Raw genomic sequence first — 115,343 nt, forward strand, 5'->3', positions numbered from 1 at the left:
TAAGTGGGAATTATTAGAGAGAAATAAATATTTGTCTTGTCTGTTGTTACATTCTGAGGCGGAAATTCTGGAATCTGTAAATTGCCAGATGGCACTGTTAATAATGTATTATTTTGGTTATTTCTCATGGAGCTAAATCAATTGGGGAAAAACATAACTAACAAGAGATGAGATTTAGTCAGCATATATTGCTTTAGTGGTAATCCTTAATACTGTTGTAGCTTTTCTTGCATGTCTAGATTTTGGGTTACTTGGTACTCTTTAATTAGTGGTTGCCAAATTATGTAAATTAAACTAAAAATCGCCAGGTAAATAAAGAAAGGTGTCATTAGAGAAACATGAACATTAAAATATATGGGCAATATAGTTTTATATCCATAATCTAGCCAATGGAGAAATAGTCCTCTGGAAATAAACATCACTAAATTTGTCAATAAATTATCAGATGGGTTGGTTGATACTCCGGATAGATTGATGAAAATTGATAAAGTTCCTAATATTTTAATATATTTAGTTTTACAATACACAATTGGAATAACAATAAACGGTGTGGCAACTACTAAATGCCGGGGGCCAAAGCAGACATCACCTGACCAGGCATAGTAAGTAGAATTATAAATTAATACACATAAAACAAATATCCCCGAAAATAAACATACGCTGTTTTTTATAGTTTTATTTTTTAGTAAAGAGATAACAAAAAGAAATGTCATAGGAAAATAGAAAAAAATTCCTCTATAAGGGCTAAATGTTAATCCCCATAAAATTTCAAGCGTAGGCAATTTAAAAAAGGCGTGAGCTAAATTTTTACCTTCTTTAGCTTGACTTAATTGCTTAAAGAAAAGTGAATTAGGTGTTGTAAATATTGAACCTGTAATTGAATAATTATAGTACAGAATAATAGCTAAAAATATTGAATATCCACAACCAATTAAAATTATTTTTTGAAAAATATTTTTTGATTTATTTTTCAGATTTACATACAACCAAAAACCTAATAAAAGAAAGATTGGCAATATGGCAATATAATCAAGCATTTGAGCCATGCCGAGACATAAACCAATTAAAAAACTATTTTTTTGCTTAACAATAAGGTAAAAAGCTATAAAAATAAATGACATTGTATAGGCATGACTCCAAATCCCGTTAGTTGAATAAAAGAAATTTAAAGAACCAAAGATAAAAATAAACACTAACCACAGTTTTTTAATCAGGTCTCCTGTAAAACTTTTGAGTATTTTAAACATCATTACAGCTACAATTCCCAACAAAGGAGCCATGATAGTAATATTAGAAAGCATGGTAAACCCAGCCCAATAAGATTCACTTACAGGAACACCTAGGGAATTCATTAAATTTCGATAAATAAAATATAAAGGCGACAATAAAATCGGTACTCCAGGCGGAATTACGGCATAAAAATGGTCTTTAACTTGTAGGATATCAATATGAGAACGATATCCTGGCTGAAGTGCAAAGGTGCCAAAATCAACAAGTGATTGAATGGCATCAGTGTAACGAGCATTTTGAGCGCCATCTGGTGTTACATGGAGAGCAATCAAGATAAAAACAGTAACAAATATTTTTTGAGGAATAGCTTTTGTCAACATACTTAAAAAAGTTATTGGGCTGAAGTTGATTTATATAATTTGCTCAATAAATCAATAAAAAACGTGCTTATTTCACTTCCATATCACGCTAGATAAGTTTAAGGTTGAACCCAGCGTTCTATGTAGTCGCCAAATCTCCTGCTTCAATAGAAGTTAATCAAAATATTACTAAATTAAAAACTGTAATAGTAAAAATTGTCATGCCAATTTGCCAACAACTTCTGTTATTGCGTTATACTTAAACTGCTTCTGTAACTTTCCGGATACGATGAGCTAAAGAATGAAAATATAAAATTCTACTATATGTGTAGGGGAATAGATGTAGCATGACAAATGCTGAGGCATTTGGCAAAAAATGCTCATTTAACGGTGGTTGTCATAGATGAGTATTGTGAACTTTTTTAAAATAAAATTTACTGAAAATATTAAAAAAGCAATTCTCCAATTTTCAGTTTTTAATTGTGATTGCAATCCCAAGAAAACTTGCATGGCTGCACCATGTTTAAGTTAAATTATTGCTATTTTGACTTGATTTGTAAATTTAAGTTTGCTTATTTTATATCAGTGAAGCGCTAACTCAGTTTAAAATACACCCAAAAATTCCAGATATTAGCAACTGCGATCGCAGCTTTATCAAAACCTGTACCCTTCCCTAACCCTGTAATTTTTCTCCTTCATCCCTCAGACCTATGTAGCTGATATCAGTAAATCACTGAGAAAACAAATGCACCTAACGAGTAGGTGCAAAGATTAGGTAATTACAGAATTAATACTACTATGTAAAACTAAGTAGGTAATAACTCAGGAGTTAATAGAGTCTACCTGAAGAACCCATAAATCGTTTCCGTAAATCTACTGAATTTTTGCCTAAAAGTCATAAAATTAGTAATGATAAGTAATTTTACGATTAGCAAATTTTCTTAAGTAATTAAGCTGAGATTTTTAATGATAAAAAATTTAATCCCCAGAGGCAACGAAATAGGGCTTAATAAAAGCTATAGACTTAAACCAACAGCCAGCACAACAGTCAAAAGTATTTTTATAAGTTTTAGCTATTAATTGTGATAAACACTTCTATTGAAAACATTCTTGACCGTGCCTTACTGGGGTACGATTTATCTCCTCAAGAGGGGGTAGTGTTGTTAAAACAAACTGACCCCAAGGCGATCGCCGCGATTCGTAGCACCGCCGATCAACTCCGCTACAATCAGGTAGGTGACACTGTAACTTATATCATCAACCGCAATATTAACTTTACTAACATTTGCGAACAGCATTGTAGTTTTTGTGCATTCCGCAGAGATGATGGTGATGCGGGTGCTTATTGGTTAGATTGGGGGCAAATTTTAGAAAAGTCACAAGATGCAGTTCGTCGGGGGGCGACAGAAATATGTATGCAGGGTGGATTAAACCCCCAAGCCCAGATTAACGGTAAATCTTTGCCTTATTACCTCAAATTAGTTGCAACTATTAAACAAGCATTTCCTCACATTCATTTACACGCCTTTTCGCCCCAAGAGGTGCAGTTTATCGCCAGACTTGATGAGTTAGATTATGCAACTGTGATTGCGGCTTTGCGTGATGCTGGTGTTGGTTCTATGCCAGGTACAGCCGCCGAAGTGTTAGATGATGAAGTCAGAAAAGTATTGTGTCCAGAGAAAATTGACACAGCTACTTGGTTAGAAATTGTCTCCACAGCCCATAAATTAGGTTTACCCACCACTAGCACCATGCTATCGGGACATATCGAAACCCCAGAACAGCAAATTGGTCATTTAGAAAAATTGCGATCGCTGCAACAAACTGCCATTAATCAAGGCTATCCAGCAAAAATTACCGAGTTTATTGTCTTACCCTTTGTTGGTCAAGAAGCGCCGAAATCCTTACGCCGTCGAGTGGGGCGCGATCAACCAATCTTAGCTGATGCTTTGTTATTAGGGGCTGTAGCCCGGATTTACTTAGGGAATTGGATTCCTAATCATCAACCAAGTTGGGTAAAGTTGGGACTAGCCGGAGCGAAAGAAGCTTTAGTTTGGGGTTGCAATGATATTGGTGGCACTTTAATGGAAGAACACATTACCACAATGGCGGGTGCTGTGGGTGGAACTTGTATGGAAGTGGAAAGTTTGCAAAATGCGATCGCATCTTTAAAACGACCTTATCAACAACGTGATACTCTCTATCAAAAAGTGCTGAGTAGAGGATTATATTACTTTTGAACGCCAGTTGCTACCCTTCGGGAACGCCTTCGGCGAACAAGTCGGCAGAGCCGCCCAACGCACTGGCTCCTTTTAACTTTTGACTTTTGACTTTTGACTTTCCTCATGATCCCCAAGATACCAATCCAAGATAGGATGGACGGTGATTTACGTGTAGTTTCAGATAATGCTTATGAAACGCTATTGGTCGCGTCTGCTTGCCTTAGTTTTGGTTTTAGCCATTGGTTTAATTGGCTGTTCTAGTCCTGATAGTTTGTCGGGGGACTATCGCCAAGACACATTGACTGTAGTCAGTACCTTGAGAAAAGCCCTAGATGTATCTGAAAGTTCACCAGATAGAGCAGCACTCCAAGCAGATGCGCGTCAAAAAATAAACGATTTTTCTGCCCGCTATCAACGGGCTGGTTCGATTTCGGGTTTAAGTTCTTTTACAACCATGCGTACCGCCCTCAACTCTCTGGCGGGACACTACAGTTCTTACCCAAACCGTCCAGTTCCTCAAAAGCTGAAAACCCGTTTAGAACAGGAGTTTCAGCAAGTAGAGTCTGCATTAAAGCGTGGTGCTTAACTATTCCGTTATATTTTTTCAAAGTCAAGAGTCCAGAGTTATTACTTTGGACTCTTGATTTATTTATTTTTACCAAGTTATATCTGAGTTTAAAATTTTACCTCTGAGAAATACCTGTGGATATTACGGCATTGCTGAATAGAAGAACCTAAAAAAAATCTAGCAACAGTAATGGGGTTTTGGCAGTCTTCCAAATTAGGCTTCCAAGCCCTTATTTTTAGACTATAACAATTGATACACACTAATACTCAATTCCTGTGAATTTGTACATCTACCTTGCAGGTATGTCTCACCGTCCCGCAAAACATTTCAAAGCAAAATTATTCTGGCAACGCTTGTTCGCTGTGATTTTTAGCAGTAGCCTGTTAATGCCTAACTTGATCAGCCAACCAGTACAAGCGCAAGTCAAACAAGATTGCCTGTTATCGACCACAGCAGCGCAAACAAAAGAAAAATTACGTTTGTTGGCACTAAAAGGCGATCGCGATGCCCAAAGCCGCTACCAGCAATTAATACGCCAACACGCCCAAGATTTAAAAGAATGTCGCAGTCGTAATTGGCCAAAAATTCAAGCTGTTTGGTTGCGTCTTTATCCCTGTGACATTCAACCAGGGTTAATTGACCAAATTATGGATCGTATGGTCAACCGTGGCTATAACCAAATTTATATAGAAACCTTTTATGATGGGCAGGTACTACTACCAGCAGCAGATAACCCCACAATTTGGCCTTCTGTAGTGCGTACACCTGGAACAGAAAAGATAGATTTACTCTCCATCGCCATTCAAAAAGGGCGGGAACGGGGATTAAAGGTTTATTCTTGGATGTTTACTACCAATTTTGGCTATACCTACGCCCAACGTGCAGATCGAGAACCAGCGATCGCTCGCAATGGTAAGGGACAAACCAGCTTATATGTTGTAGAGAACAGTTCCCAAGTATTTATTGACCCCTACAACATGCAGGCCAAACGCGATTACTTCCAGATGGTGCAGCAAGTGCTACGTCGTCGCCCAGATGGTTTGCTATTTGATTATGTGCGTTATCCCAGACAAACCGGTACTGATTCAATTGCGACAAAAGTCACTGATTTATGGCTATTTACCCCAGCCACGCAAGAAGCTTTATTTCGTCGGGCGTTGAATAATAAAGGGTTAGATTTGATGCGGCGGTTCCTTATGAAGGGATACGTCACCGTAGCAGATATCGATCAAGTCGATAAACTTTATCCCCAAGAAGGGGAACCGATGTGGCAAGGTAGGACTCCGCCACCACAGCAAAAGTCACTTTTACCAGCAGCTGACAGACAACCAACTTTGCAAGTTGAACTCTGGCAATTGATGGTTGCCCACGCTATGCAAGGCATCTTAGATTTTGTCGCTTTAGCCAGTTATCCAGCACAGCAAGTAGGCATTCCATCGGGTGTGGTATTTTTCCCAGATGGTAATCAAATGGTGGGACAAGGTTATGATTCCCGCTTGCAACCTTGGGATAGATTTCCCAGTAACTTGCAATGGCACGCTATGGCCTATGCAGTTTGCAGTGATGTTAGTTGTATTACAAACCAAGTGCAACGGGTGATCAGTGCGGCAAAACCTGGGACACAAATTATTCCCGCCTTGGCAGGGGCATGGGGACAATCAACCACCACTCGCCCATCACTAGAAGCCCAAATGCAAGCATTACGCAAATTTGCGCCTCAACTAGCGGGAGTCAGCCATTTTGCTTATTCTTGGCAGTATCCTGAAAATGATAGCGATCGCAAATTCTGTCGCCTGCGTTAATCACAGAACTGACGCACAAAGATCGTCAACTATCCCAGATGCTAGAATCACCCTAGCATCAACACTTCTACATCAGCCTGCATGGAAAAAGTCGAACTGCAACTTGATACTAAAACCCTAGAAAAAGCACTTGCCTTAGCACAGTCCCATCATTGTGACTTGTCAGAATTGTTTGCATACGCAATTGAACACCTCACAGCAGCAGAACCAATATTGGTGTCATCAGAAAATTATCAAGAATTAATTAATCGAGTGAATGAATTGGAGGATATGCTATTAGGTCAAGCGGCTGAAGTAGCTCTGAATCAATCAACAATGGTTGGTACTGAGAATTTTACATCTGCACTGGAGCGTTTAGCGAATGGCGAGGCTTGATGGTTTAGCAACTGTTCTAGATTTTTTGAATGGTTTGCAGCCAAAAATAGCAGCGCAGATTGCGAAAAAAGTATTGGCTTTGAATGTTGATCCTTTACCTGCTGATAGTCAGCAGTTATCTGGCTATCAAGGTTATTATCGAGTTGATAGTGGCGAATATCGCATTGTTTATCGTTTTTTTGCTGAAGAAGATTTAGTAGAAGTAATTTTACTGGGTAAACGTAATGATTATGATGTCTACAAAAAGTTAAAGCGTTTATTGGGATAATTGCAGCGATCGCAAATTCTGCCGCCTGCGTTAAAAAAGCAGAGGGGAAGCCGAATTTATTCCCCTCAACTTCTAATTACGAATTACTTTGTCTCCATCCAATTATCACCCGCACGCACATCTACCAGTAACGGCACACTCAAAGACACTGCACCTTCCATAACTGATTTAATTTGTGGTTGCAATTCTGACCATTCTTGAGGCGGAACTTCAAACACTAATTCATCATGAACTTGCAATAACAAACGTGCCTGATATTGTTTTAAAATTTCATGCAATCTCACCATTGCGATTTTAATAATATCGGCGCTGGAACCTTGAATGGGTGCATTAGCCGCAGAACGAAGTAATCCAGCATCGAAAGGGCCTAAATTTTTTAATTTACTCAAGTCAATCTCTTCAGGATTACTATTTTTTAACCTGCGTAAACTGTTATTAGTAAAATCAAAATAACGCCGACGACCGAGGATAGTTTCGACATAACCTTGTGCGATCGCTTGTTTTTTTACTCCCTCTAAATAGGCAAAAACTTGAGCATAACGTTCGTTAAACCGCTTAATAAATTCATTAGCAATGTTTTTATCTATTCCCGTTGAGCGCGAGAACCGCAGTGAACCCATCCCATAAATTACACCAAAGTTAATCGTTTTGGCTACTCTTCTTTCGTCTGCGGAAACATCATCTTTTTCAAACACTAATCGAGCCGTGACTGTGTGAATATCTTCATTTTGCTGATATGCTTGCACTAACAATGGTTCTTGACTTAAATGTGCCAAAATTCTCAACTCAATTTGTGAGTAATCAGCAGCTACCATTAAGTAATTTTTGTCTGGTAAAAATGCCTTGCGAATTTGCCGACTAAAGGCTGTTCTAATGGGGATATTTTGTAAATTTGGGTTAGAAGAAGATAACCGACCAGTTGATGTTGCCGTTTGGTTAAAATCAGTATGCACTCGTTGAGTATCTGGACGCACCAATGCGGGTAGCGCATCTACATAAGTAGATTTTAATTTAGCTAAAGTACGATACTCAATTATTGCCTCTACAAACCCTGTGTTATCAACTTCTAATAGCTTTTCTAAAGTCGCTGCATCGGTAGAGTAACCAGTTTGAATTTTTCGAGAATATTTAGTACTTAATCCTAACTTTTCAAATAATATTTGACTCAACTGTTTTGGAGAACCTAAATTAAATTTTTCCCCAGCTATTTCCGTTGCTTGTGCTTCTAACTTGGCTAAATCTATTTCTAGTTGTTGTGATAGTTCTTGCAAATAAGCAGAATTAATGCTAACACCAGTGTATTCCATCTCTGCAAGAACTGCTTCTAATGGCTGTTCTACTTCGAGTAATAGTTGCGATAAAGCTGGAAATTTATCGAGTTCTTCGCGCAATTTTGCTACTAATTGCCATGTAGCATAAACTTGGAAACAACAATAATTTGCTACAGCCAAAATATCTAAGTCAGCAATGGTTTTACCTTTAGGAACCAACTCGGCATAATTTCGGATAGACAAACCTAAATATCGTAAAGCCAAATCAGTTAAATTATGGCTAGTATCAGGATTTAAAACATAACTAGCCAGCATGGTGTCAAACACAATTCCCGCCAAATTAATTCCTTGACAGCGAAATACTAATCTGTCAAATTTGCCATTCTGAAATGTTTTAGGATAATCAGCACTTTCTAAAATTGGACGTAGAGATGCAAGTGCGATATCTTTATCTAAATTTTCCCCGTTTTTATGTGCTAGAGGAATATAAGCTGATTCATCTGGTTGGGTTCCCCAACAACAACCAATTCCAACTAAAGCCGCATCTCGTGGTTCTAAATCGCTAGTTTCTGTATCCCACGCCACTGGTGTTGCTGGGTCAATAAATTGTTTTAATAAATTTACCAATTCGGTAAGTTTGGCTTCGGTATTGATAATTTGTGGTTGAATTTCGGAAACTGGTTGCTGTTGATATGCGGCTGTTTCAGCGGCAGTAAAAAACGATAAATCACTATCATCATCATCAGTAATTGCTGCTGCTGATGTTGCGGGATTTTCTGCGACTACACCACCAAATTTCTGTTGAAGTTCGTTAATTTTCTGTAAAAAAGTAGTGAATTCTAGTTTTTCTAAAATCGGCGTGAGAGTACTTGTGTCAAATCCGGTTAATTGGCAGTTTTCTAAATCAACTTCCAGAGGCACTTCGGTGACTATTTGGGCTAAATATTGAGACTTTTTAGCATCCTCTTGACCTTCTGTAAGTTTTTTCTGGGTTGCGCCTTTAATTTCCGCTAGTGCAGCATAAATGTTCTCTAAAGAACCATAGCTATTTAATAGCTGGACTGCTGTTTTTTCGCCTATGCCCCTCACCCCTGGAATGTTATCTGATTTATCACCACACAGAGCTTTAAAATCGACAATTTGTGTAGGTAATACGCCTAATTTTTCTTTAACTTGTTCTGTACTAAATTCTGTGATGCTATTTGTAGAGCGTTTTAGAGCATCGGGACTAAAGTTTAAAACTGTAATTTCTTTGTCTGGGTCAATTAGTTGAAATAAATCGCGATCGCCTGTTAGAATTTTCACTTTATATCCAGCAGCCGTCGCCTTTTGTGATAGTGTTCCCAACACATCATCCGCTTCGTAACCAGGCGCAGTAAAAATCTTTAGGTTCAACCCAGTGAGTAACTCTTGCAGATTTTTTAAATCAGGCACAAAATCTTCTGGTGTCCCCGGACGGTCGGCTTTGTAGGTATCGTCAGCTTCGTGGCGGAAAGTGGGTAAACCCAAATCAAAGGCTACCGCCATAGCTTGTGGCTGTTGTGTCGCCATGACTTCCAGCAAAGATTTAAGAAAACCAAAGCAGACACTCGTCGGTATCCCTGTTTTAGTTCGCAGTCCGCCATCTCGTCCTTTGGCAAAAGCGAAGTAGGAACGAAATGCTAAAGAATGCCCATCGACTAAGATGAACGTGGGGCGTGTTTTAGTTAGAGAAGTAAAAGTTTCAGACATAGATATATATTAAAGAAAATTTTTAAGGACTATCACTAGCACAAGATTAATCGGTAGTTATAATCCAAATGATGAAAGCTCACAAATTACTTAGTGTGCTTTCAGCAAAAGAGCGTGACAAGATCAAATAAAACCAAACTCTCCTTTCAGTTGGGAGTCGGCTTGCGTAATAAAAGCATAAATTTCAGCTTGAATGTTTTGGGCGATCGCACACTAACTCTGAAGTGGCACCTGGTGTTACTGGTGGCAGGGACATTACTTCCTGTTGTGCTTTTTGCTGTTGCTGTTGTCTACAAACTCTCGCTCAATGAGCGTGCAGCATCAGAACGCCGTTTGGTTTTAGCAGCACGTAACCTCACTCAAGATGTAGAGCGCGAAGTTTCCAGTACCACCAGGACACTCCAAGCACTGGCAGCCTCTGACCGACTCGACAACAATGAATTAAAAGCATTTTATAACGAAGCAAAGCGCACAGTCCAGACGCAGCCAACTTGGTTCAATGTGATTCTCCTCACCCCAGACGGACGACAACTGGTGAACACCTCTTATCCTTTTGGTGCGTCACTACCTTTGGTAAATGAGCCGGAAAGTCTGCGCTATGTAGTTAAAACACACCAACCCACTGTGGGTTATCTTGTCCTTGGAGGTGTGAAGCGGAAATTGGCGTTCCCCATTCGTGTTCCCGTCATCCGCGATGGCAAGCTCAGGTATGTACTTAATGCCGTGATTACCCCGCAAGCACTCGCCAGTGTCATTAAAACCCAGACACCTGTTGATGGAGAATGGACACGTACTGTTGTTGACGGTCGCGGTATAGTTGTAGCCAGGACTCGCAGCCCTGGGCGCTTTGTGGGAAAGCCTAGTACACCATCTTTTGTAAAGCGAATCACCGCCACAACCGAGGGAGTTTACCGCGATACAACCTTAGAAGGAGCGCCAGTTTACCTTGCCTTCAAACGAGCCAGCTTCTTTGATTGGACAACCGCCGTTGTTGTACCGATTGAGATGATTGAAAATCCGCCTCGCCGTGCTATGTGGCTTGTTATTGGCTCTGGTTTGGTGTTGCTGGTGGTAAGTGGTGTAGGTGCCTTTATGCTCTCGCAGTGGATTTCCCAAGGCATCACAGAGGCTGCTGATGCCGCAGAAGCCTTGGCTCAAGGTGAATATCCCTGCATCAGTGCCTCAAGCATTCAGGAAGTAGCTTTGTTAGGCAAAGCTTTAGAAATGTCTGCTGACCTGCTGGCGCAGCGTCAGCGTGAGCGAGACGAACACTTAACCCAAGTCGAAGCAGCGCGGACTTTAGCAGAGACCGCTAATCGTCTCAAAGATGAGTTTTTAATTACTGTCTCCCATGAACTGAGAACCCCTCTTAACGCCATTTGCGGCTGGGCGCAGTTGCTCATTACCGGGAGACTGGACAAAGAAAAAACCCAACAGGCGATCGCCATTATCGAACGCAATGCCAAAATCCAGGCACAATTGGTAAATGACCTCCTCGATACATCGCGGATTATTATTGGCAAACTCCGCCTCGAACCACAGCCGCTAAATTTAGCTACTGTGATTGTCTGTGCGATCGATTCGGTGCGTCACGCCGCTGAAGTTAAAAACATCGATTTACAGTTACAACTTGCCCAGGTTGATCTGGTATTAGGCGACCCAAATCGGCTGCAACAGGTTGTTTGGAACCTCCTCTCAAACGCTGTCAAATTCACACCCCAAGGTGGGCGTATTGAAGTGCAACTTCAGCAGGCTAACTCCCAGGTGGAAATTATCGTGCGCGATACTGGTGTGGGCATCAAGACAGAATTTTTGCCACACGTTTTTGAACGCTTCCGTCAAGCTGATGGCTCAACTACTAGAGAGTTTGGCGGTTTGGGGCTAGGTTTAGCGATCGCCCGTCATTTAGTGGAAATGCACGGCGGGACAGTACAAGCTGATAGTGAAGGTCAAGGTAAGGGTGCAACTTTCACAATTAAACTGCCAGTGATGGTTAGTCAAGAGAACATCAGCACCACACCAATAAAACCCGTAGAGCCAAAAAACTTACACAGGCTGGAGGGTGTGCGCGTGCTGGTAGTTGATGACGAAACCGACGCTAGAGATATTATTTCCGCAGTACTTATACAGCAGGGAGCAGAAGTACGCACCTGTGGTTCAGCTGCCGAGGGGTTAAAAGAAGTGTTGGCGTGGAAGCCCACGGTAATTCTTTCTGATATTGGTATGCCCCAAGAAGACGGCTATGATTTTATGCAAAAAGTTAGGCAGTGCGAAAGGCAAGTAGGTGTTCATATTCCGGCTGTAGCGGTTACAGCCTTTACACGAGAAGAAGATCGGCTCAAAGCGATCGCCGCAGGTTATCAAACACATATACCCAAACCCATCGAACCAACCCACTTAGCTACTGTGGTGGCCAGCCTAATAGCAGATATAAAGGTATAAGTAATATCGTGTCTGGTGAAATACTGATCATGAAGGCCGCAGGGGTGCAGGAGGAAAGAATTAAAAACCAATGAATTTGCATCAAGATTTTCATGAAATGGTCAGTAAGTCGGCGTGAACAAACAAAAATAAGTTCAGAAAGGTAAACAAGGCTACCATCCTCTTCCCTCCTGCCTTCTGCCTCTCCGCAGTCGCTACAACGGGGGGAACCCCCGCAACGCGCTGCTCTCTGCCTCCTGCCTCATCCCAACTACAAATATTTACGCCGTTCTACTTAGTATCAGCACTTCAAACACGCCCCGTCAAAGCGGCAACTAAAACTATTAATTGCTGAGGTTCAATCGGTTTAGCTAGGTGCATTTGATATCCTGCGGCCAAAGCTTCGGTATATTCTGTATGACCAGCATAAGCTGTAAGGGCGGCGGCGGGAATTTGTCCACCGACTGCGGGACTCAGCGCTCTGATTTGCCGAATCAGTGTATAACCGTCTTCTCCTGGGAGACCGATATCAGACAAAAGTGCATCATACCCCCCAGGATTGGCCATCAGTGTTGATAGTGCGGCGCTGGCTGAGGCGACTGCTGTGATATCAACTCCATATTCTCCTAAAACTAATTGAAATAACTGACGTATATCTGGTTCATCGTCCACCACCAGTACCCGCACACCTACTAGGGAGGGAAGTTTATCAGTTGAGATTTCTGGCAGACTGTTTCTGGTGAAAAATGGCAATGTAGTAGATATATCCGAAATTTCGTTTTGGTTATTTTGTAGTGGTAGCTTGACGGTAAATGTTGCGCCTTGACCTTCTCCTGGGCTGTGGGCTTCTACTGTACCGCCGTGGAGTTCTACCAAGTGACGCACAATCGAAAGCCCTAATCCTAACCCAGGATTTGAGCGAGTTCTGCTACCATCAGCTTGACGGAAACGGTCAAAAAGATAAGGGAGAAATTCAGGATTGATACCTTGACCTGTATCGCTGATTTGAATTTGCGCTTGAAAAGCAGCGTATTTTAATTGGACATCAATTCTCCCTCCATTTGGGGTAAATTTAATGGCATTAGAAAGTAAATTCCAGACAACTTGCTGTAAGCGAACTGGATCACCGACTATCGGTCTGCTTGAGGGTGCTAAACTCGTGTTGATTTGAATGTTTTTGGTTTCTGCGGCTAGACGAACAACCGCGATCGCATCTTCAATAATCGGCACAAGCTCAATAAATTGAGCATCCATTCGCAGTCTACCTGAGCTAATGCGGGAAATATCCAACAAATCACTAATCAGATGGGCTTGAGCCTGGGCGCTGCGTTCAATGGCTTCTAAACCCTGATTCACTGTCTGTTCATCCAATTGATGAGTTCGCAGTAAGTTAGCCCAACCCAGCATCGCATTCAGAGGGTTTCGCAGTTCATGAGAAAGAATTGATAAAAATTCATCTTTGGCACGATTGGCTTTTTCAGCTGTTTCACGAGCAGATTGTTCTTGAGCCAACAGTTGAGTCCGTTCTATTTCTAACTGCTTTTGTTGAGTAATATCTTCAATGACTAAAAGGATCATTGGTGCATCATGGATGTGCGTCAGTTTCCGCGCATTCAGCCGCATAATTTTCTGCCCAATTTGCTCAAATTCATTTTCAATTTCCATGTCTTGAAATTGGCTTTGGTGGGGCAGAATTTCTTCCAGGAGCGATCGCAATTGCGGGATATTCCACTGCCCATTGCCGATTTCATAAATCAAGCATTGTTCGGTTTCTGCTGGCAATACCTGAAATTTTTCGTAGAAAAACTGATTAGCGGTAATTACGCGTAAATCTGTATCTAACACGACCAAAGATTCTCGCACAGTGGCGACAATTGCTTCGGCGTAATCTCTAGCTGCTGTGATTTGTCTGGCGCTGCGTTTGAGTTCGTCAATATCCACCAAAACCACTACAGCACCGTCAATTTTGTTGTCTATTGTGCGATAGGGACGAATGCGTAAATCATACCAGTGTCCCTCTTGGTCTTGTACCTCTTGAGTTTTAAAGTTGAGTGTGCGGATGACTTCGATAATCTGCTGTTCTAAGTCAGGAATATTTAAGTTGTGATTAATATCACTAAATGGTCGCCCGACATCGGAAGGAATCAGGTTAAAAATTCTTTCGGCTACAGGAGTAAAGCGACGAATGCGTAAATCGCCTCCTAGCATAATAATTGGCAGATTGATACTGCTCAGGAGATTTTGTAAATCGTTACTGACTTGAGTTGATTCAAGATTGCGGCGTTGCAGTTCGTCGTTAATTGTGTTTAATTCTTCATTAGTTGCCTGAATTTCTTCTTTAGCCGTTTCTAGTTCTTCATTGGTGCTTTGTAATTCTTCGTTACTAGAGAGAATTTCTTCGTTAGCGGCTCTCAAGTCTTGGTTAGTGGCTTGTTGTTCTTCAATAATCGATTGTAAATATTCTTTAGTTGTGGCTAAATCTTGTTTGAGTTGGTTAATTTCCTTTTGGTCATCGGTTGGTTTGCGTGCGCGATTGCGGGTGCGATTACTGGTGGCTGGGCTTGACTCATCGCCAGCAACACCTAACATAGAAGTGGCGATCGCGCTCATCTCTGCAAACATCACCAAAAAGTAGCGTCCTGTATCTACTACAGGCGCATCAAATGGGATCACATCAATTCTGATCCGTTTGACTTGATCTGCGTCTCGAATTTGCATACCTTCTTTAGTCACCGCTATTCCGTGCTTTTTCGCTTGGTGGATAGCAGTGCGTAGTTCTAGCCGTAATTCTTCTTTAGCTATCTTCAGCAGATTAAAACTGGGTCTGCCTGATGGTAGTTGCAAATAAGGGCTAGTTTGTCCCCGAAATTGCACAATTTCTAGATCATTGTCAATCACTACACCAACTGGTGTGTATTGGTTCAAAATAATCCGGTCAGCCACTTTTTGAATTTCTAAGTCATTCCCCATCTCTTCTCTGACTAGTGGCGGCGGATTGGTAGCTCCGATGGCATAATTGTTGGGAACTAAATCAATCGTCGGCCGAGTAGCAGCCATTTTGCCAGAATAAATTTTGTACTTGCGGTCAATCAAAGCAAACAAGTTGCTAAACTCGCCGACTGTCTCTGATGTGCCTAGCATTAAAAAGCCTTGTGGCTTCAGAGCATAGTGGAAAATGGGAAGCAGTTTCTTTTGAACACCAGAACCCAAATAAATCAGTACATTGCGACAGGTAATCAAATCTAGGCGCGAAAAAGGCGGATCACCAATTAGGTTTTGTCTGGCAAAAACGCACACTTCCCGCACTGGCTTGCTAATTTGATAGCCACCTTCTACAGGGACAAAAAAGCGCTGGAGGCGATCGGCTGAGACATCGATTAATTGGTTATGCTTGTAAATACCGATTCTCGCTTTCTCAATGGCTATCTCATTAACATCAGTAGCAAACACTTGGATAGGGCGATTAATTCCCTGATTGTGCAAATATTCCTGTAAGCAAATCGCCATCGAGTAGGCTTCTTCACCCGTGGAACATCCCGCCACCCAGATGCGAATGGCAGAATCACTCGATTGTTCTTTGGTAATAATCGGAAATACTTTGGTTTTTAAAGCTTCAAACGCTTCAGGATCGCGGAAAAAACTCGTCAGCGTAATTAGTGCATCGTAATACAAGGCTGTCACTTCTGCCGGATGATCCTGAAGATAACGTACATAATCTTCTAATCTCTCTAACTTATATAAAATCATCCGTCGCAGAATCCGCCGCTTGAGGGTGGTTTGTTTGTAGTGGTTAAAATCAACACCCGTAGTAGCTTTTAACAAACTAAAGATGATAGAAAGAGCATTGCTATCTGTGGGGATAACGTCAGCCGATTTTTCGGGGGTGGGATAACTAACATAAGGATGATGACTGATTTTGGCTAATTCTTGAGCGATCGCTTGTGGTGTTAACACAAAGTCTACCTGACCAGAAGCCACCGCCGTATTCGGCATACTACTCACTTGTGCCGATTCTTCACATTGGGCAAAGGTAATCCCTCCTGCTTCCTTAATTGCTTCTAAACCCCTAGCACCATCCGCATCGCCCCCAGACAGCACCACCGCAATAGCTTTGCTTCCCCGTTCTTGCGCCAAGGAAAAAAAGAACGTATCAACTGACATAACGTGACCGCGAATCTTTTGACGCGGACTCAGTTGTAGTTTTCCCTCCGAGATGGTCATCATGGCATTGGGGGGAATCACATAAACATGATTCGGTTTTACCACCATCTCATTTTCTGCTTGCACTACCGGCATCTGAGTAGCTTGTGACAGAATCTCAACCAACAAACTTTTTTGGTCGGGGCTTAAGTGCTGAATCAACACAAATCCCATACCAGTATCACTAGGCAAATGGCTAAGTAATTGGGTAAATGCTTCTAAACCTCCGGCAGATGCACCAATCCCCACAATGGGAAATAATTCATTTTGATTTTCCTCATGCTCTTGGTCAGGAGTAGAAGACTGAGGTTTTTTTGGCCGCCTAGGGTTCATGTTTTATAAACGATGATGGGGTTGTTGCATAACCTGTAAATAAAATACGCTGTTGCATCGCTTGACTTTAGCCCACTAGAGACAGATATTATGCAGTTAAGATTTAGGAGCAAGTATGTCACAGTATGCACGCTCCTCATACTACTAATTTCATTGCACTGTTTCTCATAGAGAAAATTGGGTGAACTAATTTTTGGATCTGAGATATTCAAGATTGCTGCTGCCACTTAGATGAATATCTGAACGAATCATCAAACATTGATACCAAAAGACTTTGCCATTCTCTTTTTACGTGATTTTCCCAAATTCATTTCTGAGAATCTTCGATCCCCCCTTATCAGAGGCTACATACAGTCATAAACTGGGAGTGAGAGTTGAAAGGCAGTCGGGAGAAATTTTGTGAAAAAAGTTTTAGCAATCATTCTCGGTGGTGGCGCAGGCACCCGCCTTTACCCTTTAACCAAACTCCGAGCAAAACCAGCAGTACCCGTCGCAGGGAAGTATCGTTTAATCGATATCCCTGTTAGTAACTGTATTAACTCGGAAATTTTTAAAATCTACGTCCTGACACAATTCAACTCAGCCTCTCTGAACCGTCACATTGCGCGTACCTACAATTTTAGTGGATTCAGTGAAGGGTTTGTGGAAGTGTTAGCTGCACAGCAAACACCAGAAAACCCAAACTGGTTCCAAGGTACAGCCGATGCGGTGCGTCAGTATCTATGGATGTTGGAGGAATGGGATGTAGATGAGTATTTGATTCTTTCTGGTGATCATCTTTACCGGATGGATTACCGCCAATTTATTCAGCGCCATCGAGACACCAATGCTGATATTACGCTCTCAGTAATACCCATTGACGATCGCCGGGCTTCTGATTTTGGTTTGATGAAAATTGATCAAGCTGGTAGAGTGATTGATTTTAGTGAAAAGCCCAAAGGTGAGGCTTTAACTAAAATGCAGGTTGATACCACTGTCTTGGGTTTAAATAAAGAACAAGCCCAACAACAGCCATACATCGCCTCAATGGGGATTTATGTTTTCAAAAGAGAAGTTTTGATCAAGTTGTTGCGGGAAAAATTAGAAAGGACTGATTTTGGCAAAGAAATTATTCCTGATGCCGCCCAAGACTACAACATTCAAGCTTATTTATTTGATGATTACTGGGAAGATATTGGGACTATTGAAGCATTTTATAATGCCAATTTAGCCTTGACCCAGCAACCACAACCACCTTTTAGCTTCTACGATGAAGAAGCACCGATTTACACGCGCCCACGTTATCTACCACCTACCAAATTATTAGAATGTCATGTCACCGAATCAATTATTGGTGAAGGCTGTATTTTGAAAAACTGCCGCATTCAACATTCAGTTTTAGGTGTGCGATCGCGGATTGAATCGGGCTGTGTCATCGAGGAATCTTTGCTCATGGGTGCAGACTTTTATCAAGCTTCTGTCGAACGTCAATGCAGCATCGAAAAAAATGACATTCCCGTAGGTATTGGTACAGATACCATTATTCGTCGGGCAATTATTGATAAAAATGCTCGCATTGGTCACGATGTGAAAATCATCAACAAAGATAATGTGCAAGAAGCTGACCGTGAAGGTCAAGGCTTTTACATCCGTAGCGGTATTGTCGTTGTTTTGAAAAACGCTGTGATTCCTGATGGCACAATTATTTAAAAGTGCTGAATCACCGAAGTTTGCCCGGAGGGAAACCCCCCTTGCAACTTCTTGCTGAGTTAAAAGTGCTGAGTTTTAAACTTGGAGTTATGAGTATAACTGATTACCACTGTTCTCTGTTAGCTTCTGACTCAGCAACGCCACTTGCTGTCCTTCGGGAACGCCTTCGGCGAACAAGTCGGGGAACCCGCCCAACGCAGTGGCTCCTCAGCACTCAGCACGGGCTGAACGCCCCGCTACCGCTAACACAACTTATACTACTCATTGGCCTTCCGGGTAGCGGTAAGTCAACTGTGGCAAAACAATTAATTGCTGAATGCCCCCAGATGCAGCTGATTTCTACAGATGCTATCCGGGGGCAATTGTTTGGGGATGAAATAATTCAAGGGCCTTGGTTTCTGGTTTGGCAAGAAGTTGAACGGCAACTCCAACAAACTGTTGCTGCTAATCAATCAGCGATTTTTGATGCTACCAATGCTCAAAGAAGCCACCGCCGCGAACTTATCGCCTTCACCCGTAACTTGGGCTTTTCTCCAATCGTAGGAATTTGGATGACTACACCAGTATGGCTGTGTTTAGCACGAAATAAACGCCGCGATCGCCAAGTTCCCGAAGAAGTAATCTTGCGGATGCACCGTCAACTCCGGGACGCTCCACCTAGTTTAGAAGAAGGATTAGACGACTTGATTAAAATAGGGTGAATAGTCAAAAGGCAAAAGGCAAAAGGCAAAAGGCAGAAGGATAAAGCATGAAATTTCAGACTTCAGACTTCACTCCCTTTTTCCAGAGTACGGAAATTGCGCTGGTGTAGTGAGCAAGAACCCCACTTGATTTGGTGTATTGTTTGTTAATTTAAAATCAGAATCTCATTGCTGGGCATTATACCTAGCAAAATATAAATCTCCCATCTTACAAAAAAACTTAAAGGAAATTTCTACAGGAGGCTGGTAGATGGCTGCAACCGACTTCAAAGATTATTATTCACTTTTGGGAGTTAGTAAGACTGCCACTCCAGAAGAAATTAAGCAAGCCTTTCGTAAACTAGCCCGCAAGTTTCACCCTGATGTTAATCCAGGGAACAAACAAGCAGAAGCCCGGTTTAAAGAAGTCAACGAAGCCTATGAAGTCTTATCTGACCCAGATAAGCGCAAAAAATATGACCAATTTGGTCAATATTGGAAACAAGCGGGCGAAGGTTTCCCTGGCGGTGGTGCTGGGGTTGATATGAATGGTTTCGATTTCAGCCAATACGGCAGTTTTGATGAATTTATTAATGAGTTGTTAGGCCGCTTTGGTGGTGGTGCGCCTGGTACTCGCTCGACTGGCAGACAAAACTACTCTTATCGCACGGCTACAGGTAGACCTGGTGGCGGTTTTGGCAGCGGTTTTAACGATTTTGGTTTTCAAGATGTTGGTGCTGGTGCTGCTCCAGATACGGAAGCGACAATTAGCTTGACTTTTGCGGAAGCCTTTGCTGGTGTACAGAAGCGCTTTAGTTTGGGCAATGAAACCATTGACGTTCGCATTCCCGCTGGTGCTAAACCCGGTACTCGTTTGCGGGTGCGGGGTAAAGGTCAAATCAACCCCATGACGCAACAACGGGGAGATTTATATTTAAAAGTTGAACTGCAACCCCACTCGTTCTTCCAAATTGAAGGCGATAATTTGGTTTGTGAAGTGCCAATTACACCCGATGAAGCCACCTTGGGAGCTTCGATTGATGTGCCTACACCCGATGGCAATGTAAATGTTAAGCTGCCTGCGGGAGTGCGTTCTGGTCAATCGTTACGTTTACGGGGTAAAGGCTGGCCGCTACCTAAAGGTGGACGCGGTGATCAAATGGTGAAAGTAGCGATCGCCCCACCAAAAGACCTCAGCCCACAAGAACGCGAGTATTATGAAAAAATTAGGGCGATACGTACATATAACCCTCGCAGTCATTTACAACAAGTTAAGTTGTAATTCTTCATCCGTAATTCGTAATTTTTCATTGCTGATCTAATTACGAATTACGCGATTATACTTAAGCTAATAAAATCTAAAATTTATCCCCCAACACCGTCAATTAATTAGGCTCCTGGTTTGAAATAATCGAGGAGGCGATCGCCTGAGTCGGCGCGTATTAAGCCGACAACGACATTAGGTAAAGCTGTTAAACTAGGATAAACCAAATAACGGGGTTCCCAACTAGGACGAAACTTGTCTTTGTAGGCGTGTAAGCCTTGGAAGTTGTAAAAGTGGTTTAAATGTTCGTAAAGATAGTGTAGAACTTTCTCTAAGCGGCGTGACTCTGGATTGTCACCAACTCCAGCCAAAGCGGAAAGTCCAAAATTAAAGCTATCGTAGCCTTCTTCTTTAAAATGTTGCAGTAGGGAAGTAAATAGAAAGTCCATCATCCCATTTTCCATTGTGGAACGATGGCGCATCATATCAATGGTGATTTCGTTTAGCTGATACTCTGGTAAAACGTTGGTGAAAGCCGCGATCCCACCTTCTGGAGTATGCACAACCGCAATTATGCAATTACGCAGATAAGTTTCGTCAAACCACCCTAAAGAAAAGCGTTTTTCTGAGCCTTGCGCCATCTTTAACCATTCGTCGCTCACAGGTTTGAGTTGATGTAACAAGTCATTTGCTATGGGCGGTTGATAAAAGTTGACTTGATATCCAAGTTTCGTTAACCGATTAATTGATGGGCGAAAGTTTTTACCCGCTTTACCTTGTAGAGTAAAGTTCTGCAAGTCAACGATCGCCTCTTCGCCAATCTTCAGTACCCTAAATCCTAGCGAAGTATAGAGGTCGATATCGTCGGGTAAAGTTTGATAAAAGGCTGGATACCAATCGTTGCGTTGACAAAACTGCTGAAAACTGACAATTACTTCTTTGCGGTCTTCAATTGGGCCGATGGGATCTCCAAGAGCGATCGCACCCCGTCCTTTTGGTACATAAGCAATCACACTTTTACCAGAAGGACTAAAAAAGTAACTTTTATCACTTAACAGTGTAAATGCTGCTAACGAAGAGCAACCATAATGTTCAACAATTTCTTTGGCTTTTTGTCGTTCAATGGAAGTTGCTGGATTTGCCAAAAATACAGGCTGCAACAGCATCACGACTGCAAAGGTAACTGTGCTTGCAGCAATTACATATATAGAATTAGCGAAAAATTCTCCAAATTTAGTAGTAGGTTGTAACCCCCAATTATCTTCAGCAAAAAACATTGCCAAAGTCTGAATTATGGCTTCTCGCCAATTAAAGTTTTCTGTAAATTTACCATCTAATAAATAAAATCCCACTGTTCCATAAGCCAAGGTAAACAGCAAAGCCCCAATCAATACCCGCACACCTCTAGCAATTGAAGGTCTATCTGATTGGGCTGTAAACACATGGCGCATCAAAATTAATTGTCCTAGCACGATACCAGACAATATACTTTCTTCATAATCTAATCCTTTGAGTAGATGGCTAAAAATCGAAATAATTAATAAACTAATTGATAATAGCCAAGCAACACGCTTGCGGCGTAATAAATTAGTCGCTAATGTTAGCAAAACAAAGCCTGTTAGGGCAGCAAATATATGACCGCTGGCACGAATTTCAAATGGTAAAAATTCCTTTAACCAATGATTCCGCCCATACAAGTTTGGTGTAACTGCGGATAAAACATTGACTATTCCCACTAACCCAGTTAGGACAGCTACGCTCCAAAGTCCAATTTGAGTTTTGAAGTTCTTAATCATTAGTTAGTTTAAATTATTATTATTATATTTATCTACTAAAATCCACGTAACTATTTTTTAGCTGCTTTAAATTGTTCTCCCACATAAGAGAGGGAATCTTTTAAATGCTTGTGAAAGTAATTCCAGCCAATATCGGCTCCAGATAAACCGTGGCCTCCAGGAAAAGCATAGAAGACATTAGCTATATTTAATTTGTTTAGGACTTGGTGAAAAGCTTTAGTAGAAGCCAACAAATTAGAATCATTCAAACCTGCATCAAGATATATTCTTAGTCGTTTTTTATCAACAATTGATAGCTGTTGAACTATTTGTAAAGGACTATTTTGCGCTCCACTGTTATCGGTAAAGTAACCGCTATGACTAAATAATATATTGAAGTTGTTGAGATAGCGTAACCCAATATTAAATGCTCCCCATCCACCAGAAGATAGACCTCCTAAAGCCCAAAATTGTGGTTGCTCTAAAGTCCGGTAGCGTGACTTAACAACTTGTACTAATTCTAAACCAATTAAAGCCGCAATTTTGCCATTAGTCCCATCATAATAATCGGGGTCATATAAAGGGCTAGAACCGCGATTATCATTACCATCTGGTGTAATGATAATTGATGGTGGTAATTTGCCAGTTTTATATAATTCATGTAATACGCTGATGATGGCGTATTTATCAGCATAAGCACGCGCATCATCATGGCCACCATGTAATAAAAATATAACTGGATAGCGGGTTTGGGGATTTTTCTGATAGTTAGGAGGTAAAATCACACCATATTGGCGAACTGTACCCATAGCTTGGGAATTGAAAGTTTCTATCTGAAATTTTAAGCCTGTATCTGCTTGTTTTTGGGGTGGATCTAATTGTGGCGCACCTAAGATAAAAACATAGTAATATGTTGTAGTACTAAGAATAGCGATCGCACCTGCTAAACTTAGAAAAATTTTAGAAATTTTCATGTATTTATAGCTCGTAAAAGAGGCTAATATCCCCGACTTCTTTAAGAAGTGGGTAATCTTATTATTTATGTGTTTGCTGATTAACACCTAAATTATCAGCAGCATGGGCAATTTCCGCAATCCGGAATTGTTCGCCAACAAATGTTAGAGAATCTGCTAAATGTTCTCGCCAATATTGCCAAGTATGACTGCCAGGAAATTGTCGAAATTGATTGTAAACTTTTTGTTGGTTAAGAACTTGCATAAATGCTTTAGCATCATCAAGCTCTTCGGTATCAGATAGACCTGAGTCTAGATAAATTCGCAATCTTTTTTTTGCTTGGTTAGGCAGAGTTTTGATATAAATTATTGGGCTATTTTGCGCTCCACTATTATCTTTAAAATAACCGCTATGGCTAAATAAAATTGAAAAGTTCTGCAAATTATGCAACCCGACATTCATTGCCCCCCAACCGCCAGAAGATAATCCACCCATCGCCCAAAAATCGGGATTTGGTAAAGTGCGATAACGACTCTGCACTACTTTTACCAGTTCAGATCCCACGGCTGTAGAAACTTTACCATTGGGGCCGTCGATATATTGGGGATCAAAATAAGGGCTAGAGCCGCGTTTGTCGTTACCATCGGGCGTAATGACAATACTGGGTGGTAATTTCCCTGTGGTGTAGAGTTTGGTTAGAGTTTTGAGTGCTTGTCCTTTTTTATCGCTGAACCAATCAATGGGTTCACCATGTCCACCATGAAGCAGAAAAATTACGGGGTAACGTTGTTGGGAATTTTGTTCATAGCCAGGGGGTAAAGAAACGCCGTATGTACGTTTTCCTAGCATTACTTGGCTGTCGTAAGACTCAATTTTATAGGTGAGGGGAGTAGCTAAGATATTAGCATTTGGTTGCGCTGGTAAGGAAGCTGTGATTGTTTCTGGTAGTTTCGCCGCTACACCTGGAGAATATTTACAACCAACTAAAGATATTACTGAAATTAGTAGTAGGATTTTTTTGTAGTTCATAGTCAGAAGTTAAAAATAAACTTGTTGGTTTAACCAATTTGCGATCGCTTGATTAACTAACTCTGCACACTCTGCCATTACGAGATGTCCAGCTTGGGCAAAATGTAAGTGAGTACTGTTCACAAAGTGACTCGCTAAATCATCCCCCATTTGTTGGGTAAACATGGGGTCTTTTCCCGCAGTAATTACTAAAGTTGGAATATGCAAATTCTGCGGTAGTGGATGACGAACAAAAAAGTTATAGTCCCAAAAAATTTCTAAGGCTTTGTAAGCATCAAAATCAGTTGGTATAGGATTTTCCGCAAAAAATCTTTCCATGACGCTGTGACGGTAGGAAGTTGAGAGAAAGTTATTGAAGACTTGCACTCTTGGTAAATGATAAAGATATCTTCCACCCCAAGCCATTAACTTCATCAACGGAATTTCCCACCAAGGTGCTAAATCATGAGTTCCACCAGCAATAGCAATCATGGCACTTACTTGATGGTGTTGGGCAAATTCTAAACCGATAGGAACGCCATAGCTATGACAAAATAACACAGGCGATATAATGCCAAACTTATGTAATAATCGCCCTAAATCTCGGCAATGTCGTCCGATAGAATAACGCGAGTAACAGCTAGACTTTCCATGTCCAGCTAAATCATAAGCTAGAACTTCCCAACCTTGATTTTGGGCAAATTCATATTGCATTCTAAAGTTAAAATGATTGCCCATTCCTCCGTGGATAAAAACTATCGACGGAGTCACACCAGGACTATGGCAAACTTGTAGATTTATTCCTCGCCGCAGGTGAATTGAGGAACCTATTAAGGCATCTTCAAAACAGTCATCATCTGTCATGGAAAGTTGCTACATTACTTATTTAAGCTGTGATTGTTTTCCATCCAAAGCTTAAGCCTGTGATATGACAATGCTGTGTCAAGGTAATGGAATATTTGCGAATAGGATTTAAAGAATGCCCAAAAAGCTGCGAATTAACTTTAGTTCTTTATTTGGCTTGTTGCTGCTGGTGTTGTCTGTATGGGCGATCGCTAACGAACTACGCGAGTATAATTATCATGATATTCTGGCGGCGATCGCTGCAATTACCAAACAACGCCTGATTTGGGCAATTTTGTTGACGGCTTTAGGTTATTTAGTGATGGTTGGGTATGATGTTTTGGGCTTTGCTTATATTCATCATGCCCTACACTGGCAAAAGATTGCTTTGACTAATTTTATTAGTTCTAGCTTCAGCAATACTATCGGTTTTGCCTTGTTGACAGGTAGTGCTATCCGCTATCGTTTTTATTCTAGATGGCAAGTCTCACCAATTGCGATCGCCCAAATAATTGCCTTTGTTAATTTCAATTTTTGGTTAGGAATGTTTGCGGTTGCTGGGTTACTCTTTCTGATTCACCCTTTAAATATTCCTACGCAACTACATTTACAATTTACTACCTTACGTCCTATTGGTGTGGTATTTCTCACCTTAATTATTATTTATTTAATTAGTAGTTTATTTATTAAACACACATTAATTATTCATAACCATGAATTTCGCTTTCCATCGTGGCAAATATCCTTGATGCAAATCATTATTTCTAGTTTAGATTGGATGTTGGCCGCAGCGGTACTTTATGCTTTATTACCTACCAACATAGCTTTATCTTATCTAGACTTTTTAGGAATTTATTTATTAGCAATGTTCGCGGGGATTGTGAGTAATGTTCCCGGTGGTTTAGGTGTATTTGAAACAGTAATTTTATTAATTATTTCAGCTAAAATTTCCGCAGCGGCTGTTTTAGGCTCAATGCTGGCTTATCGCGGCATATACTATTTTTTACCGTTACTATTCGCAACAGGGGTATTGGTATTTGATGAAATTAGAAGAAACCGAAGGTAAAATTTTAAAAGGGAATAAGGAAATCCCCATAATTAAACTCAGTGTATCGAAATTAGTACTTTAAGCAATATATTTAATAGTGATTGCTCTCATTGAATGCACTAGATTAGCACTGTTGAATCCTGACAGCAGACATTAAATATTGTGTTAATGTCAACGCATCTACACCTAGTTCTGTACGCTCTTGTGCTGCTAAAATTCCAGCTTGAGAATGCCACCAAGCCGCAGTAGCTACAATATTTTCTATAGGAAGTTGTTTTGTAGCTGCTTGTGCTAATAATCCTCCCAGTAAACCCGTCAGCACATCACCACTACCACCACGAGCTAAAGCTGGGGTACTTTCGGGATTAATCCAGACTACACCTTGAGAATTGGCTATTGCAGTTCTCGCGCCTTTTAACAATACTACTGCGCCAGTTTGGGCTGCGGCTTCCCTGACAGCTTGGATTCTGTCATGTTTGGCATCAGAAACATCAGGAAATAATCTTTGAAATTCGCCAGTGTGAGGTGTAAGTACAGTTGCCGCTTGGCGCTGTTGTAAGGTGGGGATAGTTCCCAGTTGTGCCAGAATATTTAAACCATCGGCATCGAGAACTAAAGTGCGATCGCTCTCAATAACTTCTCTGACAATGGGAGTCGCTTCGCGGGTTAAACCAGGGCCACAGGCGATCGCATTAAAAGAACTTAAGTCTGTATTTTCTGGTAATTGTAGTTGTAAAATTGCCCCACTCTCGGTTTCTGGGCAACCAATAATTAATGCTTCTGGTAAGTGCGACACCAAAATAGATTTTAACGATTCAGGAACAGCCACTGAGAGCATCCCCACACCACTAGCCCGCGCCCCTAAAGCTGTTAAAATTGCCCCGCCAGCGTAACGTCTCGAACCACAAATTAATAATAAATGTCCTGCTTTATACTTATGTGTCACTGCTGGACGCGGCAAAGGTAAACTAGCAAGTGCAGTTTTTCTAGTAATCCGTTTAATTTTCGGTGTATTTCCCAATATTGCTTCTACATCTGCAAACGGAATATCAAAATCAATTAATTCCCCTTTGCCAACATACTCTAAAGCATGATCCTGCAATAAACCCAGCTTCCACAAGCCCAAGCATAAGGTGTAAGTAGCGCAAATCGCTGTCCCTAAAACCTCGCCCGTATCGGTATGCAAACCCGAAGGGATATCAATACTAATAATCGGTTTTTGCCATTCATTAAAATGATTAATTGCGGAAGCGATCGCATCAGTAAGCGGTCTTTCTAACCCAAACCCAAATAAACCATCAATTAAAAAATCACAATTCGGCAATTGTTCAAGAGTTTCGTAACAAGAAATACCCAAACTTTGAGCATATTGCCAATGTTGAGCAGTTAATTCCTTTAACTTAGAAAAAGGCGAATATATCCAAACTTCATACCCACGAAAGTGTAATTCACGGGCGACAACCAACGCATCGCCACCATTATGACCAGGGCCAACTAAAATCCCTACACGATAAATATTCCTAGACAAGGGAAACAACTCTTGAATACGAAGGGTAATCAGTCCCGCTACCTTTTCCATCAAAGCAGCTACAGGCATTCCAGCGGCAAATATCCGCCCTTCAATATCCCGCATTTGCCCAGCGGTGACTACAACTTGAGAAATATATTCTTGCCTATTTTGAGAGTGATTGATATTAATAGGAGATGCGTTTTCCATTATTAAAAATTTCCCAGTTCATCTGCTAATAGTAGTTGAGTTAAAGGTTATAAAATTGGCATAAACTCTTTACTTTTTAACTTTTAACTCAGCACTCATTAATCAGCACTCACCTACTGTAATAAACTCTGGAATCACCAAATCCTAAATCCCGTACATATTTATTCCATCTGTCCGCATCACCGCGTTCTGCAAACGGCCCTACCGCTACATGGGGGCCGTATGGCTTTTGTCTTTCTTGAACTAAACTCGAATATCCACTTTTACGGATAATTGTGTCAGCAATTATCGGCAAGTCTTGGGTTTTCCCTGGAATAACAACATAGTATCTATTCTTTTTATTTTCAGAAGATCCTCTGGTGTTATTGCTAAAAGTCTGTATTTCCTGTCCGTTAGCAAAGCTGACAACCTGTGCGCCACGAATCCCGAATGATTCTAATTGTCTGACACGCTGTTGAGCGTTAGATGCTCTGTTAAATACTCCTGACTGAATAATAGAACGTCCTTGATATTGCCGGATATAAGCCCCTGGTTCAATTTGGCGGACTCTTTGCAGGGTTTGGTAATTATCGCTATCAACATATACAAAGTAGCGTTCAAAGTTCTGGCTGTATTGATTTGGCTGACTTGGTTGAACAATTACAGGCTGTGGCTGAGATTGACTGTCTGTGGATGGGTAAATCAGCGGATTTGGCTCATATTGCTGAATTTGCCCTGGTTGTAATTGGGGTAAAGTTTGTTGATTTTCAGGAGTGACTAAAGTATCTGGCGGTGGTGGTAATGTCTCAATTACTGTTTGTTGTGACAGCAAAATATGATGACTGTTGATTTGTGCTTGGGCTGGCTGAGTATGGGAAATAATTGCTAAGGAACTTCCCAAAATTAACGGTATTATTGGCAATGCCATAAACTGACCTGATAACTGTATGGACATAGTAGTAACAACATTTTTCAAGCTATATAGTCTAAGCATAAATTCAGCAGGGACAGGTGGCAATGGATACATATTAGGGAACAGGTTTGAAAGCCTTTAAGTATCCATATTTGATGATTAGTCTCTGCCCTAACTTATTTAGCGATCGCTATACTGACAAAATTTTAGTTGTTGTCATGACGAATTATTCATTTAGTAACCCAAGTGCTTAACTAGTAAGGGTTTGAGATATATATGCTACAATTGAGCAGTCGCGCGGCTGCCGTGTTGTGCTTGTGTGAAAAGCCTCTACTCGCGCTCTGAGTACTGTTTTAGTGCTGAATCACGTGAAAGTTTTGGATAATTTTATCGTCAGCAGCTGCTAGTCTAAAAAAATTAGAGATATGAAAAAAGTTGTCGTTGGTCTTTCCGGTGGCGTTGACAGTTCTGTCGCTGCTGCTATCCTGCATAATCAGGGCTATGAAGTGATTGGTTTAACCCTTTGGCTAATGAAAGGCAAAGGGCAATGTTGCTCTGAAGGAATGATCGACGCGGCTGATATTTGCGAACAACTGGGGATACCCCATGAAGTTGTCGATATTCGGGATGTCTTTCAGACAAATATTGTTGATTATTTAGTATCTGGTTACAGTATCGGCATTACACCGTTGCCTTGTTCGCAGTGTAATAAAACGGTGAAGTTTGGCCCAATGGTGGAATATGCCCGTGAACAATTGGGATGCGATCGCATTGCTACAGGTCATTATGCCCGAATTGGCTATGATGAAGCAACTAATCGTTATCAATTATTAAGGGCAGCTGACCGCAACAAAGACCAGTCTTATTTTTTGTATGATTTGTCTCAAGATTTACTCGCAGCTTCTGTATTTCCCTTGGGAGAAATGGAAAAAGCAGATACCCGCCGGATTGCGGCTGAATATAATTTGAAAACCGCCGATAAGCCCGAAAGTCAAGACCTCTGCTTAGTGGAAAGCAACGGTTCCATGCGGGCATTTTTAGATAAGTATCTCGCTCCCAAACAAGGCGATATTGTGGATACAACAGGCAAAGTTTTGGGACAGCATGATGGTGTACATCATTACACAATTGGTCAGCGCAAAGGTTTGGGAATTGCGGCAGCGGAACCATTGTATGTGGTGGAATTAGATGCTGTAAATAATCGTGTCGTGGTGGGCGATCGCACCCAGGTAACTCAGCCAGAATGTACAGTAGGCCGAGTAAATTGGGTTTCCATCGCTGAACCAGCCACCCCCATTCACGCCGAAGTGCAAGTCCGCTATCGTTCTCAGCCTGTACCAGTAACAGTAATTCCTCTGGAAAATTCCCGCGTCCGCTTGGTATTTGATGAACCACAGTTCAGCATTACTCCTGGACAAGCAGCGGTTTGGTATGACGGGGAAAAAGTTTTAGGCGGCGGTATTATTGAGCAGTTTGGTTAGAATTACGCCGTGTGCAACCTTCCTCCAACCTAACCCTCAACCCCTTACCTACAAGGGAAGGGGAGCAAGAATTAAAGGCTCTAACGCCACTTGCTTCTCCTCATCTCGGCTTTTCAGTATTTAACGTAGGTTGGGTGTAGCAAAGCGCAACCCAACAGATATACGGATGAAGATCGCTTAACTTTAAAGACAGTCACTACAATTTTTAGCAAATGCGATGTCTGGCGACAAGCCGCTTCTCGTCTACATCGAATTTTGACATTTCAGGTTCTAAGTAGAACGGCTTAAATACACGCTATGTCATTGCGAATGAAACGAAGTGGAATGTTCGCGTAGCGTTCCCGCAGGGTAGCAATCACAAGGGTTATGCCGATTCTACATTCTGTTATATGGTTAGGTTTATTCTCACCGACTTACTTAAACGGCAACATTCTTGTTTGAAGTAAGAACGTTCCTGTTTCAAGTGAGAACGTTCTTGTTTGAAGTGAAGACGTTCCTGTTTGAAGTAAGAACATTCTTGTTTGAAGTGAAAACGTTCTTATTTTGAGCTTGAAGTTTCGTGTTCTGAGGTGGAACGATGGAGTTATGAAGCTGAAAGTTGAACCTTTTTACTCGAACGTTGAGGTTCAAAGAGTGAAAGGTGAGGCTTTGAAGTGGAAGCGTCAGGAAATTTTCTGCGTTGGGTGTTGTGGGATGTGGTTTTGTCTCACGCAAAAGCCCAAAGATGCAAAGAAGAATAAAAAGTTTTTTGACTTTTATCACAACTGCTTTGCGGAAAGCGCTGAAGACGGCATGATTTACTTCATAGCCAAACCTACAAGCTTGTGAGTTGAGAGTGAAAAAATTACTCAGTGCGATTAACGCTGCGGGTATCTGCCTAACACCTTGGATGGTAGCAGGTGCGATGACAACAGGGTTATTGTTAAGTTTGCCAGTTAAAGCGATCGCGCAACAGCAACCAAGCGCATATTCACCAGAGCAACAAGCAGCCTTAAAAGAAGCGGAACAACTAGCTCAACAGATAGTAAAGTTATCGCAACAAGGAAAATACAGTATCGCTATCCCCTTAGCAGAACGTTCCTTGGCGATTAGAGAGAGTGTGCTGGGTAAAGAACATCCCAATGTCGCCATTAGCTTGGATAATTTGGCTGCAATGTATTTAGCACAGGGGAATTATCAACAGGTAGAACCTTTATTAAAACGCTCCCTGGCGATTAGAGAGAAAGTGCTGGGTAAAGAACATCCCAATGTCGCCAATAGCTTGAGTAGTTTGGCTGTACTGTATTTAGTACAGGGGAAATATCAACAGGCGGAATCTCTGTATCTCCGTTCTCTGGCTATCTCAGAGAAGGTACTTGGCAAAGAACATCCATTAGTGGCCTCTACCTTAAATGATTTGGCTGCATTGTACGCTGGACAAGGGAATTATCAACAGGCAGAATCACTACATCTGCGCTCCCTTGCTATCTCAGAGAAGGTGCTAGGTAAAGAACATCCCTCCGTCGCCAATAGCTTGAATAATTTAGCACTACTATATCTAGTACAGAGGAAATATCAACAGGCGGAACCACTGTATCTCCGCTCCCTTGCTATCGATGAGAAGGTGCTGGGTAAAGAACATCCAGAGGTCGCTTCTAGCTTGACTAGTTTAGCTGCACTGTACTACGCACAGGGGAACTATCAACAGGCGGAACCATTGTATCTCCGCTCTTTGGCTATCTATGAGAAAGTATCAGGGAAAGAAAATCCAGAGGTCGCCAGGAGTTTAAATAATTTGGCTGCACTGTATCGAGAACAGGAGAAATATCAACAGGCGGAGACTTTGTTTCAACGCTCCCTAGCTATTAGAGAGAAGGTGCTGGGTAAAGAACATGCTTCTGTCGCCGAAAGCTTGAATAATTTGGCTGGACTGTACCAAGCACAGGGTGATATTACTCGTACTACTAATTTCTTACACCGTGGTTTAGAAATTGAAGCGCAAAATCTTAATCTGATTTTTGCCGTCGGCTCAGAACAAAGAAAACAGAATTACGTGAAAACTTTTACAGGGACAACTAATATTACTGTGTCTTTGTCTCTAAAAGAAGCACGTAACAATTCAGATGCCGCATCTTTAGCACTAACTACAGTAATACGTCGCAAAGGATTAGTATTAGATGTCGTTGCTGACAGCATCCAAATACTACGCGCTCAACTTGACAAAAACCCAGAAACTCAAAAATTATTTGCTCAGTGGTTGCAAATACAACAGCAACTCTCAGTCTTAGTATTCTCCCAATCACTAAGACAAGCTACTAACCCTAAAACTCAGCTTGAGCAACTAGATGCCGAGAAAGAAAAGTTAGAAGCAACTATTAGTGCTAAAAGTGCCGAATTTCGTACACAAACACAACCAATAGAGTTAGCAGCCATTCAAGCCAAAATCCCCAAAGATGCAGCCTTGGTAGAAATTATCCAGTATCGACCATTCAACGTTAAAGCCAAAACAGATGCTCAAAAATTTGGTAAACCCCACTATGCAGCAGCAGTGTTGCGCTCTAGGGGTGAACCAAAGTGGGTTGATTTAGGTGAAGCAGCAGAAATTGATCAATTAGCCATTGATTTCCGTGCAAATTTAGCCACTGGAAGAACATTTAAAAAACTCGCCCGCAGTTTAGATGAAAAATTAGTCGCACCCATCCGTCATTTATTGGGTGATGCGAGTCATCTTTTAATTTCTCCTGATGGGCAATTAACATTAATTCCCTTTGAAGCATTAAAGGATGAGCAAGATAAATTTTTAATTGAGCGTTATGCTTTTTCTTACCTCACCAGTGGGCGAGATTTATTACGGTTTCAATCAAATGTTAAAAATGCTTCTGCACCTGTAGTGCTGGCAGATATTGACTACAACAACCAAGGACAAACGGTAGCCTCTGCTAAGACAGATGGTGTCAGAGGTTCTCAAAATCAACGTTCTGGTGATTTAGCAAACCTAGAATTTGAAGCGTTAGCTGCTACTAAAGAAGAAACTGATGCTATTAAAAAGATTTTGCCGAATGCCAAATTACTATTAGGTAAAGATGCCACAGAAACCGCAGTTAAACAACTACAAAGTCCCAATATTTTACACTTGGCTACTCACGGTTTCTTTATCACTGATGCTGAACAAAATCTCAACGCATCAACAGATTTTGAAGGAACTCCACGCGCCCCAAAAATTTTACAAGTTGAAAATCCCTTGTTGCGTTCTGGGTTAGCGTTGGCTGGGTTCAATAAACGCAAACAAGCAATCAACAACAATGATGATGGCGTGTTGACAGCGTTGGAAGTAGCTGGCTTAGATTTGCGTTCTAATCAATTGGTGGTGCTGTCAGCTTGTGATACTGGGAAGGGTGATATCAAAGTTGGCGATGGTGTTTATGGTTTGCGTCGGGCTTTGGTAATTGCTGGTTCTCAAACTCAGGTTTTAAGTTTGTGGCTGGTGGATGATGCGGCGACGAAAGATTTAATGGTGAAGTATTACCAGAACTTGCAGGCTCTTAAGGGGAGACATGAAGCGTTACGTGCTGCACAGTTGGAAATGCTCAATAGTCAGGAGTATGAGCATCCGCAATTTTGGGCGGCGTTTGTTCCTTCTGGTAATTGGACACCGTTGAATCGCTAGAACATCAATTCAGTAATCCTGAAAGAACCTCTCCCCCAACCCCTCCTGACAGGTGTAGGTTTTTGATTAGTGAATCGATACTCTAGGGTGTCAGATGTCGGGATGCGGAATTTAGCTGCTATGCTAGACCAATTCACGAAAATCTTGATACAAAATTAATGGTTTTGAATTCTTTCCCTCTACTCCCTGCCTCCTGCCCCCTGCGACCTACTTGTATCAAACTTAAAGTGAACCTCTAATGGAGAATTATCCATAGTATTCATTGCCTACTTTACAATTTCAAGAGTTTAGTGTCTATTTTAAGGCAACAAATGAGAGGAGAAGATATCCGCTTGCCCGCCTGTTTGACGAACTTGCTAGAAGCCTAAACATTTTTGCTAAAAGTGCGTAGGGGGAGCATCGTCGTAGACATCGCCCGAAATCCCCGAACTATTTTTTCTCTCAGTACCAGCATTTGATAAGTTAGTTAATACATAGTTTGCAACAATTACAGTTATCGCTAAGAGGGGATTACGTTGAGTCACCATCAAGATGCTATTGCGCCGCACGGTGGAGAGTTGGTAAATCGCATCGCCACACCGGAACAAAGAGAAGAGTTTCTCTCTAAAGCGGATTTTTTGCCTCGCGTGCAACTAGATGAGCGTGCGGTTTCTGATTTAGAAATGATTGCGATCGGTGCTTTTAGTCCACTGACTGGTTTTATGAACCAGTCAGACTACGATCGCGTTGTCACCCAAATGCGTCTGGCTAACGGTCTGGTATGGTCAATTCCAATTACACTTTCAGTAGCAGAAGAGATCGCTGCTCCTCTGAAAGAAGGTGATTTAATTCGCTTAGATAACCCCACAGGTCGGTTTATTGGGGTTTTACAACTTACACAAAAATATACTTACGACAAACTGCGCGAAGCTGTCAATGTCTACCGCACCGACGACGCAAATCATCCTGGTGTGCAGGTAGTTTATAACCAAGGTTCTGTACATCTTGCTGGTGATATCTGGCTGTTGCAACGAGATCCCCATCCCCAGTTTCCTACTTATCAAATTGATCCTGCTGCTTCACGGCAAATGTTTCGGGAAAATGGCTGGAAAACCATTGTGGGCTTTCAAACTCGTAACCCCATCCACCGCGCTCATGAATATATCCAAAAGTGCGCCTTAGAAACTGTAGACGCTCTATTTTTGCACCCGTTGGTGGGCGCAACTAAAGATGATGACATCGCTGCTGATGTGCGGATGCGCTGCTATGAAATTTTGCTGGAGCATTATTATCCTGGCGATCGCGTAGTTTTAGCCATCAACCCCGCAGCAATGCGCTATGCTGGCCCCCGTGAGGCAATTTTCCATGCTTTAGTTCGCAAAAACTACGGCTGTACTCACTTTATTGTCGGACGAGATCATGCAGGTGTGGGCAATTACTACGGCACTTATGACGCTCAATATATTTTTGATGAATTTGAGCCAAGTGAAATCGGAATTGTGCCAATGAAGTTTGAACACGCATTCTACTGCACACGTACCAAGCAAATGGCGACGACTAAAACTAGTCCCAGCAAACCAGAAGAACGCATTCACCTCTCAGGAACAAAAGTGAGAGAAATGCTGCGTCGGGGTGAATTACCGCCACCAGAATTCTCCCGCCCAGAAGTCGCAGCCGAGTTGGCGCGGGCAATGCGAGTTCCAGTACCAGTTCCTGCGTTGACTTAGTAATGAAATAAACAGACAGCAAGGGGAATTATTTCCCCAAGTCTCTCATTCTCTGTAGCTGTCTGTAACTATAGATTTTGGCTGATTTAACTACTGTTGTAGTTTGTCAAAAGGTAAGTAGTAAAAACTTTAACTTTACAGTCAAGACATCAGCCCCTTAAGCTGTTAGCTGACAGGCTGAGGACTGATAGCTAACTTATGAAGCGTCGGACTTTTTTACAACGGATTGGCTCAATACTGGCGGTGTTGGGTGTAACTGAAGCTGAATGGTTAACTTTGAGCGATCGCTATGCCCAAGCTTTAGCACAACCTACTCCCCGAAAATTAGCTTTATTAATCGGCATTAATCAATACCGCAAAAGTCCCTCACTTAGTGGCTGTCTCACTGATGTGGAACTACAAAAAGAATTGTTGATTCATCGGTTTGGCTTCTTAGCTGCCAATATTTTGACGTTAACTGATGAACAAGCCAGCCGCGAATTTATTGAAGCAGCTTTTTTAGATCATTTTGGTAAACAAGTTAAATCTGATGATGTCGTCGTTTTTCACTTTAGCGGCTATGGGACTCGCATCAAATTAAATGAGTCGGAGGATACGCTACAAAACGCTTTAGTGCCAACAAACGAAAATTTAGAAATTCAAAATGAAAATATAGCAACTTATCTGTTAGAAGAAACTCTTTTATTATTACTGCGATCGCTCCCTACAGAACGCGTTACCGCAGTCTTAGATACTAGTTATGATACACCTAGTACAATTCAACCAACAGGGTGGCGCATTCGTACCCGTCAAGAGTTACCAACGGCACAGTTAGCAACCGCAGAAATCGAATTTCTCGAACAACTCAAAACCAAAACTTTATTTAGCCCTGCTGTCATCTTATCTGCTACTTCTGATCCCAAACAAGTCGCTAAGGAAGGACTATTTTCTGGTTTTAGTGCTGGCTTATTTACTTATGCTTTAACCCAATATCTCTGGGAAACTACTCCAGCCACGACGCTGCAATTCAGCCTCTCTCATGTGGATAGTACAATGTTCAAATGGGGTAGCAAACAGCAGCCCAGTTTAGTCAATGGTAAAAAAGCTTTAACCAGTGAAAGTTTGCTGTTAGACCAAAATACTGGTGCAGAAGGAGCAATTATTGCTACAGAAGAAGACGGTAAAAATGTCCAACTCTGGTTAGGTGGACTCCCCGCACAAGTATTAGAAAACTATGGTGTGAATTCTCGGTTCACATCTGTGAATGGCGAACAGTTAATCTTGCGATCGCGCACAGGGTTAACAGCAAAAGCGCAAATTTCTGCCGGAGATGTTGCAAATCCTCTCCAAGTTGGACAACTTGTCCAAGAAGCAGTAAGGGTTTTACCCCGCAATATCAGTTTAAACATTGCCTTAGATTCAGCACTGGAAAGAATTGAACGAGTTGATGCTACCAGCGCTTTTGCCGCAATGGCATCTATGGTTAGTGTTGTCACCGGAGAACAAACACTAGATTATGTGTTTGGTAAACTTTCGCAAACTCCTAGCCGTTATGCCTTATTCACTCCGGCTGGACAGTTAATTGCTAACAGTGCAGGTGAAGTTGGGGAAGCCGTAAAAGTAGCAGTAACCCGATTAGGAGCAAAATTACCGCATCTATTAGCAGCAAAGTTATGGCGACTCATAGAAAATGAGGGTTCTTCCCGCCTACCAATCAAGAGCAGTTTAGAAATAGTTAATGGTATATCACCCAAAGTAATCCTACAACGGGAAACCTTACGCACTCTTGACCCAAAAATTCCCAAAAAATCACTCAACGGGCTGAATGCACCGCTAACAGCACTCAGCACTCCTATTGTGCAGATTGGGAGTCGAATTCAATATAGAATCCAAAATAAAGGCGATCGCTCAGTATATTTAATGCTACTAGGATTAAAAAACCATAGAACGGCGATCGCTTTCTATCCTTGGCAAACTGTTGAAGAACCAAACACTTCCGAAACTAAACCTTTACTCCAACAAGTGATGATCCCGGCTGGCGAAACTATCACCTTGCCACAAAATGTTGCTACATCTGGATGGACAATTTCGGGGCCAGCTTACGAATGCGAACACCAATTAATTCTAAGTATTTCCCCTTTCACCACTACCCTCAAAGCTTTAGAAACTCCTAAGTATCCGGCGGGAGATCAACAACCTATTGGGGCATTAGTCAATCCTTGGGAAATCGCCCAAGCGGTATTACAAGATTTACATAACGCCAGCATCACCACAGCCGAAATGAATGGTACAGCTAACGATTTATATCAATTAAATGTGAATCATTGGGCTAGTTTTAACTTTAGTTTTCAAGTCAACTAATTAAGTATGAAGTGTGAAATTTTTAGTATGCAATTAATCTACGGCTAAATAAATTATGTGAATAGTGTTGACTACACTATTGAGTCAATCCCAAATCTCAAATCTAAAATTGTATGATTCAAATTGTGGATGCTATCAGCCTTAACACTTACGTTCAAGGTCAAGGATTTCCTATTCTAGCGATACATGGTCATCCAGGTTCTGGTCGTAGTCTTTCTGTGTTTACCAATCACTTATCAAAACGCTTTCAAACTTTCGCCCCAGATTTGCGCGGTTACGGCAAAAGCCGCTATCGAGGTAATTTTGCCATGACAGATCATTTAACTGACTTAGAGGCGCTTTTAGACCGTTGGAAAATTGAAAAATGCGTGATATTGGGTTGGTCTTTGGGTGGTATTTTGGCAATGGAATTAGCCTTGAGGATGCCGCAGCGTGTTACTGGGCTAATTTTGGTAGCCACAGCCGCTAGACCTTATGGCAGTCATCCCCCCATAACTTGGCAAGATAACCTTTATACAGGGATAGCTGGCATACTGAATTTAATCAAGCCTAGTTGGCAATGGAATATTGAGACATTTGGCAAGCGATCGCTATTTCGTTACCTGATTCAACAACATACAGCTACTGCCTATAAATACATTGCTCAAGAAGCTGTACCAGCTTATTGGCAAACCTCGCCTGCTGCAACTCGTGCTTTGTCCACTGCGCTACGATCTAGATACAATCGCTTAACAGAACTAGAGCAGATTAATTGCCCTAGTCTGGTACTAGCAGGCGCACAAGACCGCCACATCACAGCTGAATCCAGCCTAGAAACCGCCAGAAACCTCAAGAATAGCCAGTGGCAATGTTATCCCAATACTGCACATCTTTTCCCCTGGGAAATTCCGCATCAGGTACTGAGTGACATTGACCAATGGTTAGAAGCACACCAAGAAAATTTTAGATTTTAGATTTGCAATTTTGGATGGAAAGTTCATCTAAAATCCAAATGCTAAAATCCCAAATTGATTGATTGTTTGCCTAAATTACATCTGACCGCTAAAGGCAGGCTTTACTTTGCGGTCAATCCGTTCCCCCAAGTCTTCGGCAATTGTCAAATTATCTGGTTTACAGCGTTTTACATTCACCTGTATTCCTTGCGCCCCTTCAAGTTCTAAATCTTCCACATAGCCTTTTAAGGCTATTTTGGCATCAGCAGAAGTCAGAAATGGCCCAAAGTAGTAAGTGCAACGGGGGTTTTGTGTTAATATTTCTACCCACCACGCTAATCCGAGACTATTAAATGTGTTGATTAAAGCTTCTTTCATGTCGTACCCGATGGTTTTCATGGTAGTTGCTGATTGATCAATCTGGTAGTAGTTGTTAGATACTACGCTGCTATTTTGTATGCTTTACATTTCTTTATACTCTTTTGCTCTTATTTTTCAAAGAGGTTTTTGTAACTTATTCAGATACAAAGTGTTTAAAGAACGTTGGCGATATACCTCATAAAGTGCCATTCCAGCGGCAACTGAGGCATTCAAACTAGGCGTTTTTCCTTGTAAGGGAATTGACACCAAAACATCACATGCACGTTGAGTTAACATGTTTAAGCCTTCGCCTTCAGAACCGATCACCAAAACCACAGGCCCAGTAAAGCGGACGGTATGTATGGGTTCGCTACCTGTGGCGGCGGTGCCGTAAATCCAAAAGCCAGCTTCTTTGAGTTCTTCCAAAGCGCGGCTAAGGTTCACAACTCTAGCTACAGCAAAGTTTTCTAAAGCGCCTGCGGCTACTTTTACCACTGTTGAGGTGATCCCCACAGCCCTTCTTTGGGGAATAACTAAGCCTTGAGCGCCGATTGCTTCAGCAGTACGGATAATGGCTCCTAAGTTATGGGGGTCAGTGATGCCCTCAGCTACTACAATGACGGGATCGTTGGCGACAGATTTGGCTTTGGCAATTAAGTCTGGTAATTCTAGGTATGAGTAGGGAGCAATTTGGGCTGCTATACCTTGGTGATTAGCACCTCCAGTAATTTGATCTAGGCGCTTAGGTTCTACTTCATCAATAACTGAGCCATTATCTTTTGCTTGAAGTAGCAAATTGTGAAATCGGGGATCATAACGTAACCGAGTTGTTACCCAAATCCGATTGAGTTCACGTTGATTTTCTAAAGCACTCAAAACTGGATGGCGACCATAGATCAAATCACTTTCGTTATCTTTATCTTCTGTATTTTTGAGAACAGGAGATGGGTGGGATAAGTGGCGATTTGGGTGGGAATTGCTGGGAGTGGGAAGACTATCTCGCTCTCCTGGTTTGGCTTTCCGAATAGGATTACCAATAAAACGTTTACTTTTAATTTTCACAGTTCGCCCACGATTGGGTTCGCCAGATGTCTGGAGTTTTTTGGGTTTGCTAGTCATAATGAGTTTCAATTTATTAGCTTATGAGTAGGCATCCTGAATTCTTAAGGTGTTAAACCGAACACACCAATTTGTGATTCATCAGGTGAAATTTCTCACTCTTGTTCGAGATGAAGTTTCTGCAACAATTCGGTTAAGCGTGGGATATCGGTAAGATACAAGTAACCAATCAAAGTTTCTAAACTAGTTGCTTGTTGATAAATTTCGGGAGAAAGGCGCTTGGGTCGTCCTGTAGAGGCGTTACGTCCCCGACGGACAATTTCTAGTTCGGCTTCCCTCAGATGAGGAATCAGCGATCGCAAATGTAGGGCTTGTGTTTCCGCTCTCACCTGGGCCACTACCAAACGGTGGTAATTTTCTAGTCGCTGTAATGGCAATAGATAGAGTATTCTAGCATAAAGCTCATAAATTGCGTCTCCTATATATGCTAGAGCAGCAGGAGAAATTTGCTGCACTTGTGTTGGGGGAATTGCTTGGCGTAATTGCACTGTGTTTGCTAAACAGGCTTGCACCCAAGATAAATCAGGTATAGGAGGTTCATCTTGTCTATCTATTGGCTCTTCCTCCTGGGACTCCACAAATTCATCATTCCTTAACAGAATATTTTTGAGGTAATTAATTTTTCTTGAGTATGTTTAAAGTATCTTACGTAGCACAATCTATACTATCAGGATTACCCAATTAATTCTATCTTTTTATAGGAGATTTTGGATTCAATAAATTAGACACAAGACAGCAGGGAACAAGAATTAGTCTATTTCCTGTTGCCTAACCGGAAGGGCTTTTAAATCTTTAAGTTGTTTGATATATCAATATGGCTGGCTTTTCTACCTCTCTCGCTAGGAGAGAGAGGTTAGCGTCCAGCTTTGATAAAAATTAAGCTATCCAGATAAACTATCGGATAGCTGAATTTCACCCTTTGGTTAAACTATCAAGACTCTTTGATGTTTTCTAGAGCCACGTCCACTGTAGTTTGCAGAGAGAGAAACTTCTCTAAGCGAACAAGTTTGACAGTTTGGGTAACGCGGGGATTAGAGACAATTTGCAAGGTGCCTTCAGCGTTTTGAGCCTGCTTGGCCAGCTTTACCAAGGCTCCCAAGCCAGAGCTATCAACAAAGTCAATTTTTGAGAGATCCAGAATAATGTGCTTTGGCCCCTCTTCAATTTTACTACCCAGTACCTTGCTAAATGTCGGTTCAGAAAAGGCATCTAACAAACCTGTGAGGCGGAATAGCTGATAGTTATCCCGGGCTTCACGAGTGCCTCTCAGGCTTACGGTTAGATTAAGTGGTTCAGCAATAATTCCCTCCTCAATCATTAAAAGTGAACGCTCAAGTATAGATGGTTTTTATGCACATTGTCTACAACCTGCTGGGATAGTAGAGTTTAGGCAAAGTAAAAAGTAAAAAATATTTTGACTTTTACCTTTTAACTTTTGATTTTGGCAGTCTCCATCTAGCACTTTTTATATTTTTACTTAACCTCAGCGTTAGTAACTGTGCTTAGTGATCGCATTGCTTGGACAAATTGCTCAAATAAGTAATCAGCATCGTGGGGGCCGGGGCTGGCTTCGGGGTGATACTGTACCGAGAAAATGGGCAAAGACTTATGACGGACACCAGCAACAGTGCGATCGTTCAAGTTCAGGTGGCTGATCTCGACAACGGCTTGAGGTAAGGTATCTGGGTTAATGGCAAAACTGTGGTTTTGGCTGGTAATTTCGATGCGCCGTTGTAAACCCGCAGGCTGATTTAAACCCCGATGGCCAAATTTAAGTTTAAAAGTTTCTGCACCCAGGGCATGACCTAAAATTTGGTGTCCCATACAAATACCAAACATAGGTTTTTGGCTTTCTAGGAGAGTTTTGACTGTTGCAATACCTTCTGTCACGGCGGCTGGATCGCCAGGGCCGTTGGAGAGAAAGATGCCATCTGGGTTGTAGCTGAGAATTTCCTCGGCTGGTGTGTTTACCGGAACAACAATCACGCGACAACCGTAACTAGCCAAACGGCGCAAAATATTGCGTTTTACACCAAAATCAATGGCGACAACAGTAAAAGTTTCTCCGCCATTGGTAACGTTTTCTTGATTGAATTCCCAATCAGGGATGGTTGGTTCTGACCATTCATAAACTTGGGGCGTGCTGACTTCCTTGACTAGATTTAAGCCAGCCATATTGGGAAATCCCTGCACTTGTTCTAGTAATTCTGCCTCATCAAGAATTTCTGTAGAAATCCCGCCGTTCATTGCGCCGAACATGCGAATTTTGCGGGTGAGGGCGCGGGTATCAATGCCGTAGATACCGGGAACTTGGTGTTGTTTGAGGTATTCGGGTAAGGATTGTGCCGATCGCCAGTTACTTGGTTTATGGCAAATATTGCGAGCGATCGCCCCTCGCGCTTGCGGCCTTAACGATTCTTCATCTTCAGGATTAACGCCTGTATTCCCTAATTCAGGGTAGGTAAAAATCACAATTTGACCACAGTAACTAGGGTCGGTCAACACTTCTTGATATCCGGTCATACCAGTGTTAAACACCACTTCCCCGATGGTGGTTCCCGTCGCACCAAAAGACCAACCACGGTAAGCAGTGCCATCTGCTAAGACAAGTAGAGCAGGTATTGCGTCAGACAGGGACATAGGCGATAGATTAGGGATGGGGAAGTTAATAGTGAGCAGTCTGTCATCCCCAATATAGTCAATACTGCGAGAGTTAATTATCCCATGAGTTCAACAACTGTGCATTCTCTAGGTAATTAATTAAGAATTAAAAATTAAGCAGACAAAATTTTTCCAGGGTAATCGGTGGCAGAAGTGGTTTTGCAGTTGTTTGGGTAGGTAAAATAGATATCAATTATGCTTCAGTCTTTTTTATCTCGTGCAGCCCTGATTTTGATCTCAAGCGCTTTAGCCGTTTTGGGTGTTGCCTGTAGTGAAGACAAACAGACTACTGAGAGTGTTGTTAATCAACAATCTGTGGTGAAAGATAATTCATCAGTACAGCCCTCTGTTGAATCAGCAGCCCCAGTAAACCGCCCGGAACCTGAAGCACTGCCGCCGTCGGAACTTGAGCCAAATTCGTTTGAATTGGGATTAGACAAAGCCGCAGGAGCCGTGAGTATTAGCCAATCGGCACAGTCGGTTGAGGATTGGAACTTAGTGGCTAATCAATTTCAAGAGGCGATCGCCCTCATGGAAAAAGTCAGCCGCCAAAGTCCAGATTTTGTCTCGGCTCAAGGAAAAATCGTCGAATACCAACGGAAGGTGAAGTATGCTCTGCAAAAGGCAAATCCTAATTTGCAGCAGGCCTCAACTGACAATCAAAAAATAGTGGTGGCAGTTCCCCAGCCCAAAACTGTGGCTAAATTTATGCCACAACCGACTGTTACAACCAGACAGCAGCCAGAACAGCGGGTTTTTTCAGCAGTAGAAGTTCCGCCTCCCGAAAAAAATGTGTTTGTTGCCCCAATCAAACGCCGCGTTGGTGGTACGCCGATTGTGGAAGTCACCTTTAACGGTCAGCAAAAATTCGACATGATTGTGGATACAGGAGCGAGTGGGACTGTTATTACTCAGCAAATGGCTAATGAGTTAGGGATTGTTGCTGTGGGTAAAGCCAAAGCAAATACCGCCAGTTCCAGAGCCGTAGAATTTCCTGTGGGTTATGTCGATTCAATGGCAGTTAGTGGGGTAAGGGTGAATCGAGTGCCAGTGGCGATCGCTGGGACAGATTTAGAAACTGGCCTATTAGGACATGACTTTTTTGGTAACTACGATGTCACCATTAAACGTAATGTTGTTGAGTTCCGTCCTCAATCCCATTCAGAAGTTAATTCGATAGAAATTGAACTAACTCCTCCAACTTCGTCCACGAACTCCCGTTCTGTAGAATTTCCTTAGCCAAACTCACGCCTTGAGCATGATCTAACAATGGGATCGCCCCCGCAACTTGTAGGGCTAACGAAGCATTTAACGCTACAGCATCTTGTTGTGCTGTGGTTCCTTTGCCTTGCAGCACAGCTTTGAGAATTTCAGCATTTTCCTGCACATCGCCACCCTTAAGAGCATTGATAGATACAGGTGTTACACCCACTTCTTGAGGATTGATAGTAGTTAACTGCACTTTGCCGTCAGATAACACAGCTAAATCAGTTAAATCCCCAAGGCTGGCTTCATCAATTCTTTCGCGTCCGTGTAAAACGATCGCTTTTTGTTTGCCCAGATTATGTAACGCTTGAGCAACAGTTTCTAAAAGTTTGGGCGTAAACAACCCCACCACCTGCCCAGTCGGACGCAAGGGATTAACTAACGGCCCTAGTAAGTTGAAAACAGTCCGAATTCTCAGATTGCGGCGCAGTTGAGCCACTGATTTCAGTGCTGGGTGCCAACCAGGGGCAAATAAAAAGGTGATCCCGACTTCTTGTAAGGCGGCTTGGACTTTTTCGCTAGGCGCGCTTAAGTTGACACCCAATGCTTCTAAAACATCTGCGCTACCTGTAAGACTAGAGGCGGAACGATTACCATGTTTAGCTACAGGTACACCATAAGCCGCGACTACAAAAGCCACCGCCGTAGAAATATTGAAAGTTGATGAACCATCACCGCCAGTTCCACAAGTGTCTATGACAGTGCTGAGTGCTATGGGTTGAGGGCTGAGTGGTCTACTCTGAGATTGTAATACCTCGGCCATACCGGTTAATTCTTCGGCGGAAACGCCTTTAAAATTGAGGGCAGTTAAAATTGCTCCTGATATCTCTGGGGGAACTGCTTCACTCAGCCACCCTTGCATCAATTCCGCAGCTTGGGGGCGTGTCAAGGATTGACCGTCTATTAATTGCTGTAGCAGAATATACCAGCTTGTAGAAATTTCTGGGGAAGTTGTCATAGCTAGGGTTGTAAGTGATGAAAATGCGATCGCCAAGGCTTCCTAAGAAGCGGATATGGCAGCTATCGTACCGGAAAATGAGCAGCTATCAAAGTTAGTTGAGTTCAAATATCAAGGCTTAATTGAATAAACTGGTTCATATCATTTTGACTTTGCATTTCGTTTGATAAATGCTTGACAACTTGGTAATTAGTAATAAATAGCTCGTTACCTTTAGCCGCACTATTCTGTTTATAATTATTCATTCCATACTGTAATTCCCACTCAAAAATATAAATATTATCACATTTAAAATTATCACGAATTTGGGGAGAATTATCGTAAGTAATCAGCCAAGGATGATGGCATTGTTTTAAGCTTTCAGCAAATCTTTGATGTTCAAAAGAGGTGTGTAAGTCTCCATCCTTACCATAGAGTCTAGATTTAGTAGCACTAAAATATGGCGGGTCTAAAAATAAAAATACATTTTCACCTTTTTCATTTAACAGGCAACTATAATCTAAGTTAGTTATTTTTATGTCTGCTGTTAAAATAGACTCTAGCTTTTCTAAACGATCAATTGAAGAATGCGTAAATCTTTTATGAAAAGATTCCTGAGAAAAACCACCAGATTCTATAGTTCCTGAAAAAGTAATTCTGTTAAGGATAAAGAAACGTACTGCTCTTTCTAAATCAGACAAACTTTTTACGTCTACAGTAGTTAGCTCTGTGAATAATAACTTACCATCTGTATATTGATTTTTTATCCTGCGTATTTCTTGAACTAATAGAAATATATCAGATTGCGCGATTTTCCAAAATAAGAATAGTTCTGGATTTAAATCATTAATCCAAATTTTTAAATCAGGATATATTTGCTTTAAATAAATAAATACAGAACCACCGCCAACAAAAGGTTCTCGAAATTCGGAAAAATTATCTGGTAAGTATTCAATAATCTGTTTTATCGCTTTGGATTTGCCTCCAGGATAGCGGAGGGGACTTTTGAGCATAATTATAAATCTTTTATGAATTTCCAGACACTTCTATTTTCAATTTATCATTATTTACTGCTTCTAAACCCAGTTTCCTAATAATTTGTTTTTGAGGATTATTAAATACTTTGCTATTGATGTTGAGAAAATTTTCAATTTCTTCTAATGAAGCGTCTGGTAATATTAAGCAATCTTTAACTTTATTGCCAGTCAGCTTTAACTTAGTATTAAATAAAACTTGTTGATTATTGAGCATCAAAGAATCTAAATTAGAAAATAAAATTAGCTTAAATAAACCATCTTGAATATCTGGGAGTTTCGGAAAAGATGCTTGTGATGTATTTTTTGATTCTTGTATGACACATATATCTTTATCAAAGATAATCTCATCAGGAGTTAAATAATAAATCCCTCCTAAATAGTTTTCAATACTAAAAGTAGATTTTAATCCATCTACTAAATATTCTAGTTTATGAGAAGTAAGGGCTTCTCTTTTACTAGCACTTTGAGAACCTTTAAGAGAGATGTTTTTAAATTCATCAAACTCATCTGTGATTTTTCTGAGATATTTATCTATACCTGCTCGTGAGTGAATTTGAACTCCACTTTGACGAGAGATACTTTCATACGAATCCAATGCAGTTTCAAAAATATTAACAAACCTAGATTCAAATAAACTTTTATTCCAATGCAGTGCGCTTTGACGATATGCCAGTATTTCATCTATTTGCTCTTTAATAAATAAATTATCAAATTTTTGGTTAGTAAGTTTATTTCTGTCTATTTGTCCTTTTTTATTGCTTTTCTCTGCTGTTTTATAGTAAGCCAGAACAATATAAATATTTAGCAAGTTCATCCAAGATACTGTAGAATATTGAATTGCATCTCTATCACCATCTTTACCTTCATCTTTAAGTACAGGGATAATTGTTATTATTTTGGATGAATTATATGTATTGTAAATCCTTGCAAAAGGATAGCTTCTAGTTCTTTTAGGTGATACCCATTTTGAATATGCTATTTCTGTTTTAGGTGTTCTGATTAAACCATATCCACCTACTTTATTAATATCAAAATCATCAAAATTAGTTTCAATTAGTTTATCATTTAAGAATGTTCTATAAGTTACACCCTTAATAAAACCAGTAAAATGCAAAATGTTAGGCATAATTTAAAACTTTAAGATGATTTTTTCAAAGCCATATAAAATTATATGTGAATTAATTCTTATCTTAAGAATATAAATGAGATATTAAAACTATACAAGGCACAATTCAATTTTCCCTAATTTCCTTCTAAGCATAGTTATGAAGTGACTCTTTATCTTAAAATATCTTTATATTTGTTGTAGAGAATAAATGTTTTTATGTCTCGTTCTGTTCCCTATCAACCGTTGTGGTTGCGACTACTGCATGGCGTGAGTGGAATTTTTGCGATCGCAGCCATCATCACTGGATTTCTAGTTTACAATACTTACGATGGACGATTTGGTAAAATTTCATTACCGCAAATTGGCGATATTCAAGGGATTCATGGCACTTTTGCCTTATTTTTCTTGATTGTGCTACCAGCATTTGCAATTTACAGCTTTCATGCTGGGAATAGGCGACTTATCCAAGCTAATTCATGGGAACAACTCAGTCAAGTTGGTAAACCAATTTGGTGGATGAGTTTGCAAAGACTAGCTAACACTCTTATACTAGTTGCTTCAGTTTTTTCTGTAATTTCTGGCAGGATGATGAAAGAAGAATGGCTTCCTGCTGGAGAAATTAATGATATTTGGTATACCCTACATCTTATCGCTTGGTGTGTGATAGTTGGCTGTTTAGCTATTCATCTTTTAATGTCTATTAAAGTGGGTGGTCTGGCATTGTTATTGTCTATGTTTTCTTTGCAAGTTCGCACAGAAGATAGTCCAAATCAATGGATGACTCGTTACCGTACTTGGTGGAGTAGCTTACAAACTAACTTTGGGGAAAGAGCTAATCAATTGCTAGATAATAATTTAAGTTTGAGAATTATTGAGGGGTTTGTATTGATTGGAGTTGTTGTTGCATTTCTCCTACCTCTATTTTTCTCGGAATAGTAATATTTAATTAATAGGTTGTGAATAAGAAAGTTATTAATTCTCACGCAGAGGCGCATAGACGCGTTAGTTGCTTCCCGAAGGGTAGGCGCAAAGAGTATTTATTTATCTACTCTCTGCTTTCTCTGTGCCTCTGTGGTTCTTTAAAATAATTCTGTTAACGTAGTGAACGAAATATTACACGACCTGGCAATTCTTCTTGATTAATGCGTGCATAAACTCGCAAACAAGTTAAAACTTCTCCAGGAATACCGCCACAATTTAGCTGTAAATCATCTTTGGAAAAAGCACATATATCAGCATAGAGTCCTGACAGTTGGCGAATTCTGACATTGTGACCTGATTTATTGGCTTTATCCGCAACTTTTTTTAAGGTTCGGCGTGATTCTTGTTGTAATTTTCCCCACCAAGAATAGCGTTCAACGGGGGGAATGAATACTAAAGAATGTATGGCTTCATCTATATCAATCCAAGTACGTACAATGGCTAAAATATCGTTATTTTCTTCGGCTTTTTGGGTGCGGTAAAAGCGGTCTGTTAAAGCTTCTATGTATTGTTGTTGCTGTTCTGGTTTGGAATTGAAAGGAATAATATCAAAGCTAAAAATACTTTTTAAGGCATGATGTAAATCTGGTTCTATCTCTATAAATTTGAGATATAAATTTAATAAGCCAGCGAGTAATTGTAAATCTTCTGATTCGTGAATTGGATGTAACTTTGATTTTAAAAGTGCTTTTTGAGATAAACATAACCCCTGAACATTCACACTACCTTTGAGTCCAGGGTAAATAATTTCATCTCTGATAAATGGAAGTTGATAGAAGTTAGATTTATCTTCTACTGCACCAATTTCTTGAGCTAAATCTAAGGCGCGTTGTTGCCAAAATGCAGCTAAATCATCAGGTATTCGTAGTAATTTACGGTGAATTTCATGCCATAAATCAGTGTCAGTTTGGCTTTGTAATGGTGCATCACCTAAATATAAACTTAGTTCTGAGTCAGCATCCCAAACGTCTTTAAGATGGTTTAGTTTTAATTCATTTGAAGATTGGATAATAATCGTTTCTTTTTGATGTACAGGCTGCAACAAATATTGGATTTCTTGCAGCAATTCTGCACAAATTTCAGCACCAGGATCATCAGGTATTTCTGTATAGGCTTGGTTTAATGCAGCTTCTAGTCCATACAGGCTACACCGCAATAACCTGGCTAATTCGGAGTTTTCTGTTTCTAATAGTTGACGTAGATGCTGCATGGTGAGTAAGGGTTTGCATTAATTTAAACGCAAAAGGGCGCAAAGGTAAACGCGGTGAGACCAGCCCCCGTCTTGGCGGTTTCCGTCACGATGGGGGACTGGCGAACCCGAAGGGAGTAACGCGGAGTAAGTTAGTGTATGCCACAGAAGGGATCGCGTTCTTTATCGACTTCGTTAGGTTGCAATTCTAATTCTGCACGATAAACACAACCTTCTTGTTTTAAACATTCTTGACTTGTAGATATCCAGTAGGGAACTTCGCCGGGGTGCATTCGCAAAATACCTTTGTTGTCTAAGGTGACACGATATTGACAAGGATAGTCTGTAGTGACGGATGGTTTACTGAGTGAACCGATACGTATCCATTTTTTTCTGTTAGTTTCAGTGTCGGTTTGATAGACGTAAAATGTGTGTTGTCCAGTGTATGGAAAGGGAGGTAAGGGATTACTAATTAAACCTTTTCCTGGTTGGGGTGAACCATCGCGGAGGTAATGAAATTCGTGTAGAGATTGATTATCATTTGAGTCGATTTCAAAGACTAAATGATAAGCATTTGGTTGATCTACGGTTGCTGACTCGATGACATTGACTGCGATATCGCCATCAGTTAAGTCTTTATTTGGTCGTTCTACGGCGATGTTCCATTTTAGTTCACCGTCGGCAAATAATGAGGTGTCGGAAGCTGCTAAGATGGCAGAACCAACATCAATACCAGGAACATCAATTAAATAATGGGGATTTCCTTGACATAATAAAACGCTAAATTGTAATGTCTGGTCAATTTCAAATTGCACTTTGATTTTTTTGAGAAACTCCGCTTCTTCCATCCCTAATTTTTCCATGAGATGCTTACCGTCGAAGCTTCCCCACAGTCTTAAATCACCGTCTTCGTAGTCTTGGCGATAAATAATATTAGTTAACTGTATACCTTGCCAAGCTGTACGCACTTTGGCGACTGTTTCCCAAGGTGCAATTTGATGGAGTTCTTGTCCTGCTTTAAATACTGGTAGTAGTTCGTTACTTTGGGTTTTGCGTTTGAAGTTGCAAGGTAAGTAATAAAATAGATTTTTAACGTCAATTTCTAATTGATTCGCGCCTTTTTGTAGAAGTGCTTTTGATTCTTCGGGGTCAAATCTAAGTCGGCGTAATTTTTCGGCGTAACACGCACCTGCGGAGGTGGCAAGTTTAGTAAATTCTAAAACAAAGGTGATGCGTTCTGGGTTCCAAACGAAGTAGGGAGACTTGCTAAATTCCTGGTAAATATGGCGTTGTACTAAGTCGAGATTGCAAGTTTTTCCTGAGAGAATTAACCAGTCAACCTTGTGGGTATTCCAAGCATCGATGGTGTTATCTTCTGAACGTAAGCGGCTTTCCATTAAGCCTTTGGCAATACCAATGGCTTCTTTTATGGCAGAGGTGGCAACACGTTCAAATTGTTGATTATCTAGGGTGACTGCAATATTATCGGGGTTGTGAATTTGATATTTGATTGCGCTTTGGGTGAGAAGTTCGGCAATTTGTTGTTCAGATATTGTAAAGGTTACAAGTGAATTATCGGTTGGCAATTTTTGTCCGAGTTTGAGTTTACCTGCTTCTGCGTGATCCCACAGTGTGTAAAAGGTTTGTAGGCGTTGTGGTGCTTGTTGCCAACGGGTTGGTAATACTTTCTCGGCTGTATCTAAGGCATCTTTATAAGCTGCGTCGCCTTCGGGATTTTCTCTATCTAAGCATTTTAGTAAACTGCCTGTTTTGAATTTACCTTGGTCAAGAAAACGCTCGTTTAATTCGGCACTAATTAAGTCTTCGAGTTTTTCGCTGTCGATATCGCCACGGGTAACTGCTGTTAAGAGAAAATCTGCGATCGCAACTTTTAATAACCTAAATACTCTTAGTGTAATTAATTCGCCACCAAGTTGTAAATGTCCCGATGAACCTAATAGTTTTGGCGTTAATTTATAATATCTGCCGCCTAAGCCTCGGTCTTCGTTATTGGCAAAGAAGGGGGTTTTATCTTCTAAGGTTAATTCAATTAATGCTAAGTCTGTTGTGCCACCACCGATATCTAAAACTAATACATTTTGTGACCATTTATTCCCATCGCGGCGACAACGAGTTTTAAAAGATTCAATCCCAATATTTAAATTACCGCCGAATTCTCGCCAGAGGAAAAATATGGCTACAGAAACAGCTTCATCGTAAGCTGTTTGCACATCATCAATACCTAATTGTTCAACTAACTGCTTAACTTCTTTGCGAACTACTGGCGGTGCAACGGTGGGATAGGTAACAACTGCGGTTAACAGTTCACCTTCAGAAAATCTGCGTCTGGCGCGTTGGCGATAATCTTCGGTTAAATCAATTAAATGCGCCCAAGCTGCTTGAATTAATTGGTTAACATTAATATTAACTTCGGTATCATTTAACATTACGGGGAATGTTTTATTCTGACCAAAATACCGCTTTGGTGAATGATGAAACCGACTGATAATTTCTTTTAAAGAACTGCTAGTACCTTGAGCGATCGCTTTTTTTCGATTATCTCTTGCTTCTCGCCCCATTTTCAGTTTTAATACTTCTAAGTTGGAGATTTCTAACTCGCTGGGGATTTCGCTATCGCGGCGGTCAATATCTAGAACTACGGGAATTAAATTTTGCGATTCTAAGGTGGGAACGCGAAAAACTTCGTGATATATTTGATATAGTTTTTTACTAGCGGCGCGTTGAAATTTTTCGCTATTACCTAAAGATAATTCGATTTGGCGAATTGCTTCTAAAAATCTTTCTCTGTTATCACTTTCAAAAATTTCGCATAAACGACTAGGTTCGATTTCTAAGTTTTTACTAATATCAATAATAAATTTCTGCCACTCAACTTCGCTGATTTCTGGTAGTGCTTCAGAAGCAGGAGAATTGAGCCATTGCAACAGGCGATCGCGCAATCTCAATTCCTGTTCCCGTGGTAAAATTTCCGCAATGGGAATTTCTATCGGGTCAAACAAAGTCACGGTAGAATTTGACGTACCAAAATCTAAAGCAAACCATCCCGGAAATCTTTTGACTTGTTGATAGTTAACTGGTTCTTCCGGTGGGTTTGGTAGTGACTCAGAATTCATAATTTGCGCTTCAGCAGTAGATGGTGTCCATAAATAACAAACAGCCTGAACTTGCTTAGGTTCAGATAATACTGGTTCCCCTGAAAAGTCGGAATCAAAATATTCAACAATTACTTGTAAGGTACAGTTGATTGGTTCTGTTAAAGGTTTCTCTAATTTACAAGGATATTGTTCTAGTTGTCCGATTTGGGAAATTTTTGGGGTGACAGCATCGAAGGGTTTATATGCTTTTTGAATTTGGGTTGTTAGTTCGCTGGGTGTACCTTTAACGGAGAAGTTTATCCGGGCAATATGGGGTACATTATTACCAATAGCAACTAGTTGAATAATGGGAAGTTCTAAATATTCGTTTTCGTTAATTTGGACTTGAAAGCGTGGAGGGAGGCGAATTTCTACTGGCATTTTTTAGTTCCTTTCTTTTATTTCGCGTATAGACGCTGTAGCGGCTTCCCGCAGGGTAGGCGCAAAGGCGCAAAGGTATTAGTGTTTGGTAAATGAATTAAGATGTTGTAACTACTTCAAACTACCTAAATGTTCTAAACGAACCGCAAAGAACGCATAGACGCGATAGCGGCTTCCCTCAGGGTAGGACACGAAGGAAAGAAGGAGAAGAAGATATTAGTTAGACAATAAATTACCTAGTAACCAGGGATATCTAAATCAGAAGTGGTGGCTATTTCTGCGAGAATATTTAACCAAGTGGGAATAGCCAGTTTTGGTGGTAAGTCTCCAGCAGCAAGGTATCTCAACAATGCTTCTTTTTTGGAAATATTTTGCAGGGTGGGAATAATTTGGTCTAAAATTCCTTCGATTTCTGAGTTGACTTGTTGATTTACTTCACTCACATACTGCACTAAATGTAAACTGGCACTGGTAGTTATTTCATCACGCAAACGTAATACTAACATTTGATGATGGCTGGCTCTGGGTGAATTTTGATTTCTTTCGGGAGACCAATCAAATATTTGACCAATGTTGTGTTTTTCGTCTTGGCGTGCGAGGGGAAATATCAATTCGGGGGCAATTTCTTTATCTTTGCTATTAATTTCTGCAAGAATAGCTTCTTTCCATTGATTGGGGTCGGAACCTAACAGTAATTTATAAAATAAATCGGCTTCTTCTCCACCAAAACCTATTTCAATTTCTTGTTCCATTTCTGGTGAGAGAAGAGATTTGAGATAGTCCCGTGCTTCAGCTACTTGATTGGAGAGTTTATTTAATAAATCTACCACTGCTTGACGAATGCGATCGCGGGCAAATATCTCGACTTCTTGCACAGTTTTTTCAAAGGTAGGATAGAAATCATCACTCTTACTTGGTAAAGCATTATTAGTGCGATTTCCTCTTTCAAATAACTTACCGGCCGCACCTTTTGTTTCAGCTATGGTGATAGCACCATTATTTGCTTTGTTAAACAATAAAGTCCACTGGTTCCAGTTGAGAATTTTAAAGGTGAGTTCGTCTTTCACAACTTCACTCACGACAGTTCCGCGACGGTCTTTGAGTGGTTCTTTGCCTAATTCTTTTTGAAAGTTGCGGTAGGTTTTATCTAAACTATCGATAGCATTTCGCAAATCAATTAATGTGGGACTATCAACAGTTGGTATACCTTGTTCGTGAATTTCAGCGATGATATTTTTCAGGTTTTCTTGTTGTTGACGGAGACTTTCAGCCGCACGACGGGTGTCTTCATACAGTTGCTTAAGTCCGTGCATTGCAACGTGATTTTGAATTAATTCTCGCAGTTTAGCAATACCGCCATCTTGAGCAAAATAACCTAATTGTCTTCCCAGTTGACTACGTGCATCCGACTCTAGTAGTCTTTCGCTGAGGCGAGTCCATTTTTGCTGTAAACGTTTTGATCGCTCCAGGTAATTAGGATAATCTAAGTTAGATAAAAATTCTGGCGAACCAGCTTTAACACTACTCGAACGTTTGGCTAATTCCGCTAGTCCCAATAGGGGTGATAACAATACAATGCGGTCTTTTTGAGTTGTGAATGCACTCGCGCCATCAATAGTTGTTTGCAGAACTTTGAGTTTTTGAACAACAGCATTCTCATATAAAGGAGTGTTGGTTTCTTCGATGAGTTGGTCGAGTTCTCTTTCGCCCCCTTCACTTTCTAGGGGTAACTGGTCAAAACGACCGACACCAACCAAAATTAAATCTTTCAGGTCTTGTCCCGGACGCTGTTGCTGCATCATGGTAAAGATTTTATTGGCGCGATCGCTCCCCGGCGATTTACCATTGAGCAAGATTAAAATTGTCTGGACTTCCGCCAATTCTCGCAGCGATAAAAATGTATCCCTCGCACCAGAGTTCGCCGCACCCAAACCCGGAAAATCTAACAAAATAAATTCGGAAGCATCGGTTACATCCCAAATTTCCCGCGAGATTTTCACTTCAATATCAACACGGCGAATTAAGGGGAAACTATTTTGTAATAACTTGGTGGCTAACTTTTGGGGTGGACTGGGTAAACGGATATGTGCTGGCGGTAAGTCTGCAAACCTGAGAGTTTGAATAGCCATTGGTTGTTCTGCCAGCTGTAAACCCTCCCGTGCTGTGGCATGATCAATCTGATAATGGCCGCTACACATCGCCTCGCCGTAGGAACTATAAGCACGCACAAATAACACCAACTCCCGCAGCAAATAGCGTAACTCTAAATTATTACTCTGATTCCATGCTTGTTCACACCAAGCCAGAATATCTTTGCCAGAGTTTAACTGTGCAACCTGTATAGGCACAAGTCCGGCTGCTGCTGACCTGCGGCTGGCTTCTGCTAACATATAGCGCAGGCACTCTTTCACCCCTTCATGGGAAAGATACTCAACAGTAAAATTTCCCACTTGAGTAGTCGTAAATTCATCTTGGGGGATGAGGTGAATGGCTGTAACGTTACCCGTAGTGGGGTTTTCATTGACTGGTAACGCATCTGCATATCCGATTAAGCTACCTAATAATAAAGTTTTGCCACTACTAAATTCTCCCATCACACCAATTTTCACAGGGGAAGTTGCAAGTTCTACGGTTTTCTGGGCAGTTTCTCGCAAACGTTCCAGACATTCATCCAGGCTGGCTGGAACCCAGTCTTCTTGTTTAGAAGGATACTGCGGTACCGAGTTAATTTTTTGGAGTATAAATTCGCCATACTCTTTAAAATTTGCTAATTTTTCAGATTCCATACAATAGTTACCGTTAAAAATAAAATTTATGTGAGTTTTATAACATAAAAGTTGCCAGCAGATGTAATGGTGTTCCTCATTTAAGTGAGGTACATCTTGCTGATATCAGAAACTACAATGTCCCTGATGCAATGGTGAACTGTGATATCTATTGATTGGGAATTGGTTAGCATCTAGGTATATCTGTTCTCAAGCAAACAGCTATTTATTCTGTACAAAAACTTAATAACAGTCATTTTTAATCAAAATTTAACTTTATTACCCAGAATCTCATCTTAGTGAGTATTAATGCACAAATATGCACTTCTGAAGAATTCTTTTTTGATAATTTTTATGTTTGAAAAACAATGTCTACAACAAAAAAATCAGGATTTAAGCTAATTTTTAATCGTTGATAATCCGATTCCGCAGCTTTTTCTGTATAAAATGTATCATTCACGATTACTGTCAAATTTTAAGTCGAAAGATTAAAATAACTTAATTAAGTCAAAGTCTACGCTATATCAATACCAATTTTGTAATATTTGAAAATATTTTAATTTACAAAAAATTCAACATTATTACTTAAAAATTTAAGCATAATTGATTTTGCAGCAGCAAAGTTATGTTACATTTCTATTTACGCAAAATATTATTTACCCAGTGATCTGACCCACTCTTAAGATAGATGTCTTACTAAAGTGATAATACTAAGATCATAATAGTAACTATTTATTTTCTGGGGTAATATCGCAGGATAGAAAATAAACAGTTTTTAAAATTTAAGTTAATTTTTCAGATTTTATATCATATTCTTCTCCGTAGAAGTAGGCAGGTAAAAGTGTTCTCTGAAAGGGTGCAAAACTTAAATAATAAACTTGATGAAAGCACGAAAATAGTGCAGAAGCGCAATACAAAAAATATAAGCGATCGCAAGTTAATAACCATAGCATTAGCGGATGCTAATCATGAACTAGCAACAAAATTTGATAACCAGATAGTAACAGAACCAAACTCATTTCCGAAAACTTCTCAAATCCAAGCAATCTGGCAGATGCTTGCAGATATGTACTTTCGGATTGATCCCCACGGTATTATTTTAGAATATCAATCAAGCAAAACATATAATTTAATTAAACCATCCACCATAATTCCTGGTAAGCAATTACTAGAGTGTTTACCAACATCTCTTGTCATCCGCTTTCATCAAGCAATCAATCAAGCTTTGCAAACTCAGGCTGTAGTTAGTTTTGCATATAGTTTAGATTTAGGAGAAAGTAAGGCACAATTTGAAGCCAGATTATTACCCTTAGAATCACAAGAAATTATCGTACTTGTGCGTGATATCACTCACATAGTCCAAGAAGCTTTTATTGAGTGTGGTGATAACTTTCGGACTATTGTCGAAAACGCCAACAATATTATTTTTTCGCTCACTCCTGATGGTTTATTTTCTTATGTATCTTCCAACTGGAAAGATATTTTAGGGCATGAAGTAGCAGAAGTTGAAGGTCTGCATTTTGCGGGCTTTATACATCAAGAACATTTATCAACTTGTGTAAATTATTTCACCACAGTTTTCACCACAGGTCAACAGCAAGAGGCAATTGAATATCGTGTGAAACACAAAAATGGTAATTGGCAATGGCATAGTTGCTACTTATCAGCCATCAAAGATGCTACTGGCAATATTATTTACTTTATTGGTATTTGCCACGATATTACAGTTCGCAAACAAGAAGAACTACGGCGACAGCGTACAGAAAAAGCTTTAAGAAAATCAGAAGCCAAGTTTCGCGCTAAAACTCAGCAGCTAGAAGAAACACTGCGACAATTGCAACAAACCCAGGCTCAACTGATTCAGTCAGAGAAAATGTCTAGTTTGGGACAGTTGGTAGCAGGTATTGCTCACGAAATCAATAACCCTGTGAATTTTATTTATGGCAATGTGAAATATGCCAACGATTATGTACAGGATTTATTACATTTAATTCAACTTTATCAACAATATTTTTACCCACCAACACCAGAAATTCACCAGCAAATATATGCAGTTGATTTAGATTTTATCCGCCAAGATTTACCTAAAGTATTAGATTCGATGAATAGTGGTGCAGAACGCATTCGTCAGATTGTCTTGTCTTTACGCAATTTCTCACGGGTTGATGAAGAAGGGGTAAAATTAACGAATATCCACGAAGGTATAGATAATTCGCTCCTACTATTGCAAAACCGCTTGAAATCTCAACCAGAATCTCCAGAAATTGAGGTGATTAAAGAGTATGGGGATTTACCACAGGTGATGTGTAACCCTGGACAGATGAATCAGGTATTTATGAACCTGTTAACAAATGCTATTGATGCTTTAGAAGAAGTCGCTATTCCCCATCCACAAATTCAGATTCGCACATATTTGCAAGCAGACGATCGCATAGTTATTAGTATTACTGACAACGGGCCAGGAATCAACGAAAAAATTCGCGATCGCATCTTTGACCCCTTCTTTACCACTAAAGCCGTAGGCAAAGGTACAGGTATGGGGTTATCAATTAGCTATCAAATTATCGTCAAAAAACACCGTGGTGAATTACATTGTGTGTCCACAGCAGGAGCAGGAACTGAGTTTTTAATTAGCATACCCAGACTAGTAGAATAAGGCAAAAATAAAAAGTTAAAAGGCAAAAGTAAAAATTTTAATTTATTCAGCTTTTGCCTATTTTTAGGTAGTAAATTTATTCCTGATTTCTGACTTTAAAACTTATCCTTTACCATCAAATGCACACCGCCATCCGGTGTAAATACTATGCCACGCCGGACAGGTTTGATAGGAGCTTTTTCTAACAACTCTAATGAGTAGTGAGAGAGGATTGTTGCTAGAACTAGTTTCATTTCAAATAAAGCAAACGCCATTCCCAAACAGCGACGATTTCCACCACCAAAAGGCACAAATTCATAAGGAGAAAATTGGCGTTCTAGAAACCTTTCTGGTCGAAAATGCTGAGGTTCTGGATAAATATCTGGGCGATGATGAGTTAAATAAATACAAGCAGATATTGTCATACCTTTGGGTAAATCGTAACCCATCAATTGCATAGGAGCTTGTAAAATGCGCGGTAAACTAAAGAAAACAATTGGATAAATTCGCAGTGTTTCAGAGCAAACAGCATTCAGATATGGTAGTTGAGCAATTGTTGTAGGATCTGCACTTGAGATATCAACAGAATTAAGTTCTTGCAGTAATTTTTCGCGGACTTCTGGCACATAATGAATCCAATATAAAGCCCAAGCTAATGCGATCGCAGTAGTTTCATGGCCAGCAAATAGCATAGTCATCAACTCGTCGCGTAGCTCCTCATCACTCATGGGTTGACCATTTTCATCCCGCGCAGACAATAGCAAACTCATAATATCTTCTGCTGAGGATTCTGGTTGATGGCGACGTTCCCGAATTTCTTGATAAATTAGCTCATCAAGCTGCTGTCTACGTCGGATAAATTTCCCCCAAGGACTCCAAGCACCTAAATCTCGTTGCAATGACTGGAAAAATAAGAAAACAACGCTCAATGGTGCATTAAAAGTATCCAACATCTCAACTAAGATTTGCTGAATTTTTTGGTAACGTTCCCCTTCTTTGAGTCCAAAAACAGCGCTTAAAATCACCTTCAGGGAAATTTCCTGCATACTGGGACGAGCAATAAATGATTGCCCAACTTGCCATTGACTAGTGACTTGATTAGCAATTTCACAAATCAAATTACCATAGGCTTTCATCCGTTCCCCGTGAAAAGGCAGCATTAAAAGTTTACGCTGTTGCAAGTGGCGATCGCCATCAAGTAATATTAATGAATTTGTGCCTACCAAAGGTTGAATAACTTTGTTTCCTGAACCTGATTCAAACAACTTAGCATCAGCAGTAAACAGTTCTTGAATTGCTTGCGGATTACTAATAATTACCTGTGTAGGAAAACCAGCAAATCTGGAAATAAAAATATCGCCATATTTTTTTTGATGCCAATCTAGATTTTCGATTGGTTGTATAATTGCTCGCGCCGTTTGAAACCATCTAGGCTCGATTGCTTGCGGTGGTAGTTTATAACTGGTTTGGACGTTTTCTGGGAAAGTAATCATTAGTTATGCTCCTACTAAGAGAGTTGGGAACGCAGAGGAGTAGAGAGGTAAGCGCAAAGGTACGCAGAGTTTTATCACAATATTAGTTGTTGATTTTGCTAGTAATCCTAAGTTTTTCTTCAATTCTTCATTTACCGATGCCCTAACAAACTTGGCTACTGCTGTAACTGCCAGTACTGATAATAGCGATCGCCTATCCTTACTCTTGTTGTTGTGCTTGGGCGATCATAATATTAACCTCCTGACCATAAGCTACCTCAAGTTGATAACCATCAGGGTCGCGGATAAAAGCCCAGTAACCAACCGGAGAACCCCAATCATGAGGCCCTTCTTGCAATAAATTTTCTAATTTCGCCTCATTACAGAGATAATCTACTTCCTCACGGCTTTGACAGGCTACACCAAGATGGAACCCAGATGAAGGCTGACATTGTGCTTGATCTAATTGCAATAGCACAATCACAAATGGTCGAGTTAAATCGCTAATCCAAGCAACTTCCAATTGATTAGTTTCATCGGTGCGACGATGTACTACTTTCATTCCAGCATACTTCTGATAAAAAGCGATGCTTTTATTGATGTCTGTTACTCCCAGTGCAATATGAGTAAAGCCAATATCTGCCATTATTTGTTTCCTAAATGCAATCAAAAATATCTCTTAGATTTATAATGTTGCCGATAAATTTCAATTTTAAAGTTCTCCAGATTCAAACCTTGCTGTTTTTCAATGCAAAGGTAAGCTGAGTTTTAAATTACTTCTGTAGGAAAGCAAACCTCGATCGCTTTTTCGACTAAATCAAGACCTTTACACACCACTGTATTCCGCCAAGTCAGATCTGCTGGTGCAAACACTTCTGCCAATCTTTGGCGCGTCCATTTTTTAGAAGGGTGTTCTGGCGGAGAATAGAAATGAGCGCGATTTTCGGCCCGTAAGGCTTCTACTACTTGCATAACTGGGTAAGTACCAAACTCAGCCGTGAGAAACTTGTAATCACATTGGGGAAACATCGCTTGACACCAAGTTCCTAAACCCCCACGAAATTTATACATCTTCCCCTCTGGTTGATAAGGTTCCACGACATCAGCACCAAACTTTTCGATTAACCATTGGGCTGATGCTGAATCTGGGAGGTCATTAATAAACAGTTTATAAGTCGCTTTTTTGCCTAAACCAGTGTGTAAATCAATATGCAGAACATTTTTAGCATTACCAATCCAGCGAGGAAGATGAGCCGCTAATATTTGATATGTTTTCGATGGTCTGTTTCCACCAAAAAATAGACCTTGGGGAAAGTCGTATTGACCTACAGGTAAGGTATTGATTAAAGAATTAATCCCGTGACGGAAAATAGTAGCGATCGCTTTCATCAAAAACGGTTCAAAAGGCGATGGTGGTGAAGTAGGGTTAAAGAACCTATCCAAGTCCCCGTACTTTTCAGGACTACCTGTATATTCCTCATGAGGTAGCAGGAAATTACGGTTGAGGTCAATATTTTCTTCATTCCCACGCCGTTCCCAGGCAAAACCATAAGGATTTAAAGCGTGTAACAGCACCAAAGCTGTTCTTGGGCTGGGACTCCAACCAATCAAACGTTCTTCTAACAAAGCACATTGAACAGCAGAACCAAAAAAACCCTCAACCCCATGCAAGCCACTAGAAACAACCAAAATTTGTTCAGGTTGTGAGGTTCCTAATATTGCCACATCAATAGTTAAGTCCTCTTCATCGGGGCCTGTTTGGTCAATAGAGTATGTTTCTAATTGGCAACCTAATGCTTGTGCTGCGGCGCAGAAACGGTATTTTGCAGTAGCGTAGTTTGGACTGAAGCCAGAAGCGTAAGACATAGGAAATAGGGGCAGAGAGGGGTGAATAACTAATGATCAATGGTCATTAAAACCTATCTTTCATTCCCCGAATGCGGGCGAATGTTTGCACTGCATCATTACTGTTGGCGGCTAGTTGTAGGGATGGTTGTTCCCAACGCAAAAATGGATTGGTACGCTTTTCTACTCCCAATAAAGAAGGGACAGTGGCTTTTCCTTGAGTGCGAAAAGTGTTTACTTCTGCATAGCGCTGTTGTAAGTCAGTATTCTCACCATCAACAGTGAGGGCAAATTGTAAATTTTTTAAGGTATATTCGTGGGCGCACCAGACACGGGTATTATCTGGCAGAGAACGCAGTTTTTCTAAAGATGACACCATTTGTGTCGGTGTACCTTCAAATAAGCGACCACAACCACCAGCGAATAAAGTATCGCCACAAAATAATTCTCCCGGTTCGTCTGCTGTGTGGGGTGGAAAGTAATAAGCAATATGGGCGCGGGTATGACCGGGAACGAAGATGACCTCAGCCGGGCGATCGCCAAAGGAAATGCGATCGCCTTGTTGCAGAAACACCTGCTGTCCGGGAATTCTCCCTTGATCCTCCGCTCCACCATACACAGTCAGTTTAGGGCAGCGTTGCATTAACTGTTGATTACCACCTACATGGTCATGATGATGGTGAGTGTTGAAAATCGCTACTAACTCCGCATTGAGTTCTGCTAGTTTGCTCAACACTGGTTCTGCTTCTGCTGGATCGACAACGGCGGCAATATTTTGTTGCGTATTGTGTAGTAAGAATATGTAGTTATCTGAGAGCGCCTCAAGACGGAGTACCCGCATTTCCTCTTAACTCCCTTACATTAATAAATTCTTGGTATTTTTGAGATACCGTAAACTTTTGGTTTTATTTATTCTAGCGGGTAAACTGCATCAAGCATGTTAATCTACAACCGTGGTAATACTGAAAGCAACATAAAAACTCATCAAAAACAGTTATTTTTATCAGTAAAAATCCTCTGGGAGTATATATAAATCTGAAGTTAGATTTATTGTGTTATTTTTAGTTATAAAAATAGCTAAAAAGACTGTTATCAAATGGTGTACATATTTGCTATTGGCTACCAACATTAATCTTGATCTGGGGTGCATTTACCTATACTTCAGTTAGCAAATATTGCCGTAATTTTTTACATTTCTCAGGAGAAGTAATGAGCGATCGCCCGTCTATCTACATTAGTGTTGATAGTCAATCAGAAATTGCTATTAAAAAAATAGTAGATAAAATAATTTCATCAGGAAAGCTGAGTCGTCAAGACCATACGTTACTACTTTCTCAAGCATTTGCTGATGGTCTAATCAACGATAGAGTCCGTCGCCAGGTTAACCGCATCCTAGATCAGATTCAAACAGGGCAGTTAAAATTAATCGACTGGTAAGGCGTGATTGACTATTCAATTCATCATCAATAGCATCACTCATTCCTACCTTGTGTATTATGATGGTCTAGATGACAAGATTCATCATCTATCAGCGCACCTATGTTTGCTGAAAAAACTAGAACCTCTACAACAACATCAACTACACCTATATAATATTGCCAACATATCTATCTGGCGTAATCTCTATAATTATTTTCAAAGCTGCATTTTATAGATATTTAAACATCTAAATAAAAAGTTAGCTTGACAATATCTTGTAAGTTTTAACCAATCTTCAGAACTTTTGATGACACAAACAGCAGATTAATAATGTTTGCAAATACATACAATTAACCATTAACTTATGAAAGAAACTAGAGGATTTATTACTATCTTAACTGGATTGTATTCTTTTCAAGACTGCATTCATTTTTTAGCCGCAATCCGCAAATTTCATCATGAACCAATAATTGTTTTAATTGACCAGGTTCCGCCAATTTTATATCCTTTTTTAAAAGTATTTAAAAATGTCATTCTCAAGCCAGCACCAAAGCATGAAAATACAGTATTAGCATCACGACTGGCTAAAGTCTCTTTATATAATGCGTCAGAATTCGATAAAACAATTTTTTTAGATTCAGATATTTGCTTATTAACCGATATTAATGATGTCTTTGAATCTTTAGATGAATTTGACTTATTGTTAACTGAAGATGTCCAACCAGATATATCAAAAGCCACCAATTTACTGCGCGGTAGTCAACAAGAAAACTTAGACAAAGTTTTACAAACACTTCAATCTGTAGGTTTCCCACTCCAAGAAAAAGATATTCAATATAATAGCGGCTTAATTGCCTTTCGGAAAACTGAAGAAACCAAGAAATTATTTAGTGAATTTCAAAGATATTTTGGAATTATCACTGAACATCAAGATAAATTATTATTACGAGATCAAGGAGCTTTTGCTACTGCGATCGCCACCGTTAAACCTAAAATGAAAGTCTTACCACCTACGTATAATTTTTTGAGTAAGTGGAAAGATGCTTACAAAATTGATCAAGAAATTAAAGTATTACATTGTACCTATCCTTACCGACCTCAGTATGCTAAAAATATTACTCGTTCCTTGTACACGAGAATATTTGATAAACTCGCTCATCTCTTTTTGCCTGATCAAGTAACAAATCCCTGGCGACAGAAATAATTTATCTTCAAGGAATATGATTAAGAATGAAAGATAAACCCAAAATATCCATACTAGTTTGGAATTTATCAACTAACGATGGTTTTATTCGAGCTTCACTTTTAGAAAAAGCTTTACATAAATTAGATTGTGAAGTAGAAATTATCGGTTTTTTATTTGATAAAGAATTATATCGAGCGATTCCCTCAGAAGCTCAATTAAAAACTGTTGAAGGTGGTAATTATCCAGGATTTTTTAAATCTATCAACAAAATTTTAAAATTAATTGATGGTGATATTATTTATGCAATTAAGCCGCAAGTAGCCAGCTTTGGGGTAGCCCTAATCAAGAAATTATCTAGTAAAAAACCAGTAATTGTAGACATAGATGATTGGGAACTTAGTTGGTATGGTGGCGATGCTTGGCAATATAAACCCTCACTTAAACAATTAGCTAAAGACATACTCAAAAAAGACGGTGTTTTAAGAATTCCCTACCATCCTTTATATATTAAATGGATGGAAAATTTGGTCAAGCGTGCCGATGCTATTACAACACATACTAGCTTTTTGCAAAAGCGGTTTGGGGGAATTTCTGTGCCTAACGGCAAAGATACTGCTTTATTTGATCCGGCTAAATATCAGCCAGAAGAAAGTAGAAATCGCTATGGTTTATCTGAATATCGCATCTTAATGTTTCCTGGCGCACCTAGACCTTATAAAGGGCTAGAAGATGTTTTGATTGCTTTAGATAAACTGAATCAACCAGACCTAAAACTAGTAATTGTCGGTGGTAGTCCCTACGACAATTATGATGAAGAACTCCGACAAAAATGGGGACGCTGGATTATCAAATTGCCCAATTATCCCGCAGATGTGATGCCTGATGTGGTTGCGGCGGCTCATGTTATAGTTGTTCCCCAGCGAGACACTCCCGAAACGCGGGCGCAATTCCCGTTAAAATTGACAGATGGTATGTCAATGGCCAAACCTGTATTATCCACAAGAGTTGGCGATATTCCTGAAATTTTAGGTGACACAGGCTATTTAGTTGAACCTGGTTGTCCTGAGCAAATTGCCGAGCAAATTCAACTAATTTTTCAAGATTTAGATGCTGCCAATGAACGCGGTAAAAAATCCAGAGAAAGATGTGTGGAAAAATATAGCATTGAGGCGATGGCAGCCACTCTCAAGTCAGTAATTGCGCGGTTGTAAATAGGATTTTTAAATGATAGGCTAATGCCCGTCTCATGATGATTTGTTATTACAAAAAGCCAATTTAAAAATATTTATTTGAGGATTAGCTGGTTTGGTAATTAATTTATGAATAATATTGTATTGAGCATATATAAAATTTGATAAATCCCCAATGTCTACCAAGCAGCTACTAGTAAGATTTGCCAAACCCTATCCAGGTTTAATTCTGCTGACTATAGTCTTGGGATTTTCTGGAGCCTTGTTTAATGGTGTCAGCACAGCTTTAATTGTGCCGGTTATTTTAAAAATTGTCGGGCAAGATGTTGATTTAACTAAAGCTCCAGCAATTCTCAAAAAAATCATGACTCCCTTTGATGGTGTACCAGATAATTACCGCATCATAGTCATGGCTGGGGCAATTATATTGGTAATTATTTTAAAGAATTTAGCTACCTATACAAGCTCATTAGTATCTAATTCTTTAACGCGTATGTTGATGTCAGATATGCGCGAAGCTGGATTAAAGTTATTACTAGAAATTGATATAGATTATTATGCCAAGATGAAAGTTGGTGATTTAATCAACCGTCTTGGCGGAGAAATTGGGCGCTCCGCTACAGCCATTGGTAATACATTCAAATTAGCTATTTTAGGGATTACAATTTTAGTATTTATTGGTTTATTGCTATCAATTTCTTGGCAGTTAACATTAGCTTCTACCGCTTTATTGTCTTTGGTGACATTGGTAAATCAATACGCCATTGCTCGTGCCAAAAAATTTGGGAAGCAGCTAACCGAAATGTCGAAAGCTTATTCGATTTCAATGTTAGAGACACTCAACGGCATTCGGTTAGTTAAATCAACAGGTAATGAAGGCAAAGAATATCACAGAATTCAAAAATTAATTCGGGAACGGGAAAAAGCAGATTTCCAATCTCAGGCTAATTCAGAAGTAATCGCACCGTTGAGTGAGGTTATGGGAATTAGCGCTTTAATTTTGATTGTATTTTTAAGTAAAACTTTTTTTGCTAATCAAATTGCATCCCTTTCCGCAGTATTACTCACATATTTATTAATCCTGTTGCGACTGCTACCATTAATCTCCCAGTTAAATGGACTGCGAAGCAGTTTTGCCAGCACCAGCGCCAGTGTCGAAGCAGTCACAGATTTTTTAAGGTTAGATGATAAGCCTTTTATGCCTAAAGGTGAAATTATCTATACCCAGTTAAAAGAAGGAGTGCATTTTAATTGCATTTCCTTTGCTTACCCTGGTCATGAGAAGTTAGTTCTCAGAGATGTGGATTTATTTTTACCGCGTGGTACGACTTTGGCGTTAGTGGGGGGTTCTGGCGCGGGGAAATCAACTGTTGCTGACCTCTTACCGCGATTTTATGACCCGATCGCTGGCAGTATTAACTTAGATGGTACAGATTTACGGAAATTTGATATCACATCTGTACGCAAGAGAATGGGAATTGTTAGCCAAGACACCTTTCTCTTTAATAATTCCGTTAAGAATAACATCGCCTACGGACGACCAGAAGCGACGGAAGATGACATCATCAGCGCCGCCAAGCGGGCGAATGCCTACGAGTTTATCAGCAAATTACCCCAAGGATTTGAAACCTTAATTGGCGATCGCGGCGTAATGTTATCGGGGGGACAAAGACAGCGATTAGCCATCGCCCGCGCCTTGCTGCAAAATCCCGAAATTCTCATTTTAGATGAAGCCACCAGCGCTTTAGATACGGTTTCCGAACGTTTAGTCCAAGAAGCATTGGATGATTTAAGCCGCGATCGCACCACCTTAGTCATCGCCCACCGTCTTTCCACAGTCCAAAAAGCCAATCAAATCGCCGTCCTCGATCAAGGACGAGTGGTAGAAGTCGGAACCCACGAAGAACTTTTACAAAAAGGTGGTTACTATTCTCGCCTGTATACGATGCAGTTTGGCGATCGCCCAGATGATAACGCTCAACAACATCAAAGTTTAACCCGCATTTCCCACGAAATTCGCACCCGCCTCAACTCAATGATTGGTGTACTGGGGTTACTTATAGATGATTTAATCGATAATTCCCAAGAACAGCAAGAATTAATTGAAGAATCTTATAAATCTGCCTTGAGAATTATTACCACAATTGATATTTTTCAAGACATTTTGAAAATGCAAATTCAAGAGCGATTTCTCTCTTCCACAGAAGCCAATCAAAACCTCAATCATCGATATCAACGCTTTAATTTGATGTTTTCTGAGTTTCGTGACTGTTTAAACATTAGCTTAAACAATCTGCGTTCCCTTTCTGAAACTGCCATTTACACTCCTGAAGAACAACATCAATTGATTACAAATGCTTATAATTCTGCCATTGAATTAATTGATAAACTAGAAAAATTTGAAGACAAAATATAATTTTTATGAAAAACCATAGTTTACAAAAAAACTATAACTTTTTTCTTACCGAAGAATTACCCAAACCAGACGCTTATTACGTCCAGGCTGCTAACGCTGCCAATGGAGCCGCCAACTTAGGTTGTCCTACAGTTTTGATTTATCCCCAAAAAGGTTGGGAAGCAATGAACCCAGTTCATTTATTACAGCCTTTTCAACCAGAAAAACCGCCAGAAAGCGTGATTAAATATTACAACTTGCAAGATAAATTACAAGTCGCTAGGCTACCAATGCCTTGGCCTATTGATTATTTTAAAAATAAATTTACTAATTCTAAAACCATCGCTACAAAGTATTATTTTCCCTTTCATATTCGGTCAACTACCAAAATTGTTCATGCTTGGAATTGGAATTTTGTCAAAGCAGCAATTCAAAATGGTGTGCCAGCAATTTATGAGCATCACCACCATGAAGATAAACAATTTGAACCAGAAATAGTCAACCATCCATTATTTCAAGTTGCTGTCACAGTGGCAGATACAGTCCGAGATAGCATGATTAAACATGGGATGCCACCAGAAAAACTGATTAAAATTCATAATGGGTTTAATCGCTTATTTATGGAGAGACAGCCCGAAAAAGCATCCGCATGGCGAGAAAAGCTGCTAAAAAATCAGCGATCGCATTTAGTAGTTTATGCCGGGGCGCTTCAACAATTTAAAGGCATTGATATTTTAATTGATGTCGCCAAACAAATGCCAAATGTGCAGTTTGCTTGTGCTGGTGGTAAACCAAGTGAAGTTGCACATTATCAACAATTAGCCCAAGCCAAACAAACAGATAATATTTGTTTTTTGGGTCATGTTTTACATGATGAATTAGCACCTTTATTACAAGCTGCCGATATTTTGGCTCATCCCCATTGTTCAGGAAAAGCTGCTACTTTTACTTCCCCCTTAAAACTATTTGATTATTTAGCTTCAGGAAATCCGATTGTGGCAACAGAAATTCCCTCATTAATGGAATTTAAAAATACTGTAGCGATCGCAGCTTGGTGTGAACCAGATAACCCAGAGAAATTTGCCGCCGCCCTCCAACAAGTTTTAGACACTCATCCCAAAAAAATTGATGGTTATCCAGAAACCATCGAATTTGTCAAACAATTTTCTTGGGAAAATCGCGCTGCCAAAATTCTCAGTTATGTTGATGAATCTTATCGTCCTCAACTTGTAGCTTAATCTCAAACCAAATAAACCAAATGCAAATCACAACCGTCGGTATGATTAGCAGCTATAAAGCCTTAAAAACTCAAGGCGATTGGCTGTGGCAACAAACACCTCATCCTTTTGGAGTTTGGCAAAACATTCAACTTCAGGCATTAGCAAACAAGCCTGAGTTTTTATTAATGTATCAGTTTGACTTTCCGCACATACTCAAAAAGCCCAAAGAAACCTGGTTAAGTCGCCTGCAAAAAAAACAGCGATCGCCAGAATTAGATATTAACTCTTTGCTCCGGGGAGTCAGCAAAGAACAAATAATTTACCTCATGCGAGAACCGCCCTTAGATGAAGTAGTAGGAAAACATAAAAAAGTTTATCAAACAGCACAACAATATTGTGGCTATGTTTCTGGCCCCGATGATTTTGCACCAATTCCTGAATATATGCCAGCTATTTGGTATCACAGCAACTCATTTAAAGATTTAAACGAAATGCCGCCTCCAGCAAAAGTTGCTCCCTGTAGTTGGATTACTTCGGGAATTAATCGTACAGCCAATCATCGCCAACGGTTAAGTTTTTTGGAATCGATGCAGTCCAGCGAAATTAAATTTGATTTGTATGGACGTGACTTACCTACATCAGCAAATTCCCAGGGTGAGCTTGGTAATAAATGGTATGGTATGGCTCCGTATTATTACAATCTGGCAATTGAAAACTATGCAGATAATAATTGGTATGTAAGTGAAAAACTTTGGGATGCTCTACTAGCGTGGTGTTTGCCAATATACTATGGCGGCCCTGCGGCAGATAAATTATTACCACCTGGGAGTTTTTTAAGATTACCCAGCTTGGATGAAAAAGGCATCGCTTATATTCAAGAAGTAACTGCTACCCCTGATGCTTGGTATGCAGCCAAAGATGCGATCGCGGAAGCTCGTCAAATCATTCTGCACAAATTAAATCTGCTGAATTGGCTGGCAAATTTTGTGAAAAATAATGGTTAAAACTTATGACAAATGGCATCTATACTTTGGCTAATGATTATGTCTACAACCAACTTGTAGCCTTACTCAATAGCATCGAAGTTAATGCTGGCGATGTGCCAGTATGCGTGATTGCTTATAACGATCAGATAGATTTAGTACGTGCTGAAGTTGCATCCAGAAAAAATGTCACGCTGTTAGAAGATCCAGAAATTTTTGCGCGATGGGAAGAGTTTTCTCACCGTGTTTGGCAATCTCATCCGACAGCGATTGAAACTTGGCAAGCTAAAGGTATTCAAAAATTTTATCGCGTTGGAGAAAATCGTCGTTACTGTGCATTTGATCCAGGCAGTTATTTTGAAAATTTTATCTATTTGGACGCTGACACATTAGTGATGCAGCCCTTAGATTTTGTCTTTGACAAGTTAGATGAATATGATTTTGTCGCTTACGACTTTCAATATAAAGACCCTGGTCATATCTTTAAAGTATCATCGCCAAAGTTGTATGAAGTATTTAACCAAGAGCGAATTGAATCAGAAATTTTCTGCTCTGGTTTTTATGCTTCTAAGCGAGGTATATTTCCCCCCGAACAAAGAGAATGGTTACTATCACAGTTGAATAATGGCGACTCAGAAATTTTGTATATGGGCGCTCCCAACCAGTCTGTACTGAATTATATGAGAATGAAAGGTAATGTATCCTATTACAACTTTTCTCTTAATTTACCAGAAAATCAATTAACAGGTTGTTGTGCCAATTCGCCCCATTTTGTTAATCAGCATAATGTACTTTATGACAAAGGTAATAAATTAACATTTCTGCATTATATTGGTTTATCTTCTAAATTATTTAATCGCCTTTGTGCTGGAGAAAATATTGATTTTCCTTACAGAGATATTTTCTTGCACTATCGCTACTTGAAAGAACCAGAAAATCAACCAAAATTTACAACTAAACCCAAAGCTTATAATGCGCCTCCGAGTTTAGGTAAACGAATTCTCAAAAAATTAGGTTTGACAGTAGGAGGGAAATAAGATGAGTCGGGGAATTTATATTTTTGCGAATGATAAAGTCACAGATCATGCGATCGCTCTGTTGAATAGTATCCGCTTAACAGACCCGGATATCCCGATTGTCATGATTCCATATAATGAAAACTATCACAATATAGCTGCAATACTCAATCAACATTATGGTGTGCAGGTATACGAAGATTTAGATTTCATTAATCATCTTTCTCAGAAGTTATTTGACATCTTTGGCGGACAATTTTTTGCCAGTCCCAATAAACTCCGTAAACCAGCTTGTTGGTTTGGCCCCTTTGATGAATTTTTGTACATCGATACTGATGTGGTGGTCTTTGAAAAACTCAGTAATAACTTTAATTATTTAGCAGAATACGACTTTATTTGTTGCGATTATCAACATTTGGGCGGGATAAAAAATGTTTTTAGTCCTCATGTTGTAGAAGCACAAGTATTTACTCAAGCTGAAACCAAAGATATTTTTAATAGTGGTTTTTGGGGTTCCAAGAAAAATATTTTTTCCGAACAAGATTTATACGACACCTTTGCAGAATGTGCCGCCCATCCAGAGTATTTTGACTTTAGCGAAAAAGTTTCTGATCAACCAATTCTCAATTATCTCCTGCTGAGGCGAATTCCGCGTCGCTTTAACATTGTGCGTCGCCCTGAGAAAGCCCCAGGAAATTGGGCGGGTAGCCCCCAGTTTCAGCAACAAGGTCAAATTCTCATTGACCCGACAGTTAATCAACCTCTGCAATTCTTGCACTGGGCTGGGATTCACATTCAACCAGGCTGTCCTTATTGGGATATTTGGGAACATTACCGCAATTTAAATCCAGCAATACCATCGGCGGAAATTCCCGCACCCCCAAAACAAAGTCAATGGAAAACAACAATCAAAACAGTCAAAAAACAAGTTCGCAAAATTTTTACGTAAACGAACAAAGTCAAAAACCCTTGCTAATCTCAATTTTTATTCTTTTGAACGCCAGTTGCTTCAAGTCGGCAGAGCCGCCCAACGCACTGGCTCCTTTTGACTTTTGACTTTTGACTTACTAAACAGTTGCGATCGCCCCCCGCCTTTCGCTAGGATCTGTAAGCTTTAGGGTATAGACAAAGCTGCTTGGGATACAGTTACACTCATGTAGGCTATCCTGCTGCAACCCAAGTTATTGAGATTTTACAGGAAAAACAGAAAACAATGGCGAAACGCGTACAGTTAGTTTTGACTCAAGATGTCAGCAAGTTAGGAAAATTAGGCGATTTAGTAGAAGTAGCTCCTGGCTATGCTCGAAATTACCTCATTCCCAAGAGTTTGGCAACCCGTGCTACTCCTGGTATTCTCAAGCAAGTAGAACGCCGTCGTGAACAAGAGCGTCAACGGCAATTAGAACTTAAGCAACAAGCGCTAGAACAAAAAGCTGCTTTAGAAAAAGTTGGCAGCTTGAAAATTGCCAAGCAAGTTGGTGAAAACGAAGCCATCTTCGGTACTGTTACCAGCCAAGATGTAGCAGATGCAATTCAAGCAGCTACCAGCCAAGAAGTTGACCGTCGTGGTATTACCATACCCGATATTGGCAAGCTGGGTACTTACAAAGCGGAAATTAAGTTGTTCTCAGACGTAACAGCGCAAATCGACGTTGAAGTGGTTGCCAGCTAACGATTTGCTGAGATTTTGCCACAGATACACACAGATGTTTTATCAGTGTTAAATCTGTGGTTGCTAATTTCTTCAGCAAGTTGTCAGTAATCACCGAGTTGCAACTGTGTTCTCTCGCAGATTTTGGACTATAAGGGTAATAGAGACATCCTCATTACTCATCCAAAATCGCATTATGGCGGAAGAACTAAGTTTTCAAGGCGATGGTAGCGATCGCCTACCACCCCAAAATATTGAAGCAGAAGAAGCGATTTTGGGGGGAATTTTATTAGATCCAGAAGCGATTGGTCGAGTTAGCGATCGCTTAGTGGCAGAAGCATTTTATATTAGCGCCCACAGAGAAATCTATCAAGCCGCCTTGCGCCTCCATGCTCAAGGTAAACCTACAGATTTACTTTCAATTACCAGCTGGTTAACAGATAATGATTTACTAGCTAAAATTGGCGGCAGAAATAAGTTAGCTACCCTTGTAGACCGTACAGTTTCAGCGGTTAACATTGACGCTTTAGCAGGATTAGTTATGGAAAAATACCTGCGGCGACAGTTAATTAAAGCTGGCAACGAAATTGTCCATCTTGGTTATGAAACAGAAACCGAATTACCACTAGTTTTAGATAAAGCAGAACAGAAAGTTTTTGGTGTTACCCAAGAACGCCCGCAATCGGGTTTAGTACATATTTCTGATACTTTAGTCAATACTTTTCAAGATATTGAAACGCGCCACCAAGGTATTGCTTTACCTGGGATTCCTTGCGGCTTTTATGATTTAGATGCTATGACTAGCGGTTTTCAGCGTTCTGATTTAATCATCGTCGCTGGGAGACCGTCAATGGGGAAAACGGCATTTTGCTTGAACCTAGCTCATAATATTGCTGCTGGTTATAAATTACCAGTCGCGGTTTTTAGCTTAGAAATGTCTAAAGAACAGCTAGTACAGCGACTATTAGCCAGTGAAGCGGGAATTGAATCTGGTTATCTGCGGAGTGGACGCATCAGCCAAACCCAGTGGGAACCGTTAAGTCGCGCGATTGGTATGCTTTCCGAGATGCCAATTTATATTGATGATACGCCGAATATGACCGTTAACGAAATGCGATCGCAAGCTAGGCGACTACAAGCCGAACAAGGCGCAGATTTAGGCTTGATTGTCATAGATTACTTGCAATTAATGGAAGGTGCAGGTGATAACCGCGTACAAGAATTATCTCGCATTACGCGAAGTCTCAAAGGTTTAGCCCGTGAATTATCTGTGCCTGTAATTGCTTTATCCCAGTTAAGTCGCGGCGTAGAAGCACGTACCAACAAGCGTCCGATGTTATCTGATTTGAGAGAATCAGGTTGTTTAACAGGTGATAGTTTAATTACGTTGGCAGATAGTGGATTACAAGTACCAATTAAAGAATTAGTTGGTAAATCTGGTTTTGCTGTTTGGGCATTGAATGAATCCACAATGCAATTAGAAAGGGCAATTGTTAGTCATGCTTTTTCTACAGGAATCAAGCCTGTATTTACCCTAAAAACTCGATTAGGACGGAAAATTCGTGCCACAGCTAATCATAAATTTTTAACTATTAATGGCTGGAGAAGACTTGATGAATTAAATCTTAAACAACATCTATGTTTACCAAGACAGATTCCTATCTCTGGTAAACAAACAATGACCTATGCCGAGGTTGCATTATTAGGACATTTAATTGGTGATGGCTGTACACTCCCACGTCATGCTATACAGTACACAACTAGAGAGATAGATTTAGCAGAGAATGTTGCTTTCTTAGCCAGAGAAGTTTTTGGAGATTCAATTGTTCCTAAAATCTCGCCTGAACGAGACTGGTATCAAGTTTATTTATCCGCAGCACAACGTCTTACTCATAATGTGAGGAATCCTATTGCTAAATGGTTAGATTCCCTCGGAGTGTTTGGTTTAAGGTCTTACGAAAAATTTGTACCTCAAGAATTATTCTCACAACCACAAGAGTTAATAGCCTACTTTTTACGACACCTTTGGAGTACAGATGGTTGTATTAAATTAGTTGCTGGTAAAAAACCAAGACCTGTTGCTTATTATGCCAGCAGTAGCGAGAGACTAGCTTTTGATGTACAAACGCTTTTGTTAAGGCTTGGTATTAATGCCAAGGTCAAGATAATTCCTCAAATTTGCAAAGGTAGAAACCAATATCATGTAACAATTACTGGTAAGCCTGACCTTGAGTTATTTATCCAAACAGTTAGAGCAGTAGGAGAATATAAGCTAAGTTCATTACAACAAATTGCTCAACACTTGCAAAACTCAATTCATAACCCTAACAGAGATGTCATTCCCAAAGATGTTTGGAAAACACTTGTTGTACCCGCAATGCCAAGTGTTGGTTTAACCACAAGGCTATTACATTCCTCCCTAAGAACATCTTATTGTGGCTCTACGTTTTACAAAGCGAATTTAAGTCGAGAAAGAGCATTAAAAGTAGCCAAACTTGTTCAATCAAATGAACTTTTATTCCTGGCTAATAGCGATGTTTATTGGGACGAAATAGTTTCAATTGAATTAAGTGGAGAAGAAGAAGTATTTGATTTGACTGTTACTGGCTTACACAATTTTGTAGCCAATAATATTATTGTTCATAACTCTATCGAGCAAGATGCGGATTTGGTGATTATGCTATACCGCGATGAATATTATTCACCAGATACGCCCGATCGCGGCATTGCTGAAGTCATAGTAGCAAAGCACCGCAACGGTCCAACAGGTACAGTGAAATTGTTATTCGACCCGCAATATACCAAATTTAAAAACCTAGCAAGACCAAATTACTAAATTCTGAAGTATAAAGTCTGAAAGTATAAAATTTTCAGACTTCATACTTCACACTTCAGCCTTTACTTAACATCAAGCAATTCCACATCAAAAATTAGGGTAGCGTTAGGTGGAATTACACCACCTGCACCACGGGAACCATAGCCTAACTCTGCGGGGATAATCAACTCACGTTGACCCCCAACTTTCATTGTGCTGAGGCCTTCGTCCCAACCTTTGATCACTTGTCCTACTCCGATTTGAAAGCTAAAAGGACGGCCGCGATCGCGGGAACTATCAAACTGAGTACCATCTTCTAAAGTGCCAGTGTAGTGAACTACAACTGTTTGGCCAGACTGAGGCGTTGCCCCTGTTCCCTCTTTGATTTCAACGTATTTCAGCCCAGAGGAAGTAGTGACAACATTTTTATCAGACATAGTGTTGTTCGCTATTAGAGTATCGTTTTTTGTAATGGTAGTGGGCGATGATTGCGATTGAGTCAAATTAGCAGCAATGGCAGTATCTTGTTTATTGCCTAATTGCCCTAACACTAAAACCACAACACAAACCAGCATGACACCCACGCTGAGTAAAATTGCTTTCAAAATTAGTCCTCCCTACTGAGGTCGTTTGGAAAAAGCAATACTAACAGAACACATTTAGTTTAAATCACAAAGGACAGATTTAACGCCAAAGCTTATTTTCTAAATCACGTACTTGACGTTCCAAACGGTCAATTCTTCCCCGTAGTTCATCTACCTCAGACTGGCGCGCCACCCCTAAGTCCTGCATCATATTCCGCATTTGTCTTTGCATTTGAACATCCCAGTTTCCTTGCTCCGACTTTAACTGCTGTACAATATCATCCATTACCGCCTTAGCTTGCTCAGGATTTAGCTTGCCGTCTTTGACTAATTCATCACTGACTTCTCGCAACTTTTCTGCTACCAAAGACGTTGTACCAATTCCTACCATCATTAGCTGTTGCAACCAATTGTTGCTATCCATACGTCCTTCCTGTTATTTATTTCAAACCAGCCTCCTTGCTCTTGAGTGTATGCAATCAAGCTATGCTGGAAGCGGAGTTAATTCTAGCCTACATCTCTATTTTGGCAAATTAGCAAACAGAAGGAATGAAAAGGTGTGGTTATAGAACTGCTGAAATTTCAGGTTGAACCAAATCGGCGAGAAAGTTTTATCCAGCAAGATGCAGAAATTTGGACAACAGCCTTAGCAAAGTATCCAGGCTTCCTTAGTAAAGAAGTCTGGATTAACCCACACAACCTTTCAGAAGTTATTTTCATTATTCGTTGGGCAACAAGAGAACAGTGGCAAGCTATTTCTGAAGCAGACTTAGCAGTTATTGATAGTAAATTTGCTCAAGCATTAGGAGATACCTATCAGCTAATAGAGTCAGCCGAGTATCAAGTACGAAAATTTCCTCATACGTAAGATTTATTGCTTGAATTAGACTCATTGCTGAATTAATAGCAAAATTTATAATTCCTCTAACTGAAGCAGTATTTCACTAGCAATTTAGCCATAACATTGATGAGTAAAATGTTGATATTCGGAAATTTTACTCATCTATAAATTATGTATCTGTAGATAAAAAATACTTATCTTTTGTGATATTTATTGACTTTGGAAACTCTCTCTCAAGATTTACTGGTGATTTGAAACTACAGACAGATAATAGTATGTAGTTTGGTAACTACTATAAGAAATGAAATGATTCTATTTAGGAAATTTAACAATGGAACGTTATCCTAGTGATAAAACAGAAACCGCATATAATGGCAAAGATCGTAATGCTTTGGAAGCTGGAATAACTCCCCAGACTGAACTTTGGAACGGTCGTTTAGCTATGATTGGTTTTCTTGCTTATCTACTGTGGGATTTAAATGGTTATAGCGTAGTGCGTGATGTACTTCATCTAGTTGCTTATAATTCCCGCTAAAAATTAGGCTGATTTCAAAAGTAGTAAACTCTGCAAAACTCTAGATTATGGGTATTATTTTTTCCCATAATCTATTTTTTGATCAGCAGCGATCGCTAAGATAAAATTATCTATTTGCTCCGGCAAAATCTGGAGCAAGATTTGTGCGTAATGCAGGACGTAAACTAAGATAACCTAACGCACCAACTAAAGGTATTTTTTATTGACTCAAGCAAACAGCTTATGTTGGGCTTGAATTTTTAGATATGCTGTTGATCACTGGTGGTCGTCATTCAGGTTTTATAGTAGGATTGAGCATAATTTTAGGTATTTGTTTTGTGGGTTGGAGCGAAAGTAAGCGAATATATAAACATTAAAATGCGTTTATAAAATTTACTCAAACAAACACCCTTCAAAGATAAAAATTATGAACTCCCTAGAAGCATCTGTAAACAATCCTGAACCACAGCCAAAGGTAATTGTATTAGACGAATTTGCTTCCATTAGTCAATAAGAGTGAAGGTCATCCACAACGCCAAGAGATTTTAGAGGAAATTCAAAAATACCAATCTCAGTTTTTACCGCAGGTTATAAATAAAAAATATTAGTTTTTACTTTTAAAAGAAGCTGTTATACCATTCCACGTAAATTTTGACACAGATTTCAACCCTGAAGGGTAGGGAGTATGCCAATACAGCAAATACCATGCTTGACAATTTGCTTCTATTCTTCACTTATCATTAACGATCTGGGAATACTAAATCCACCAGAAATAGTGAGGATTTAGCTGTATGGTTAGTGCTGTTGCTAGTATTCTTGGATATCGCATCATTGAAGAACTCTACAGTGGTTCTAGAACCCAAGTTTATCGAGCAGTTAGAGAATCCGACTTAGTACCAGTAGCGATTAAATTACTGAAAAATCCTTTTCCTAGCTTCCATGAACTCTTGTCGTTTCGCAATCAGTATACCATTGCTAAAAATCTCAACTCACCATTGATTGTTCAAACCTATAGCCTCGAACCCTTCCAAAATGGCTATGCACTGGTAATGGAAGACTTTGGGGGAATTTCTCTCACCGATTATTTTGCCCAAAATCAAAGTGTCGCGTTTTTAAAAGAGTTTTTAGTGATAGCGATAGCTTTGTGCGATACCTTAGATATACTCTACCGCGATCGCATCATTCATAAAGATATTAAACCCAGTAATATATTAATTAATCCCGAAACCAAACAAGTTAAATTAATTGACTTTAGCATTGCATCTTTACTACCACGAGAAACCCAAACACTAGTCAATCCTAATGTTTTAGAAGGAACACTAGCTTATATATCTCCAGAACAAACAGGGAGAATGAATCGTGGGATTGATTATCGCACAGATTTCTATTCCCTCGGTGTAACTTTTTATGAATTACTTACAGGAGAGTTACCTTTTCAAGTTAGTGACCCAATGGAGTTGGTACATTCTCATTTGGCAAAACTCCCAGAAAAGTTAAGTAATCCCAAAATAGAACTTCCTTCAGTTCTGGGTGAGATTGTCATAAAATTGATGGCAAAAAATGCCGAAGATAGATATCAAAGTGCATTAGGATTAAAGTTTGACTTAGACAATTGTTTACAGCAGCTAGAAGCAACTGGTGAAATTAAATCCTTTGAAATAGCACAGCGTGATGTGTGCGATCGCTTCCTCATCCCCGACAAAATATATGGACGAGAAACTGAAGTAGAAACCCTGCTACAAGCCTTTGATAGAGTAAGTCTTGGCGCAACAGAAATGATGCTCGTTGCTGGGTTTTCCGGAATTGGTAAAACTGCGGTTGTCAACGAAGTGCATAAACCGATTGTTAGGCAACGCGGCTATTTTATCAAAGGCAAATATGACCAATTTGGACGCAATATTCCCTTCAGTGCTTTTGTGCAAGCATTCCGGGATTTAATGGAGCAATTATTAACAGAAAGTGATGTGCAAATTCAGCAATGGAAAACTAAAATATTAGATGCTGTTGGTGAAAATGGGCAGGTAATTATTGAAGTTATTCCCGAACTGTCAAGAATTATTGGCGAACAACCACCAGCAATAGAGTTATCAGGAACATCGGCAGAAAATCGCTTTAATTTATTATTTCAAAAATTTACCCAAGTCTTCACCAGTGTATCACATCCCTTAGTAATATTTTTAGATGATTTGCAATGGGCTGATTCAGCATCGCTGAAGTTAATGCAGCTATTAATGGCTGATACAAGTCATCTTTTCATTATTGGTGCATACCGCGATAACGAAGTCACTCCACGCCATCCATTGATGTTGACTTTGAGTGATATTGCGAAATCACAAGCAAAGATTAATACGATTACTTTAGCACCACTGAGTCAACTGCAAGTAAATAAGTTAGTTGCTGATACACTCAAATGTTCAGAAGATTTAGCATGGCATCTTTCTGTATTGATTTATCAAAAAACTCAAGGAAATCCGTTTTTTGCCACACAGTTTCTTAAAGCATTACATCAAGATGGATTAATTCAATTTGATTTTGAGATAGGCTGTTGGCAATGCAATCTATCAGAAGTGACGGCTCAAGCAGTTACAGATGATGTTGTAACTTTTATGAGTTGGCAACTGCAAAAATTACCGCTATCAACACAAGATGTCTTGCAGTTAGCGGCTTGTATTGGTAACTCTTTTAATTTAGCAACTTTGGCGATTGTTTCGCAGCAATCAGAAATTGAGACGGCTGCGGCTTTATGGAAAGCTTTGCAAGAAGGGTTGATTTTACCAATTGGTGATGTTTATAAGTTTTATGTCGGGCAAGAAAATCAAGCACGTACATCAGAAAATCAACTGATTGTTACATACAAATTCTTACATGACCGAGTGCAGCAAGCAGCTTATTCCCTGATTCCTGATGACCAAAAACAGACGACTCACTACCAAATCGGACAACTGCTGCTACAACAGATTTCCGCACAAGTAAGAGAAGACCGGATTTTTGAAATCGTCAATCAATTAAATTACGGCACGGCTTTAATTAGCGAACAAACTCAACGAAATGAACTAGCACAACTTAATCTGATTGCATCTCGCAAAGCCAAAAATTCCACCGCCTATCAAGCAGCACGTGAATATGTCACAGTGGGATTGTCTTTATTGGGAGAAAATACTTGGCAGCAGCAGTATGAAATGACCCTTGCCTTGCATGAATTAGCGGCAGAAGTAGCACTGCTAAATGGTAATTTTGAGGCGATGGAACAGTTCATTGATACTGTTATTGAACAGGCACATTCTTTATTAGAAAAGGTGAATGTTTACTGCATTAGAATTCAATCTCATATTTTCCAAAGTAAATTAACTTCAGCGATCGCGATCGCCCAACCAGTCTTACAACAGCTTGGTGCTACTTTTCCTGAAACACCGACACCATCAGATTGGCAACAAGAAATCCAAGAGATTGAGCAACTGATTGGAGATAGGCAAATTGCCGATTTGGTTAACTTGCCACAGATGCAAGATGCCGAAAAACTCGCTATTCTCAAGATTGGCAATATCATCAGCCCAGCAGCTTACCTCACTGGCTCACCGTTGTACCCATTGCTGAATACTTTGTCTGTTAAACTCTCGATTCAGTATGGTAACACATCGACTTCTACTTTCGGCTATGCCAACTATGGCAATATTCTCTGCAATTTCTTCCAAATCGTAGATACAGGAACGCAGTTTGGTTCTCTGGCACTCCAGATTATCTCAAAACTCGATGCCAAAGCCACTAAAACAGAGATTTTGATGATTTTGGGGATATTTATTGTACACCGCAAATCTCACATTCAAGAAACATTACCCCTCTTGCAAGAAGGTTACACCAGTGCCTTAGAATTTGGAAACCTGGTACTTGCTGGATATAATGGACACACTTTTTGTCTCAATTCTTTTTGGTGTAATCAACCCCTGGCTACCTTAGAGCAGGATATTTCCGCCTACTGCCATAGTTTGATGCAAATAAATCAATTGACAACCGCAAACTATTGTCGGATTTATTGGCAACCGGTTTTAAATCTGCTTGGTTTGGCAGAGAATACCACATTTTTGTCTGGAAAAGCCCTGGAAGAAACAGAATTTCTCCAGCAGCTACAATCCGTCAATGATGGATATGGATTGTATATTTTCCATTTATATAAATTAATGCTTTGTTTCTTGTTTGGAGAAATTGAGCCAGCGAAAAATCATGCTATTGAAGTCAGGCGCTATTTTATGGCTGGTGCGGGATTAGTCAGCGAACCAGTATTTTATCTTTATGATTCTCTGCTGACTTTGGCACAATTGAATCCAGAGTTAGATGTAACATCAGCAGCATTGCAGAGTGTCACAGAAAACCAAACCAAGTTACAGCAATGGGCGCATCATGCACATATCAATTACCAGCATAAGGTGGATTTGGTAGAGGCAGAAAAATATCGGGTATTAGGCAAGAATTATGAAGCAGAGGAATATTACGATCGCGCTATTTCTCTTGCTAAAGTCAACGGCTACATCCAAGAAGAAGCCTTAGCTAACGAACTGGCAGCTAAATTATACCTGGGCTGGGGTAAAACCAAAGTTGCCGCAGGCTATATGCAAGAAGCTTACTATTGTTACGCCAAATGGGGTGCAAAAGCCAAAGTTGCCGATTTAGAAAAACGCTATCCCCAACTACTTGCCCCCATATTACAGCAAACCCGTTCGACCCTCTCAATTAACGAAACCATCATCCCCTTGGGGACTGTCACCTCCACCAGTGGAGCCACTTCTAACAGCAGTGTCTCAAATACCCTAGATTTAAAAGCGATTCTCAAAGCTTCCCATACGATCTCCAGTGAAATCGAACTGGAAAAATTGCTGGCATCTTTACTGAAAATCGTCATCGAAAATGCGGGGGCTGATAAATGTGTATTAATGCTGTTACGAGACGATCACCTATTAATTAAAGGCTCAATTACTCAGGGAACACAGCCAGTTGTGTTGCAGAGAACTCCTGTTGAAGATAGTCAAGATATTCCCCACAAACTAATTTACAAAGTCAAGCACAGCAATCAAACTGTTGTCCTGGTAAATGCGACAGCAGATCCGCTTTTAGCCAACGATCCGTATATTGTGCGTCAACAGCCTAAAAGTATCTTGTGCAGTCCAATATTGCATCAAGGCAAATTGATGGGCATTTTGTACCTGGAAAATAGTTTAGTTACGGGGGCGTTCACGAGCGATCGAGTGGAACTCCTCAATCTACTTTGCGCTCAAGCCGCAATTTCCCTAGAAAATGCGCGACTTTATGAAAATTCTCAGAACTATGCTCAACAATTGACACAATCTCTCACACAATTGCAGGCTAATGAAATCCGCTTTCAAAATTTAGCAAATAATATTCCGGGTATGGTGTACCAATTCCATCTGGCAGCGGATGGTTCCACCTCTACACCTTACGTTAGTTCTGGCTGTTGGGACTTGTATGAGTTAGATCCAGAGTTGGTGATGGCAGGGATACATAATCTTTCTACAATGCACCATCCTGACGATAATGCAGCAATGATAGAAGCCCTCACCTACTCTGCACAAAATCTCACATCTTTTGAACAAGAATGTCGCCTTGTCCTGCCTTCGGGAAGGGTGAAATGGGTGCAATTTGCTTCAAGGCCAACGCGACAAGCTGATGGGGTAACTGTATGGGATGGGGTAGTGATTGATATTAGCGATCGCAAACAAGCAGAACTTGCCTTGCAACAAGCGCAATTACAAATAATTCAAAGTGAGAAAATGTCTGCTTTGGGTAACTTAGTTGCTGGTGTTGCTCACGAAATGAATAATCCTTTGGGTTTTATTGCTGCCAGTCTTAAACAAGCTAAACCCACCTTTAATGATATTGTGGAACACTTAAAACTCTACCAAGAAACTTGCTCTGACCAAAGTGAAGAAATTCTAGACCATGCCGAAGAAATTGACTTGGAATATAGCTTAGAAGACTTGCCCAAAATGCTTGATTCCATGACTTTGGCGTGTGACAGGCTCAAAAATATCAGCACTAGTTTACGTACTTTCTCTCGTGGCGATAAAGATTACAAAGTGCCGTTTAACATTCATGAAGGCATTGATAGCACTATTCTTATTCTCAAACATCGTCTCAAAGCTAACGAACAACGTCCGGCAATTGAAATCGTGAATCACTACGGTAATTTACCACAAATAGAGTGTTTTCCTGGGCAATTAAACCAGGTATTTATGAATATTCTTGCTAATGCTATTGACGCATTAGAAGAATCGAACCTTGGACGAAATTTTGAAGAAATCAAAGCTCAACCCAACAGAATTAGCATTACAACTTCACTGGAAAATAATCTAGTTAAAATCGCCATTGCTGATAATGGCAAGGGTATGAATGAATCGATTAAACAGAGAATATTTGACAATTTATTTACTACGAAAGCTGTAGAAAAAGGAACGGGATTAGGATTGGCGATCGCCCGTCAAATCGTCGAAGAAACTCACAGCGGAAAATTGAGTTGTAACTCTGTTATCAATGAAGGTACTGAATTTTTAATTGAAATTCCAGTGTAAGCAGCTACACTAACAAAACCTGCCTCCTGTCGCTTAAAAACCTTGATTTTGAGCGACAGAAGGCAGGCGGACTTACAATTCTCAATTTACCTGTTTTTGGGCTTAACCGAAAAGTATTGGGTCGGGGATAGGATTATGAATTAACTATCACTTGTTGCTTTGCTATATCTGTTGCATTATCTTCTGTTAATGCTGGACGTACACACAAATAAATCAAGGGGCCAAGTAAAGGTACTAAACTGATTAACCAAAATAGTTGATTATTTTTCCAGCCTCGACGCGCCATATCATCACCTAATAACACCGGAAATAATATGCACAGTAGGCAAAAATCTAAACTCATCACATGGATAAAGCGGTTAGTTTGCCACTGTTGGATAAAATCTTGCCAGTTGCCACCTTGTACTCCATAAGCAACTAGTATGCTGGCAATTACTGTGAGGATAATACCAGTCACACGCGAATCTAGCAGTTTAATGAAAATATTTTTTTTGCCAACAAACTCTTGATTTGGTTCTCGAAGAAATAAATAAGGCAATAATGCAAACGCACCGACACCAAAAGATGCAGTAGCAAATGGCCAAGCTGGGATTTTTTGACTTCTACCGTCAGTAAATGCTAATGCACTGTAGGCGAGAGGCCAAACCCCCATGAGATTAAATAACGAAATAATTAAAGGATTAATCCCTTGCCATTGTCCAATCGACAGTTTCTTGATTAACTCAAATGTATCTGGTTGATCGGGTGGCGCTAAGAAAAACGCATAAATAATCAACCCAATCCACAGAGAAAACAGAGCTACCTTCCTCAACATAAACTTAAAAATAACTTTATTTTAACGTTTTATGGTTTTTAATAGCTTCTCGGCCTTACTTATAACCTGTTTACGCTTGTAGTGGTAGTAAGAAGATTCTTTAACTTTAACAATAATAGTTTCTAAATAATTACGTGCAGTCTCCACATCACCCTGTCGATAGAGAATCTTAGCCAATGTTATATAAGCTTGTGGATGACTCCAATGTTGGATGTGATTTTCCAAATGTTGTTTAGCTGCTGCAAATTCTTGTAAAGCAAACAGTGTTTCGCCATAAATTAAAGAAGCGTCACCATATTGATAATCTGGGTCTATTTTTAATATAGTTTGTAAATACTGTTGAGCAGAGGCAAGTTCTTGATTTTCAATATCAATAACTGCTGCATTCCAAAGGGTTTGCAGATTATCATCTGTGTTTTTTAAATCTTGTTTAGAGGTTGTTTCTGCTTGATAAAATCTTCCGAAATCGCCAATGTTAACTTTGCTTATACTTCTTGCTTGTGCTGCTGTCCAAAGTTTTTGGTTACTTTTCCAGTAACTCAAATAATTAGGAAGTGGGATATTTCTTCGTGATATCCAGCGCGTGAAAAAGTAAGCGATCGCACCCGGAAAGTTAACCAGAATCAAAATCCACAGCCATAATCGCTGCTTCGGTTCGTTGCGAATACAGTCATAAAGCATGAACAACCAAAATCCGGTCATTAACAATCCCACAATTTTGATCATTGACTGAATCCCCTAGCCGAGCTTAATGTTTAATTCTTCCTCAGAAAATGCGTTTCACTTGAGAAATGAGTTTAACTGCGTTTTTGGGATAATACTCTGTAATTTATGTAAAGTAGAAACGTATGAGGAAGTAAATTCCATTAAAACCTAGATGAAGCTAAATCATCAAGGGTAATTAAATATACAAATTCAGTCAGTGGGATTGCTAAAAATCCGTTAGCTAAAAGCTTCTGAGAGGTAATCGGCGGCGGCGGCTACTACTGCGATCGCACTTTCGTAATCTAGGCGGGTTGGCCCTAAAACTCCCACGCTACCTATAGGTACAGAACCTCGGCGGTAGGTAGAAGAAATTAAACTACAAGTACGTATCGGCTCTAGTGGATTTTCTGCTCCAATTCGCACTGTTACTCTAGATTTACTAGTGTCTTCTATTTCTGCTTCATCACAAATTAATTGCCATAGTTTATCTTGTTCTTCTTCTAACAATTGCATAATCGTTTTGACTTGCTGCAATTGGGAAAATTCTGGTTGACGCAGAACTTCTGCTACACCCCGCACCATAATTTGTGTCGTATTTGGTGCTTGAGTGCGACGACTTAATTCCGCAATCGCACTTTTCAAAAATTCTCCATAACGTTGAAATTCTTGATCTAATTGGCTCCAATCTAGGTTAGCTATTTCTAGTAAACTCCGCCCTCGTAAGTGGCTATTTAAGAAGTTAGAAACAATCTGCAACCCACGATCAATTACTTCAGAATCAAGTTGAGCATCTTCTTTTACAGGCGGCAAATCCATTACTTTAGAATGAGTTTCATAGCCATCTGTGACTAAAATCAGCATAATTCTACCAGCTTCAATTTGCAGCAATTGCAAATGCCTGACTAAGGCTGTTGAAGTTTGTGGCATAGTAATTAAGCTAATACAACCACTCAATGTGGCTAAAATCTGCGCGGCTCCGTGGATCAAGGCTTCTAAACTCCAATCTTCCCATTGCAGCCGTTGTTGGAGTGACAATTCTACTTCTTTAGCTAAAGTTTCTGTTCGTGTAGTGTCTCGTAGAGAAGGTGCAATTAACTGGTCAACATAGATGCGGTAGCCTGAGTCAGAAGGGATTCTTCCGGCTGAGGTGTGTGGTTGATAAAGTAGCCCAGATTTTTCTAATGCACTCATCACATTCCGAATGGTGGCCGAGCTTACACCTAGGTCATACTCTTCAACTAAAACCTTTGATCCAACAGGTTCTGCTGTAGCAATGTAGTGACGTACTGTTGCCCAAAGTATGTGCTGTTGTCGATTTGTCAACTGGACTTCCATAAGGTATTTATGACTGAAAGCAAATTTAAGAAAAATTGGAAAAATTTTTTAGCTAATGCAAAAAAGACTAAATATTAATTAATTAAGATAGCAAAATGTTTATTTCTATTATAGTTACTTATAGCAACATTCTTAGATTGCTAATTCTGAACTAATAAATATTCCTAGCAAAAGTTATTTAACGATTTAAAGTTTTTTAATTGTTAAGTATCTTCCCACAAATTGCTCAAATAAGCTGTATTGTTAGATACTTATTTTTCTCACCCTTTAAGATAAATGTCGTCAGGGTAAATGCTGATTGTGGGAAGTAGTGAGTAGGGTGTAAGGGTTTGAGGGTGCAGGGGTTTAAGGGGAATAACTAATGACTAATGACCATTGACTAATATTGCGGAATTGTTGGGTCTACTAGTTGGGAATAGGCAGCAATACCACCAGAAATATTTTTTACATTGGTAAACCCTTGAGCCACTAACCACTGACACATCTGAGCAGAACGAACGCCATGATGGCAAAGTACCAGAGTTTCAGCTTCTGGATTCAACATTGCGAAGATTTGTTCGTTCCAGTTAGCGAATTCACTCAACGGGAAGTTAACAAAACCTGGAAGACTAGCGATCGCTAATTCTTGGGGTTCACGCACATCTACTAACTGAATATTTGCATCACCAGCAGCTAAACTTTCTGCTAATTCCTCAACACTAATCTGAGTCATGGGTTGACCAAAGGATTTATCTGTCATGAAGTTTTTGTAAACGATCCTATACATTTATGTTGACAGAAAACCTAACCCTTAGCATGAGCATTGATTCTTAATAACGAACTATAGCTACGTGTCATAGATTTCTATTTGAGGCTGTCAATAGTCAAAAGTCCATAGCCTAAAAAAAGCTTGACTATTGACCATTGACTGTTGACAGTTAAACACATTGATTTAGTGTGTTAGTTGCTTAAGTCTTGACTAATTCTGGTTAAATGGCTGTGAAACTGATTATTGAATAGGTTTATGGTGAATCGGCAAAGCTCATTGTTTGGTTTAATCGCGGCTGGTGCGATCGCACTAATATTAATTGCGATCGCAGCTTTTTGGTTCTTTACCAAAAGTCCTGTGAACCTAGTCGCCTCGACTTCCCAACCTGGTGCAGCTATTTTCATATCGAAACTTTCTCCGGTGATGGTATCATTACTCACCAACCCCGACCGTTTGCAAGCCTTAGAACGAGATGGGGAAATTTCTCAAATCAAAACCAGTTTATTAGCCAAGAGTGGCATAGATTATCAAAAAGATATTCAGCCTTGGCTAGGAAACGAAATTACCCTAGCTGTGACGACAACAGATTTAGACCGTGATTCCGCCAACGGACAGCAGCCAGGATATCTCATGGTTTTAGCTACCAATAAACAAGACAAAAGCCGCGAGTTTGTCGAGTTGCTATTTTCTAAACGGGTATTAGCTGGAGCTAACTTAGATACAGAAGAATATCAAGGTGTGAAGGTGCTTTACGATAGCCAATTAGCCGCCGCAGTGGTTGGTGATGGCTTTGTGTTATTTGCCAATGATCCTAGTGTCGTTAAAGATGCAATTAACAACGTCCAAGCACCAGACCTCAATTTAACTAGTTCTCCCCAATATCAAAAAGCTCTCCAGCAATTACCGCCAGCTTCCTTAGCTGTTACTTTCTTAAATTTTCCCATCATTGCTCAATGGCAAGGTTTAAAACTACCAGAACCAACTTATGATAGTGAAATTATTTCACTAGGCTTGAACTCCAAAGGTTTATTAGCAGAAACCAGCTTTTTAACTGCTTCAGAACTTACGCCGCCATCATCGCCCCTAGCAAAACCAGTAGGAGCGTTGAAATATATTCCAGCGTCGGCGGGGTTAGCAATTTCTGGTGCTAATTTAAGCAACTTGGGTGACAGCGATTTAGCCAAATTCTGGACACAGATGAAAACAGCTATTTCTGGTTCAGGAACAGATGTAATTTCTAGATTGGTACAACCATTAACCGAAGTGCAGAAAACCTGGGGAATCAACTTTGCTCAAGATATTTTTAGCTGGGTAACAGGAGAATATGCGATCGCACTTTTACCCCATCCTGGACAAATTATCCCCGATTGGATTTTTGTTGTGGAGAAAACAGAAGGCGTACCAGAAGGGATAGCGAAATTAGATGCGATCGCCGCCTCCAGTGGATTTAGCAGTAGTAATTTAAGTTTAGATCAACAAAAAATCTCGGCTTGGACACAGTTAACAGCTAAACAAACACCAGCCAAAGACCGACCATCATTCACCATTGAAGCTCAAGCTCAAGGGATACACACAACCTTAGATAATTACGAAATTTTTGCCTCCGACTTGGCCACAATGAATGAAGTTCTCACCAATCAAGAAAAATCATTAATTAGCGATCGCAATTTCCAAAATAGTGTTGCAGCAATTCCCCAACCCAACCAAGGATATATCTACATTGATTGGGTAAAAAGTCAAGGAGTTTTAGAAAGACAAATTCCTGTTTTGAAGCTTATAGAAGTATTAGGTAAACCATTTTTTAATAGTTTGCGATCGCTCACAGTCAGTAGTTACGGTAGCGAAACAAACGTACTTAAAGGCGGTGTTTTCTTACAGCTACAAGAGTAAGAAAGAAGTGTGAAGTATGAAGTTAAGAAAGAAGAGGAAGCCAATGACCAATGACCAATCCCTTTTTGTGTCACATCTTAATGTGGCACAGACCAGTCAAATTATTCGGGAATTAATTAATTACAATATGTATATATAACTACATTTAGTTAAGCCTGTTGGAGGGCTACTATGAGAGACCGTCGCCCCCGACTACAGAAACGAATTGGTTGGGTTTTAGCTATATTAGCTACGGTAACTGCGACACCAGCGATCGCAGAAACAGCGAATTTTGGTAAGTTTAGTCTGTTACCGGGGTTTGAAACAGTTCAAGGTAAATTTTCGGGTTATACAGGTGGTTCTTTCTCATTGTCTGCCATTAGTAACCGCGATCGCGATAAAAAAGCTTGTCTAGGCTTTGCAGACCCCAAACCAGATTACACAATGGTGTTAGAAAAAGACTTTGACCAACTAACAATATTGGTTAATACAGGTAATACTGATACAACTTTACTCATCAAAGGGCCAAACGATGACACAATTCGTTGCGGTGATGACACTGGTAGAAGTAAAGATGCTAGTATTAGCGATCGCAACTGGAAAAAAGGTATTTATCAAATTTGGGTCGGTACATTTAACTCTGATGCCAAGCATAAGTATACTTTGACAGTTCAACAAAAATAATCAGGAAATAGGGGCTATTAAGACAAAAGTAAAAAGTAAAAAGGTAGAAGATTAGTGCCTTTTTACTTTTGCCTTTTTATTTTTGACTTTATCAATTCCATCCCTCCCCAACTATGACAACTCGTTTAGTCAAAGCAAAACTCATCGCCACAGAACAAGCTGCGCCAGATATCGAATTCATGTTTAACCCCAGTCAGTTAGACTTCTCGCAGCAAATTAACTTGACCAAAAGCAGTGGTGCGCGTACCGGAAGAGGCTTACCAAAAGTTAGTTTTGCTTACCCAGAACCATGCAGACTCAGTATTAGTAACATCATATTTGATACCTACGAAGATGGTTCTAGCGTTCTCACCCATCTCAAAAAATTTGAAAAAGCAGTTAACTTTGCCGAAGCTGGCGCAGGTAAAGAAAAACGCCCACCAGTGTATATATTTACCTGGGGTGATCAGCAATATTTACGCTGTTTTGTCCAATCTCTCAACTACAGCCTGACTTTATTTCTGCCCGACGGTACACCAGTACGTGCTAAAGTTAACCTCACTCTAGAAGAAGTTGATGAATCAATTTCTCAGCCAGGCATGGGTACATCTAGCAGTGTAAACCGGACTGGTGACAGCAGAAGTAGCCGGAGTTAATTCGACCTTTGGGGAATAGTCTGTAATGCCCCATATTCATTAGGCTAGAGGCAACCTCCTCTTGCCAATGTGTATGCCTGTCCTTTACATACCTGAGCCACTATTGCAAATTGATGGCACTCCTGCTTCTGCTGATTTGCTGAATGATATTTTGCAAATCACAGTAGAAGAAAGTCTACATCTACCAGGAATGTTTACTTTAGTAATTCGCAATGATTACTTTCCAGGATTGACAGCAGAGGAAACGTGGAAACATCAAAAGTTATTTGCTATTGGTAAAAAAATTAAACTCGGTTTTATTTCTAGCACGACGCAAAACGTAGATTTTGAAGATGCAGAGCAAGGTTACGTATTAGAAGGGGAAGTTACAGCCATAGAAACTGAGTTCACCAGTGGTTCTCAAGCTCCTATCGTGATTCGTGGCTATGATATTTCTCATCGCTTGCATCGAGGGCGATATAATCGCTCCTTTCAAAATGTCACCGATAGCGATGTTGTGAATCAAGTTATTAAGGAAGCAGGCATTACAGCAGGTACAGTTACTTCTACCAGTATTGTTCATGATTACGTCTTTCAAGAAAATCAGACCAATATGGAATTTCTGCGGGAAAGAGCAGCCCGTCTCGGCTTTGAGTTGTATGTGCAAGATAGCAAATTAAACTTTCGCCAACCCGCACAAGACCAATCTTTATCGCTCAAATGGTTAGAAGATATCCATAGTTTTCGGGTTCGTGTTAGTAGTGCGGAACAAGTCAGTTCTGTGGAAGTGCGGGGGTGGGACTACACTACAAAGAAGCCTATTATTTCTACAGCCTCTACAGAACAAGTAATTACTAGCACAGATAACGGTAAAGGCAGTTCAACTAGCACAAAATTCAGCATCAGTCCGAAAATGATTGTGGTAGATCAGCCTGTGTTTAGTGCCGCTGAATCCCAGAAAATTGCCCAAGCTTTGTGTAATGAACTAGGCGGTGAATTTGTTGCAGCTGATGCAAAGGGTGAAGGAAATCCCGAAATCAGACCGGGTAAAGTAATTAAGTTGACAGATATGGGCAGTTACAGTGGTAGCTATTACGTTACGGAAACTCGCCATCTGTTCCATGAGCGAAAATTTGTCACAGAGTTTAGTGTCCGTGGTTTGCGTTCTGGAGACTTGTTAGCAACTCTGTCACCCCAAAAACATCTGCAACCAGGACAAACTCTTTTAGTGGGTGTGGTTAGTAATAACAACGACCCGAAAGGTTGGGGTCGTGTGCGGGTGAAGTTTCCGACATTAACTGAAGAACATGAAAGCAATTGGGCAAGAGTTGTGAGTGTAGGTGCAGGTATAGGTCGGGGTTTGGACTGTTTACCAGAAATTAACGACGAAGTTTTAGTAGCCTTTGAACACGGAGATATTCACCGTCCTTATGTGATTGGTGGTGTGTGGAATGGCACAGATGCACCACCAGAAGCAGTGGCGGATACTGTTGTTGGCGGGAAAGTGCGCCTAAGAACTTTTAAAACCCGTGTTGGACATAAACTCCAATTTGTTGAAGAAGACAAAAGCACGACTAAAAAAGGCGCATATCTGCAAACAGTAGATGGTCATAATTTGCGAATGAATGACAGCGAGAAATTTGCCGAGTTAGAAACTACTGGCGGACACAAATTTCGCTGTGATGATAGTAATAAAACTATTAGTTTGACTTCCACAGGTGACATTACAGTTAAATCTGGGACAACCGGGACAGCGAAGAAAATTAGTGTCAACGGTGGAGAAATTGCTTTAACTGCAACGCAAAAAATTACCTTAACTGTAGGGGGTACGAGTATCGAACTCACACCCAGCGGTATTACTATGCGAACTACTGGAACATTGAGTATCCAATCTGGTAGTTCCATCAGTGTGCAAGCTGGAGGTTCTTTGAGTGCTAATGCTGGTGGCGCAATTTCCGCTAATTCTGGTAGTTCGGTCAGCGTCAATGCTGGCGCTGCGGTCAGTATCAACGGTGCAGCTTCCGTCGGCATTTTAGGTGGGGTAATTCGGTTGAATTGTTAATTTGGTCAATAGTCATTTGTTCTTTTCCCCCTTGCCCCCTGCCCCCTACCTCTTCTTCCACTCCCTAAAAAACTTATGTTTCCAGCAGCACGATTAACCGATTTAACTGTCACAGGCGATCCGATTACTGCGCCTGGTGTGCCTAATGTTTTAATTGCAGGTTTACCCGCAGCTTGTGTTGGCGATTTAGTAGCGGGGCCTGTAGTGACTGGCAGTATTGTGATGGGTTCTTTTACCGTCTTGATTGGTGGTAGACCTGCGGCGCGAGTCACATCTCAGGTAGCTGGTGTGAATACTGTAACTGGTGTGCCGTTGACTACGGTTGTGGGTATAGGTGCGCCGACGGTGTTAATTGGTGGTTGAAAGGTAAAAGAACCTTTATTCAGCATTTTTTTTGGTAAATCAGCATTCTTGCGAGCAGTGATGGGTATTTGAATGCAGAAAGTTGTGCCTTGTCCGGGTTCAGAGAAGCATTCTATTTTACCATTATGCTTTTCGATAATTTTGCGACAGATGGGCATTCCTAATCCTGTGCCTTTACCAATGGGTTTTGTAGTGAAGAAAGGTTCAAAAAGGCGATCGCGCACATCTTGGCTCATTCCTGAACCATTATCTTGAATCCGAACGACTATATATGGAGAATTTGTCAATATTTTGCCATTTTCTAATGAGGTACTAATAGTAATAATCCCCTCTTTTTCTTGACCGTCTAAGGCATCGATCGCATTAGCAATAATATTCATAAATACCTGATTTAGTTGGCTGGGATAGCACTCAACTAAAGGCAGTACGTCATAATTTTTAATGACTTCAATTCCTAATTTGCCACAGCTGGTCTTTAAGCGATTGTTCAAAATTAGCAGGGTACTATCAATGCCTTCATGAATATCTGCTACTGTCATCTGTGCTTGTTCTGTGCGTGAAAAGTTGCGTAAAGATACAACAATCTCACGGACACGTTTGATTCCTAAACTCATTGAACCTATCAGTTTCGGCAAATCTTTCGAGAGAAAGTCTAGATCAATTTCTTCGGTGAGGTCGTGAATTGCTGGGATGTATTCGCAATTATCTTGGTAAATATGCACTAAGCGCAATAAATCATCAACATACTGTTGAGCATGGCTAATATTACCGCTGATAAAGTTGACTGGATTATTAATTTCATGGGCAATTCCAGCAACTAATTGCCCCAAACTTGACATTTTTTCACTTTGAATTAACTGTGCTTGTGTTTGTTGTAATTCATGAAGTGTAGTTTGCAGTTGTTGAGCTTGGATTTGAGCAATTTTAGCAGCTTCACAACTTTGCTCATAAAGCAGGGCTTTTTCAATTGCAACGCCTGCTTGCATTGCTAAGATGCTTAATAGTTTTAAGTCTCTATTTGTATAATTAATTGCAGTTTCGCTGCCAATAATAATTGCTCCAACTACCCGTTCTTCGACATTTAATGGGACACAAATCAACGAATTAAATTGTTTGTGTTCCCCAAGAAATCGAGGATAAGATACAATATTGTTAATAATTTCGCCTCTGCCCATTTGAACTATATCACCGATAATTCCTTCGCCTAATTTTATCGGGTGCTGAAGATAGCTATTGGCACCAATTTCAGCCAAAGTCTCAAAAATATTTGTTTTTTTGTTTAACAGTAAAATAGCCCCACCAGTTGAGGGAATTAATTGACCAGCTTCTTGTATGAGCAATCGAGAAACTTGCCGGAGATTAAGACTGGCAGTTACTTGAATTGAAATATCATGGAGTAAGTCAATTTCTTGATATCTTTCTAGTAGTTCATGGGCGAGATTTTTCTTCTCAGACTCTTGCTTGAGTGCATAGATTAGTATTGCCACAACTCCTGCGGCTTGTTGTGAACTATGTACCCGACCAATAAGTTCACCAGAGAACTCTATAGGATAGGCGATCGCTGAAATATCTACTGCTGTACCGAAGAGTATTTGACCTTCTATATCTTCTATTGTGAACTGGCTATCTGTTGCTTTGGCAAAATCATTTAAAAGAGCTAAGACATCCTTTTTAACAATCAGACTGCTTAAATTGCTTTTAATCATCGGCTCTCATCCTGATTTTATTGCTGATTTTGCTAAAGCATCAGTTTTTTATACCTAATTGATGGTCATTTGTCACTAATTGTTAGTAAATCCATCATCAGATAATTACCATATTGTTAGGTATCAGCTTTAATTTTTGAAAATTAAAATTTTAAATAATATGCGATGCAACTCGATTATAAATGAATAATTTCAGACAATTCACCGTAGATTCATTGATTTTTGTAGATTAAGTAAATATACATAGGTTGAATTTTCCTGCTTAAGTTAACTCGACTTTTGGCGAATGGTTTTTGTTTTGTTGATCAGCATAAAGTAGCGTAGACGGCTCATCACTGTTTACCTACCATGCCAGAACTCAATCAAAATCAACACCTGGGTGCAGGCTGGTCGTTTCCGTTACGGGTGAATGTCCAAGGAGGTCTGCAACTTAGTAAGGCCGATCGCAATATTGAAGAGTCGATGATGCTGATTTTGCGTACCGAGTTGGGTGAACGTGTCTATCGTCCTAACTTTGGTTCGCGGTTGTCGGAGTTGACTTTTGCACCGATGAACACTCAAACTTTATTACTTTTGCGTCTACACGTCCAAGAAGCTTTGGAAATGTGGGAACCACGCATTGTTTTAGATGCGGTGCGTGCTGACCCTGATCCGCTGCGAGGTCGTGTAGATATTGTTATTGAATATCATCCTAAAGATAGCCATGATTCGCGGAGTTTAGTATTTCCGTTTTATTTGAATGGGCAGTAGTCATTTGTCATTGGTCATTGGTCATTTGTGTGTTTTATATGTCAATGAAGATCCCCCTAAATCCCCCTTCAAAAGGGGGACTTGAAGAAAAATCCCCCCCTTTTTAAGGGGGGCTAGGGGGGATCAAAACTTTAACTAATATTACTCAACACTTTTATTAATATTGTGGAATTTGATTTTTTACCAAAGTTACCCAAGTCTAATCTAGACGATCGCAGTTTTAAAGATTTAGTTGATGAGTGTATTCTGCGAATTCCCCGCTATTGTCCAGAATGGACGAATTATAACCCCAGTGACCCAGGTATCACGTTAATTGAGCTATTTGCTTGGTTAACTGACCAAATGTTGCTGCGGTTCAATGAAGTACCAAAGCGCAATTACATTACTTTTTTAGAGTTATTGGGTGTGAGGTTGCAAGCACCTGCGCCTGCGGTGGCGGATATTACTTTTTATCTCAGTGCGGCTTTACCTGACACTTACACGATTCCGCCTGGGGTGGAGGTGGCGACAATTCGCACGGAAACAGAAGAGGCGATCGCATTCACTACGGATCGTCCTTTAATTATTGATAAACCGCAAATTCGCCACTTTCTCACCTGTCCCACTGCTGATCAAAAACCAGAAATTTTGCGCGATCGCTTTACTAATTTATGGACGATGCGCTCTGATGGTGAGTGGTATGGTAGAGAGTTGGCACTGTTTGAAGAACAACCCCAACCAGGAAACAGTTTTTATTTAGTGATTGATGGGGAATCCCAGTGCGAAGGGAATGTTCTCGCACTGCAATTAAAAGGAGAAGCCGCCACCGCCACGGGGATTAACCCTGACATTCCGCCGCGCCGTTGGGAAGCTTGGAATGGTGTGGAATGGGAAGCGGTACTACTGCAAGAATCGGACGACAGCACTAAGGGTTTTAGTTTTAGCGAATTGCAGTCCCAAGGGATTAATCCCCTACAAGGTGCAGATATCGTCCTGCATTTACCGCAGTCCTGGCCTGTGACGACTTTCACCGCCTATCAAGGACGCTGGCTGCGTTGCGTTTATACCGCACCCCAACCCAATCAACCAGGATATAGCAGTGCGCCACGCATGATTGGTTTGGCTGTTAGATCCATTGGCGGGACTGTGGGTGCGAGTCAAAGTGAATTGATTCGCAATGAAATTTTAGGGGAAAGCGACGGTACGCCGGGACAGACTTTTCAGTTACAGGGTGTTCCGGTGTTGAACCGTCGGGAAGATGAATATTTGATCATTTCGCCGCCTGGGGGAATCCCTCAACGGTGGTATGAAGTCAGCGATTTTGCTAATTCTCTCCCCCAAGATTTGCACTACACCATCGATTCGCGCACCGGGACGGTACAGTTTGGCCCGGTGATTCGAGAACCAGCCCAACTCCAGCAACAGACGGAATTTAGGCGAGGGGTGGGGAATTTTGCCAACATTCAGGAACTAGAAAGGCAATATGGTGCTGTTCCGCCGCGTGGGTCGGTAATTCGCATGGTTGCATACCGCACTGGTGGAGGACGTAAGGGTAATGTGCAACGGGGGACGATTACGGTAGCGAAAAATGCGGTTCCTTATGTGGCGAGGTTGATTAACCATACACCAGCGCGTAACGGTTCTGATGCAGAATCTTTGGAAGATGCGGTAATTCGGGTTCCGGCGATGCTGCGAACTCGCGATCGCGCGGTGACTCCTGAAGATTTTGAAGTGCTGACGCTACAGGCTGGCGGTGGTGCGGTGACGCGGGTGCGGTGCTTACCACCGACAACTACGCAAGAAGCTGGAACTATCAAATTATTGGTTGTTCCGGCGGCGAATACAGATTCAATTCATCGTGGTGAAGGTATCGAACCGGAATTATTCAACCTCAGCCCGCAATTGCGTGACCAAATTATTGCTTATTTAGATGAACGGAGATTACTAGGAATACAGGTCAAATTGCAAGCCCCGGAATATGTGGGCGTAGCTGTGCAAACAGAAGTTGCGCTGGAAGCAGAATACAACCATCCCGCCGCCCAGCAAGAAATTCTCAGTAAGTTACGGGTGGCGTTGTATCGGTTTTTGAATCCGATTACGGGGGGACAAGATGGGAGAGGCTGGCCGTTTGGTAGACCTGTTTACCCTTCGGATATTGTCAATTTGTTTCAGCAATTTCCAGCGGTGCGGTATTTGGGGGTAGTGCAGCTGTTTGAACTGCGCTATGTGGGTTCAACTTGGGTGCGATCGCTTCCTCAAAACCCAGTGATTGATCCGGGTGCGTTGGGTTTGATTTGTTCTTGGCAAAATACGCGGTTGCGTTCTGGTCATGTGGTCAATTTAATTCAGTAAGTAAGTGCTGAGTGCTGAGTGCTGAGTTATGGAGGTGAATCAGTTGAGTAAAGTAGAAAGATTTGAGGATTTAATTGCTTGGCAAAAAGCTAGGGTTTTGACTAAAGCAATTTATCAAATTACACAACAGGGAGCTTTTAGCAAAGATTATGGACTTTCAGGACAAATGCAAAGAGCATCAGTCTCAATAATGTCTAATATTGCTGAAGGATTTGAGCGTAATAGACCTAGAGAATTTCATCAGTTTCTTTCAATGGCTAAAGCTTCTTGTGCTGAATTACGTTCTCAACTTTATGTAGCTTTAGATGTTCAATACATCCAGTCACACGAATTTAATCAAATTTTAAATCAAGCACAAGAAGTTGGCAGAATTATCGGTGGTCTTCGAGCATCTATTGACAAAAACAAACAAGAATAAAAACCACACTTTTTTATGACTAACCAAATCCTGCATCTACAACTCACATCTATGCAATTACCTGATGGGGTACAGTCATTAGCAGTGAGTACAAGTGCAGCCGATTTTTCACACTCAGCACTCAACACTCAGCACTCAGCACTCAGCACTCAGCACTCAATTCGCGCGGGGTGTGATTTGGTTGTTCATCCGCCGGAACCGAGTGAGATAGTTTTGCAGCTAGAAAACTTGGGTAGTCGAATTTTGCGGTTAAATGTGCGGTTGGAGGGGAATTTCCCGGCTGAGTGGTGTCGCATTGGGATGGAGGGGTATGAACTCGCGCCGCGATCGCGGATGGATGTGGTGTTGTATTTTCAACTTCCCGCTGATTTCTTTGAAAATCCAGCGTTGGCGACTGGTCAATCTTTGGTGTTGGATTATCACAGTCGCATTCACGTCAATTACACCGAGGAGGGTACTGGTAGACAGTTAGTTGAAACAGCTGGGTTGAATTTGTATGTTCGTCCTCGCAGTCTATACCAAAAATTTGTCCCCGCGCTTTATCGAGAAGTTGATTTTATTGGTCGCTTCTTGAAAATTTTTGAACAGGCTTTTGAACCAGCAGTGCAAACGCTGGATGTTTTGTGGGCTTATTTAGACCCAATGACTGCACCGCAGACATTGTTACCTTTTCTCGCGCACTGGGTAGCTTGGCCGATTGACCGTCGTTGGACTATTGAACGACAACGTTATTTAATTCGTTCGGCGGTTGAGCTTTATCGCTGGCGGGGAACACGTAGAGGGTTGCGTTTATATATACATCTTTATACAGATTTACCTTTAGATGAACATATTACAAGAGAAGTTGATAAACATATTTGTATTGAAGAAATTCGCGGTGAAGGTTTTGTTTTAGGTAATACGCGCCTGGGTGAAGATGCAATGATTGGCGGCGGTCGTCCGTATCATTTTATCGTGCGCCTACGTCCCCAACGCCCAAATCAGGTAGATGAACAATTAGTGCGACACATTATTGAGCAAGAAAAACCTGCATTTTGTACTTACGAACTTTATGTAGATGAGTCATTAGTCAATGGTCATTAGTCATTGGTTCTTCCCCCTATATCCCTACTCCCTACTCCCCCAATTATGGAAATTCACCCCCTAGAACGATTACAAATTCAAGATGGTTTATTGATTAACGCTGAACGGTGGAAGCGATCGCATGATTATCACCGTCAACGGCAAAATATTCATTATCAATCACTCAATGAACCGGGAATAGTTCAGGGTTTGGGTGTGAGTTTGATTCCTGCGCCGAAGGATGTACCATCACAATATAACGATGGGCGATGGTTACAAATTCAGCCAGGAATTGCCATTGATGTGAATGGGAATCCGATTGTGGTTCCGCAACCGATCGACTTTCATATCTCTGCTGATATTACTGAAGAAAAACCCAGATTAATTTATTTAGTTTTGCGTTATGTAGACCCAGATACTTTACAACGCAAACAGGTAAGTGAATTTGAAACAGAAACTTTTCGGATTGATGAAAAAACGACACCACCTGATACTTTTGAGGTGGAGTTATGCCGAATTTTATTACAACCGGGATTAGTAACTTTAGAAAATCCCCAAGATGTATTTTATCCTAGTTTGAATAGTTTAGATTTTCGTTATCGAAAAATTGCGCGATCGCGTCCTACGGTGGTGGTACGGGTGGCGCATCTTGATACGCAGGAAACTAAGGAAGGTAATAGTTTTGCAAATCTCGCTTCTTTATTAAGATACACCGAAAGTCTGACCTGTACTCTCCAAGGAGATGAACAAATTACCCGCTTAAATTTTCCGCTTTTAGACCAAACTATAGCAATTAATTATGATTTGCTATTTATTACTGGAAGTGAACCATTAATTTTAAATGTGCAAGAATTAGCTAATCTCAAAAGCTATCTAGATAGTGGCGGGGTTTTATTAGTTGAATCCCCTACCGATGCTGTTGATAGATTAGAAAGTATTTTAGAAATTACGGAAAGTTTAGCCACACCTTTAGAAGATTTACGCCGACTTGATAGGTACCATCTGTTGCGGACACAGCCATTTTTATTTGCCGCTTTACCAGCTATAAATCAAAAGCCTCTGCAAATTTTAGTGGCAGGTGGCATTGTTTTAGTTATTGGTGATTTATCGATAGCTTGGGGATTAGATGAAAAGTTAACTTTAACACGAGAAACGATTCGCACCGCCCAAGAGTTAGGCATTAATATTCTCAATTTTGCTTGGAATAGAAAGCGAATGACGCAATTAAGACAACAAACTGCTACACCTGTCTCAACTAAACCTGATGCTTTAAAAAATATTTTCAACAAATTAGAATAATTCTTGATTTTTACCTTTTTACTTTTTACTTTTTTCTATGGCAGTTAATCTAGTTAATACTAAAATTTCTACTCAAGTATTGAATTTTCAACCAGGTGGTTCGCCAACTTCTTTTGAAGTGACTGTAGTTAATGAAAGTAATCAGTTTGCTTCTTTTCAAATCGAAATAATTGCGGCTGGTAGTAGCGAAAGTTTAGGGTCTAATTGGTACACAATTACACCAGCAGTTAGTGCTAAAAATCCGCCAGGGGATAGTACAAAATTTGCAGTAACAATTACTAATACACCTATTGCCGGTTTTATCGGCAAAATGAACCTGATAGTGCGAATTTTTTCGCTGGAATTGCGAGATGAAGATAGACAATTACTGCGGTTAATAGTTGAAGCAGGCGTTGGTGCTGTACCAATGCAGGTTGAGTTACCAATACGAGAATTTACAACTCAACCACAGGGATTAATTGAAATTCCTGTGCGGGTTTTTAATCCTAGTCAATTACCTGCAACCGTTTCTTTAAAACCGATTGGACTCAAGCTTCAATGGTTTATTAATGGCGATGAAAAACTATTACCAGTTGCGCCAGGAACTAAAACAGAAACTTCGTTTTTATGTCAATTACCAATTGCTGAAGAAGTTCCCAGTCGATCTTATCCTTTTACTATTGAAGCTACTTATACTAATGGACTTCCATCTAGTAGTCGAGAAGGCATAATTAATGTTAATCCAGCCGGATTGATTGACTTTCAATGCACTCCAGAAAAACAACACATACCTGCATCTCGTCCTTGGCTACCCCAGTTGAGAGTTAATTCGGCAACTTACCAACTTGAATGCCAAAATCATAGTAATTTGACTCAAAAGTTAAGTATTGAAGTCAAAGAAGACTCGGAAGGCAAGCGTAAATGTTTTTGGGAAGTTCAACCAGAATTTATAGAATTAAACCCAGGAGAAAGTAATAATTTACAACTATTAGTCAGTAAGCGGCGCAGGTGGTTAGGTTTTCAGCAAAAACTAGCATTTAAAATCAAGGCTATTGTATCAGATACCCGCGTAAATATTAATAACGAAAATCAATATTTACAACTAATTCTTCATCCTATTTTACATCCTTGTCTACAGATGGGATTAGGAATTTTGCTGTTATATATACTCTGGTTTTTATCATGGCTCAATCCCAATAACCCATTTTTTGGACATCGTCGCGCTGTGACATTTGTGCAGTTTAATGGAGTAGGCGATCGCGCTGTTAGCAGTTCTCAAGACCAAAGTATTATTAGATGGAATCTCGCTGGTTTTACTAACCCTTTGGTTAATCAAGATAATGGGAGAATGGCTAAAAATATAGGCAAATCTGTTCGAGTAGTACGCTATAAACCTGTAGATAATGACGTAGTAGCTGCTGGTTTAGAAAATGGCGAAATTCAAATTTGGGATGTGCTAGGTGGTACAAAAAAACCAGAAGTTACTTTTTTGTATGATAAAGCAGACCGGGTTTTAGGTTTAGAATTTAGCCAAGACTCACACTTTTTATTTAGTGGTCATGGTAGTGGTTTAGTTCTGCAATGGGATATTAATAGTGCGCTTCTAAATGATGAAGTAACTTTAAAAGAACCTATCAAGACAATAAATGTAAATTTTCCTGTATATAGTTTGGCTTTAGCTGGACAAGATAAGCAAAATTTAGTAATTGTAGGCAGATACAATAACTTAGATATCTGGAATTTTTCCCAAAACAAACTATGGAAAGTTCCCTATAGTCCGCCTGGAAGTCAAAATGATTATATTGTCAGCGTAGATAGTGCAGAATATAAACCAAGTTTATTAGCAACAGCAGATAATATGGGACAAATTACTTTATGGAATATGCAGCAATGTCTAATTAAAAATAACAGTCAATGTCAAGTTTTAGATAAATGGTCTGATGGTCACAGTGGTAAAGCTGTTAGGTCAGTTGCTTTGAGTCGAGATGGTTGTTATTTAGTTAGTGGTGGTGATGATAATCGAGTGATGTTATGGCCATTAACTACAAAAGGTAAACGAGCTTCGGTAGTTGGTCAACTTATACGTTCAGAAAGGCAAAGATTTAATAGCGTGGATATTAAGGTAGTTAAAAATCAAATTTTAATTATTAGTGGTAATGACGATCGCAGAGTTAGATTAGATATCCGAGATTTAAATAAAAACATTGGTTGCAAACAATAAATAACCACTAACTTACACAGATAAAATATCTTTTTACTTTTGCCTTTTTATTTTTTACTTTTTTAGGGGTAAGCATGACTGCCACAAATTCGAGAATTACAGATTCCAAACTCGGTTTGAGTATGGCAGATGTGTTGATTCTGCCACCACAACAGCGCAAAATTGTCCAGTGGCTAATTAAGCGTCCTGATAGTGTTACTCTAGCTCAAGTATCAATTCATTTAGATTTAAATCAACAAGCTACTTTAGCTTTATTAGATAAATTAGTTGAAGAAGGTTTTGTTCAGCAAGTTTTAACATCTGGTGAGGTGAAATACCGCGTTAATTTGGCGGCTAAACGTGGTATTCAACAGCAGAATATTCAACAAACTCTCGCGCCTGGAAATCCCCTAGCGATTATTTTTAATCCTTCTGGTGATTATGCAGTTCAAGCTGGGGCAAAATTTGAACTTAATATCACTGTTACGAATAAAGGGGTGGAAAGTGCGTTAATTGATATTTTTATTGATGAATTATCACCGCAATTAATTCAATGGTGTGATGCGCCTAAACAGAGGTTAGCGCTAAGTCCTAATTCTGTGGGTGAGGTGTTATTTGAATTTCACGTACCTGTAACAGCAATTCCTAGCACTTACAACTATTCAATTGTTGTCGATGCGCCGTTACATTATCCTGAAGATACGCCAATTCGACATGGGGCAAAAATTCAGGTTTTACCAGCAATTGAAACTGTAGTTAGAGTTAGTGACCCGACTTTTAGCTTACTACCTTTAACGAGTTCGCGATCGCCTGCCAAAATTCTCCCAGGCGGAATCTTACAGGTGAATGTCAATGTCCACAACCGTTCTGATAGGGTAGATAGATTTCGCCTCAGTTGTCTTGATTTACCTGAAGAATGGGTGAGTATCCGCTATCCCGAAGGTTTGGAAACGGCGGGACTTGTTATCCCCAACATGGGTTTAAATCTTAACCCAGGCGAAAAAGGAGAAATCTTACTTCAATTTCAGCCATCACTAGGCGCAAACGCCGGACTTTACTACCCCAGCATCCGCTTGTATTCTGCCAACAATCCCGATTTGATGCTATTGGATGTCATATATTGGGAAATTTTGCCGTCTTACTTGCTAAATGCAGAGATGCTGATAGTGGTAAATCGAGTGAGACGCAAAGGCGGAACTTTTGAAGTTAAGTTGACAAATGCGGGTAACACTGTCAGAGAAATTGCTTGTGAAGCAGTTCCTATAGATGAAGATAAGGTGTGTACTTACGTAACTTCTCCGGCTTTGTTGCGCGTATTACCGGGAGAAAAAGTGTCGACAAAAGTGACGGTAGTACCCGTGAAATGGTGGTATCGTCCGATGTTTGGTGCGGGGCGATTACTTAACTTTCGCATTGAATTAGTAGATCAGCAACAAATACCTTTACCTAATCCTGCTTTACCAGGAAGTTTAATTTGGGAACCGCGTCCTTGGTGGCAATTTTTACTTGTATTGTTGACAGTTATAGGTAGTGTAGCAGCGATCGCATTCTTGATTTGGTTATGGTTTTTCCGTCCCCTCGCAAGTCCCAAAATTCTGCAATTTCTCTCCTCTGATGCGACTTATCAAGCCTCTAACAATGATTTTATTCGCTTGAGTTGGCAAATTCGCCACCCCAAAAAATTGCAAACATTATCTTTAACTGGTTTATTTGCTGATGGTACAGCGGCGGTACAACCAATAGTTTATACCTTCAACGGTAAACTACCCCAAGAACTACAACCATTTTGTCAAATGGGTGCAGTGTTAACTTGTGCTAATGTGCCGACTGATGCGCGTAAATCAGGAGATTACATTTTTCAAATGCAAGCATTTGCTAATGATAATCCAGACTTGCCCGCCGACACAATTAAAACGAATACGATTAAAATTATCCCGATTCCCCCACCGCAACTTCTGCAATTTTCTCCAACACAATCTGTTTATCAAGAAGTTAAAAATAGTGATAACAAAATTAGACCAGACACAATTCGTCTCAATTGGGAAATCAATGATTTAAATAGATTAAAAGAATTACGCATTATTGGGCGATCGCCAGAAAATTTAGTTAATAGTCCACAACAAACTTACAATGTCAGCCAAGGTATTCCCGACACACTAAAAACCTTCTGTACCCAGCAAGATAATCAATTAAACTGTCGCAATGTTCCTGCTGATAATCGCGGCGCAGGAGACTATATATTTGAAATACAAGTATTTACTAAAACAGATACAGATAAACCAAGTATTTCGCAAAAAACAGACTTAGTAAAAGTTCAACCTTTACCCAGCAAAATTATCGAATTTAAAATTAATGGTAATAACCCATTACCAAAATATACCATAGTAATTAATCCACTCAAGCCTAATAAACCTCTCAACTTATCTTGGAAAATTGAAGGTAGTAATAATATTAAAGTTGAACTTCTTCCTGCGCCAGGAGATATCCCGCGTAACGGTACAATACCTTACCCAGTTAATCAACAACCCGGTAGCGAAATAATTACTTTACAAGTTACTAATTCTACTGGTGAAAAAGTAAGTCGTTCCGTCACCATTGAAACTTTTTTACCGCCTAACTCAACAACCAATCAACCACAACTACCACAACTAGAAGGTGCAAAACCCCAAATTCCAGCTATACCCCCACCAGCCGCAACACAACCTACACAACCGCCTGGTACTTCCCCATCTTCAGGTAACAATACATCACCTAACCCAAATTCACCGACACCTTCTCAACCAGACAAACTCTCACCCTTAGAACTACCACCAGGATTTGATTAAAAGCAAATTTTTCTTCTTTGCGTCTTTGCGCCTACTCTTCGAGAAGCCGCTACCGCGTCTATGCGTGAGATAAAAAATACTATGAAACCCCATCTTTTTTTAACAATAACCTTAACCTCCCTCCTACTTTTACCACTTTCCGCCAATTCCAATCAACCAATAGACGCACAACAATATCGTGCTAACTTACTCTTAAATCTTGGTAACAGACAACTAACCAACGGACAGTTTAAATCAGCCTTAACATCATTACAAGAATCACTCAGACTATATCAAATAATTGGCGATCGCACCGGAGAAGCCACCGCACTATTTCGCATCGCTGATGCTTACTTTACTCTTGGTAGATATAGAACTGCGATTAGTTTTTACAAACAAAGTTTACAGCTAACTCAAGACTTTGCTAATCAATCAATGACAGTGCAAATTTTTGAACACCTCAGCAATACATATACTAATCTAGGCGATGAAAAGTTAGCTAAAAAATATCAAGAACAAGCAACCACACTCAAAAAAGATATTGGTAATCCTGATAGAGAAGCAGCTTTTTTAGGTAATGTTGGTTTAGACCATGATGCTGCAACTGAGTATAAACAAGCGATTGCGTTTTATTCCCAACAATTCACAACCGCTAAAGGCAATAATAACTATCAACTGCAAATTGATTCCTTACAGAACCTCGCTGCAACTTATTGTAAATTAGGGCAATATCCCCAGGCGATCGCAACTTATCAACAACAGCTAAGATTAGCCCAGGAATTAAGCAATAACTCCCTAGTAAGCCTGACATTTAAACAAATCGCCGAAACCTATCAAAAGCAAGGAGATTTTAAAGCTGCGATCGCTTTTTATCAACAACAGCTAAAACTTACAGATAAATCTCAAAAATTTGAGGTAATCAGACAATTAGGACGCGTTTATACTTTTGCCAAAGATTACGATAAGGCAATCGCATTATATCAAGAACAGCTAGATTTTGCTAAAGCTAATAAAGATAATTACAACCAAGGCACAGCTTTAAATAACTTAGCTTTTGTTTATTTAAACTCTAATAAATTAGATGACGCTGAAACTACGCTACAAGCAAGTATTAAAAATTGGAAATCTTTACGTTTAGAGTTAGGTAACACAATTGATTATGCGGCGGAACAAAGGAATACATATAACTTACTACAACAAGTTTTGATTACTCAAAATCAGCCAGAGGACGCATTAGAAATCTCTGAACAAAGCAGTATTATGGCATCCTTACAATTATTGGGAATGCGGTTAGCTTCTGAACCAAAAGATAATAATCTAAAAATCGCACCTAAATCAATTGTCTTACCCACAATTGCCGACATTCAAAAAATTGCTAAAGAGCAAAAAGCTACTCTGGTGAAATATACTATCATTCCTGATGATGGCTTATATACTTGGGTAATTCAACCTACAGGGAAAATTACATTCCGTAAAATCAAACCAATACCGGAAAATACATTTGATTCAGTTAATTCCATCTCTGAAATAGTTGCTAATATTCCTAATTATCTAGGTGTAAATAGTCAAGAGAATCAAGGTAAAAAACTTGTTAATCCTTTATTGCAGTTACATCAATTATTAATCAAGCCAATTGCTGATTTACTACCGGAAAATCCTACAGCCCAAATCATATTCATTCCCCAAGATGATTTATGGTTTGTTCCCTTTCCAGCATTGGTTGATATTTCTGGCAAATATTTAATTGAAAAACATCCCATTTCAACTGTACCAGCAATTCAAATACTCAAATTAGCAAAAGAACAACGAGGTAGAACAGGTGGGAGTAAAGTTGTTGTCGTGGGTAATCCTACCATGCCGAAAATTGCTCGTGCAATTAATCAAGCACCGCAACCTTTACCACAATTAATCAATGCAGAACAAGAAGCTTTAGCTATTGCTGATTTATTTAAAACTAAAGCTTTAATTGGTAGCCAAGCCACAAAAGCAGCAATTCTACCTTTATTACCCAAAGCCAAAATCATTCATCTAGCAACATATAGTGTTTTAGATGATATCAAAAGACAAGGTATCCCCGGAGGTATCGCCTTAGCTGGAGAAAATAACGGACTACTCACCGCCAGCGAAATTCTCAACTTGTACAATCAACCAAAAGGTAAGCGTTTGCGTGCTAAGTTAGCCTTTATCAGTGCTGGGGAAACCGGACAAGGTAGTATGGGCAATGGTGTACTGAGTTTATCTTTAGCATTGATGGCATCTGGTGTTCCTAGTGTGATTGTCTCACAATGGGCAGCAACAGATATACCGACATCTATGCTAACTACTGAATTTTATCGCCAGTTAAAGCAGAACCCTAACAAAGCCCAAGCATTACAAAAAGCGATGTTAGCCACAATGAAGCAGTATCCTAATGCCAAATATTGGGGAGGATTTAATTTAATTGGAGAAGTACATTAAAAAATAATAAAAAAGTGACACAATATAGCAAAACCAGAAACAATAAATCTTACATAGGAATGATTTTTTATAGACAAAATTTAAAATGTCAAATTTACAATCTGCGATTTATTTTGGTTTATTCAAAAAATATATACATTGGCTATCTACTAGCTTGATTTTTAGTTGTGCTTGTGTAATTTTAACTTTGCCATCATTTGCACAAGCACCCAATCCCGAAGGAAACCCTAATCAAGACCGGTTTCCCCAGCCTGGAACAACACCAGAACCTTTACCGCCAGAGTCACAACCCCCCATACAACCAACACCAACGCCAACTCCCGAAACTCAACCTACAGAAGCTTCTCAAACTATTAAAGTAGAGAAAATCAACGTCACAGGGAGTACAGTTTTTCGCCCAGAGAGATTTAAAACCATTACTCAGACTGTAGAAGGGCGTGAAGTTACAGTCGAAGAACTCCGCAAAGCTGCTGATGCCATCACTCAAGTTTACCTTGACCAAGGCTACATCACATCTAGGGCAATTGTTGTAGACCAAACGGTAAACAATGGGGTGGTGGAAATTCGGGTAATTGAAGGGAGAATCGAAAAAATCGAAGTTCAAGGTACAAGAAGGTTAAATCCTGAATATGTGCGTAGTCGTGTAGCTTTAGGCGCAGGTAAGCCGCTTTTGACCTCTGCATTAGAAGACCAATTAAGATTACTCCGGGCTGACCCTTTATTTTCTAACGTGGAAGCTAGTTTACGGGCGGGTAGTGGTGTTGGTCAAAGTATTTTGATTGTGCGCGTGACTGAAGCACAACCCTTTAATGCAGCGTTGACTGTTGATAATTATTCTCCTCCTAGCATTGGTTCAGAAAGATTGGGCGTGAATGCTAGTTATCGCAATCTTTCTGGTCTGGGTGATGAATTTAGTGCTGCCTATTATTTAACAACCAGAGGTGGCGCAAATGTTTTTGATTTTAATTATCGCTTACCACTCAACCCGATGGATGGGACTTTACAACTGCGAACATCATTCAATGATACGAATGTTGTGGAAGAACCATTTGCAGCTTTTGATATCAGTGGGGAATCGCAACTGTATGAAATTAGTTTTAGACAACCACTAATTAGAACACCCCGTGAAGAATTTGCTTTATCTCTAGGTTTTGCTGTGCAGAATGGTCAAACTTTTACCTTTGCAGGGCCAACACCCTTTGGTTTTGGCCCAGATGATGAAGGGAATAGTCGCACCCGTGTAATTAAATTTGGTCAAGATTATGTAATTCGGGATATTAATGGTGCTTGGGCATTGCGATCGCTATTTAGTTTCGGTCTTGGTATATTTGATGCTACTAGTAATCCCAGCCCCATTCCTGATGGGCAGTTTTTTAGCTGGTTAGCACAAGCCCAACGAGTGCAACGTCTAAGTACAGATAATATATTAGTTGCCCAAGCTGAGTTACAAATTACACCCAATGCCTTGTTACCAGCCCAGCAGTTTGTTGTCGGTGGCGGTCAATCAGTCCGCGGTTATCGCCAAAACGTCCGCGCTGGTGATAACGGTGTACGCTTGACTATCGAAGACCGTTTAACAGTGCAACGAGACGCATCTGGTAATTCAACACTGCAAATTGCGCCATTTTTTGATATGGCTTACATCTGGAATGTGGATGATAACCCGAATACCTTACAACGTCAGAAATTTATTGCAGGTATCGGACTCGGCGTATTATTTCAACCCATACCGCAGCTTGATATCAAACTTGATTATGGATACCCCTTGATAGATTTAGATGACCGGGGAAGAAACGCTCAAGATGATGGTTTTTACTTCAGCGTTGGCTATCGGTTGTAGATTTTTTGCGATCGCAATTCATCTTTCAACCGTCACAATCATAATGAGAGCGATCGCAATTCATCTTTCAAACCTCGCAATTACAATGTGACCGATCGCATTTGTTATTTCCACCGTCACAATCACAATGTGAGCGATCGCATTTCATCTTTTCACCGTCACAATTGTAATGTTTGCTTTCCTTATACCAATTTAATGTGAAGTTGCACATATTTCGATCCCCCTAAATCCCCCTTAAAAAGCAGGGCTGTTTCATTCCACAAGACGAAGTAGTTTGTCAATATCATGAGAGAGAAATCTTTGAGCAATAGTGATGGAATGATAACTATGACGACGAAGGATATTGAGTGCGATTGCTCTGATAATAGAAAGATTAGCGGGAGCGTTGCCAAGACGGATTGTAGAACAGTCCTCTTTGAAAACAACGTCTTTCAACGGCAGTTGCCTCAAGTCGGGAAACCCGCCCACGGCACTGCCTCCCCAGTGAAGGCAGTTTTCGATACCCCAGTGTCCACGAATACCGATAGCAAATTCTTTCGCGCTTGCTATCAGACTGCTAATATAACAAACAATTTCATGATATTTCTTAGCGTTTCTCGTACCAATTCTTTCGACCCTGACTAAAGATTTTATTCCAGTCCATGACGGGTCAATTCCATTGATATCATGAAAAACTTCTACAGTGCGTGTTGTATATCTATCTCTGGTTTTTTCGGTTTCAACTACACGAGAAGTTGGTTTTTTTGTGGCAGCAATGCGTTGAATATGGCTACGTAGTTTGGGTTGATTATCTTTAACCGCAATGACATAATCATTGCCACTTTCTATAATTATTTTGCAAGTTTTTTTTGACAATGTAGGGAATCAAAGCTCAAGACCACTCCTTCTAGACCCAATGCAGTGATTAGCTCTTGGACAACCTGGATTTCGCTTTTTTGCTGATTCTCAAATTTCTCCATCCCGACAACCAGCCCTCTTTTACAAGCAAATACCGATACTATACTCACGAAATTTTGATTAGATGAACTGTAGTTTTGCACTGTACCCTTAATACTTTTCCCATCTGTTGCACACCATTCTGATACCTCTAAATCCACATAAGTTTTTGCCCATTCATTAAATTTATCAGCCAGTTTATCGAAGTCTACTCCCATCACTACACGCCGGATTGTTGAATATGAGGGTACTCCATGTTTTTGAATGCCAAATTTCTCGATTAATACTCGACTATGCCTTTTGACAAAATCTCCCCACCCCCGATATCCTACATATCCATTCATTGTTCCCATGATTACCAACAGCAACACTAACCACAGTTGGTGTCTTCGCCCATCCGTCGTTCTAAAGTCTTCCACTTGCTTTAATTGTTCAATCAGAGCCGCACCCATCATTTTTATCCCCTCAACCCTTGCTATTTTACCTGTTTTAGGGAATGAAACAGCCCTGGGGGGGCTAGGGGGGATCGGATTCTATGCAGCTTAATAAAAAATTGGTATTACAACTTTTGCGGCTTTGATGATGAGTCTTTTACCGAACAAAGTATAATGCTATGCTTTTAAGCAATTACACTGAAATAAATTAAATTAATATAAAATTATACATGACTTCTGGATCGCTGCCTGCTAACCCTTTTGTGGCTGCGGGGATGATTGAAGACCCCAGATTGTTTGTTGGTCGGAAGGATGAATTACACGCGATCGCATCTCGGATGGGTGGCGCACAGCCGACAAGTATTAATATTGTGGGTGAAAAGCGCATTGGTAAATCTTCGCTGCTTTATCACTTTTTTCTAACTTGGGAACAGCGAGTGCAGAACTCTAGCCGCTACGTTGTAATTTACCTTTCCTTGCAAAGTGTACATTGTCAACGAGAGGAAAATTTTTATTTAGCGGTGGCGCAGGAGTTACTCAATTTTTCTAGTGTGGCTACCAACCAAGCTTTAAGTGACCCTTTAAAAATTAGACCCCTTGACCGTATAGTTTTTTCTGATGCAATCAGAGAATGGAAAAGGCAAGGTGTATTACCAGTTTTATGTTTGGATGATTTCAAAACTTTATTTGACAACCAGAGCGAATTTAATAATGACTTTTATAATAACTTGCGTTCTTTGATGAATCACAACTCTGTGATGTTGGTAATCGCTTCACAACATCAATTAGATTTTTACAGCAAAAAACATCAATTAACTTCTTCTTTTTTCAACTTAGGTCATGTGATTAAATTGGGAGAACTGCAAGAAGATGAAGTCAAAGATTTGCTACGCCTACCAGCTAGTACAGTTAATAATGCTGCACCTGCTTTAAGTATGGATGAACAGCGTTTAACTCAGCAGTTAGCCGGGAGTCATCCATTTTTACTGCAAATAGCAGGAGGCTTGGTGTGTGAAGCACGTCAGCAAGGACACGATGAAAACTGGGTAAAAACTCATTTTGTTCAAGAATCTCGGCGCTTACCACAGTCTCGGTTAGATTCGCGCCGATGGTGGCGTGGACTGCGTTGGTTAGTTTGGAATTTACCAGTACGTCTAGGGCGCGTAGTTAAATTTCTTGGCGGAACTGTAGATGATGTGAGTAGCTGGATTAAAGGAATGGCAATTTTAGTAATGGTTATTTTGGTGTTTACACGAGTTATCAATTGGAATGAAGTTTGGGATTTTGTGCGTGATCAATTAGGGATTAAATAAAAAAGTAGGTTGGGTGGAGCGATAGCGAAACCCAACGAAGTCTTAACTATAGTTGAGTTTTTGTTCCTTAACCCAAGCTACATTTCACTACGCCTCGCAATGACGTAAGACAAACTATTTACAGAACATGATATGAGTCAAACTTCACCAACATCAGGCTTGTGGAATTATGTAGCTGAATGTCTGCGCCTTTTGTATTGGATTTACTTTAAGCCTTTTACTTTTGAACGCTGGCTGCGCGATATCCATCCAGAATTAAAACCGAGAGATAACCCCTTTGACAAACAAGCTGAGTTTCCTTCAAATCCTCGTTTACGTCGCTATGCAGGACAAGTTTGGTGGTTAATGGCATTAGTGCCAATATTTGCCGTATTGCTAGTAGCACCAGTTTACACACTAGTTAGCGGTGAATCTTTTAACTGGTTCATAAACTTGATTTTTTGGTTGGGCTGGCTAATAGGAAGGGTTTTAGAGCGTGGTATCTATAAAAATAGATTAGTTATTTTAGTTGTTAGCAACTTTAGTGTATTCTTAGTAGCTAGATTCTTGTCAGACATGGCGTTGAGCGTGGCGTTCGGCGTGACGGTAGGCGCGGCGGTAGGCGTGGCGTTTGACGTGGCCGGCGTAGCGGTAGGCGTGGCATTGAGCGTGGCGACAGGCGTGGCATTGAGCGTGACGATAGGCGTGTCGTTCGGCGTGGCATTGAGCGTGGCGACAGGCGTGACGGTAGGCGTGGCGGTAGGCGTGTCGTTCGGCGTGGCATTAAGCTTGGCGATAGACGTGGCGACAGGCGTGGCTTTCAGCGTGGCGTTCGGCGTGGCGACAGGCGTGGTGTTGAACGTGGCGTTCGGCGTGGCTTTCAGCGTGGCGTTTGTTTTTGGTGTACTAAGAGTTTACTTTTGGTTGCCGGAATTGATTTGGATGTTCATTATTTTTTTTATTTCTCGCTGGCAAAGTTCAGGAAGTTATTTACAATATCTGCCCCCTTGGTTTGATGAACTGATTATTTTACCTCTGCCTTTCATGGATTGGATGATAGCGGAAGCTTATGCAAAAAACCCAGTCATTGCTCTTAAAACCATTGATTATTTAATTACATCTACAAATAAACAAAAAGTTGCAACACAAGCAATCATCAAAATTGCTATAGATATTCTCAACCAATGCCGAAGATTAGGAGATATTGCCGATATTTCCTATCAAACAACATGGATTCCATCACCACCTCCACCAGAACTTGGGACAATTCTGCCCCAATTATTAGATATTAGCCAAGGCGTACAAGCATCGCAACAAGCAACCACATCATATAGACAATATGAATTATTAAAACCTCCTATCAATGCTTTGCAGGAACTAAAAAACTCTCTAACTTTTGCAAAAAACGCTGCATTAGCTACTCAATTTGGCAGCATTGCAAATCGCTGGCTCACAATATTAGAAACAGCACAGCGCACTTTAGCAGAAACAGCCAAACAATCACAAGAAATTCGGCAAGTTTACATTGCTGGTAATTCTTTAGACCCCGCCACAGCTACAAATCGCTTTAAAGGGCGAATTGATATCTTTCGAGAAATTGAAACTTTAACGCTTTCCGATCAGCCACCAGTTTTATTGCTCTACGGTGGGCGCAGAACTGGTAAAACCTCTGCACTCAAATATTTACCTGACAAAGTTGTTCCTAATATTGTTCCTTTGTTGGTAGATTTACAAGGAGCAGCTTCAGCCACAACACTTAAAGGATTTGCCGAAAATCTATCCCAACAAATTATCAATACTGCACGCCGCTTACCCCGCAAAATCTTCTTACCAAATCCCGATGCTGATAAATTAGCTGAAGATCCATTTCCCGCATTACAAACTTGGTTAGCAGAAATCGAACGTAGCAATTCTGGTAAGCGATTTCTTTTATGTTTAGATGAATATGAACGCTTGAGTGAGGTAGTTACAGCTACAAACAGCCGTGCGCCACTCAACTTTATTCGCAATTTGCTGCAACATCAAAAACAATGGATTTTGCTGTTTAGTGGTTCTCATCAATTATCAGAACTTGAACCTTACTGGACTGATTATTTAATTAACACCCGCGCCTTGCGAATGAGTTATTTGCAAGAGTCAGAAGCGCGTGAATTAATTACACGTCCTATCGAAGATTTTTCTAATATTTATGAATCAAGTGCTGTAGATTTAATTATTCACCTAACTTGCTGCCAACCTTATCTTGTGCAGTTGATGTGTTATGAGTTAGTAGAATTTTTAAACAAAGATATTAGAGCAAATCGCCGCCAACTAGAGACAATCAAAGCCACCGCGCAAGATGTACAAGAAATTATTCCTATTGTGCTAGAGCGAGGCGATCAATATTTTCGGGAAATCTGGAATAATTTAACAGAGAATGACCGCCATTTACTTCAGCGAATAATTCAAGGTGAAACTCCCACACCACAAGATAGAGGGACAGTACGAAGGCTCACCCGCAAAGAAATTCTGACTCAAGAAGGTAATGTTTTTCAAGTGCCTTTAGTGCAAATATTCATCGAACAATTACTAGAAGAAGAGAAT

General features: G+C 40.2%; 79 protein-coding genes and 1 pseudogene (1 of these 80 cut by a window edge). 48 read left to right on the forward strand and 32 right to left on the reverse strand.

The annotated features are described in order from the left end of the window. Positions 1 to 206: 206 nt before the first annotated feature. Positions 207 to 1,610: a hypothetical protein gene (locus NCWK1_RS16040; protein WP_103125392.1), complete on the reverse strand. Its 1,404-nt coding sequence runs from the start codon at positions 1,608 to 1,610 to the stop codon at positions 207 to 209. A 1,061-nt stretch (positions 1,611 to 2,671) separates the two neighbouring features. On the opposite strand from NCWK1_RS16040, the gene cofH reads away from it, so the two are divergent. The 5 genes from cofH (at position 2,672) to NCWK1_RS16065 (ending at position 6,824) form a co-directional block, all read left to right on the forward strand. Then, the gene (gene cofH, locus NCWK1_RS16045) at positions 2,672 to 3,829 is read left to right on the forward strand and encodes a 7,8-didemethyl-8-hydroxy-5-deazariboflavin synthase subunit CofH (protein WP_103125393.1); all 1,158 of its coding nucleotides are present in this window, start codon (positions 2,672 to 2,674) and stop codon (positions 3,827 to 3,829) included. 172 nt (positions 3,830 to 4,001) lie between these two features. Then, complete coding sequence (gene psb27 / locus NCWK1_RS16050; RefSeq protein WP_096576903.1) at positions 4,002 to 4,397, forward strand: photosystem II protein Psb27; 396 nt, start codon at positions 4,002 to 4,004, stop codon at positions 4,395 to 4,397. A gap of 284 nt (positions 4,398 to 4,681) precedes the next feature. Next, positions 4,682 to 6,181, forward strand: coding sequence for a family 10 glycosylhydrolase (locus tag NCWK1_RS16055; protein WP_096576905.1), 1,500 nt, complete (start codon positions 4,682 to 4,684; stop codon positions 6,179 to 6,181). A gap of 81 nt (positions 6,182 to 6,262) precedes the next feature. After that, positions 6,263 to 6,556, forward strand: a complete 294-nt coding sequence (locus NCWK1_RS16060) for a hypothetical protein (RefSeq protein ID WP_096576907.1) — start codon at positions 6,263 to 6,265, stop codon at positions 6,554 to 6,556. After that, the gene (locus NCWK1_RS16065; RefSeq protein ID WP_103125394.1) at positions 6,543 to 6,824 is read left to right on the forward strand and encodes a type II toxin-antitoxin system RelE family toxin; all 282 of its coding nucleotides are present in this window, start codon (positions 6,543 to 6,545) and stop codon (positions 6,822 to 6,824) included. The genes NCWK1_RS16060 and NCWK1_RS16065 overlap by 14 nt, the downstream gene beginning before the upstream one ends. Positions 6,825 to 6,907: 83 nt before the next feature. On the opposite strand, the gene polA is transcribed toward NCWK1_RS16065, so the two are convergent. Continuing rightward, a complete protein-coding gene (gene polA, locus NCWK1_RS16070) occupies positions 6,908 to 9,826 on the reverse strand; it encodes a DNA polymerase I (RefSeq protein WP_103125395.1) in 2,919 nt (972 codons plus the stop codon). Between the two features lie 114 nt (positions 9,827 to 9,940). Here polA and NCWK1_RS16075 point away from each other — a divergent pair, with 114 nt between their 5' ends. Then, positions 9,941 to 12,268 (forward strand): hybrid sensor histidine kinase/response regulator, encoded by a 2,328-nt coding sequence (locus tag NCWK1_RS16075; protein WP_103125396.1) that lies wholly within the window; start codon positions 9,941 to 9,943, stop codon positions 12,266 to 12,268. A gap of 288 nt (positions 12,269 to 12,556) precedes the next feature. Here the strand turns inward: NCWK1_RS16075 and NCWK1_RS16080 are convergent, their stop codons facing one another. Beyond that, positions 12,557 to 16,780 (reverse strand): chemotaxis protein CheB, encoded by a 4,224-nt coding sequence (locus NCWK1_RS16080; protein ID WP_103125397.1) that lies wholly within the window; start codon positions 16,778 to 16,780, stop codon positions 12,557 to 12,559. 399 nt (positions 16,781 to 17,179) lie between these two features. On the opposite strand from NCWK1_RS16080, the gene NCWK1_RS16085 reads away from it, so the two are divergent. From NCWK1_RS16085 to NCWK1_RS16095, 3 genes are all read left to right on the forward strand, one after another. Beyond that, positions 17,180 to 18,469, forward strand: coding sequence for a glucose-1-phosphate adenylyltransferase (locus tag NCWK1_RS16085; protein ID WP_096576917.1), 1,290 nt, complete (start codon positions 17,180 to 17,182; stop codon positions 18,467 to 18,469). A gap of 89 nt (positions 18,470 to 18,558) precedes the next feature. After that, positions 18,559 to 19,170 carry an AAA family ATPase gene (locus tag NCWK1_RS16090; RefSeq protein WP_340641206.1) on the forward strand — a complete coding sequence of 204 codons (612 nt, stop codon included), beginning with the start codon at positions 18,559 to 18,561 and terminating at the stop codon, positions 19,168 to 19,170. A 250-nt stretch (positions 19,171 to 19,420) separates the two neighbouring features. Further along, positions 19,421 to 20,431 carry a DnaJ C-terminal domain-containing protein gene (locus NCWK1_RS16095; protein WP_103125398.1) on the forward strand — a complete coding sequence of 337 codons (1,011 nt, stop codon included), beginning with the start codon at positions 19,421 to 19,423 and terminating at the stop codon, positions 20,429 to 20,431. Between the two features lie 107 nt (positions 20,432 to 20,538). Here NCWK1_RS16095 and NCWK1_RS16100 read toward each other — a convergent pair whose 3' ends face one another. The 4 genes from NCWK1_RS16100 to NCWK1_RS16115 all read right to left on the reverse strand — a co-directional run bounded on the left by NCWK1_RS16100 (position 20,539) and on the right by NCWK1_RS16115 (position 25,014). Continuing rightward, a complete protein-coding gene (locus NCWK1_RS16100) occupies positions 20,539 to 22,209 on the reverse strand; it encodes a phosphatidylglycerol lysyltransferase domain-containing protein (RefSeq protein WP_187308163.1) in 1,671 nt (556 codons plus the stop codon). 50 nt (positions 22,210 to 22,259) lie between these two features. Continuing rightward, a complete protein-coding gene (locus tag NCWK1_RS16105) occupies positions 22,260 to 23,162 on the reverse strand; it encodes an alpha/beta hydrolase (RefSeq protein ID WP_103125399.1) in 903 nt (300 codons plus the stop codon). A gap of 61 nt (positions 23,163 to 23,223) precedes the next feature. After that, entirely contained in the window at positions 23,224 to 24,171 is a 948-nt protein-coding gene (locus NCWK1_RS16110; protein WP_103125400.1) for an alpha/beta hydrolase, read from the reverse strand. 9 nt (positions 24,172 to 24,180) lie between these two features. Beyond that, complete coding sequence (locus tag NCWK1_RS16115) at positions 24,181 to 25,014, reverse strand: alpha/beta fold hydrolase (RefSeq protein ID WP_103125401.1); 834 nt, start codon at positions 25,012 to 25,014, stop codon at positions 24,181 to 24,183. 115 nt (positions 25,015 to 25,129) lie between these two features. On the opposite strand from NCWK1_RS16115, the gene NCWK1_RS16120 reads away from it, so the two are divergent. Then, complete coding sequence (locus NCWK1_RS16120) at positions 25,130 to 26,059, forward strand: lysylphosphatidylglycerol synthase domain-containing protein (protein WP_103125402.1); 930 nt, start codon at positions 25,130 to 25,132, stop codon at positions 26,057 to 26,059. 106 nt (positions 26,060 to 26,165) lie between these two features. Here the strand turns inward: NCWK1_RS16120 and NCWK1_RS16125 are convergent, their stop codons facing one another. After that, a complete protein-coding gene (locus NCWK1_RS16125) occupies positions 26,166 to 27,758 on the reverse strand; it encodes an NAD(P)H-hydrate dehydratase (protein ID WP_103125403.1) in 1,593 nt (530 codons plus the stop codon). A gap of 109 nt (positions 27,759 to 27,867) precedes the next feature. Continuing rightward, complete coding sequence (locus NCWK1_RS16130) at positions 27,868 to 28,665, reverse strand: hypothetical protein (protein WP_245894913.1); 798 nt, start codon at positions 28,663 to 28,665, stop codon at positions 27,868 to 27,870. 410 nt (positions 28,666 to 29,075) lie between these two features. On the opposite strand from NCWK1_RS16130, the gene mnmA reads away from it, so the two are divergent. The 6 genes from mnmA (at position 29,076) to NCWK1_RS16160 (ending at position 38,776) form a co-directional block, all read left to right on the forward strand. Continuing rightward, a complete protein-coding gene (gene mnmA / locus NCWK1_RS16135; RefSeq protein ID WP_103125405.1) occupies positions 29,076 to 30,131 on the forward strand; it encodes a tRNA 2-thiouridine(34) synthase MnmA in 1,056 nt (351 codons plus the stop codon). Between the two features lie 585 nt (positions 30,132 to 30,716). Then, the gene (locus tag NCWK1_RS16140; protein WP_103125406.1) at positions 30,717 to 30,959 is read left to right on the forward strand and encodes a hypothetical protein; all 243 of its coding nucleotides are present in this window, start codon (positions 30,717 to 30,719) and stop codon (positions 30,957 to 30,959) included. Positions 30,960 to 30,966: 7 nt separating this feature from the next. Then, a complete protein-coding gene (locus NCWK1_RS16145; RefSeq protein WP_245894914.1) occupies positions 30,967 to 33,777 on the forward strand; it encodes a tetratricopeptide repeat protein in 2,811 nt (936 codons plus the stop codon). Positions 33,778 to 34,292: 515 nt separating this feature from the next. Continuing rightward, the gene (sat, locus tag NCWK1_RS16150; RefSeq protein WP_103125407.1) at positions 34,293 to 35,483 is read left to right on the forward strand and encodes a sulfate adenylyltransferase; all 1,191 of its coding nucleotides are present in this window, start codon (positions 34,293 to 34,295) and stop codon (positions 35,481 to 35,483) included. Positions 35,484 to 35,681: 198 nt separating this feature from the next. After that, entirely contained in the window at positions 35,682 to 37,823 is a 2,142-nt protein-coding gene (locus NCWK1_RS16155; protein WP_103125408.1) for a caspase family protein, read from the forward strand. Between the two features lie 113 nt (positions 37,824 to 37,936). Then, complete coding sequence (locus NCWK1_RS16160; protein ID WP_103125409.1) at positions 37,937 to 38,776, forward strand: alpha/beta fold hydrolase; 840 nt, start codon at positions 37,937 to 37,939, stop codon at positions 38,774 to 38,776. A gap of 75 nt (positions 38,777 to 38,851) precedes the next feature. Here NCWK1_RS16160 and NCWK1_RS16165 read toward each other — a convergent pair whose 3' ends face one another. The 5 genes from NCWK1_RS16165 to carA all read right to left on the reverse strand — a co-directional run bounded on the left by NCWK1_RS16165 (position 38,852) and on the right by carA (position 42,874). Then, positions 38,852 to 39,154, reverse strand: a complete 303-nt coding sequence (locus tag NCWK1_RS16165) for a DUF1816 domain-containing protein (RefSeq protein ID WP_096576943.1) — start codon at positions 39,152 to 39,154, stop codon at positions 38,852 to 38,854. 96 nt (positions 39,155 to 39,250) lie between these two features. Next, a complete protein-coding gene (rlmB, locus tag NCWK1_RS16170; RefSeq protein ID WP_096576945.1) occupies positions 39,251 to 40,234 on the reverse strand; it encodes a 23S rRNA (guanosine(2251)-2'-O)-methyltransferase RlmB in 984 nt (327 codons plus the stop codon). 95 nt (positions 40,235 to 40,329) lie between these two features. Next, a complete protein-coding gene (locus tag NCWK1_RS16175; protein WP_096576947.1) occupies positions 40,330 to 40,812 on the reverse strand; it encodes a Mini-ribonuclease 3 in 483 nt (160 codons plus the stop codon). Positions 40,813 to 41,165: 353 nt separating this feature from the next. Beyond that, a complete protein-coding gene (locus NCWK1_RS16180; protein ID WP_096576949.1) occupies positions 41,166 to 41,552 on the reverse strand; it encodes an STAS domain-containing protein in 387 nt (128 codons plus the stop codon). A gap of 155 nt (positions 41,553 to 41,707) precedes the next feature. Further along, positions 41,708 to 42,874 carry a glutamine-hydrolyzing carbamoyl-phosphate synthase small subunit gene (carA, locus tag NCWK1_RS16185; protein WP_096576951.1) on the reverse strand — a complete coding sequence of 389 codons (1,167 nt, stop codon included), beginning with the start codon at positions 42,872 to 42,874 and terminating at the stop codon, positions 41,708 to 41,710. Positions 42,875 to 43,090: 216 nt separating this feature from the next. On the opposite strand from carA, the gene NCWK1_RS16190 reads away from it, so the two are divergent. Further along, positions 43,091 to 44,134, forward strand: a complete 1,044-nt coding sequence (locus NCWK1_RS16190; protein ID WP_096576953.1) for a retropepsin-like aspartic protease family protein — start codon at positions 43,091 to 43,093, stop codon at positions 44,132 to 44,134. Here NCWK1_RS16190 and trpD read toward each other — a convergent pair. From trpD to NCWK1_RS16205, 3 genes are all read right to left on the reverse strand, one after another. Further along, positions 44,064 to 45,119: an anthranilate phosphoribosyltransferase gene (gene trpD / locus NCWK1_RS16195; protein ID WP_103125410.1), complete on the reverse strand. Its 1,056-nt coding sequence runs from the start codon at positions 45,117 to 45,119 to the stop codon at positions 44,064 to 44,066. The genes NCWK1_RS16190 and trpD overlap by 71 nt on opposite strands. A gap of 104 nt (positions 45,120 to 45,223) precedes the next feature. Next, entirely contained in the window at positions 45,224 to 46,111 is an 888-nt protein-coding gene (locus NCWK1_RS16200; protein ID WP_103125411.1) for a DNA adenine methylase, read from the reverse strand. Positions 46,112 to 46,124: 13 nt separating this feature from the next. After that, complete coding sequence (locus tag NCWK1_RS16205) at positions 46,125 to 47,261, reverse strand: hypothetical protein (RefSeq protein ID WP_103125412.1); 1,137 nt, start codon at positions 47,259 to 47,261, stop codon at positions 46,125 to 46,127. A gap of 198 nt (positions 47,262 to 47,459) precedes the next feature. Between NCWK1_RS16205 and NCWK1_RS16210 the strand changes: the two genes are divergently transcribed. Then, positions 47,460 to 48,179 carry a cytochrome b/b6 domain-containing protein gene (locus NCWK1_RS16210; protein ID WP_103125413.1) on the forward strand — a complete coding sequence of 240 codons (720 nt, stop codon included), beginning with the start codon at positions 47,460 to 47,462 and terminating at the stop codon, positions 48,177 to 48,179. Between the two features lie 157 nt (positions 48,180 to 48,336). Here the strand turns inward: NCWK1_RS16210 and NCWK1_RS16215 are convergent, their stop codons facing one another. The 3 genes from NCWK1_RS16215 to NCWK1_RS16225 all read right to left on the reverse strand — a co-directional run bounded on the left by NCWK1_RS16215 (position 48,337) and on the right by NCWK1_RS16225 (position 55,735). Then, positions 48,337 to 49,434 (reverse strand): hypothetical protein, encoded by a 1,098-nt coding sequence (locus tag NCWK1_RS16215; RefSeq protein WP_103125414.1) that lies wholly within the window; start codon positions 49,432 to 49,434, stop codon positions 48,337 to 48,339. 131 nt (positions 49,435 to 49,565) lie between these two features. Continuing rightward, the gene (locus tag NCWK1_RS16220; protein WP_103125415.1) at positions 49,566 to 52,949 is read right to left on the reverse strand and encodes an acetate and sugar kinases/Hsc70/actin family protein; all 3,384 of its coding nucleotides are present in this window, start codon (positions 52,947 to 52,949) and stop codon (positions 49,566 to 49,568) included. 236 nt (positions 52,950 to 53,185) lie between these two features. Next, positions 53,186 to 55,735, reverse strand: a complete 2,550-nt coding sequence (locus NCWK1_RS16225; protein ID WP_103125416.1) for a P-loop NTPase family protein — start codon at positions 55,733 to 55,735, stop codon at positions 53,186 to 53,188. Positions 55,736 to 56,612: 877 nt separating this feature from the next. On the opposite strand from NCWK1_RS16225, the gene NCWK1_RS16230 reads away from it, so the two are divergent. Beyond that, positions 56,613 to 58,370: an ATP-binding protein gene (locus NCWK1_RS16230; RefSeq protein ID WP_245894915.1), complete on the forward strand. Its 1,758-nt coding sequence runs from the start codon at positions 56,613 to 56,615 to the stop codon at positions 58,368 to 58,370. A gap of 95 nt (positions 58,371 to 58,465) precedes the next feature. On the opposite strand, the gene NCWK1_RS16235 is transcribed toward NCWK1_RS16230, so the two are convergent. From NCWK1_RS16235 to gloB, 4 genes are all read right to left on the reverse strand, one after another. Next, complete coding sequence (locus NCWK1_RS16235) at positions 58,466 to 59,842, reverse strand: cytochrome P450 (RefSeq protein WP_103125417.1); 1,377 nt, start codon at positions 59,840 to 59,842, stop codon at positions 58,466 to 58,468. A 199-nt stretch (positions 59,843 to 60,041) separates the two neighbouring features. Then, positions 60,042 to 60,467, reverse strand: a complete 426-nt coding sequence (locus NCWK1_RS16240) for a VOC family protein (protein WP_096576969.1) — start codon at positions 60,465 to 60,467, stop codon at positions 60,042 to 60,044. A gap of 122 nt (positions 60,468 to 60,589) precedes the next feature. Then, positions 60,590 to 61,687: a DUF2817 domain-containing protein gene (locus NCWK1_RS16245; RefSeq protein ID WP_096576971.1), complete on the reverse strand. Its 1,098-nt coding sequence runs from the start codon at positions 61,685 to 61,687 to the stop codon at positions 60,590 to 60,592. Between the two features lie 46 nt (positions 61,688 to 61,733). Continuing rightward, positions 61,734 to 62,507 carry a hydroxyacylglutathione hydrolase gene (gene gloB, locus NCWK1_RS16250; RefSeq protein WP_103125418.1) on the reverse strand — a complete coding sequence of 258 codons (774 nt, stop codon included), beginning with the start codon at positions 62,505 to 62,507 and terminating at the stop codon, positions 61,734 to 61,736. 368 nt (positions 62,508 to 62,875) lie between these two features. Here gloB and NCWK1_RS16255 point away from each other — a divergent pair, with 368 nt between their 5' ends. From NCWK1_RS16255 to NCWK1_RS16300, 10 genes are all read left to right on the forward strand, one after another. After that, on the forward strand, positions 62,876 to 63,103 hold the full coding sequence (locus NCWK1_RS16255) for a hypothetical protein (protein WP_096576975.1): 228 nt from the start codon (positions 62,876 to 62,878) through the stop codon (positions 63,101 to 63,103). Between the two features lie 346 nt (positions 63,104 to 63,449). After that, positions 63,450 to 64,289: a putative nucleotide-diphospho-sugar transferase gene (locus NCWK1_RS16260; RefSeq protein ID WP_103125419.1), complete on the forward strand. Its 840-nt coding sequence runs from the start codon at positions 63,450 to 63,452 to the stop codon at positions 64,287 to 64,289. 26 nt (positions 64,290 to 64,315) lie between these two features. After that, the gene (locus NCWK1_RS16265; protein WP_103125420.1) at positions 64,316 to 65,482 is read left to right on the forward strand and encodes a glycosyltransferase family 4 protein; all 1,167 of its coding nucleotides are present in this window, start codon (positions 64,316 to 64,318) and stop codon (positions 65,480 to 65,482) included. A gap of 154 nt (positions 65,483 to 65,636) precedes the next feature. After that, positions 65,637 to 67,877, forward strand: a complete 2,241-nt coding sequence (locus NCWK1_RS16270; RefSeq protein WP_103125421.1) for an ATP-binding cassette domain-containing protein — start codon at positions 65,637 to 65,639, stop codon at positions 67,875 to 67,877. Between the two features lie 5 nt (positions 67,878 to 67,882). Further along, positions 67,883 to 69,094: a glycosyltransferase family 4 protein gene (locus NCWK1_RS16275; RefSeq protein WP_096576984.1), complete on the forward strand. Its 1,212-nt coding sequence runs from the start codon at positions 67,883 to 67,885 to the stop codon at positions 69,092 to 69,094. Positions 69,095 to 69,114: 20 nt separating this feature from the next. Further along, positions 69,115 to 70,080: a glycosyltransferase family 10 domain-containing protein gene (locus NCWK1_RS16280; RefSeq protein WP_096576986.1), complete on the forward strand. Its 966-nt coding sequence runs from the start codon at positions 69,115 to 69,117 to the stop codon at positions 70,078 to 70,080. Positions 70,081 to 70,085: 5 nt separating this feature from the next. Then, on the forward strand, positions 70,086 to 71,096 hold the full coding sequence (locus NCWK1_RS16285; protein WP_096576988.1) for an Npun_R2821/Npun_R2822 family protein: 1,011 nt from the start codon (positions 70,086 to 70,088) through the stop codon (positions 71,094 to 71,096). 1 nt (position 71,097) lies between these two features. Further along, positions 71,098 to 72,024, forward strand: a complete 927-nt coding sequence (locus NCWK1_RS16290; RefSeq protein WP_103125422.1) for an Npun_R2821/Npun_R2822 family protein — start codon at positions 71,098 to 71,100, stop codon at positions 72,022 to 72,024. 264 nt (positions 72,025 to 72,288) lie between these two features. Beyond that, the gene (gene rplI / locus NCWK1_RS16295; RefSeq protein ID WP_096584900.1) at positions 72,289 to 72,747 is read left to right on the forward strand and encodes a 50S ribosomal protein L9; all 459 of its coding nucleotides are present in this window, start codon (positions 72,289 to 72,291) and stop codon (positions 72,745 to 72,747) included. A 175-nt stretch (positions 72,748 to 72,922) separates the two neighbouring features. After that, complete coding sequence (locus tag NCWK1_RS16300) at positions 72,923 to 75,562, forward strand: replicative DNA helicase (RefSeq protein WP_103125423.1); 2,640 nt, start codon at positions 72,923 to 72,925, stop codon at positions 75,560 to 75,562. A gap of 62 nt (positions 75,563 to 75,624) precedes the next feature. Here the strand turns inward: NCWK1_RS16300 and NCWK1_RS16305 are convergent, their stop codons facing one another. Both NCWK1_RS16305 and NCWK1_RS16310 read right to left on the reverse strand, forming a co-directional pair. After that, a complete protein-coding gene (locus NCWK1_RS16305) occupies positions 75,625 to 76,146 on the reverse strand; it encodes an FKBP-type peptidyl-prolyl cis-trans isomerase (RefSeq protein ID WP_096576994.1) in 522 nt (173 codons plus the stop codon). A gap of 79 nt (positions 76,147 to 76,225) precedes the next feature. Then, entirely contained in the window at positions 76,226 to 76,549 is a 324-nt protein-coding gene (locus tag NCWK1_RS16310; protein WP_096576996.1) for a phasin family protein, read from the reverse strand. A gap of 135 nt (positions 76,550 to 76,684) precedes the next feature. Between NCWK1_RS16310 and NCWK1_RS16315 the strand changes: the two genes are divergently transcribed. The 3 genes from NCWK1_RS16315 to NCWK1_RS16325 all read left to right on the forward strand — a co-directional run bounded on the left by NCWK1_RS16315 (position 76,685) and on the right by NCWK1_RS16325 (position 84,058). Beyond that, on the forward strand, positions 76,685 to 76,993 hold the full coding sequence (locus tag NCWK1_RS16315) for a TIGR03792 family protein (protein WP_096576998.1): 309 nt from the start codon (positions 76,685 to 76,687) through the stop codon (positions 76,991 to 76,993). A 304-nt stretch (positions 76,994 to 77,297) separates the two neighbouring features. Beyond that, positions 77,298 to 77,501, forward strand: coding sequence for a chlorophyll a-b binding domain-containing protein (locus NCWK1_RS16320; RefSeq protein WP_096577000.1), 204 nt, complete (start codon positions 77,298 to 77,300; stop codon positions 77,499 to 77,501). A 770-nt stretch (positions 77,502 to 78,271) separates the two neighbouring features. Beyond that, entirely contained in the window at positions 78,272 to 84,058 is a 5,787-nt protein-coding gene (locus NCWK1_RS16325; RefSeq protein WP_103125424.1) for a trifunctional serine/threonine-protein kinase/ATP-binding protein/sensor histidine kinase, read from the forward strand. Positions 84,059 to 84,191: 133 nt separating this feature from the next. Here the strand turns inward: NCWK1_RS16325 and NCWK1_RS16330 are convergent, their stop codons facing one another. The 4 genes from NCWK1_RS16330 to NCWK1_RS16345 form a co-directional block, all read right to left on the reverse strand. Beyond that, positions 84,192 to 84,872, reverse strand: coding sequence for a DUF2834 domain-containing protein (locus tag NCWK1_RS16330; protein WP_103125425.1), 681 nt, complete (start codon positions 84,870 to 84,872; stop codon positions 84,192 to 84,194). A gap of 21 nt (positions 84,873 to 84,893) precedes the next feature. Beyond that, on the reverse strand, positions 84,894 to 85,598 hold the full coding sequence (locus NCWK1_RS16335) for a tetratricopeptide repeat protein (protein ID WP_103125426.1): 705 nt from the start codon (positions 85,596 to 85,598) through the stop codon (positions 84,894 to 84,896). A 216-nt stretch (positions 85,599 to 85,814) separates the two neighbouring features. Then, positions 85,815 to 86,912 (reverse strand): heat-inducible transcriptional repressor HrcA, encoded by a 1,098-nt coding sequence (gene hrcA, locus NCWK1_RS16340; RefSeq protein ID WP_103125427.1) that lies wholly within the window; start codon positions 86,910 to 86,912, stop codon positions 85,815 to 85,817. 379 nt (positions 86,913 to 87,291) lie between these two features. Beyond that, positions 87,292 to 87,651 (reverse strand): rhodanese-like domain-containing protein, encoded by a 360-nt coding sequence (locus tag NCWK1_RS16345; protein WP_096577010.1) that lies wholly within the window; start codon positions 87,649 to 87,651, stop codon positions 87,292 to 87,294. Between the two features lie 264 nt (positions 87,652 to 87,915). Here NCWK1_RS16345 and NCWK1_RS16350 point away from each other — a divergent pair, with 264 nt between their 5' ends. The 5 genes from NCWK1_RS16350 to NCWK1_RS16370 all read left to right on the forward strand — a co-directional run bounded on the left by NCWK1_RS16350 (position 87,916) and on the right by NCWK1_RS16370 (position 93,252). Continuing rightward, the gene (locus NCWK1_RS16350; RefSeq protein WP_103125428.1) at positions 87,916 to 89,550 is read left to right on the forward strand and encodes a DUF3352 domain-containing protein; all 1,635 of its coding nucleotides are present in this window, start codon (positions 87,916 to 87,918) and stop codon (positions 89,548 to 89,550) included. A 171-nt stretch (positions 89,551 to 89,721) separates the two neighbouring features. After that, positions 89,722 to 90,213 (forward strand): hypothetical protein, encoded by a 492-nt coding sequence (locus tag NCWK1_RS16355; RefSeq protein ID WP_103125429.1) that lies wholly within the window; start codon positions 89,722 to 89,724, stop codon positions 90,211 to 90,213. A gap of 113 nt (positions 90,214 to 90,326) precedes the next feature. Then, entirely contained in the window at positions 90,327 to 90,848 is a 522-nt protein-coding gene (locus NCWK1_RS16360; RefSeq protein WP_096577016.1) for a CIS tube protein, read from the forward strand. Between the two features lie 73 nt (positions 90,849 to 90,921). After that, complete coding sequence (locus tag NCWK1_RS16365; protein ID WP_103125430.1) at positions 90,922 to 92,889, forward strand: VgrG-related protein; 1,968 nt, start codon at positions 90,922 to 90,924, stop codon at positions 92,887 to 92,889. Positions 92,890 to 92,964: 75 nt separating this feature from the next. Continuing rightward, on the forward strand, positions 92,965 to 93,252 hold the full coding sequence (locus NCWK1_RS16370) for a PAAR domain-containing protein (RefSeq protein WP_015114470.1): 288 nt from the start codon (positions 92,965 to 92,967) through the stop codon (positions 93,250 to 93,252). On the opposite strand, the gene NCWK1_RS16375 is transcribed toward NCWK1_RS16370, so the two are convergent. Further along, entirely contained in the window at positions 93,165 to 94,958 is a 1,794-nt protein-coding gene (locus NCWK1_RS16375) for a GAF domain-containing sensor histidine kinase (protein WP_103125431.1), read from the reverse strand. The genes NCWK1_RS16370 and NCWK1_RS16375 overlap by 88 nt on opposite strands. A 348-nt stretch (positions 94,959 to 95,306) precedes the next feature. Here NCWK1_RS16375 and NCWK1_RS16380 point away from each other — a divergent pair, with 348 nt between their 5' ends. The 9 genes from NCWK1_RS16380 (at position 95,307) to NCWK1_RS16420 (ending at position 110,098) form a co-directional block, all read left to right on the forward strand. After that, positions 95,307 to 95,708 carry a GPW/gp25 family protein gene (locus NCWK1_RS16380; protein WP_096577022.1) on the forward strand — a complete coding sequence of 134 codons (402 nt, stop codon included), beginning with the start codon at positions 95,307 to 95,309 and terminating at the stop codon, positions 95,706 to 95,708. A gap of 165 nt (positions 95,709 to 95,873) precedes the next feature. Beyond that, positions 95,874 to 98,039, forward strand: coding sequence for a putative baseplate assembly protein (locus NCWK1_RS16385; RefSeq protein WP_103125432.1), 2,166 nt, complete (start codon positions 95,874 to 95,876; stop codon positions 98,037 to 98,039). Between the two features lie 34 nt (positions 98,040 to 98,073). Continuing rightward, positions 98,074 to 98,457, forward strand: a complete 384-nt coding sequence (locus tag NCWK1_RS16390) for a four helix bundle protein (RefSeq protein WP_245894916.1) — start codon at positions 98,074 to 98,076, stop codon at positions 98,455 to 98,457. Between the two features lie 15 nt (positions 98,458 to 98,472). Further along, positions 98,473 to 99,540: a phage tail protein gene (locus NCWK1_RS16395; protein WP_103125434.1), complete on the forward strand. Its 1,068-nt coding sequence runs from the start codon at positions 98,473 to 98,475 to the stop codon at positions 99,538 to 99,540. Positions 99,541 to 99,585: 45 nt separating this feature from the next. Then, positions 99,586 to 100,818: a DUF4159 domain-containing protein gene (locus NCWK1_RS16400; protein WP_103125435.1), complete on the forward strand. Its 1,233-nt coding sequence runs from the start codon at positions 99,586 to 99,588 to the stop codon at positions 100,816 to 100,818. Between the two features lie 37 nt (positions 100,819 to 100,855). Then, positions 100,856 to 103,018 (forward strand): WD40 repeat domain-containing protein, encoded by a 2,163-nt coding sequence (locus NCWK1_RS16405; RefSeq protein WP_103125436.1) that lies wholly within the window; start codon positions 100,856 to 100,858, stop codon positions 103,016 to 103,018. Between the two features lie 74 nt (positions 103,019 to 103,092). After that, positions 103,093 to 105,822, forward strand: a complete 2,730-nt coding sequence (locus NCWK1_RS16410; protein ID WP_103125437.1) for a COG1470 family protein — start codon at positions 103,093 to 103,095, stop codon at positions 105,820 to 105,822. A gap of 81 nt (positions 105,823 to 105,903) precedes the next feature. Continuing rightward, on the forward strand, positions 105,904 to 108,258 hold the full coding sequence (locus NCWK1_RS16415; RefSeq protein ID WP_103125438.1) for a CHAT domain-containing protein: 2,355 nt from the start codon (positions 105,904 to 105,906) through the stop codon (positions 108,256 to 108,258). Positions 108,259 to 108,343: 85 nt separating this feature from the next. Beyond that, a complete protein-coding gene (locus NCWK1_RS16420; protein ID WP_103125439.1) occupies positions 108,344 to 110,098 on the forward strand; it encodes a ShlB/FhaC/HecB family hemolysin secretion/activation protein in 1,755 nt (584 codons plus the stop codon). A gap of 252 nt (positions 110,099 to 110,350) precedes the next feature. On the opposite strand, the pseudogene NCWK1_RS30610 reads toward NCWK1_RS16420, so the two are convergent. Then, a pseudogene (locus NCWK1_RS30610) lies at positions 110,351 to 111,489 on the reverse strand (ISAs1 family transposase). Positions 111,490 to 111,698: 209 nt separating this feature from the next. On the opposite strand from NCWK1_RS30610, the gene NCWK1_RS16435 reads away from it, so the two are divergent. Both NCWK1_RS16435 and NCWK1_RS16440 read left to right on the forward strand, forming a co-directional pair. Continuing rightward, positions 111,699 to 112,781 carry an AAA-like domain-containing protein gene (locus tag NCWK1_RS16435; protein WP_103125440.1) on the forward strand — a complete coding sequence of 361 codons (1,083 nt, stop codon included), beginning with the start codon at positions 111,699 to 111,701 and terminating at the stop codon, positions 112,779 to 112,781. Between the two features lie 132 nt (positions 112,782 to 112,913). Further along, positions 112,914 to 115,343: the 5' portion of an ATP-binding protein gene (locus NCWK1_RS16440; protein WP_103125441.1), read on the forward strand. It continues 3 nt past the right edge of the window; only the first 2,430 of its 2,433 coding nucleotides appear in the window; its start codon is at positions 112,914 to 112,916; the stop codon falls past the right edge of the window.

The organism is Nostoc cycadae WK-1, assembly GCF_002897135.1.
Taxonomy (GTDB): Bacteria; Cyanobacteriota; Cyanobacteriia; order Cyanobacteriales; family Nostocaceae; genus Nostoc_B.

Excerpts from the sequence above, each read along its gene's own strand:
- NCWK1_RS16040 (WP_103125392.1), bottom strand. The coding sequence starts at position 1,610 with ATGTTGACAAAAGCTATTCCTCAAAAAATATTTGTTACTGTTTTTATC.
- psb27 (WP_096576903.1), top strand. The coding sequence starts at position 4,002 with ATGAAACGCTATTGGTCGCGTCTGCTTGCCTTAGTTTTGGTTTTAGCC.
- NCWK1_RS16055 (WP_096576905.1), top strand. The coding sequence starts at position 4,682 with ATGTCTCACCGTCCCGCAAAACATTTCAAAGCAAAATTATTCTGGCAA.
- NCWK1_RS16060 (WP_096576907.1), top strand. The coding sequence starts at position 6,263 with ATGGAAAAAGTCGAACTGCAACTTGATACTAAAACCCTAGAAAAAGCA.
- NCWK1_RS16065 (WP_103125394.1), top strand. The coding sequence starts at position 6,543 with ATGGCGAGGCTTGATGGTTTAGCAACTGTTCTAGATTTTTTGAATGGT.
- polA (WP_103125395.1), bottom strand. The coding sequence starts at position 9,826 with ATGTCTGAAACTTTTACTTCTCTAACTAAAACACGCCCCACGTTCATC.
- NCWK1_RS16080 (WP_103125397.1), bottom strand. The coding sequence starts at position 16,780 with ATGAACCCTAGGCGGCCAAAAAAACCTCAGTCTTCTACTCCTGACCAA.
- NCWK1_RS16090 (WP_340641206.1), top strand. The coding sequence starts at position 18,559 with ATGAGTATAACTGATTACCACTGTTCTCTGTTAGCTTCTGACTCAGCA.
- NCWK1_RS16095 (WP_103125398.1), top strand. The coding sequence starts at position 19,421 with ATGGCTGCAACCGACTTCAAAGATTATTATTCACTTTTGGGAGTTAGT.
- NCWK1_RS16100 (WP_187308163.1), bottom strand. The coding sequence starts at position 22,209 with ATGATTAAGAACTTCAAAACTCAAATTGGACTTTGGAGCGTAGCTGTC.
- NCWK1_RS16105 (WP_103125399.1), bottom strand. The coding sequence starts at position 23,162 with ATGAAAATTTCTAAAATTTTTCTAAGTTTAGCAGGTGCGATCGCTATT.
- NCWK1_RS16110 (WP_103125400.1), bottom strand. The coding sequence starts at position 24,171 with ATGAACTACAAAAAAATCCTACTACTAATTTCAGTAATATCTTTAGTT.
- NCWK1_RS16115 (WP_103125401.1), bottom strand. The coding sequence starts at position 25,014 with ATGACAGATGATGACTGTTTTGAAGATGCCTTAATAGGTTCCTCAATT.
- NCWK1_RS16120 (WP_103125402.1), top strand. The coding sequence starts at position 25,130 with ATGCCCAAAAAGCTGCGAATTAACTTTAGTTCTTTATTTGGCTTGTTG.
- NCWK1_RS16125 (WP_103125403.1), bottom strand. The coding sequence starts at position 27,758 with ATGGAAAACGCATCTCCTATTAATATCAATCACTCTCAAAATAGGCAA.
- NCWK1_RS16130 (WP_245894913.1), bottom strand. The coding sequence starts at position 28,665 with ATGGCATTGCCAATAATACCGTTAATTTTGGGAAGTTCCTTAGCAATT.
- mnmA (WP_103125405.1), top strand. The coding sequence starts at position 29,076 with ATGAAAAAAGTTGTCGTTGGTCTTTCCGGTGGCGTTGACAGTTCTGTC.
- NCWK1_RS16140 (WP_103125406.1), top strand. The coding sequence starts at position 30,717 with ATGAAGCTGAAAGTTGAACCTTTTTACTCGAACGTTGAGGTTCAAAGA.
- NCWK1_RS16155 (WP_103125408.1), top strand. The coding sequence starts at position 35,682 with ATGAAGCGTCGGACTTTTTTACAACGGATTGGCTCAATACTGGCGGTG.
- NCWK1_RS16160 (WP_103125409.1), top strand. The coding sequence starts at position 37,937 with ATGATTCAAATTGTGGATGCTATCAGCCTTAACACTTACGTTCAAGGT.
- NCWK1_RS16165 (WP_096576943.1), bottom strand. The coding sequence starts at position 39,154 with ATGAAAACCATCGGGTACGACATGAAAGAAGCTTTAATCAACACATTT.
- rlmB (WP_096576945.1), bottom strand. The coding sequence starts at position 40,234 with ATGACTAGCAAACCCAAAAAACTCCAGACATCTGGCGAACCCAATCGT.
- NCWK1_RS16180 (WP_096576949.1), bottom strand. The coding sequence starts at position 41,552 with ATGATTGAGGAGGGAATTATTGCTGAACCACTTAATCTAACCGTAAGC.
- carA (WP_096576951.1), bottom strand. The coding sequence starts at position 42,874 with ATGTCCCTGTCTGACGCAATACCTGCTCTACTTGTCTTAGCAGATGGC.
- NCWK1_RS16190 (WP_096576953.1), top strand. The coding sequence starts at position 43,091 with ATGCTTCAGTCTTTTTTATCTCGTGCAGCCCTGATTTTGATCTCAAGC.
- trpD (WP_103125410.1), bottom strand. The coding sequence starts at position 45,119 with ATGACAACTTCCCCAGAAATTTCTACAAGCTGGTATATTCTGCTACAG.
- NCWK1_RS16200 (WP_103125411.1), bottom strand. The coding sequence starts at position 46,111 with ATGCTCAAAAGTCCCCTCCGCTATCCTGGAGGCAAATCCAAAGCGATA.
- NCWK1_RS16205 (WP_103125412.1), bottom strand. The coding sequence starts at position 47,261 with ATGCCTAACATTTTGCATTTTACTGGTTTTATTAAGGGTGTAACTTAT.
- NCWK1_RS16210 (WP_103125413.1), top strand. The coding sequence starts at position 47,460 with ATGTCTCGTTCTGTTCCCTATCAACCGTTGTGGTTGCGACTACTGCAT.
- NCWK1_RS16215 (WP_103125414.1), bottom strand. The coding sequence starts at position 49,434 with ATGCAGCATCTACGTCAACTATTAGAAACAGAAAACTCCGAATTAGCC.
- NCWK1_RS16220 (WP_103125415.1), bottom strand. The coding sequence starts at position 52,949 with ATGCCAGTAGAAATTCGCCTCCCTCCACGCTTTCAAGTCCAAATTAAC.
- NCWK1_RS16225 (WP_103125416.1), bottom strand. The coding sequence starts at position 55,735 with ATGGAATCTGAAAAATTAGCAAATTTTAAAGAGTATGGCGAATTTATA.
- NCWK1_RS16235 (WP_103125417.1), bottom strand. The coding sequence starts at position 59,842 with ATGATTACTTTCCCAGAAAACGTCCAAACCAGTTATAAACTACCACCG.
- NCWK1_RS16240 (WP_096576969.1), bottom strand. The coding sequence starts at position 60,467 with ATGGCAGATATTGGCTTTACTCATATTGCACTGGGAGTAACAGACATC.
- NCWK1_RS16245 (WP_096576971.1), bottom strand. The coding sequence starts at position 61,687 with ATGTCTTACGCTTCTGGCTTCAGTCCAAACTACGCTACTGCAAAATAC.
- gloB (WP_103125418.1), bottom strand. The coding sequence starts at position 62,507 with ATGCGGGTACTCCGTCTTGAGGCGCTCTCAGATAACTACATATTCTTA.
- NCWK1_RS16255 (WP_096576975.1), top strand. The coding sequence starts at position 62,876 with ATGAGCGATCGCCCGTCTATCTACATTAGTGTTGATAGTCAATCAGAA.
- NCWK1_RS16260 (WP_103125419.1), top strand. The coding sequence starts at position 63,450 with ATGAAAGAAACTAGAGGATTTATTACTATCTTAACTGGATTGTATTCT.
- NCWK1_RS16265 (WP_103125420.1), top strand. The coding sequence starts at position 64,316 with ATGAAAGATAAACCCAAAATATCCATACTAGTTTGGAATTTATCAACT.
- NCWK1_RS16270 (WP_103125421.1), top strand. The coding sequence starts at position 65,637 with ATGTCTACCAAGCAGCTACTAGTAAGATTTGCCAAACCCTATCCAGGT.
- NCWK1_RS16275 (WP_096576984.1), top strand. The coding sequence starts at position 67,883 with ATGAAAAACCATAGTTTACAAAAAAACTATAACTTTTTTCTTACCGAA.
- NCWK1_RS16280 (WP_096576986.1), top strand. The coding sequence starts at position 69,115 with ATGCAAATCACAACCGTCGGTATGATTAGCAGCTATAAAGCCTTAAAA.
- NCWK1_RS16285 (WP_096576988.1), top strand. The coding sequence starts at position 70,086 with ATGACAAATGGCATCTATACTTTGGCTAATGATTATGTCTACAACCAA.
- NCWK1_RS16290 (WP_103125422.1), top strand. The coding sequence starts at position 71,098 with ATGAGTCGGGGAATTTATATTTTTGCGAATGATAAAGTCACAGATCAT.
- rplI (WP_096584900.1), top strand. The coding sequence starts at position 72,289 with ATGGCGAAACGCGTACAGTTAGTTTTGACTCAAGATGTCAGCAAGTTA.
- NCWK1_RS16300 (WP_103125423.1), top strand. The coding sequence starts at position 72,923 with ATGGCGGAAGAACTAAGTTTTCAAGGCGATGGTAGCGATCGCCTACCA.
- NCWK1_RS16310 (WP_096576996.1), bottom strand. The coding sequence starts at position 76,549 with ATGGATAGCAACAATTGGTTGCAACAGCTAATGATGGTAGGAATTGGT.
- NCWK1_RS16320 (WP_096577000.1), top strand. The coding sequence starts at position 77,298 with ATGGAACGTTATCCTAGTGATAAAACAGAAACCGCATATAATGGCAAA.
- NCWK1_RS16325 (WP_103125424.1), top strand. The coding sequence starts at position 78,272 with ATGGTTAGTGCTGTTGCTAGTATTCTTGGATATCGCATCATTGAAGAA.
- NCWK1_RS16330 (WP_103125425.1), bottom strand. The coding sequence starts at position 84,872 with ATGTTGAGGAAGGTAGCTCTGTTTTCTCTGTGGATTGGGTTGATTATT.
- NCWK1_RS16335 (WP_103125426.1), bottom strand. The coding sequence starts at position 85,598 with ATGATCAAAATTGTGGGATTGTTAATGACCGGATTTTGGTTGTTCATG.
- hrcA (WP_103125427.1), bottom strand. The coding sequence starts at position 86,912 with ATGGAAGTCCAGTTGACAAATCGACAACAGCACATACTTTGGGCAACA.
- NCWK1_RS16345 (WP_096577010.1), bottom strand. The coding sequence starts at position 87,651 with ATGACAGATAAATCCTTTGGTCAACCCATGACTCAGATTAGTGTTGAG.
- NCWK1_RS16350 (WP_103125428.1), top strand. The coding sequence starts at position 87,916 with ATGGTGAATCGGCAAAGCTCATTGTTTGGTTTAATCGCGGCTGGTGCG.
- NCWK1_RS16355 (WP_103125429.1), top strand. The coding sequence starts at position 89,722 with ATGAGAGACCGTCGCCCCCGACTACAGAAACGAATTGGTTGGGTTTTA.
- NCWK1_RS16360 (WP_096577016.1), top strand. The coding sequence starts at position 90,327 with ATGACAACTCGTTTAGTCAAAGCAAAACTCATCGCCACAGAACAAGCT.
- NCWK1_RS16365 (WP_103125430.1), top strand. The coding sequence starts at position 90,922 with ATGCCTGTCCTTTACATACCTGAGCCACTATTGCAAATTGATGGCACT.
- NCWK1_RS16370 (WP_015114470.1), top strand. The coding sequence starts at position 92,965 with ATGTTTCCAGCAGCACGATTAACCGATTTAACTGTCACAGGCGATCCG.
- NCWK1_RS16375 (WP_103125431.1), bottom strand. The coding sequence starts at position 94,958 with ATGATTAAAAGCAATTTAAGCAGTCTGATTGTTAAAAAGGATGTCTTA.
- NCWK1_RS16380 (WP_096577022.1), top strand. The coding sequence starts at position 95,307 with ATGCCAGAACTCAATCAAAATCAACACCTGGGTGCAGGCTGGTCGTTT.
- NCWK1_RS16395 (WP_103125434.1), top strand. The coding sequence starts at position 98,473 with ATGACTAACCAAATCCTGCATCTACAACTCACATCTATGCAATTACCT.
- NCWK1_RS16400 (WP_103125435.1), top strand. The coding sequence starts at position 99,586 with ATGGAAATTCACCCCCTAGAACGATTACAAATTCAAGATGGTTTATTG.
- NCWK1_RS16405 (WP_103125436.1), top strand. The coding sequence starts at position 100,856 with ATGGCAGTTAATCTAGTTAATACTAAAATTTCTACTCAAGTATTGAAT.
- NCWK1_RS16410 (WP_103125437.1), top strand. The coding sequence starts at position 103,093 with ATGACTGCCACAAATTCGAGAATTACAGATTCCAAACTCGGTTTGAGT.
- NCWK1_RS16415 (WP_103125438.1), top strand. The coding sequence starts at position 105,904 with ATGAAACCCCATCTTTTTTTAACAATAACCTTAACCTCCCTCCTACTT.
- NCWK1_RS16420 (WP_103125439.1), top strand. The coding sequence starts at position 108,344 with ATGTCAAATTTACAATCTGCGATTTATTTTGGTTTATTCAAAAAATAT.
- NCWK1_RS16435 (WP_103125440.1), top strand. The coding sequence starts at position 111,699 with ATGACTTCTGGATCGCTGCCTGCTAACCCTTTTGTGGCTGCGGGGATG.